At 49.5% G+C, this 115,343-nt stretch carries 87 protein-coding genes, 2 rRNA genes, 1 other RNA gene and 2 CRISPR repeat arrays; of the genes, 43 read left to right on the top strand and 47 right to left on the bottom strand.

All coding sequences use genetic code 11. The features are described from left to right. Positions 1 to 309: 309 nt before the first annotated feature. Positions 310 to 930, bottom strand: a complete 621-nt coding sequence (locus J7438_RS12400; protein WP_209276769.1) for a hypothetical protein — start codon at positions 928 to 930, stop codon at positions 310 to 312. A gap of 379 nt (positions 931 to 1,309) precedes the next feature. Between J7438_RS12400 and J7438_RS12395 the strand changes: the two genes are divergently transcribed. Beyond that, positions 1,310 to 1,942, top strand: a complete 633-nt coding sequence (locus J7438_RS12395; protein WP_209276768.1) for a hypothetical protein — start codon at positions 1,310 to 1,312, stop codon at positions 1,940 to 1,942. A 1,188-nt stretch (positions 1,943 to 3,130) separates the two neighbouring features. Here the strand turns inward: J7438_RS12395 and J7438_RS12390 are convergent. Then, positions 3,131 to 3,478 carry a hypothetical protein gene (locus J7438_RS12390; RefSeq protein WP_209276767.1) on the bottom strand — a complete coding sequence of 116 codons (348 nt, stop codon included), beginning with the start codon at positions 3,476 to 3,478 and terminating at the stop codon, positions 3,131 to 3,133. Between the two features lie 17 nt (positions 3,479 to 3,495). On the opposite strand from J7438_RS12390, the gene J7438_RS12385 reads away from it, so the two are divergent. Both J7438_RS12385 and J7438_RS12380 read left to right on the top strand, forming a co-directional pair. Next, the gene (locus J7438_RS12385; protein WP_101746485.1) at positions 3,496 to 4,125 is read left to right on the top strand and encodes a glutathione S-transferase N-terminal domain-containing protein; all 630 of its coding nucleotides are present in this window, start codon (positions 3,496 to 3,498) and stop codon (positions 4,123 to 4,125) included. A 38-nt stretch (positions 4,126 to 4,163) separates the two neighbouring features. Then, positions 4,164 to 4,586 carry a ClpXP protease specificity-enhancing factor gene (locus tag J7438_RS12380; RefSeq protein WP_353620130.1) on the top strand — a complete coding sequence of 141 codons (423 nt, stop codon included), beginning with the start codon at positions 4,164 to 4,166 and terminating at the stop codon, positions 4,584 to 4,586. Between the two features lie 48 nt (positions 4,587 to 4,634). On the opposite strand, the gene J7438_RS12375 is transcribed toward J7438_RS12380, so the two are convergent. Continuing rightward, positions 4,635 to 10,076 (bottom strand): hypothetical protein, encoded by a 5,442-nt coding sequence (locus J7438_RS12375; RefSeq protein ID WP_209276766.1) that lies wholly within the window; start codon positions 10,074 to 10,076, stop codon positions 4,635 to 4,637. 167 nt (positions 10,077 to 10,243) lie between these two features. Between J7438_RS12375 and J7438_RS12370 the strand changes: the two genes are divergently transcribed. The 3 genes from J7438_RS12370 (at position 10,244) to J7438_RS12360 (ending at position 13,888) form a co-directional block, all read left to right on the top strand. Continuing rightward, positions 10,244 to 10,846, top strand: coding sequence for an NADPH-dependent FMN reductase (locus J7438_RS12370; protein ID WP_209276765.1), 603 nt, complete (start codon positions 10,244 to 10,246; stop codon positions 10,844 to 10,846). A 417-nt stretch (positions 10,847 to 11,263) separates the two neighbouring features. Continuing rightward, complete coding sequence (locus J7438_RS12365) at positions 11,264 to 12,682, top strand: hypothetical protein (RefSeq protein WP_209276764.1); 1,419 nt, start codon at positions 11,264 to 11,266, stop codon at positions 12,680 to 12,682. 297 nt (positions 12,683 to 12,979) lie between these two features. After that, positions 12,980 to 13,888 carry an ankyrin repeat domain-containing protein gene (locus tag J7438_RS12360; protein WP_209276763.1) on the top strand — a complete coding sequence of 303 codons (909 nt, stop codon included), beginning with the start codon at positions 12,980 to 12,982 and terminating at the stop codon, positions 13,886 to 13,888. Positions 13,889 to 14,023: 135 nt separating this feature from the next. Here J7438_RS12360 and J7438_RS12355 read toward each other — a convergent pair whose 3' ends face one another. The 4 genes from J7438_RS12355 to J7438_RS12340 form a co-directional block, all read right to left on the bottom strand. Beyond that, the gene (locus J7438_RS12355) at positions 14,024 to 14,608 is read right to left on the bottom strand and encodes a BON domain-containing protein (RefSeq protein ID WP_209201168.1); all 585 of its coding nucleotides are present in this window, start codon (positions 14,606 to 14,608) and stop codon (positions 14,024 to 14,026) included. Positions 14,609 to 14,660: 52 nt separating this feature from the next. After that, entirely contained in the window at positions 14,661 to 15,245 is a 585-nt protein-coding gene (locus J7438_RS12350; RefSeq protein WP_209201169.1) for a phosphoheptose isomerase, read from the bottom strand. Positions 15,246 to 15,343: 98 nt separating this feature from the next. Further along, entirely contained in the window at positions 15,344 to 15,718 is a 375-nt protein-coding gene (locus J7438_RS12345; protein WP_209201170.1) for a YraN family protein, read from the bottom strand. Beyond that, positions 15,696 to 17,675: a penicillin-binding protein activator gene (locus J7438_RS12340; RefSeq protein WP_209276762.1), complete on the bottom strand. Its 1,980-nt coding sequence runs from the start codon at positions 17,673 to 17,675 to the stop codon at positions 15,696 to 15,698. Before J7438_RS12340 ends, J7438_RS12345 begins: the two co-directional genes overlap by 23 nt. A 486-nt stretch (positions 17,676 to 18,161) precedes the next feature. Between J7438_RS12340 and J7438_RS12335 the strand changes: the two genes are divergently transcribed. Further along, positions 18,162 to 18,782: a T3SS effector IpaJ family cysteine protease gene (locus tag J7438_RS12335; RefSeq protein WP_209201172.1), complete on the top strand. Its 621-nt coding sequence runs from the start codon at positions 18,162 to 18,164 to the stop codon at positions 18,780 to 18,782. Positions 18,783 to 18,891: 109 nt separating this feature from the next. Beyond that, positions 18,892 to 19,827: a T3SS effector IpaJ family cysteine protease gene (locus tag J7438_RS12330; protein ID WP_209276761.1), complete on the top strand. Its 936-nt coding sequence runs from the start codon at positions 18,892 to 18,894 to the stop codon at positions 19,825 to 19,827. Between the two features lie 16 nt (positions 19,828 to 19,843). On the opposite strand, the gene J7438_RS12325 is transcribed toward J7438_RS12330, so the two are convergent. The 9 genes from J7438_RS12325 to J7438_RS12285 form a co-directional block, all read right to left on the bottom strand. Further along, positions 19,844 to 20,866, bottom strand: coding sequence for a hypothetical protein (locus J7438_RS12325; RefSeq protein ID WP_209276760.1), 1,023 nt, complete (start codon positions 20,864 to 20,866; stop codon positions 19,844 to 19,846). Between the two features lie 175 nt (positions 20,867 to 21,041). Beyond that, positions 21,042 to 23,408, bottom strand: coding sequence for a hypothetical protein (locus J7438_RS12320; protein ID WP_209276759.1), 2,367 nt, complete (start codon positions 23,406 to 23,408; stop codon positions 21,042 to 21,044). A gap of 202 nt (positions 23,409 to 23,610) precedes the next feature. Next, positions 23,611 to 28,085: a CRISPR direct-repeat array (repeat unit 28 nt; unit sequence TTTCTAAGCTGCCTGTGCGGCAGTGAAC). 411 nt (positions 28,086 to 28,496) lie between these two features. Beyond that, a complete protein-coding gene (gene cas6f / locus J7438_RS12315) occupies positions 28,497 to 29,063 on the bottom strand; it encodes a type I-F CRISPR-associated endoribonuclease Cas6/Csy4 (protein WP_209276758.1) in 567 nt (188 codons plus the stop codon). Between the two features lie 2 nt (positions 29,064 to 29,065). Beyond that, complete coding sequence (gene csy3 / locus J7438_RS12310; protein WP_209276757.1) at positions 29,066 to 30,085, bottom strand: type I-F CRISPR-associated protein Csy3; 1,020 nt, start codon at positions 30,083 to 30,085, stop codon at positions 29,066 to 29,068. A gap of 18 nt (positions 30,086 to 30,103) precedes the next feature. Continuing rightward, positions 30,104 to 31,039, bottom strand: coding sequence for a type I-F CRISPR-associated protein Csy2 (gene csy2 / locus J7438_RS12305; RefSeq protein ID WP_209276756.1), 936 nt, complete (start codon positions 31,037 to 31,039; stop codon positions 30,104 to 30,106). Further along, on the bottom strand, positions 31,036 to 32,391 hold the full coding sequence (gene csy1, locus J7438_RS12300) for a type I-F CRISPR-associated protein Csy1 (protein WP_209276755.1): 1,356 nt from the start codon (positions 32,389 to 32,391) through the stop codon (positions 31,036 to 31,038). The genes csy2 and csy1 overlap by 4 nt, the downstream gene beginning before the upstream one ends. 242 nt (positions 32,392 to 32,633) lie before the next feature. Beyond that, a complete protein-coding gene (cas3f, locus tag J7438_RS12295) occupies positions 32,634 to 35,969 on the bottom strand; it encodes a type I-F CRISPR-associated helicase Cas3f (RefSeq protein WP_209276754.1) in 3,336 nt (1,111 codons plus the stop codon). 6 nt (positions 35,970 to 35,975) lie between these two features. Further along, positions 35,976 to 36,917 (bottom strand): type I-F CRISPR-associated endonuclease Cas1f, encoded by a 942-nt coding sequence (cas1f, locus tag J7438_RS12290; protein WP_209276753.1) that lies wholly within the window; start codon positions 36,915 to 36,917, stop codon positions 35,976 to 35,978. A 335-nt stretch (positions 36,918 to 37,252) separates the two neighbouring features. Further along, positions 37,253 to 45,332: a CRISPR direct-repeat array (repeat unit 28 nt; unit sequence GTTCACTGCCGCACAGGCAGCTTAGAAA). Positions 45,333 to 45,662: 330 nt separating this feature from the next. Then, a complete protein-coding gene (locus J7438_RS12285; protein ID WP_209276752.1) occupies positions 45,663 to 46,874 on the bottom strand; it encodes a hypothetical protein in 1,212 nt (403 codons plus the stop codon). A 280-nt stretch (positions 46,875 to 47,154) separates the two neighbouring features. Here J7438_RS12285 and rsmI point away from each other — a divergent pair, with 280 nt between their 5' ends. The 19 genes from rsmI to J7438_RS12190 all read left to right on the top strand — a co-directional run bounded on the left by rsmI (position 47,155) and on the right by J7438_RS12190 (position 68,815). Continuing rightward, entirely contained in the window at positions 47,155 to 48,000 is an 846-nt protein-coding gene (gene rsmI / locus J7438_RS12280) for a 16S rRNA (cytidine(1402)-2'-O)-methyltransferase (protein ID WP_209276778.1), read from the top strand. Between the two features lie 248 nt (positions 48,001 to 48,248). Further along, positions 48,249 to 48,657, top strand: an RNA gene (rnpB, locus tag J7438_RS12275) — RNase P RNA component class A. A 495-nt stretch (positions 48,658 to 49,152) separates the two neighbouring features. Beyond that, the gene (gene mraZ / locus J7438_RS12270; protein WP_101746672.1) at positions 49,153 to 49,608 is read left to right on the top strand and encodes a division/cell wall cluster transcriptional repressor MraZ; all 456 of its coding nucleotides are present in this window, start codon (positions 49,153 to 49,155) and stop codon (positions 49,606 to 49,608) included. Between the two features lie 111 nt (positions 49,609 to 49,719). After that, on the top strand, positions 49,720 to 50,655 hold the full coding sequence (rsmH, locus tag J7438_RS12265) for a 16S rRNA (cytosine(1402)-N(4))-methyltransferase RsmH (RefSeq protein ID WP_209276777.1): 936 nt from the start codon (positions 49,720 to 49,722) through the stop codon (positions 50,653 to 50,655). After that, positions 50,655 to 50,966: a cell division protein FtsL gene (gene ftsL, locus J7438_RS12260; protein WP_209276751.1), complete on the top strand. Its 312-nt coding sequence runs from the start codon at positions 50,655 to 50,657 to the stop codon at positions 50,964 to 50,966. Before rsmH ends, ftsL begins: the two co-directional genes overlap by 1 nt. Further along, positions 50,963 to 52,798: a peptidoglycan D,D-transpeptidase FtsI family protein gene (locus tag J7438_RS12255; RefSeq protein WP_209276750.1), complete on the top strand. Its 1,836-nt coding sequence runs from the start codon at positions 50,963 to 50,965 to the stop codon at positions 52,796 to 52,798. Before ftsL ends, J7438_RS12255 begins: the two co-directional genes overlap by 4 nt. An 11-nt stretch (positions 52,799 to 52,809) precedes the next feature. Beyond that, a complete protein-coding gene (locus J7438_RS12250) occupies positions 52,810 to 54,393 on the top strand; it encodes a UDP-N-acetylmuramoyl-L-alanyl-D-glutamate--2,6-diaminopimelate ligase (RefSeq protein WP_209276749.1) in 1,584 nt (527 codons plus the stop codon). Next, entirely contained in the window at positions 54,345 to 55,805 is a 1,461-nt protein-coding gene (locus tag J7438_RS12245) for a UDP-N-acetylmuramoyl-tripeptide--D-alanyl-D-alanine ligase (protein WP_209276748.1), read from the top strand. Before J7438_RS12250 ends, J7438_RS12245 begins: the two co-directional genes overlap by 49 nt. Further along, positions 55,805 to 56,887 (top strand): phospho-N-acetylmuramoyl-pentapeptide-transferase, encoded by a 1,083-nt coding sequence (gene mraY, locus J7438_RS12240; RefSeq protein WP_209201188.1) that lies wholly within the window; start codon positions 55,805 to 55,807, stop codon positions 56,885 to 56,887. The genes J7438_RS12245 and mraY overlap by 1 nt, the downstream gene beginning before the upstream one ends. A gap of 23 nt (positions 56,888 to 56,910) precedes the next feature. Beyond that, positions 56,911 to 58,353 carry a UDP-N-acetylmuramoyl-L-alanine--D-glutamate ligase gene (gene murD, locus J7438_RS12235; RefSeq protein ID WP_353620129.1) on the top strand — a complete coding sequence of 481 codons (1,443 nt, stop codon included), beginning with the start codon at positions 56,911 to 56,913 and terminating at the stop codon, positions 58,351 to 58,353. Next, positions 58,347 to 59,588 (top strand): putative lipid II flippase FtsW, encoded by a 1,242-nt coding sequence (gene ftsW, locus J7438_RS12230; protein WP_209201190.1) that lies wholly within the window; start codon positions 58,347 to 58,349, stop codon positions 59,586 to 59,588. Before murD ends, ftsW begins: the two co-directional genes overlap by 7 nt. After that, on the top strand, positions 59,581 to 60,702 hold the full coding sequence (murG, locus tag J7438_RS12225; protein ID WP_209276747.1) for an undecaprenyldiphospho-muramoylpentapeptide beta-N-acetylglucosaminyltransferase: 1,122 nt from the start codon (positions 59,581 to 59,583) through the stop codon (positions 60,700 to 60,702). Before ftsW ends, murG begins: the two co-directional genes overlap by 8 nt. Further along, positions 60,695 to 62,152 (top strand): UDP-N-acetylmuramate--L-alanine ligase, encoded by a 1,458-nt coding sequence (gene murC, locus J7438_RS12220; RefSeq protein WP_209276746.1) that lies wholly within the window; start codon positions 60,695 to 60,697, stop codon positions 62,150 to 62,152. Before murG ends, murC begins: the two co-directional genes overlap by 8 nt. A 33-nt stretch (positions 62,153 to 62,185) precedes the next feature. Continuing rightward, positions 62,186 to 63,121, top strand: a complete 936-nt coding sequence (locus J7438_RS12215; protein WP_209201192.1) for a D-alanine--D-alanine ligase — start codon at positions 62,186 to 62,188, stop codon at positions 63,119 to 63,121. Continuing rightward, positions 63,114 to 63,929, top strand: a complete 816-nt coding sequence (locus tag J7438_RS12210; RefSeq protein WP_209276745.1) for a cell division protein FtsQ/DivIB — start codon at positions 63,114 to 63,116, stop codon at positions 63,927 to 63,929. Before J7438_RS12215 ends, J7438_RS12210 begins: the two co-directional genes overlap by 8 nt. Positions 63,930 to 63,982: 53 nt before the next feature. Further along, entirely contained in the window at positions 63,983 to 65,218 is a 1,236-nt protein-coding gene (gene ftsA / locus J7438_RS12205) for a cell division protein FtsA (protein WP_209276744.1), read from the top strand. A 77-nt stretch (positions 65,219 to 65,295) separates the two neighbouring features. After that, the gene (ftsZ, locus tag J7438_RS12200; RefSeq protein WP_209201194.1) at positions 65,296 to 66,483 is read left to right on the top strand and encodes a cell division protein FtsZ; all 1,188 of its coding nucleotides are present in this window, start codon (positions 65,296 to 65,298) and stop codon (positions 66,481 to 66,483) included. A gap of 102 nt (positions 66,484 to 66,585) precedes the next feature. Next, positions 66,586 to 67,500 carry a UDP-3-O-acyl-N-acetylglucosamine deacetylase gene (gene lpxC, locus J7438_RS12195; RefSeq protein ID WP_209276743.1) on the top strand — a complete coding sequence of 305 codons (915 nt, stop codon included), beginning with the start codon at positions 66,586 to 66,588 and terminating at the stop codon, positions 67,498 to 67,500. Positions 67,501 to 67,879: 379 nt separating this feature from the next. Further along, positions 67,880 to 68,815 carry a M23 family metallopeptidase gene (locus tag J7438_RS12190; RefSeq protein ID WP_209276742.1) on the top strand — a complete coding sequence of 312 codons (936 nt, stop codon included), beginning with the start codon at positions 67,880 to 67,882 and terminating at the stop codon, positions 68,813 to 68,815. Positions 68,816 to 68,854: 39 nt separating this feature from the next. Here the strand turns inward: J7438_RS12190 and metX are convergent, their stop codons facing one another. Together metX and cysK are read right to left on the bottom strand one after the other, a co-directional pair. Beyond that, entirely contained in the window at positions 68,855 to 69,937 is a 1,083-nt protein-coding gene (metX, locus tag J7438_RS12185) for a homoserine O-acetyltransferase MetX (protein WP_209276741.1), read from the bottom strand. A 7-nt stretch (positions 69,938 to 69,944) separates the two neighbouring features. Beyond that, positions 69,945 to 70,988, bottom strand: coding sequence for a cysteine synthase A (gene cysK, locus J7438_RS12180; protein WP_353620128.1), 1,044 nt, complete (start codon positions 70,986 to 70,988; stop codon positions 69,945 to 69,947). A 230-nt stretch (positions 70,989 to 71,218) separates the two neighbouring features. Here cysK and secA point away from each other — a divergent pair, with 230 nt between their 5' ends. The 4 genes from secA (at position 71,219) to J7438_RS12160 (ending at position 77,950) form a co-directional block, all read left to right on the top strand. Beyond that, positions 71,219 to 73,954, top strand: coding sequence for a preprotein translocase subunit SecA (secA, locus tag J7438_RS12175; RefSeq protein WP_209276740.1), 2,736 nt, complete (start codon positions 71,219 to 71,221; stop codon positions 73,952 to 73,954). 133 nt (positions 73,955 to 74,087) lie between these two features. Next, complete coding sequence (argJ, locus tag J7438_RS12170; protein ID WP_209276739.1) at positions 74,088 to 75,305, top strand: bifunctional glutamate N-acetyltransferase/amino-acid acetyltransferase ArgJ; 1,218 nt, start codon at positions 74,088 to 74,090, stop codon at positions 75,303 to 75,305. Between the two features lie 45 nt (positions 75,306 to 75,350). Then, positions 75,351 to 76,316, top strand: a complete 966-nt coding sequence (locus J7438_RS12165; RefSeq protein WP_209276738.1) for a Nudix family hydrolase — start codon at positions 75,351 to 75,353, stop codon at positions 76,314 to 76,316. Between the two features lie 203 nt (positions 76,317 to 76,519). Then, positions 76,520 to 77,950 carry a hypothetical protein gene (locus tag J7438_RS12160; RefSeq protein ID WP_209276737.1) on the top strand — a complete coding sequence of 477 codons (1,431 nt, stop codon included), beginning with the start codon at positions 76,520 to 76,522 and terminating at the stop codon, positions 77,948 to 77,950. A gap of 147 nt (positions 77,951 to 78,097) precedes the next feature. Here J7438_RS12160 and yacG read toward each other — a convergent pair whose 3' ends face one another. Both yacG and J7438_RS12150 read right to left on the bottom strand, forming a co-directional pair. Next, positions 78,098 to 78,298 (bottom strand): DNA gyrase inhibitor YacG, encoded by a 201-nt coding sequence (yacG, locus tag J7438_RS12155; RefSeq protein WP_209201202.1) that lies wholly within the window; start codon positions 78,296 to 78,298, stop codon positions 78,098 to 78,100. Positions 78,299 to 78,375: 77 nt separating this feature from the next. Continuing rightward, positions 78,376 to 79,308, bottom strand: coding sequence for an outer membrane protein assembly factor BamD (locus tag J7438_RS12150; protein ID WP_209201203.1), 933 nt, complete (start codon positions 79,306 to 79,308; stop codon positions 78,376 to 78,378). A 249-nt stretch (positions 79,309 to 79,557) separates the two neighbouring features. On the opposite strand from J7438_RS12150, the gene rluD reads away from it, so the two are divergent. Together rluD and pgeF are read left to right on the top strand one after the other, a co-directional pair. Beyond that, on the top strand, positions 79,558 to 80,541 hold the full coding sequence (gene rluD / locus J7438_RS12145; RefSeq protein WP_209276736.1) for a 23S rRNA pseudouridine(1911/1915/1917) synthase RluD: 984 nt from the start codon (positions 79,558 to 79,560) through the stop codon (positions 80,539 to 80,541). A 17-nt stretch (positions 80,542 to 80,558) separates the two neighbouring features. Then, complete coding sequence (gene pgeF / locus J7438_RS12140; RefSeq protein ID WP_209276735.1) at positions 80,559 to 81,311, top strand: peptidoglycan editing factor PgeF; 753 nt, start codon at positions 80,559 to 80,561, stop codon at positions 81,309 to 81,311. 72 nt (positions 81,312 to 81,383) lie between these two features. On the opposite strand, the gene J7438_RS12135 is transcribed toward pgeF, so the two are convergent. Next, positions 81,384 to 81,860, bottom strand: a complete 477-nt coding sequence (locus J7438_RS12135; protein WP_209276734.1) for a hypothetical protein — start codon at positions 81,858 to 81,860, stop codon at positions 81,384 to 81,386. A 225-nt stretch (positions 81,861 to 82,085) separates the two neighbouring features. Between J7438_RS12135 and clpB the strand changes: the two genes are divergently transcribed. The 3 genes from clpB to J7438_RS12120 all read left to right on the top strand — a co-directional run bounded on the left by clpB (position 82,086) and on the right by J7438_RS12120 (position 86,863). After that, positions 82,086 to 84,668, top strand: a complete 2,583-nt coding sequence (gene clpB, locus J7438_RS12130; RefSeq protein WP_209276733.1) for an ATP-dependent chaperone ClpB — start codon at positions 82,086 to 82,088, stop codon at positions 84,666 to 84,668. A gap of 143 nt (positions 84,669 to 84,811) precedes the next feature. Then, on the top strand, positions 84,812 to 85,615 hold the full coding sequence (locus J7438_RS12125) for a Cof-type HAD-IIB family hydrolase (protein ID WP_209201206.1): 804 nt from the start codon (positions 84,812 to 84,814) through the stop codon (positions 85,613 to 85,615). 171 nt (positions 85,616 to 85,786) lie between these two features. After that, positions 85,787 to 86,863: a hypothetical protein gene (locus tag J7438_RS12120; RefSeq protein WP_209276732.1), complete on the top strand. Its 1,077-nt coding sequence runs from the start codon at positions 85,787 to 85,789 to the stop codon at positions 86,861 to 86,863. A 177-nt stretch (positions 86,864 to 87,040) separates the two neighbouring features. Here J7438_RS12120 and J7438_RS12115 read toward each other — a convergent pair whose 3' ends face one another. Together J7438_RS12115 and J7438_RS12110 are read right to left on the bottom strand one after the other, a co-directional pair. Next, positions 87,041 to 87,385, bottom strand: coding sequence for a hypothetical protein (locus J7438_RS12115; RefSeq protein WP_209203535.1), 345 nt, complete (start codon positions 87,383 to 87,385; stop codon positions 87,041 to 87,043). Between the two features lie 243 nt (positions 87,386 to 87,628). Beyond that, on the bottom strand, positions 87,629 to 88,597 hold the full coding sequence (locus J7438_RS12110) for a hypothetical protein (RefSeq protein WP_209276731.1): 969 nt from the start codon (positions 88,595 to 88,597) through the stop codon (positions 87,629 to 87,631). 307 nt (positions 88,598 to 88,904) lie between these two features. Here J7438_RS12110 and J7438_RS12105 point away from each other — a divergent pair, with 307 nt between their 5' ends. Next, the gene (locus J7438_RS12105; RefSeq protein ID WP_209203533.1) at positions 88,905 to 89,171 is read left to right on the top strand and encodes a hypothetical protein; all 267 of its coding nucleotides are present in this window, start codon (positions 88,905 to 88,907) and stop codon (positions 89,169 to 89,171) included. Here the strand turns inward: J7438_RS12105 and J7438_RS12100 are convergent. Next, the gene (locus J7438_RS12100; RefSeq protein ID WP_209276730.1) at positions 89,168 to 90,001 is read right to left on the bottom strand and encodes a Cof-type HAD-IIB family hydrolase; all 834 of its coding nucleotides are present in this window, start codon (positions 89,999 to 90,001) and stop codon (positions 89,168 to 89,170) included. The two genes, J7438_RS12105 and J7438_RS12100, sit on opposite strands and share 4 nt — an antisense overlap. A gap of 317 nt (positions 90,002 to 90,318) precedes the next feature. Between J7438_RS12100 and J7438_RS12095 the strand changes: the two genes are divergently transcribed. Continuing rightward, positions 90,319 to 91,383: an OmpA family protein gene (locus J7438_RS12095; protein WP_209276729.1), complete on the top strand. Its 1,065-nt coding sequence runs from the start codon at positions 90,319 to 90,321 to the stop codon at positions 91,381 to 91,383. 74 nt (positions 91,384 to 91,457) lie between these two features. Here the strand turns inward: J7438_RS12095 and J7438_RS12090 are convergent, their stop codons facing one another. Continuing rightward, entirely contained in the window at positions 91,458 to 93,200 is a 1,743-nt protein-coding gene (locus J7438_RS12090) for a hypothetical protein (protein WP_209276728.1), read from the bottom strand. 122 nt (positions 93,201 to 93,322) lie between these two features. Here J7438_RS12090 and J7438_RS27695 point away from each other — a divergent pair, with 122 nt between their 5' ends. Then, the gene (locus J7438_RS27695) at positions 93,323 to 93,457 is read left to right on the top strand and encodes a hypothetical protein (RefSeq protein ID WP_286196554.1); all 135 of its coding nucleotides are present in this window, start codon (positions 93,323 to 93,325) and stop codon (positions 93,455 to 93,457) included. A gap of 292 nt (positions 93,458 to 93,749) precedes the next feature. On the opposite strand, the gene J7438_RS12085 is transcribed toward J7438_RS27695, so the two are convergent. The 13 genes from J7438_RS12085 to J7438_RS12025 form a co-directional block, all read right to left on the bottom strand. Then, positions 93,750 to 94,070: a hypothetical protein gene (locus J7438_RS12085; RefSeq protein WP_209276727.1), complete on the bottom strand. Its 321-nt coding sequence runs from the start codon at positions 94,068 to 94,070 to the stop codon at positions 93,750 to 93,752. Between the two features lie 119 nt (positions 94,071 to 94,189). Continuing rightward, positions 94,190 to 95,422, bottom strand: coding sequence for a BaiN/RdsA family NAD(P)/FAD-dependent oxidoreductase (locus J7438_RS12080; RefSeq protein WP_209276726.1), 1,233 nt, complete (start codon positions 95,420 to 95,422; stop codon positions 94,190 to 94,192). A 225-nt stretch (positions 95,423 to 95,647) separates the two neighbouring features. Beyond that, a complete protein-coding gene (gene asd / locus J7438_RS12075) occupies positions 95,648 to 96,634 on the bottom strand; it encodes an archaetidylserine decarboxylase (RefSeq protein WP_209276725.1) in 987 nt (328 codons plus the stop codon). Positions 96,635 to 96,922: 288 nt separating this feature from the next. After that, positions 96,923 to 97,348 carry a F0F1 ATP synthase subunit epsilon gene (locus J7438_RS12070; RefSeq protein ID WP_101747440.1) on the bottom strand — a complete coding sequence of 142 codons (426 nt, stop codon included), beginning with the start codon at positions 97,346 to 97,348 and terminating at the stop codon, positions 96,923 to 96,925. A 115-nt stretch (positions 97,349 to 97,463) separates the two neighbouring features. Continuing rightward, the gene (atpD, locus tag J7438_RS12065; protein WP_209276724.1) at positions 97,464 to 98,840 is read right to left on the bottom strand and encodes a F0F1 ATP synthase subunit beta; all 1,377 of its coding nucleotides are present in this window, start codon (positions 98,838 to 98,840) and stop codon (positions 97,464 to 97,466) included. A gap of 40 nt (positions 98,841 to 98,880) precedes the next feature. Next, complete coding sequence (atpG, locus tag J7438_RS12060) at positions 98,881 to 99,741, bottom strand: F0F1 ATP synthase subunit gamma (protein ID WP_209276723.1); 861 nt, start codon at positions 99,739 to 99,741, stop codon at positions 98,881 to 98,883. 99 nt (positions 99,742 to 99,840) lie between these two features. Then, entirely contained in the window at positions 99,841 to 101,385 is a 1,545-nt protein-coding gene (atpA, locus tag J7438_RS12055) for a F0F1 ATP synthase subunit alpha (RefSeq protein WP_209276722.1), read from the bottom strand. Positions 101,386 to 101,589: 204 nt separating this feature from the next. Continuing rightward, entirely contained in the window at positions 101,590 to 102,129 is a 540-nt protein-coding gene (locus J7438_RS12050) for a F0F1 ATP synthase subunit delta (RefSeq protein ID WP_286196553.1), read from the bottom strand. A gap of 14 nt (positions 102,130 to 102,143) precedes the next feature. Then, the gene (locus tag J7438_RS12045; RefSeq protein ID WP_209203523.1) at positions 102,144 to 102,614 is read right to left on the bottom strand and encodes a F0F1 ATP synthase subunit B; all 471 of its coding nucleotides are present in this window, start codon (positions 102,612 to 102,614) and stop codon (positions 102,144 to 102,146) included. Positions 102,615 to 102,739: 125 nt separating this feature from the next. Next, complete coding sequence (gene atpE, locus J7438_RS12040; RefSeq protein WP_020581950.1) at positions 102,740 to 102,991, bottom strand: F0F1 ATP synthase subunit C; 252 nt, start codon at positions 102,989 to 102,991, stop codon at positions 102,740 to 102,742. 110 nt (positions 102,992 to 103,101) lie between these two features. Continuing rightward, positions 103,102 to 103,983 carry a F0F1 ATP synthase subunit A gene (gene atpB / locus J7438_RS12035; protein WP_209276721.1) on the bottom strand — a complete coding sequence of 294 codons (882 nt, stop codon included), beginning with the start codon at positions 103,981 to 103,983 and terminating at the stop codon, positions 103,102 to 103,104. A 153-nt stretch (positions 103,984 to 104,136) separates the two neighbouring features. Then, positions 104,137 to 104,622, bottom strand: a complete 486-nt coding sequence (locus J7438_RS12030) for a F0F1 ATP synthase subunit I (protein ID WP_286196552.1) — start codon at positions 104,620 to 104,622, stop codon at positions 104,137 to 104,139. A gap of 338 nt (positions 104,623 to 104,960) precedes the next feature. Then, the gene (locus J7438_RS12025) at positions 104,961 to 105,863 is read right to left on the bottom strand and encodes a LysR substrate-binding domain-containing protein (RefSeq protein ID WP_209276720.1); all 903 of its coding nucleotides are present in this window, start codon (positions 105,861 to 105,863) and stop codon (positions 104,961 to 104,963) included. A gap of 894 nt (positions 105,864 to 106,757) precedes the next feature. Between J7438_RS12025 and J7438_RS12020 the strand changes: the two genes are divergently transcribed. Continuing rightward, complete coding sequence (locus tag J7438_RS12020) at positions 106,758 to 107,402, top strand: outer membrane beta-barrel protein (RefSeq protein ID WP_209276719.1); 645 nt, start codon at positions 106,758 to 106,760, stop codon at positions 107,400 to 107,402. Positions 107,403 to 107,453: 51 nt separating this feature from the next. Here J7438_RS12020 and J7438_RS12015 read toward each other — a convergent pair whose 3' ends face one another. The 4 genes from J7438_RS12015 to J7438_RS12000 form a co-directional block, all read right to left on the bottom strand. Beyond that, positions 107,454 to 108,626 carry a glutathionylspermidine synthase family protein gene (locus J7438_RS12015; protein ID WP_209276718.1) on the bottom strand — a complete coding sequence of 391 codons (1,173 nt, stop codon included), beginning with the start codon at positions 108,624 to 108,626 and terminating at the stop codon, positions 107,454 to 107,456. Beyond that, positions 108,626 to 109,162 (bottom strand): DUF1190 domain-containing protein, encoded by a 537-nt coding sequence (locus tag J7438_RS12010; RefSeq protein WP_101747450.1) that lies wholly within the window; start codon positions 109,160 to 109,162, stop codon positions 108,626 to 108,628. The genes J7438_RS12015 and J7438_RS12010 overlap by 1 nt, the downstream gene beginning before the upstream one ends. 19 nt (positions 109,163 to 109,181) lie before the next feature. Continuing rightward, positions 109,182 to 109,592, bottom strand: a complete 411-nt coding sequence (locus tag J7438_RS12005; protein ID WP_209203518.1) for a DUF350 domain-containing protein — start codon at positions 109,590 to 109,592, stop codon at positions 109,182 to 109,184. An 80-nt stretch (positions 109,593 to 109,672) separates the two neighbouring features. Continuing rightward, positions 109,673 to 110,332 (bottom strand): DUF2491 family protein, encoded by a 660-nt coding sequence (locus J7438_RS12000; protein WP_209276717.1) that lies wholly within the window; start codon positions 110,330 to 110,332, stop codon positions 109,673 to 109,675. Positions 110,333 to 110,426: 94 nt separating this feature from the next. Between J7438_RS12000 and J7438_RS11995 the strand changes: the two genes are divergently transcribed. Next, entirely contained in the window at positions 110,427 to 111,059 is a 633-nt protein-coding gene (locus J7438_RS11995) for a LysE family translocator (protein ID WP_209276716.1), read from the top strand. A gap of 4 nt (positions 111,060 to 111,063) precedes the next feature. On the opposite strand, the gene J7438_RS11990 is transcribed toward J7438_RS11995, so the two are convergent. The 3 genes from J7438_RS11990 to J7438_RS11980 form a co-directional block, all read right to left on the bottom strand. Further along, positions 111,064 to 111,753, bottom strand: a complete 690-nt coding sequence (locus J7438_RS11990; RefSeq protein ID WP_209203515.1) for a PspA/IM30 family protein — start codon at positions 111,751 to 111,753, stop codon at positions 111,064 to 111,066. Positions 111,754 to 111,784: 31 nt separating this feature from the next. After that, a complete protein-coding gene (locus J7438_RS11985; RefSeq protein ID WP_209276715.1) occupies positions 111,785 to 112,411 on the bottom strand; it encodes a YjfI family protein in 627 nt (208 codons plus the stop codon). Positions 112,412 to 112,566: 155 nt separating this feature from the next. Beyond that, positions 112,567 to 113,970 (bottom strand): TrkH family potassium uptake protein, encoded by a 1,404-nt coding sequence (locus tag J7438_RS11980; protein WP_286196551.1) that lies wholly within the window; start codon positions 113,968 to 113,970, stop codon positions 112,567 to 112,569. A gap of 353 nt (positions 113,971 to 114,323) precedes the next feature. Here J7438_RS11980 and J7438_RS11975 point away from each other — a divergent pair, with 353 nt between their 5' ends. Together J7438_RS11975 and J7438_RS11970 are read left to right on the top strand one after the other, a co-directional pair. Beyond that, on the top strand, positions 114,324 to 114,812 hold the full coding sequence (locus J7438_RS11975; protein WP_209276714.1) for a hypothetical protein: 489 nt from the start codon (positions 114,324 to 114,326) through the stop codon (positions 114,810 to 114,812). Between the two features lie 20 nt (positions 114,813 to 114,832). Continuing rightward, positions 114,833 to 114,985: a hypothetical protein gene (locus J7438_RS11970; RefSeq protein WP_209276713.1), complete on the top strand. Its 153-nt coding sequence runs from the start codon at positions 114,833 to 114,835 to the stop codon at positions 114,983 to 114,985. Here J7438_RS11970 and rrf read toward each other — a convergent pair. Together rrf and J7438_RS11960 are read right to left on the bottom strand one after the other, a co-directional pair. Beyond that, positions 114,974 to 115,089, bottom strand: a 5S ribosomal RNA gene (gene rrf / locus J7438_RS11965). The genes J7438_RS11970 and rrf overlap by 12 nt on opposite strands. Positions 115,090 to 115,235: 146 nt before the next feature. Beyond that, a 23S ribosomal RNA gene (locus tag J7438_RS11960) occupies positions 115,236 to 115,343 on the bottom strand; the annotation flags it as partial.

Below are 115,343 nucleotides of genomic sequence, written 5' to 3'. Positions count from 1 at the left end.
TCGCAGCAGCTAACCCAGTCAGAAAAGGTGCTCTATATTCATGCATAACAACTTTCCGAGGCTGCGTAACAACGTGCCCGGAAATTTTTCCAACGCTCACTGGTGGATGCTGCCGAGTATTTAGGCACTAAGTACCAGGCCATGTATGGCAAGCGGATGGAGCAGCTGCTGAACTATCTGGAGGAAACCGACAGAATAAGAAACGGAGCGAACCATTCATGGGCAAGATTAACAAATCAGGAGTAAACCAGACAGCAGGTTGTTTTTTTCACTTTTCATCAGCCAACCAGCGAAAGCCCCCATTATTAATTACCAAAAGCCGAAGCCCGGTAAACCCAGAGAGGTTGAGCCGCCAGAAGTCAGCCTGTAGGCACCGGACGCTACTTCCGAGGTTGATCTACCACTAACGATTTCAGAGATAGCATAAGTAGTAGGGTGAAGGGAGCAAACATTGCCGATGCTTGGCAATAGAGAAGAAGAGTACAGTCCTGGCTGGGACTGAACTGGTGCTGTGCGGATGGAACCAGTTCCCGGGTTAGGCGGAGGTTCAGCCGTTAGTGGCTCCTGTTTATGTTGCTGACTAACTGCAAGGGGGCCCAGTTCGGTGGAGGTAGCGATCTCTCGATTACGAAGCGTAATGTAATCGCAGTTGTCTTCGCAGGCATTTACACAAAGACACATGGTGAAAGAAAAGCAAATGCCAACAGACATGCCGCCGAAGGCACCAACGACAGTTTTGCCAACTGTGCCTGCAGTATTATAGGCTACAACACCACCAATAGCAGCACCTCCAGCGGCAGCCAACGGTGTAGTGATGCCACACGCAAGGCGATCTTGTTTAATTCGCTCACAATTAAGGGTGTAGTCACATAACCGGTGAGCCTCTGATTGTGTTGTCACCGTTAAAGACCTGGCATTAGAGATATTCATATACCTTAATTATCCTCAGATTATTTGTTACTTCCGACCCATAATTTTTTTAGCAATAACGTTGGCTGCGGACAGACAAAGTTATCCGACTTAATTATTCCTAAAAAAGTTCCTTATGAATTACCACAATAAGAGATAATTTCCTGTGGCGAATGATCGGAAGCAACTTGCTGGAATTTCCTTATTCATGTACTCAATTAGCAGGCTCATCAAATCAGGAAAGCTGGTGTCAGGTCTTCCATTATGCAAACGCCTCTTCTTATCTCTATAAACGACAATTGTTATACATAATGAAAGACCTGCCCCCAGCTTTTGATGAGGAACTATTCCTTGCATACCTTGTCCGAGAAATCACATATTTAATTTAAAGCGGTAAATTATGAATGTATCCAATTCAGGTAGCGCTTCAAGCTTACCGCCTGCCTATGAAGCTGTTATGGCAGAGACATTAGGTCCAGAGGTTGCCCGATTTATTGAATCAAAAGGTGGATATGCCACGGAATTACAGAGCAAAAATTTGCTCGATTATTTGATCAAGGCACATAATGCCCGGCACAGTCAAAACTACTGCTTATCTCGCGGATCAGTGACTCAAGAGACTTCTTCCGGCGGTGTATCAGTTGCAGAGAAGACGCGACAGAAAATACAACAGAAATATCCAGATATGGACAGCAAAATTGCTGAAATTTCAAGTTGTATATCCCATGGCAAGGAGGTGTTGAAAGACGTTACACGAAGAAACTTGATCTTTTTGCATAATCTTGTTGAAACATATGTTCAGCAGGAGTTAATTAACGTAAACAACAAATGTGACCGTTTTAAGGATCTTGATCCGTACGCTTCTAACGCATGTCTGAATGTTGATGATTATCGAGCAGCGGATAACCCAAAGAATGCAAAAAAACTATTAATGGAGGGTTTAGATATTCCTTCTTTTCGTTGCGGGGATGATCAGGCTAAAGCGAAAATAGAAGCCTTATTCAAAGCAGCTCTTGGTGTCGACCTATCGTAATTGGCCGCTTTTATCCTTCTTATCATTCACGAAGCTTGTTTTAAATGGCTGTGACCTGACTTAATCGTCGGGTCAACGATTTCAGTTATTCGAGTGCTAAAGCCGTTTTAATATTTATTTTTGTTATTAACTAATCACTCAGTGAAGATATGTTTGATTACAAAACATCAATTGCGTCTTGTATTGATATTAACCTTCATATGGCAGAAGTAATCATAGAGCCTATTTCTGTTGCAACCCCTCACTTTTCATCAGCCAAACTGTGCCCCCCCATTATTAATTACCAAAATCCGAAGCCCGGTAAATCCAGAGTGGTTGAGCCGCCAGAAGTCAGCCTATAGGCACCGGACGCTACTTCCGAGGTTGATCTACCACTGACGATTTGGAGATAGCATGAGTAGTAGGGGGAATGGAGCTAAAATTGCCGATGCTTGGAAATGGAGAAGAAGAATACGGTCCTGGCTGGGACTGAACTGGTGCTGTGCGGATGGAACCAGTTTCCGAGTAAGGCGGAGGTGGTTCTGACAGGAACCGAACAGACGCTGTAGGGTCGCAGCCAGTTCCCGGGTAAGGCGGAGGTTCAGCCGATAGTGGCTCCTGTCTATGTTGCTGCCTAACTACAGAGGGGGCCGGTTCGGTGGAGGTAGTGATCTCACAATTACTAAGCGTAATGTAATCGCAGTTATCTGCGAAGAAATTTACAAAAAGAAGCACGGCGCAAGAAAAGCCCATGCCAACAGTCAGGCCGCCGAAGCCACCAGCTACGGTTTCGCAAACTGTGCCTGCAGTAGTATAGGCTACAGCACTACCAGTGGCAGCACCTCCAATGGCAGGGATCGTTGTAGTGATGCCACACGCAAGGCGATCTTGTTTAATTCGCTCACAATTAAGGGTGTAGTCACATAACCGGTGAGCCTCTGATTGTGTTGTCACCGTTAAAGAACTAGCATTTGAGAAATTCATATACCTTATTATCCTCAGATTATTTGTTACTTCCGATCCATAATTCTTATTAACAATAATTTTGGCTGCGGACAGACAAAATATCTGACTTAATTATTCCCAAAAAGTTCCTTATGAATTACCACAATAAAAGATAATTTACTTCTTTCTCTTGAAAATATACCTGTCAAATCGTCACTGGAAGGACAATATATTACTGTATCAGTCCAGGCGACTTGGGATGAGCTAATCGATATTCCGAAACAGGATAATTCCGGTTCTGAGCTGGCACCCGGCATTATGCTGGATTTCAGCGTTTTTACCATGGGCGGCACTATGTTTGCCAATGCCATGGGATTTCTGATAACCCGGTCTGACAGCTACTGCCACTGTGTTCAGTCTCATGCACTCTGTCGGCAGGTTATTGTTGTAGTAAGTATTTGCGTTGCTGGGACTATTATGGCAGGTACAAAGTTTGCTATGATAGTGCGTTATTTCGCGGGCGGCTGTTTTACCCGTTGTGCGGTAGCCTGTGGTCATCCTCCGGCTATTGTCATGGCCGGGATTGTTGCCGAACTCTCTCATCCTTTGCATGAAGGCGGGGGTACTTCATGGCTGTAGTTGCCAAAAAGTCATCCATGATTTTTTTCTCGGATCCAGCTGACCATTACTGTCACCGGGTTCGTATTGTACTGGCAGAAAAGGGCGTTGCGGTTGACGTTCAGAATGTAAATCCGGAAAACCTTCCTCGGGAGCTTTCCGATCTGAACCCCTACAACAACGTTCCTACGCTGGTTGACCGGGAACTGGTTCTTTATGAACCCAACGTCATGATGGAATATCTGGACGAACGTTTCCCACATCCACCGCTGCTGCCGGTTTATCCAGTCAGCCGCGCCCAGAGCCGACTGATTATGCACCGCATTCAGAAAGACTGGTGTGCCCTGGTGGATACTATTCTGGATCCCAAAACCAAGGAGACACCAGCGGCCCGTGCTCGTAAAGAGTTGCGGGAGAGTCTGTTGGCGGTTGAGCCTGTGTTTGCTGAAATGCCGTTCTTCATGAGCGAAGAGTTTACCCTGGTGGACTGCTGTGTGGCACCGATTCTCTGGCGTCTGCCATTGCTGGGTGTTGAGCTGCCGAAACAGGGTAAGTCTATTCTGGACTATGCTGAGCGTTTATTTGAGCGTGAGTCGTTCCAGGAAAGCCTTTCTGAAATCGAAAAGGAAATGCGTGAATAACCTGGCTGGCGGCGTGAAGTGTTTGTCCGGAGGCTGTTATGACAATGACCAGTAGCCGTTCGTATATTGCCAGAGCATTGTATGAATGGATTCTTGATAATGATTGCACACCCTATATTCTGGTGGACGCCTATCGCCGTGGCGTTGAGGTGCCCCAGGAGTTCGTCAAGGATGGCCAGATCGTTCTGAACATCTCGCCAACCGCAGTGCGGGCTCTGAATATTGGTAATGATTACATTATGTTTGACGGCCGTTTCGGTGGTCGCGCCCTGACGATTACCGTACCTGTTCCGGCATTGATGGCTATTTATGCCCAGGAGAATGGTCAGGGAATGGTCTTTGAGGCGGAACCCCTTGATGAGCAGGAAGAGGCGGAAGAGGTCCAGGCAGAAGTGCCGGATGAAGAGCCTCCTCAACCACCGAAAAAGCCGGGGCGTCCTCACTTAAAAGTGGTTAAGTAGCCCGTTTATCTGCAGATCCTGTGAAAAGAGCCGCTATGCGGCTTTTTTTCAGGATGCTTTGATGAGCTTCTGTACAAAACTACTCTGTTGCGGCTCAAGCAGGTGGGCTTTGAAATTTTCCATATCCCGGGCAAACATTTCCATCTTGTGGACGATTTCAATGATGGAATGGTTGGTCAGGGTTTTTTCCGGTGTTGAACCAGAATTGCTTTGTGCGTCAGACGGTTTGTTTTTTGAGACAACATTGCCAAAGTGCTGACCTGAAATTGATCTCCTGGCCATTACTTCCCGTATGAGCGCCAGCAGTTGCCTTCGGCAGTTCAAGAGCTTTATCAGATTTTCACTGGCTGTTTGTATATTAGAGACAAAACAGGTAATACGATCTTGTGCTTCGATCATCAGTTCAAGGTCAAATTTGATCTGTGATAAATCCTGTGTTTCCTGATCACTGTCCAGGGTGAATAGTTGCAGTACATTGATGATCTCTTTTTGCAGCGTAAATGCATCTTGCAGCATCTGTTGGTGTGTTGAGAATAATGTTGCCAGTTCAGAAATTTTATCACTCAGTTTTTGTATAAATGGATTATGTAAGGTGATTTTTGTATTTTTATCGAGTTTTGACAGCTCTGTTTGTCTGGCCAGATCGGCTTCCATTTTTTTCAGATAGTCAGTGGAGCACACTAAAATACCCCGGCTTCTCTGCATACCCTGAAGTACGAAATTAAAAAATTGTTTAATCAGTATCTCGGATCGTAACGACTTTATCTGAACAATCAACAGTGAGTCGTCCGGCGGGTTATTCAGTATCTCCAATACAAGGGTATTGGCCTGTGATAGCTGCCCATTCCCAAAATATTGCCATGCCGTTTTCAGTGAATCCAGTGAGCCTGTTTTGACGTCCAAAGAAGTGGTGTCTTTGGGGGCGTCAACGTTATCGCTACTGGCTCTGCCGGGTGGTTGATGATTTTCTGCAGAGGTGGATTCTTCGCTGTCGGATTCATCGGGATTTACAGTATTCTGGTTGTCTTGTTCTGAGACGATTGCTGATAGTTTGCAATTAATAATGGATTCTAATTTTTGCTGTTCCCTGGCATTATTTTCCTGCTCTTCTTTGATTAAAATATTCCAATACTTTTCTGCTTCAGCATTTTTAATCTCCAGCTCCTGACTGGTCATTTTTTTGAGCCTTTCTAATTGGGGTGACCAGATGGACTGATAAAAATTGACCTGTTCGGTTGAATCAAATTTTCCCAGTATTTTTTCAACATTTTGGTAGAGAATGAGTTGGTCCTCTTGATCATAATTATCGTCTTGTTTTGCTGTTATGTACTGAATTTTCAGTAATATTTTATCAATAAGAGGGTTGAATTTTGTGAGAAATTCATGGTCACTCAAGTCCAGTGTAATGATCAGCTCAAGTGTCTCCAGCAAATTGATTTCATCGTGGCAACCGACTATCCACTGTTTGATCAGATTTTCCAGGGAGGCGACATTTCTATCGCTTATACAGTTTGGAACAATGCGCTTACAGGAAACCAGGATCAATACCATGTTTTTTAAGAATTGTTCAGAGCTATCGGTGTAATGTAATGGGTTCAGCAATTCGATGAAGTTGGCTACCAGTTTGTCCAACTTATGATGTTGTTTGACGGTAATGTATTCTATTGACTCTCTGGTAAGCAGGGTATTGTGAAATTCTATTAATCTCTGCGTCACGTCCTGATCAAACAGTAGCTCTTCTTTAATATGAGCCAGTGCAGCAAAACCGTACAGTGTGTTGTATGTTAATATTGCTTCTTGCATTTTGGTTTTTTCCAGAAAATTGTTTTTTGCCCTGTCTTTGGAGGCTTTTTCGAGTTCCCGGGTAATGATGGGGATATCCCGGGTGGCCAGTTCAATGCTCTGGTCAAGTAACAGAATGGCCCGGGTATAAATATTGTCTGCTTTTCTTGTTTTTTTGGGATTGGCATCCTGATATAGCTGCAATAAGCCAGCTGACAAATGGTCAACACGGTGTTTCAGGGTTCGAACAATCTCTACCGCTTTCCTGGTTTGTTTTTTTGCTTCCAGTTTCTCGTTTATTTTGTACTTTGCCTGCAATATCGGGTCTGCGCACCGTGTTTTATTGGCATTAGCAGAGCTGGCCGGTGTGTATTCCCTACTGTTTCTGGCGACGAGTGATGTTGTGTCTGCCGTATCGGGTTTTTGCCTGGCATCGTGGGTCGGGAGTTCCCGGATGGGGCTGCCATTATCAAGCAGGAATTTTATTTGGTGATCCATTAAGAACTTGAACGTCTCAAAAGACTCAGGCAGTGCCTGCCCCAGCAGGGTTGCTGTTTTGCTGTAGGCGTAGGTAAACCAGCTGTGAGCCCATAGTGTTTCGGTAGCTCGTTGTGCCTTGATTGCGTAGAGCAATGTTTTCAGGCTGGCCGTCTCAAGGTGGTGTCGGATAAGATCAATATGAGGCATCCAGCTGTGGAGAAAAGGCGCTTCTTTTTGCAGGTTGCACTGCGGGTCAATACGGGAGATCAGGCGAATGGACATATAAATAGCCGATAGTCCCGCCGCCTCTTCATAATGACTGATATCAGCCCCGTTATCAGTGGCCATTATGTAGGCAATGGCTGATTTTAAAAAGAGCGTCAGGGAGCGTGGAATGTCACCTCGGTGCAGGAATATATTGCCCTTGTATGCGCAGTTCAGCAGTGCCGAGCGTATTGTGGTGATGTCGGTTTTAGCTGATTCAGGGGAATCACTGATTAACAGTGTCGGGGTTAATAAGCTGTTGATCTCTTCATTTACCGGGAAATTCAGATCAATCGCTTGCCAGTCAGCGGTAGAAAAATTCCTTTTTTCTATAAAATACACAGCATTGTAAATCTGTTGGGGAATAATAGTCTGGTAATCAGGGTAGATCTCGTCGAACTCGACAGGAAGAGTGAAGCGCAGCTTATGAAATGTCTGGTTGTTGCAAGTTGGGTTGAACGGCTGCATGGCAAGATTGAATGCTTCAGGAGATCCGGTCCGGGCCGCCAGAATCGCCAGTACAATGGAGGCTTTTATGTGCCCTGCACGGTTTACGGTATGCAGGTCCCTGAGTATTTCAGTCATGAATATCGGGTTGTTCACGTCACAGTGATGAATGATCTTATGCAGTGCCAGAAACAGTATGGATTCTATGTGATTTAACCGCTTTCCTGTTTCCAGTGCTAATAGTGTCGTTTCCGAAAAGGCTCTCATGTCAACCGTTATCGGATTCGTCTGGTCGGGTTCCTGAATAACCTTTAACACTTCATCAAATAAACTGTCGCCCAGGTTATCCAGTTTTTTCTTACTCAGGTTATTACTGGTTTTCGGGTTGGATATCAGGGTTAACACGATCTGAATTTTTTTCTTGATGCGTTCCTCCGGGTCGGGCTCTCTGGTCTCTTCAGGATTCGCTGGTTCGGCTGTTGTTTCTTTTGATGGTGTTTTTATTTTTGCAACACTGCAAGCTGGTCTTTCCGGGGGTAGACTTCCGGTTTTCTGTTCGACAACATCTGAGCTTTGGTGTGCGCGGCCCAATGTCTCTTCAGTGATGGTCTGCTGATGAGCTGGTGGTTGGCTGGCGTGATGTTGTGGCTGTTTACACTCAGTTTCTTGAGCCCGGACAGGCGCAATAAGATAATGTTCAGCCATCATATAGGGCCTGAAAACGTTAATCAGCCCTGGCGATGGTGAGGCTGAATAATAATGGTCTCCTCCGGAGTGAGCAATAAATAATAAACTGGTTATTCGTGCATCATTCGCATCGCTATTAAACAGTGCTGGCTGTTTAGCCCGTAATGTTTTAATCAGATTTGGTGTTAATTGGTTGGCTTCATGAATACTGTGCTTATGTTTCTCAATATTTTGTTTTTTGGGATTGACTTTCAGCAAGATAATGGTTGCCCCGGTGATGATAGCCATTATGTGCAATAGAGAGCTCCATCCGTAGTGGGCGGTATCATTGGGATTACCTGCCGAATCGGCAATGGTACGGCTCTCCAGCAGGTCATTGATGGATTTGCCAGGCTCCGGAAGGATCAGAGTATTCAGTTCCTCGTGCTCAGAGGCGCTCAATCCGGCGTTGAGTGCGCAGGCTATCCAGTAGTGGATTATAAACCTTACCATGACAGGACGGATAACAACCTGCTCATGCGCAGTATTGTGGAGCGAGGTGCCCAGCAGAAAATTATACGTTTTCAGGAAATTGGTTGCCGCTGCTGTGTTTTTATTCAGTCCACTGGCAAGGGACGCGTAAAAACAATTGCCATCTTTTGCCGTATTTTCCAGATCAAAATCATTTCTCAGCAAAATCATCAGTTCATTGAATGAGTAAGCAGTTTCATGCCTGCATTTGTCGGACGAAAGAATATTGATCAACGCCCTTTTTTCCCGGGATCTGGAATGTTTTAGCTCATAGGGCGAACCAAAAAAACTGTGATATAGCTGATCAACAGAGTAGATGTTCCTGATTAAAGTAATTGCTTCAACAAACCCTCTATTCAGTGCCTTAAATGCTTCTGAATAAAGACTCTGATTTTTTGGGTGATAGTAAAGGGTGCAAACGTGCTTCTCTATTTTTGAAAGAGTCATTGTGCAATTGAGTATGACTCTCAGTTTTTGATTGTCTTCTGTCGTTGTGATTAAGTTGTCATGAAGTTTTTTCAACGAAAGAAGGTCGAGAGCCAGATAACCCATGGTCGACAAAACAGGAATAGTACCTTTGTACTGTGTACTTATATGGGTGGGGATTCTGATGACATAATCATCCCGGATGAGGTCCAGTTCTTTCATCCATGTGGTTTTAACCGAGCACTCAATTTTAATCCAGGGTTTTCCGGTATGAAACAGGGTTAACTGCCCTGATAAAGGTGATAGCTCAGCATTATACGGATGGTAACCAACAAGACGGAGGTTTGGGCTACAGTCTTTCCAGGGGAAATCTTCGCTAAACACAATTTGTTGCAGTCTTCGATTGAGTTGAATAAGCAGATTGTTGGTGGTTTTTTCATCATTCAACAGTATATCAATATCATTCACATTTTCATTGATACGAGTGTGTAGCAGGTCAATACCACAGGAACCAAAAATAACCAGTTGACCCGGATGATCATTGTGAAAGTGCATGATTTCCGTCAGCACTTCATGGAAGATAGCCCGCTTGGCTGTTGCCAGAGAGGGTTGTGTTATTTTTGCCGCACTGGCTAACGGCAGGTCTTTTTGCGCGATTTCCGGGGGAGGGCTCGATGCTGCGCCATGCTCAGAAGTTGCTTTAACTACTGATGCAGGGTTTATTTCTTCGATTTTATAGCCGGTTAGCGGTTTTTCCAGCGAAGTATTTGATGGCGGAGTCTGACGATTTAATTGTGTGTTAAAAGTATCGGTGCGAGCAGTGCCGCTGGTGTTGACCCCGGTTAATAACGTTGCTGATGACGCTGCGTTATTTGTTCCATTGGATACCTGCATAGTGAGACCTTGTTAATTTTATTTATTTAAAATACCTGAGGGCCTAATCATAGCAGTGCAGGAAGCGGTAGTGACGATCTGGCAAGATTGGTAAAAAATAAACCCGGATGTTGAAACTCTCTGTTAAAGTTCTCAGTGCAATTGTCCAGAGCAGAACAGGAAGAAAAATGAAGCTTGCAATTATCAGTGGCAGTCATCGATTGGAATCCCAGAGTGAGCGGATCAGTCAGTTTTTGGCGAACCGTGTGCTTGAGCTTTCCTTATTTGACTCGGTTGAGATTCTATCGCTGGCGGGCAACCCGCTTCCCCATTGGGATGAGTCCATCTGGCGTGGTGATGAGCAGTGGCGGGCCAGACTGGCACCCTGGAAACAAAAATTGAAAGAAGCGGATGCGCTGATTGTCGTGGCACCGGAGTGGAGCGGCATGGTACCGGCCGGGTTGAAGAACTTTTTTCTACTGTTTGGTACCGCTGAGCTGGGCCATAAACCCGCATTGATTACGGCGATTTCTGCCGGGCAGGGTGGGGCCTATCCTGTGGTGGAACTTCGTACCAGTAGTTACAAGAATTGCCGTATCTGTTATCTGCCTGATCATGTGATTGTCCGTCATGTCGGGCAGGGGTTCACTGGAGAGGATCCTGAAGGGGACAAGCATCTGCAGGACCGGGTGGACTACTGTCTTAAACTGCTGAAGGCGTATTCAACAGGGTTACAGCACGTCAGAGTCAGTGGGGTCGTTGATCACAAAACGTTCCGTAATGGCATGTAGCTGTGATACTCGGGAGACTGTTTTCGTCAGCCTCCCGGTTCCCGTATTGCCTTACCATAGAATTCAATGGCTATCTTCCGCCTGGTTGAATTTCCTTTTGTTATAGAACTATTTAAGCCAACGTGTAGTCCACCATCTGGTCTGGGGTTGATCGGTGGTTGCTGTTTTCATTTTTCTACAAAGGCATCTAAAGCCGATGATCAGCCTCCTAGGAGGCTGACCGAGAATAGCGCCCGTAGCGAGGATGGCAGAAAATTGAGGATAAAAATTCCGTTTTGTGAGGTGAATAGCGGGGCTATTTGCCGAACAAAACGGAATTTTTAGACCAATTTGCTGCCACCGCAGTAGGGCAGTCTATTCTCGGACAGCCTCCTAGTCCATGCCACATATCAATTCATCAGTTGAAGAGGTGCTCAAATGACTGTTGGCAATGCTTCCCTGGCTCCCTTGCCCAATGTCTCATTTCCCGTCGGTGCTGAGGTAGCAGGATCAGCGGACGTTGGAACCTTTCAATCCAGGTCTGTGGATGCAATCGACCCGAACCTGCCTCTGACCGGAGGGGATGTTGGTAAGGCAAGGATTTTATCTGAGATAGAGAAAGACGGTGGTAAATCAATACACGACAGATTGCTGGAAAAGCTTCACCTGAATGCCACAGGCTGTGCAAATGACTCTGTGGATGGGGGCGGCCGGGAGCGGCGCAGTGCTGATACCGGGCAACGGGATGTCTCACGCAAGTTGACTTCGGTTCCTGTCATTATTGATCCGCAAAGACCGCTGGGGCCTGAAGATCTTACGGCGGATGATTCGTACATGCGGGTAGGTGGCAGCAGGAATCCGGATAGCTTGCAGGTCAAGATTGATCGGGATAACCAGGTTGTATTTCGAATGACGCATCATGACTCTCACGGAAATGCCACGGTATCAGCAGATAACGATATTGGTGTCAGTCCCTGCTTTGTGTCCCGGGGGGAAGACATCACCAATCCTGATCTGGGCAGAGCCATGGGGGTATTCCATGATCAGTCTTATCAGTGCAGCAGTAATGTGCTCTCATACGGTGAGCTGTCCCTTAAACTGCAAACCGGTGACAGACCCGTTGAGGGAACGCTGTTTTCCCTGGAGGAGACCGTTGATTCCAGGCTTTATAAGAGCGCTGATGGCTATCTGTCACACCTGACACCGGATGCGTCGGTGGCAACCTATGAAGCATTGAAAACAGAAGGGGTGACATGGGAAACAGGCAGTGTGTCTCCCATTGCCCTGAGGGTCATGAGTCATGACGGTAAAAACTACCTGACGCTGCAGGCCAGCGCCTACTATGAGCAGTTTAATACCGGGAATCAAGAGTGCATGCCCTCATTTGCAGGGGCGGCAACCTCGCTCAATCAGGCGAAATGTTGTGATGGCGTTCAGGATGGTAAATATCTTGCCGTGATGCCTCTTCCTGAGGGCTGGTTTGATATTAAGTATCAGGTTCAAAAGAGTGAGTTTTCAACCACCGGGCGGGCAGCTGGCGGGGAGGTGAAACTGTGGGTGGACGGTGAGTTAAAAGCAAGAGCCTTTTGTCGTAACGGTAATAATAACCAGTTGGTTTTTGGCGGTGGTGATCTACGCCCCAAATTTGGCTTGTTTGACGTGTCGGCCAAAAAGCTGAAGGCCAAATTCAAAAAACCTTCGTTTTCTGACTCCTTCCAGAGTGAGAGTGCTTATGTCAATGAACGGGCAAATTATGCAGGTCATCCACATGTCAAAGGCCAGTGTGACAGACAGGTTGGTGGGTCCCATTATGATCCAAGAAACCCATACGGCTGGTTGGAGGTTGGCATAACCTGAACAACATTCAGCTGGCTGGCCGGGGGCTACAGCTCCTGACCCTTACCGATAGGTCTAAAAATTTCCGATTTTTTATCCTCAATTCTCTGCCATCCTCGCTAAGGGCGCTATTCTCGGATAGCTTCCCGGTGCAGCTAAGCGTTGATGGCGATATCGTTCGTGCTGAAGCTTGTCGAAGTACGGAGGCACCCTCCTTCGACAAGCCTCAGGATGAACGGGGTGTACGGGTATTAACGCTTTTCTGCTCCAGACCAAACAATGCGGTGATCTATGGATTCAATTAGCAGGTTTTTTGGATTGTCCTCCTATCAGCGATTTGATGAACCCGGTTCTGCCAATTCTGAAGCAAGCTGTGCCAATCCCTACAATGAGCCCGAAGCACTGGTGGCTTGCAGGGTCGGCAATCTCGGGCGTCTGAATAGGGAGCTGCAACATGACAGGCTTATTGTTAATAAGGATTACCGGTCCGTAAAATCCGGGGATATCGTTTCCTTGCTGGTTATTGCAGTTGCTCACAGGCATGTTGAGCTGGCTCGACTGCTGATCGATCAAGGAGCTTATGTTGACTATGTCACTAAAAATGGGTTCACGCCGCTCATGTGTGCTGTGAAAAAAGATCATGTTGAGCTGGCCCAGCTGCTGATCGGTAAAGGGGCTCATGTTGATCAGGCTGATGAAAAAGGGTTCACGCCGCTCATGAATGCTGCGTTTGAAGGTTATGTTGAGCTGGTCCGGCTGCTGATCGACGAAGGGGCAAAAGTTAACCTGGCTAATAAAAAGGGGGTTACGGCGCTCTATATGGCAGTTCAGGAGGCTAATAATGAGGTGGCCCGGTTGCTGATCAGCAGGGGCGCTGATGTTGATCTGGCTGCTAAAGACGGATCCACACCGCTCGCTTGTGCAGCGGACCATGGGAATGTTGAGCTAACCCGGCTGCTGATCGACAACGGGGCTAAAGTTAACCTGGCTACTAAAGACGGGGCCACGCCACTCTTTTTTGCCGCTCAGGATGGTAACAATGAGATTGTTAGACTCTTATTAGCTGGTGGAGCAGACCCAAAGAAAAAAATGAAAACCCTGAGCTTGGGCCTTTTTTCTTCAGCCAGGTCTCCTCTTGGCGCTGCCATAAAGTACAGCGGAGACGAAGAAACTGTGAAAATGATAAAAACCGCCATAAAAGAAAGAAAAGTCCAATCATCACAGTGAATGCCCATCGCTGCTTGCTGGTCAGAATGCTTCTTACGGTGCATTCGATAAGCTGGCATCAGTGGTGTTGACCGGCTTCCAGCTCATCAAAAAAACATACCAATCGAAAGTTCGATTGGTATTTCTGTTTGTTGATTATCGAACGTACTCAAACACCTTGACAACGCGAGAAACGCCGTAGGTATTGGCGGCAATCGATACGGCCTCCTGTGCCATTTTGGGCGTAATGAGTCCCATCAGATAAACCGTTCCCTGTTCCGTATTGATTTTGATTCGGTCAGCGATAACGGCTTCATTGGTCACCATTGAGGTTTTGATTTTGGTGGTTAACCAGCTGTCGTTACTTTGCACCAGGATATCGGCGTTTGGGCCAATTTCCAGCTCATTGTAGACCTGGCGGACCTTTTCCACCCTTTGTGCCGTCTGGCCAGCCAGCTTTTTCAGGTTTGCGTTGGGAACCTGGCCAATAAGCAAGACAGTACCGTTAAAGCTGATCACCTTGACTCTTGACTCTCTCAGGGCTGGATCTGCCTTGTTAATGTTCACGGCGGTGACGGTTTCAATGGTCTGGTCATCTATCCAGGACCCCCAGGTCCGTTTGCTGTTATCAATGTTGACAGGCTCTTCGTTAACGGAGTCAACCAGCGCGGCGCAACCACTTAATAAGGTCAGTAATCCGGTGAGCAGGCAGGTGGAGAGCGCAATGCCGATAGGTTTCATGATTACCCTCATGCAGAGTGAAAAATTAAGGTTTTCTGGAGATGATGCCAGGTTATTCAGCGGAAAACAGAAACTCATCAATCAGATCGCACAGGCAATGAATAATCAGGGTATGCACTTCCTGTATGCGCTGTGGGCTGATGTCAGGCACCCTGATTTCCACCTCTTCCGGGTGGAGCAGGCGCGCCATGTCACCGCCGTCTTTGCCGGTCAGGGCAATCACCTGAATGTTCCTGTCATGGGCGGCCTGTATGGCCTGAACCATGTTGGGGCAGTTGCCGTGGGCTGAGATAGCCAGCAGTATGTCACCTTCATGGCCCAGTGCCCGTATCTGTTTAGAGAACACTTCGTTGTAACTTGAATCGTTAGCGATGGAACTCATGGTCAGGCTGTCTGCGCAAAGTGACAGGGCTGGCAGGGCAGGGCGTTCACGATCAAACCGGTTAAGCAGCTCAGAAACAAAGTGTTGGGCATCGCCAGCCGCGCCGCCATTGCCACAGGCCATGATTTTTCCCTCGTTCAGCAGAGATTGAACCATCATCTCTGCTGCATCGGCAATGAGCGGAGGGAGAGTATCGGCCGAGCGGATTTTGGCGTCGATGCTGTCGGAAAAGTGTTGCGTTATACGTTCATGCATGCCTGAAACCTTGAAATGAAAACCATCCGGTTTTCTTTCTTCTGAAGTCGCTCTTCTGAACAGCGATCAGAAGATTTCTCTGCTTCTAAGATAACTTCTTAAAAAGCACTTTTAATCCATTTTAAGCTGTTTTGCCCTGTGCCGTCATGATTGTCAATGGATATTGCATCAAATCGACAGATCCTGTGGCTGTGCTGGCGGTATTTTTGCAAATAAACGGCGGCGGTCTTGCGAATTTTCTGTTGCTTGGTTCGGTCAATTGAGCTGGCGGCATTACCGAATTGGACATGGCTTCGTGAGCGAACTTCGACAAAAACCAGGGTGGCGTGGTCCAGCATAATCAAATCCACTTCACCGGCTTTGCAGGCAAAGTTTCTATGCAAAAGCGTCAGTCCCTGCTGCTGCAAAAACAACAGGGCGCTTTTTTCTGCCTCGGCACCCTTTCTGCTACTAAGGTTGAGCTTCCAGGGCATAGAGGACGGAAGTAGTGGTGGTTACTGGTTTTGTCGCTCTGTTTTTCACAGAGGTGACACGTTCCGGGGTTTTGGGCTTCACGATAGGGAGTGGCGTGAGTCGGCCATTCCTGAATATTTGCCACGAGAGTTCACGACGGACTTTTCCGCTCGGAGCAATACTTAATGATCCGGTCATTCCCTGCAGTTGGCTGCCTTGCAGGTTTACCAGTTGCTGGAGTCTTGGGTAGAGCTTGTAGGCATCGGCACCCAGCGCGTAAAGTGTGCCCAGTTGGCCTTTGGATTGTTGCCACAGGGTATTGATCTGCTGTTCCAGCGGATCCGGTGTTCCGGGAATTAACCACGGCATAACAGGAACCCGAATACCGTCCATATCCTGATCCTGACTGGTATTGGTGATGCCTGAAAATGCGCTGGATGTTGCATAGACCGGAACATTGCGTGCGTATTGATAGGCCAGGGCAGGCTTGATCTGTCTTCCTTCCTGAGGGCTGGCACCAATAAAGACCATGTCCACGTCCTGGCGCCGACGAGCCTGGAATCCCAGGTTTTCGCCCAGAACACGTTTCAGCTGTCTGGCTCTCGCTTCGCTTTGATCGGTGTGCAACAGCCTGCCAGCCAGGGCGCTGAACTGGGTTTGCGGGTCAAATTCACCGGAGCCGACAACTTCACCGCCGAGTTCTTCCCATCGGGCTGCAAAAGTGGCGTTGATTTTCTTTCCCCACTCGGTGTTGGGTGTAATGATAATGGCCGTCCTGTGTCCATCCAGTTTGCCTCGTTCAGCGGCCATAATGGCTTCATCTTCTGCCGAGAGCCCGAATTGGTAGAGACCCGCACGATACCCGGCCGGTGTTGCCGGTACTCCATCAACGGACAGCGGGTCGGCTGCGTCCTCAATATAGTTCAACGCCAGAACCGGGATGCGGTTGGTAATATCACTGTTTATCGCTTTTACCCGGCTTTTACTCAGAGGGCCAATAATCAGCTGTGCTCCCTCCTCAATGGCCCGGGTGGCCAGATCGTTGATATCGGTGTCCTGGGTATTATAAAACTGAAGTTCCGGGAGAGGTTCTCCTGACCCCATGGCTTCATAGTGAGAGGCCAGCAGGCCGTCTCTAAGGGCTTCACCGACCTTGCTCAGCCTTCCGGACAGCGGCAGTAGCAGAGCGATTTTGTCAGGACGCCTGGTTGAGCTGCTCTTCAGGGTTTCAAAGTCCCCGGGCAGATACTTGTGCGCCGGATGGGATGACCAGTCCCGCTTCCACTGTTCAAGTCCGGCCAGTTGCTGATCCAGGCTGCGACCGGTTTGATAGATTAAGGCCAGGGCCAGCCAGCCTTTCAGTTTTTGTGACTTTTCCTGTTGATACAGGCTGCCGAGCTGCTCCGCCGGGACATGCAGGAGTGTCTGCCAGAAGCTGTCGTAATGTGGTTCACGTTCTGCTTCGGTCAGGTAGGGGCCAGCCAGCAGCCACTCATCCAGGGAAGCCTGATATTCACCAAATCTGGCATAGGCAAGTGCTTTCAGAGTATGCGCCCGGGCATTAATGGAGGTGCTGTTACTGACAATAACGGCCTCGCGATCAAGCCACTCAAACACCGCCCAGTCCTGACTGTTGATCTGGGCAATCTGAGCCTGCTGAACCGCCAGTTCCGCCTGGATTGGCTTTGGCAGTTGCTGGTACGGCATTTGATCCAGAATCTGCTGTGTGCGGGTTGGTTCTTTACTCATCAGCTCTCTGGTGATGGCAAGCGTCCGGGTGGCCCGCTCCGGGTAACTGAGCCGCGCTGCCTCGGCCAACTGCTGGTCGATGCTTTTGATCGATTTTGCGATTGGCACAAGTGGACTTTTAGGCTGTGATGAGCAGGCAGTCATCAGTGCAGGAATAAGCGCAGCGATAGCAATGGCTGCCAGCTTTCGGGGCAGGCTGTTACTCAGAGCGGTTGTATAAGTCATCATTTGCAGTCGTGGGCCAGAGGGGGCTTTGTTAATAGCTTCGATTGTACACAGGCCATGGAATCGACACTATAGGTTATGGCTATTGTTGGTTCGAATTTATACCGTTTCCCCTTTTGCCGGAGGCACAGTGATACTTACGTTCAGTGAATGAGTGTTAGCCATTCTTGCCTTCCTGTTATGCTTTCTATCCATCAAAACTATTAGAATCGTTGTGAATCGATTATTACGTGCTGTTTCACATAAGCGTTTGGAGAAGCAATGAGCGTAGTTGGCGATACCAGCGTGGAGATCTCCGGCAGGGATGTTGCGTCATATTTTTACCATACAAAATCAGGGTTGTCCTGTTTGCTCGGGGCGGTCTACTGGCTGTTTCGCTGGAAGGTGACGCGTCCGGCCGAGGAGCTGCACAATATGATTTGGGCATACAGAGAATCTTATTTTATCCATTCGTTTTTGCAATCCCGGGTTGTGACAAAGGTTCCTGAAATGGTAACGCAACTGCCAAAATCACAATATAGTAATAGCTGTGGTGCCCAGGCTTTAAGACAGGCTGCATTCGACCTTGGTGTCAGCCATCTTCCTGACAAGGAGATATATAAATTTCAGGGGCAAAGTATTGCAGACGACAGTGCTGAAGAAGCGATTTATGGTATTTCAGGCCGGTTGCTTGATGACACCATGAAGCGGCAGTTAACGTCTCCAAAGTATGGCGGTTATAGCTTACCTGATGGAATGCTGGCTGCTGCCAGGGAGTTGGGGCTTGATGGCCGGTTTTATTGCTCTTCACTACTTTTGAAGTACTATCTGAAGCTTTGTTACCCCAAAGAATGGGGCAGGGCTTCAGCGCTTTGCCCTGTAAAAAACAGTTCGCCACCAAAATTAAGCCTGAATGAGCGATGCATTCATGCGGTAAGACGCGAAGATACAACAGCGCTTCATTGGCTTATGGAGAGGCCCGATGGCAGCTGTTATGACCCCAAGGATGCCGCTCTCTATAAAAGTCTTGAACAGTACAGTCAGTCCAGTGGTTACTCATACACAGGCGTAGCTTTATTAATCTGTGATCGCAGTGCATACCCGGGTGGAGCGGGGCCGGTGGTTAAGTAATTGTCAGGTTTGCTTGCTGCTTCGTCACTCAAGTTTTGGTGATGACGAAGTAAGATACTCCAAATGCCCAACCACTGTTGGGTTGTGACAGCTATTCAGGGAAGAAAATATGGGTGTTGCTATCAGTGAAGGTTATGTGCAGTTTTCCGGTCGTGATGCTGCATCCTGTATCTACAATACCGGCAAGGGATTGGGCAGGCTTAAAGGGTTTGCCTATTGGCTGTTTCGCTGGAAAGTGACGGTGCCGGAATCCAATGTGGTCAGGCAAATCTGGGATTTGCGTGATGCCAGATTTATCAAGTCTTACCTGGGCAGCAGGCGCGTAACATTGGTTGGTGCAAACCACTTCGATACCTTGCCAAAGCAACAGTATCACAATAGCTGTGCGGCAAGGTGCCTGCAGCAAGCAGCTTATGAGCTTGGTATAAATCAAATACCCAACAACAGACTCTATCAATTTAATGGCCAGTCCATTCTCGACAGAAGTGCTGAGGCGGCGATTTATGCAATTACCGGCAGGCTGGTCAGCGGTAATGGGGAGTTGCAGCCTGATCTTCTGGGAGACCTGAATAACGGCCCTGCTTCCGGTCCTGTGGGTATCAGGAATGCTGCCAGACTGCTTGGGCTTGATAGTCGCTTCTATTGCTCATCATGGCTTACCGAGTGGTATTTTGGGCAGAGAGATCCTGTCAACTGGAGAGAAATTAAACAATATTGTCCGGTGCATCGCACTTCACCGCCGAGGTTGTGCCAGAATGAGCGGCTGCTGGTACATGTTTGCAATTACTCCATGCTCGGCCTGGATGATCATGGTCTCAAAGTCCGGCGGGATCACTATATTATGCAGCGGCCAGATGGCAGTTGTTATAATCCGGACACAGGAATCAACTACCCTTCCGTGAAAGCCTACGCCAGGCGAACGGGAATAAGGCCCAGTGGTGCTTATATGCTGGTCAGCGATAAAGATTCCTATGCAACACTGCCTTCCCTTAAAAGCAGGGCCGGTAGTGTTGGAACAGGCAGGAGTGTTTTTGCTGGTGGTTAAAACTAAACGCTTCTGATTACCTCCTTGTTATCCGGGCAGGAATTTTCGATTCTCTTGTACTCAATTCCAGCTGGGAACAAAAAATATTTCTTTCGCGCCACCAGCCACCCCGTTCATATTCCCTGACCACCGCATCCGGAGTGACCGGCTGGCCATTCAATGGCAGATTTCTCAGGCAACATGTCTCTTTGAAGCGTGCCACTTCCAGTGTTGCCCCGACTGACTGATAATTCTTAACCACTTCATCCGGAGTGATCGTCTGGCGATTCAAGGGCAGATGTCTCAGGCAACATTCTGCCTTGAAGCGTGCCTCCTCCAATGTGGCCCCGACGGCCCGGAAATCCTTAACCACCGCATCCGGAGTGACCGGCCGACCATTCAGCGGCAGCCTCCTCAGGCAACATTCTGCTTTGAAGCGCGCTACCCCCAGAGGTGCCCAGGCGGCCTGAAAACACTTAACCACCATATCCGGAGTGACCGGCTGGCCATTCAGTGGCCGCCTCCGCAGGCAACATTCCGCTATGAAGCGCGCCAGCGGCAGTGCTGCCCCGGTTGCCTGATAACCCTTAACCACCGCATCCGGTGTGACCTGTTGACCATGCAACGGCAGTCTTCTGAGGCAACATTGATCCAGAAAGCGCGCTATCGCTAATTTGTACTTATGATTTCGGTCTGGCATCCGGGTGAATTCCTGAATGACCTGATCCGGAGTAATCTTTCTTCTGTTACATCGCACGTGCCGTAAGCAGAGCTTTTGCAGGAAGAAGCCGCTTCTAAGAGAACTGCTGTCCATTCCGTAAACGGTAAGCACATCAGCCGGGGTTACTTTACGTTTTTGTAATGGTTTTTTTTCCCAAAAGGCATCCTCAACATCTTTGCCATCCAGGGGAACGGCGGTACCTCCATAATACTGATGGCTGGTGACTCTTTTACCGTTAAAGGTACTGTTGAAGCGGTCAGGAAACCGGCTTGAACCGGCTTGTTGATCAACCCGGCTGGCAGGCCCCGGGTGATAGTAAGCTGAGGCTGTTGCTTGCAAAATAACCCCCTGACTACAAATAACGACATTTGACCTCAATATAACTATCAGGTTCCGTTTATGTTGGGAGAGGGCATCAAATATACCACTCTTTGCTGCAACAAAACGTAGTTAATGAGCGGCAGTCTACTTCTAGTAAGTCTCATTATCGATAACTGGCGTTACTTTCAAGAAATCATGAAATACTTAAAGTTAACTCAGATTTTGCAGGCAATGGCAGATGAGAATAAAAAAAATCTCGATCATGTAACCAGCCTCCCCGTTCATATTCCTTAACCACCTCATCCGGTGTGACCAGCTGGCCATTCAACGGCAGGCCCCTCAGACAAAATTCCGCTTTGAAGTGTGCCAGCTCCCGGGTTGCCCTGACGGCACGGTAACCCTTAACCACCTCATCCGGTGTCACCAGCTGGCCATTCAACGGGAGGTGCCTCAGGAAACATGCTGTTTTGAAGCGCGCTATCCCCAGTTTACCTTCCAGACTATTCGGGAAGTGCTTGTCCAGCTCATCCGGTGTGAACTGCTGGCCACTCAACGGCAGGCCTTTCAGGTAACATGCCGCTCTGAAGTACGATAACTCCAGTTTGGCCTGAAGTGCCTGATAGTGTTTAATCACTGTATCCGGTGAGACCTGCTGGCCACCCAACGGTAAGCCCCTCAGGCAGCATTCTGCTTTGAAATACGCCATTCTCAGTTTGCCTTCCGGACTAACCGGGAAACCCTTGACCACCTCATCCGGTGTGACCTGCTGGCCATTCAACAACAGGCCTCTCAGGCAACATTCCGCTTTGAAACGTGCCAGCTCCAGTGTCGACCTGGCTGTCTGAAAGTCCTTAACCACCGCATCCGGCATGACCTGCTGGCCATTCAACGCCAGGCCATTCAGGCAACATTGTTCTTTAAAGAGCATTGCCTCAAGTCTGCCTTCCGGACAATCCGGGAAATCCTTCATCACCTCATCCGGTGCAACCTTTTGGCCATTCAACAGCTGGCCCCTCAGGCAACACTCTGCTTTGAAGCGTGCCAGTTCCAGTGTGGCCCTGGCGGCCTGATAATCCTTAACCACTGAATCCGGTTTGACCTGCTGACCATTCAGCGCCAGGCCCAAAAGGCAACATTGTCCCTTAAAGCTGGCCAGTTCCAGTATTAATTTGGCGGCCTGAAAATCCTTAACCACCGCATCCGGTGTGACTGGCTGGCCATTCAATGACAGGCTTTTCAGGCAGCATTCGGCTTTGAAGCGCACTAATTCCACTGTTGCCCTGATTTCCTGAAAGTCCCTGACCACCTCATCCGGTGTGACCTGCTGGCCATGCAAAAGCAGGCCCCTCAGGCAACATGCCTCTTTGAAGCGTGCTTTGCCCAGTTTGCCTGCCGGGCTGTCCGGAAACTCCTTGTCCACCTCATCCGGTGTGACATGATGGCCATGCAACGGCAGACCTTTCAGACAACATTCTGCTTTGAAGCGCACCAGCTCCAGAGTTGCCCTGGCTGCCTGAAAATCCTTAACCACCGCATCCGGTGTGACCTGCTGGCCATTCAACGTCAGGCCCCTGAAACAACAATCCTCTTTGAAGCGTGCCAGGTCCAGTGTTGTATTGGCTGCCTGAAAATCCCCGGCTATTGCCCCCGGAGCGACCTCCTGGCCATTTAAAGACAAGCCCTTCAGGTAACATTCCGCTTTGAAACGTGCCAGCTCCAGTACTGCCCCGGCTGTCTCATAATCCTTAATCACCTCGTCCGGTGTGACCTGCTGGCCATTCAACGGCAGGCCTTTCAGGTAACATATCTCTTTGAAGCGCGTCAGCTCCAGTGTTGCATTGATTGTCAGATAACCCTTGGCCACGGTATCCGGCGTGACGTGCTGGCCATCCAACGCCAGCCCACTCAGGCAATATTTCTCGATGAAGCGCGCTATCCCCAGTCTGCCTTCCGGACTAACCGGGAAACTCTTAATCACCTCATCCAGGGTGACTTCCCTGCCATTTAACGGCAGCTGCTTCAGGCAACATTCTTGCTTGAAACGGGCGAGCTCCAGTGTGGCTTTGGCTGCCTGATAACCTTCAACCACTGCTTCCGGTGTGACCTCCTGACTATTCAACAACAGACCCCTCAGGCAACATTCCGCTTTGAAGCGAGCTATCGCTAATTGCTGCTTATCGTTTCGACTTGGTTCCCGGTTGAATTCTTGCATGACCTGATCTGTGGTAATCTTTTTATTGCCATATTGAATATTCTGTAAGCAAAGTTTTTGCAGGAAGAGGCCAGACCTTAGAGAGCTCTTGTCATATTTATAATAAGCTTGAAGCACTACAGCCGAGGTGACTTGACGCCCGTTTAATGATTTTCTTTTCCAAAAGGCATCCTCAATCCATTTGCCTTCATCCGGGGTAGTTTTTCTCCCTCTGTGAGACTGAAGATTTGATATTCTTTTACCGATGAATGTGCTGCCGGAGGGGGCAGGAATCCCGCTGGAACCGGTTTGTTGACCGACCCGGAAAACAGGCTTTGGGTGAGAGTAGGTTGATGCTGTTGCTTTCAAGATAAACCCTGCACACTTGGACTATAAACACCGCCTTTCGACCTCAATATGATTATTTGGTTCCATTTATGGTGTTGTGGGGAGAGGGGTAAACATCCCTCTATATCCCAAAAGTTGTTGATAGTGGTGGGGCGTTTGTCTTGTTTTGGGGGTGGCTTTGCGACAGTGGACTTGAATTGCTGGCCAACAACTTCGATGTGGTTTTCTATGCTGCTTGTGCGGCAGTGAACTCAATGGCGCTGATTGAGAGCATTCGTAAGCATTTCTAAACTGCCTGTGCGGCAGTGAACGCCTGTTGGCGAAGTTCCTGCAAGTTGTTAACTTTCTAAGCTGCCTGTGCGGCAGTGAACGGTATCGCAATATGAAGCATTTGGATAATGTCTTTCTAAGCTGCCTGTGCGGCAGTGAACACACCAGCATCACCCTGGGTGATCACTTTGACTTTCTAAGCTGCCTGTGCGTCAGTGAACCTCGGCGGCTTCGGCGTAATCAGCGCCCAACATTTCTAAGCTGCCTGTGCGGCAGTGAACTGATAGCAGAATACAAACCGGATTGTTGGGAATTTCTAAGCTGCCTGTGCGGCAGTGAACTCAACGTTGTTCAGCCCCACGTCAGCCCTAGTTTTCTAAGCTGCCTGTGCGGCAGTGAACGAAGAACGTGCCTTCTTACAAATTGACTCAGTTTTCTAAGCTGCCTGTGCGGCAGTGAACGAAACGTAAGGGTTGGCTACCATGCCGTAACGTTTCTAAGCTGCCTGTGCGGCAGTGAACCCAGATATCATCATGGGTAGCAGGCTCCATCTTTTCTAAGCTGCCTGTGCGGCAGTGAACGGTGTAAGCGTATGCCTTAACCCTATTGGTAGCTTTCTAAGCTGCCTGTGCGGCAGTGAACTCGCCGAACTCGATAAAGCCATCCATCCGGCATTTCTAAGCTGCCTGTGCGGCAGTGAACCGTAAAAATCCCATCCACCTTTAAATGTTTCGTTTCTAAGCTGCCTGTGCGGCAGTGAACCGTTGTCATCTCTATTGATTCGGTCATTTGCATTTCTAAGCTGCCTGTGCGGCAGTGAACAACCAGCCTGCTGGTTCGATTAGTAGAGCCCAATTTCTAAGCTGCCTGTGCGGCAGTGAACGTCACTGATCGCTTCATACGTCTGGCTCTGCTTTTCTAAGCTGCCTGTGCGGCAGTGAACAACAAAATCAAAACCGGAAAAGGAATGTCCTATTTCTAAGCTGCCTGTGCGGCAGTGAACCTTGTCAGTTTCATAGACCTTGAACGCTACATTTTCTAAGCTGCCTGTGCGGCAGTTAACGCATAACTGCCCGGTGACAATACCGGGATAATTTTCTAAGCTGCCTGTGCGGCAGTGAACGGCGCGGTTTCTACGTCTACGTCGTGGGGTTCCTTTCTAAGCTGCCTGTGCGGCAGTGAACGTGTAAAACGCCCTGCGGTCTGAAAGAGGTCATTTCTAAGCTGCCTGTGCGGCAGTGAACGGAAGCGGGAATGCTACGAGTGTTATGGAACTTTTCTAAGCTGCCTGTGCGGCAGTGAACGGCAACTGGAACAACGGCTCGAATGCCGGTCTTTTCTAAGCTGCCTGTGCGGCAGTGAACGGCAGACAAAAAGCGCTATCGATGGCGTTAAATTTCTAAGCTGCCTGTGCGGCAGTGAACAGGGATAAGGCTCGTTAGGAACAAAAAGCCAGTTTCTAAGCTGCCTGTGCGGCAGTGAACTACCGCTCACAGCACACCTCCCAGGCTCTTGCTTTCTAAGCTGCCTGTGCGGCAGTGAACATTGGGGGGATGGTGCATTGCTGGACATTACCTTTCTAAGCTGCCTGTGCGGCAGTGAACTGGCATAACGACTCAGCCCGGACTGACTGACGTTTCTAAGCTGCCTGTGCGGCAGTGAACACTTTTCAGCTTCATTAGGTTGATGGAGTTTCTTTCTAAGCTGCCTGTGCGGCAGTGAACCAGTTAAAATTTATAAATACTCGTGTTTTATGTTTCTAAGCTGCCTGTGCGGCAGTGAACTGTTATTCCATGGCCGTTTAACCAGGATGACTTTTCTAAGCTGCCTGTGCGGCAGTGAACCTGATTACCCGGTCAAAGGGGTTTGATTTGGTTTTCTAAGCTGCCTGTGCGGCAGTGAACTTCCGCGCTTTCCTGCTCCACCTGTGATTCCATTTCTAAGCTGCCTGTGCGGCAGTGAACGGACTCTGGGTGTCGGTTTGTCACTGTTGATGTTTCTAAGCTGCCTGTGCGGCAGTGAACGAAGCGGTGGAAGCTCTGCGGGAGTATTGCGATTTCTAAGCTGCCTGTGCGGCAGTGAACACCACAATCCCTTCGGCGTTGGTCTGGGTCATTTTCTAAGCTGCCTGTGCGGCAGTGAACCAACCAGGCTTACGACAAGCTCTCTTTAATCGTTTCTAAGCTGCCTGTGCGGCAGTGAACAGCAGCACTGATCTGGATGACCCAGACTATTTTTTCTAAGCTGCCTGTGCGGCAGTGAACGCCTGGGCAAATTGCAGCAGCTCGTCTTTAGTTTTCTAAGCTGCCTGTGCGGCAGTGAACGCCTGGGCAAATTGCAGCAGCTCGTCTTTAGTTTTCTAAGCTGCCTGTGCGGCAGTGAACGTAGGCTTCCCGTACTGCCGCGTTATTGATCCTTTCTAAGCTGCCTGTGCGGCAGTGAACTGGTCTATCATCAAGGGCTTGGTCTTGCCGTTTTTCTAAGCTGCCTGTGCGGCAGTGAACTGACCGCTTTAGGCAGTGTCGCCATGGGGCTTTTTCTAAGCTGCCTGTGCGGCAGTGAACCTCCTGTTCAATCTCCCGCCTGGCTTCTTTACTTTCTAAGCTGCCTGTGCGGCAGTGAACCACTGGTGATTGATATTGTCGATAGCTCAGACGTTTCTAAGCTGCCTGTGCGGCAGTGAACAAGGAGCAAAGGGAAGTGAGCGACAACTGGCATTTCTAAGCTGCCTGTGCGGCAGTGAACCAATCAACCACAGAAATTAGGCAATGCCTAAATTTCTAAGCTGCCTGTGCGGCAGTGAACGGCTCATTAGATAAATCTTCATATACCAAAGTTTTCTAAGCTGCCTGTGCGGCAGTGAACCAGAACAAATCATCAGGTTCGCCCTGGCTCATCTTTCTAAGCTGCCTGAGCGGCAGTGAACGCGGTAATGGCCGCCGGTGCCGGTCTCTCTGTTTTCTAAGCTGCCTGTGCGGCAGTGAACAAGATCCATGAGTATGTGAAAGAGAAGTTGAATTTCTAAGCTGCCTGTGCGGCAGTGAACATCAGCCGGGGGCAAGGATTGGCGCGCACACTTTTCTAAGGTGCCTGTGCGGCAGTGAACATCAGCCGGGGGCAAGGATTGGCGCGCACACTTTTCTAAGGTGCCTGTGCGGCAGTGAACGGTGTCCTGACTCATACAATACCTTTGGAAAATTTCTAAGCTGCCTGTGCGGCAGTGAACAACCAAAAAAACATCAAGCGGTACGCGCCGCATTTCTAAGCTGCCTGTGCGGCAGTGAACGTTACCGGCACCAGACTTATCCGCCTGGAACATTTCTAAGCTGCCTGTGCGGCAGTGAACAAGCTATGGGTGATAGTGGTAAAGGCTCCGGTTTTCTAAGCTGCCTGTGCGGCAGTGAACGTAGCGTTGCTTGCCTTTTCTGAAGGCGTTGATTTCTAAGCTGCCTGTGCGGCAGTGAACACCGACAGCTAACCGGCGCAGTCCGGTTTAGCTTTCTAAGCTGCCTGTGCGGCAGTGAACAAACTGTTTGCGCCACAGATAAAAACCTACATTTTCTAAGCTGCCTGTGCGGCAGTGAACTAACTTTACAGAGACCGGCAGAGCTTTCATCATTTCTAAGCTGCCTGTGCGGCAGTGAACATGTTTTTACTCAGGGTTTTGGATTCCGCTACTTTCTAAGCTGCCTGTGCGGCAGTGAACAATTAACAGCGGTCTGTTGCTCTGGAGCCGCTGTTTCTAAGCTGCCTGTGCGGCAGTGAACGGGGTGGTGGAATTTCTGCAACTTCGGGCTTATTTCTAAGCTGCCTGTGCGGCAGTGAACTCCTTCCCTTCTTTTTTCTCAGCCATGGTCGATTTCTAAGCTGCCTGTGCGGCAGTGAACCCCCACTGGCATATGTCCTTATTCTTTCGACCTTTCTAAGCTGCCTGTGCGGCAGTGAACACCCGGCTCATATAACTGCCGCCGGATGCTTTGTTTCTAAGCTGCCTGTGCGGCAGTGAACGAAGAACGCTCGCCCGGTTAAAGGGAAGTTCATTTCTAAGCTGCCTGTGCGGCAGTGAACGGGGGATGGATGAACGATCAGGAAATGAAACATTTCTAAGCTGCCTGTGCGGCAGTGAACGGGGGATGGATGAACGATCAGGAAATGAAACATTTCTAAGCTGCCTGTGCGGCAGTGAACGATTTGAGCGGTGGACAGATCCGCCACACCAATTTCTAAGCTGCCTGTGCGGCAGTGAACGAAAGGTTGGGGAGTGCTGGCCGTTCATTAATTTTCTAAGCTGCCTGTGCGGCAGTGAACGTACACGTCGCCATGCTGGTTTTCAGCTTCTATTTCTAAGCTGCCTGTGCGGCAGTGAACCGAGACTATACAGGGAAACGCTTTGGCTTGACTTTCTAAGCTGCCTGTGCGGCAGTGAACCAAAGACAATATGCACAAAGAGTAGTTGCTGCAAGGGTTCCATCGAAAAAAGGGAGTGTCACCCTATTTTTTAGAGTGAATTTAAATCATTGATTGTAAGTATATTTTTAGAGAGCGAAAAAAAAGGGTCTTTGAGTGCCGCTGGTGACAGCAGCTTCCTATGGGTACTAATGTGGCCAGGCTTTGTTATGCACACAGACCCTCATTCCCAAGGTCTTGAGGCTGTTCAATCCCTCCGAACATGTTCCCACGGACTCCCTTGAGAATGCATACCGAACCACTGTACAAATTAGAACCTCCGTTTAACTTCCATGATTCCGGGTAGAAACGGATTGTTCCACATTCAAAAGGCTCCGGTATGCACTCCCACGCAAGCATGGGAGTGTGTATGGGCATTAGCGCTTTTCTGCACTAGAACTCAGGAACAGTGGCGTGATCCAAAGCCAGGCCGTAGCTGTTAAACTGGCCATCTTCAGCCTTGGCTTTGTTATGGCGCTCTATAAACAGCAGAAAACTTTGCCCGTTGCTGCTGCTCTTCAGGCCAACATGAGGAAGACGCAGTGGTTTCGAGATTTGTGCATGCATAGCCTGCTCCAATGCCTCTGACCAGGTTCCCCGCTCAAGGTGGCGCTTTTTTTGCCTCTGGTAACGGCTGTTGCCCTTAGGTTGCTTTCGAGAGTAGCAGCTGTGTTTAGAGATCCCTTCAGGTATCCCACTGACAGGTGTCAGCAGAGCGTAATCCCGGATAACTAAATGGTTAGCAAGCACCGAATGGAAAGCATCAATATCCGCCTTTTTGCCAAGGATACGTATTATGCCACCCAGTGTGCGCTGTTGTCCGTAGGCTGGGAAAGCAAGACCGATTCGTCCCTCATAGGTCGGCAGCAACGAGTGCAGTGCCTGCATGAGTGCCGATACCACAGCAGACTGGATAATCTCTGGGTTGGGCAGTGCTTTGAGCTCACAGTAGCTGTCCATAATTACTCCTTGCCGGATTCACCAAAGACGCCACCACGGATCAGGATAGCCATTACATAGTGCTGTTGCTCTACAGAAGGTTCTTTATCCTTGAGTACCCAGTTATCAAACAGGCTGTAGAAATCCATCTTTACCTTTGGCTGCCGGAACGCCATGCCCAGGGTTGTTACAGAGCCATAGGGCTCAATGGCAATAGGCATTATCGCATCGTCACTGTACCAGGTATCAATGGTGCGAATAGCATTACCGATTTTTTGCGAGTGCATGCCTGCTTGACGAGTGGATTCATTGACAACATAGAGCTCCTTGCTCTTGGTTTTTCCTGTATCCAGTACCAGCTCCTGAGAAGGGTAAACTTCCTGACCAAAGCCGAGGCGGGCATGAGCTTCAATATTGAGAAGAATAAAATGCTCACCACGCAGACCAGAAGCTATCCATTGAGCAACAGTGGTGATTTCATCGGACTGGTGATCAAAATTCTGCAAGCTCAGTTGACGGGCATTATCGATGGCAACACTCTTCTCTGTGCCATCAATTTTGCAGCGCACAATGACTGAAACCGACTCACTGCCGATACGGTTACGCCACAGCCAGCGGGCGTTAAGAATATTGGTTGCGTACCGCCTTGCCAGTTCTTCTACACCATGCTCCTGAATATATTGAGCAACAACTTCTTTCACCTTGGCCTGATAGGGTTGGTTATTACAGACACTGGGGGTGCCATCAAAAGGGATAACCTTGCAGGTGAAGTTGACCTTGAGAGTGTCATTGTCATTATTCAACATGGCTACATCGACGGTTTGCAGGTTAGGTACCTGAATTTTTGCGTCCAGTTTGGCCGGGTCGCTGGCATCCTTATTTTTCAGGCGATTGGAGATGGTGCCCCGAATGGATTTGGTGCGAATGGCAATCACAGACTCCTGAGGGTGCTCCAGTTCACTGTTGAACTGACTGAACACCCCATCGGAGATATCCAGATTACGTTCGAAGGCGAGAACTGAGGCTGTTGTTAATTTAGTCATTGCATAACTCCTTTGATATCAATTGCCATTTTGCTCAATCAAGTACAAGCCGTTTTCACCGCTGTTCATCCGCCAGAAGGCATTATCCAGTGAGTTGAGGCTATAAGGGAAAACCCAGCGGCCAAGGCTGTAGAGTGTCTCGACATACTGGCTTGGGTAGTAGGGAGCCCGGCTATGTTGCATAGCTTCCGGTTCAAAAAGCGGTGAGATTGACTGATAGCCGACCGATATCGGCACCAGCCAGCCACGACCATGTTTGACACTGGCCGTCTTCCAGTGCACGGTTGGTTCTTTGTCTTCACCCCTGGTGGGCCGCTGCTCGGGAATATGATGCAATATCGCCGTTTCGAGAAGTGCATCCAGAGCGGTTGCATCGGGTGATTGCTGTTGTAGCTGCCTGGTAATCTCTATCAGTTCCTGACGGGCCTCCACAAGAATAAAGGCCGGTGCCAGGCGGGCTTTTAGTTGATCCAGATTTTCTGCCGGTACCAGCTCAACCGATTTGATACCAAACACACTGCCACTGGCCATTCTCTGTTGCTGCAGGGTTTGGCTGACCCAGTGACAAAACGCTTGCTCATTGTCATTAAGCCAGTCTTCGTCATCGTAGTCGGCACAGCGTATGGGGAGAACCAGGCTGATGGTCATATCAACCTTGCCTTCTTCGACTATTGCTGCAGTCTCTCCGTTTTTCCTGATTGGGTTGCGGCTTTGATTGAATGTGTAATCACTAAACGCATGGGGACGATACCGTCTTACCCGGCACTCATGACTGGCGATCAATACGCCGTCAAACATCAGGCTGACAGGAAACCGGATTTTACGTTCAAGGGCGTGAACAGCACCCAAAAAGCCAGTCAGGGCAGGAAAGCCATAACTGAGGGGGCCGGAGATAGCGTTGGCACCTTGTACCTTGATCTGGGAAATATGCAGGTAGAAGTCCACATCACTCATGAAAATACCCCCGCATTATTTCGCTGGCTGGCTTTGATGGTTGCTTCCATTTCCCGTCGCCATTCTCTGAATTCCACATCGTCAAAGTCTGTGGCCTGTTTTTTGAATCTGGTTTGCAGCAGATTATTCAACCAGAGTGCGAAATCCTGCATAACGCTCTGGACCCATTCACCTCTTTCCCTCTGTTGTTTAAAGGCGGTTTGACCCTCCTGGTTTGCCCGCAGAGGATCAAGCCAGAGTTTGTGTGCCATTTTTAGCTGGTATTTTTCACTCCATCCTGCAGGAAAACTTTGTTGTACATAGGCTGCCATTTGCAGAATCTGGCCAAGAATAAGGCCGAGAGCCTCCTTGCGCTGATCGCGGATATCCTTGTTGCTGTCGGCAGCCTCGATGACTGCATACAGCATCTGCAGAGCTTCATAACAGTGATAAGCCAGACTCTTGCTAAAGAAGCTTTCTTGTCGTTTGCTTAGAGAAAAATCTTGCTGTCGGGAATAGGTGGGTGGCAGGGATTCAAGGAGCAGGTTAACACCACGCTGTTTACTGGTGAGAGAACTAATGTTTTGCGGATTTGAACCACCTATTTTAAGTGCTGCCAGGGATATTACAGAAACATAGGCTTTCTGCTCAACGCTCTTTTTTTTGCGATTGTCCCGGGCATTTTTGTACTCTTCGCTGAAGCGTTTACTGTATATCGTGCCAGAAACGTTGTTGATCAGTGCCGAGGGGTGCAATGGCACCAGGCAATGATAGCTATCGTCTGCAATCGCATTATTTCGGGGCCAGAGTAACTGTTTGTTGCGACCTGAGGTTGTGGGTGAATCTGTTTGTGCAGCCAGAGAGGAATAAAATTTCTGCTGATATTGAGCAGAAAGTGTCGGATCAGTAGCAAAGGTTCTCTCCAGACCGCGGTGGTGTGCAAGGATTAGATCCCGTAGGAGGACACCTTTTACTGAGATGTTAAAAAAAGCGACTAATGGTAAGGCAGCGGCATTGCCGTTGGCATCTAATGCTGAGGCTGATAAGCACTGGGTTCCGACAATACCGGCAGGCAGAGTTGAGGAAGGCCTGAAGTTTATATTATCCCCTTTGGAATCGGGGTGAACTCCTTTGGATATGTGGGTTCCGAATTTGATTTGCCCGGTATATTTGTTCGCGAGTGTCTCCATCCAGTTAGCTCTGTCATAGCGATTTATGAAATCGGTTATTTTATCGCTAATCTTTTGTGCTTGATCGCTGCCAGGCTCTGCCTTGTCCAGTTTCTTCTGTTCTGGCTCCAGCTTGCTCTGGAGCTGCTCGCTAAGATACTGATCAATAGCCTGGATGACGTCATCACGTGTGATTGACTCCATTGCTTCTCTTCACCTCAACTTGTTGTTCAAAAGGATTGACGTATGGCAAATTATTTTTGCCGTGTAAGTGTTCAAAATAAATTTATAAAGACCTACAAATTTTTATGGTGGTAGGCTCTCACTCTCTGCCGAGTAGGCAGCTTATAAATTACAAAATGCAAGTGCGGTTCTTTATGCACAAATTACTGCCGAACAGGCAGACTCCTGAAGGGCTTTTTGGTAGAAGCCCTTTTTTGTATGACTTAGTTCGGCCAGAACCCAAACCATGGATGGAAGCACCAGCTCCTCTCTTGAGCCAACCGTATAGAAGCAAAGCGGATAGCCGTCTTAAGTGATGATTCGTTACCCAGTTGTGCACAGAGATCATCCAGTGCCGTGTGAAAATCACTGACCAGCCAAGGCTGGCTTGTGGTACTTTCCGGTACAAATTCCTGATAAGCAAACTTGCTGTTTATACTGTCCTGCCCTAAGGGATTCTCCCAGGCTTTTTCTGCGTAACGGAATCGAATACCTGAACAGCAGTCCTCGTCAGGTACCGCAACAACATCAACTTGCGGTATCGGATCGAACCGAAATGGCGTCGCCCGCTGCATGTGGGTGTTGGCCTGTGCTGCACTGTTGTGCTGCCAGAAGGCATTGACAACGTTGGTACCCGTTGCGTTGAGCAGATCAGCCATAACCGCGTGTTCAAGGTCGGCTAGCCGTTGGGTTGGCTGGAGATGATCGGGCCTGGCTATTCGGGGCATCGAATTGATATTGGCCAGCTGCTGATCAGTAATCAGGTCATCGGAGCAGCGATGACTATTGAGAAGATGGTTGTTGCTCTCAAATCCGGGCCGCAGGAAGACGGGGACGCCGACCCCCAAAGTACTCCCGACCTGCAGGGCTTTGATATTGCTATCAAGAATCAGCACATTGGCTTCGGTCACTACCTTGTCTGGTCGGTGTCGCCAGACTCGCCCAACCAGCTGAATGATTGAGCGCATGGATGATGGCTCAATAATGGCCCAGTCGTAATCGTGATCCCGACCCACTTCAGCAACGGCTGTGGCGAGAACGATAAAAATATGATGTTTTTTATCACCACTGTGAACGGCGTTGGTAATTTCCGGATGGTCAAACAGATTCTTACCATTATTCCGGTTAAGAATGCGATCCAGCTTATGTTCCAGCCGACTGCGTAAAAAGAGCAATTGACGGGCGTGATAACAGCAGATGTGTAGTTGGATATTCTTTGGCAACGGTGACTGGTACAGTGCCCTGGCCAGATCAACCATCGGATCAATATTGGCCATCCGTATCAGTCCAACACTGGCGGTTCTGTCACTTGCAGGGCAGGTTTCATGGTAGTTATTGTGCAGGCGCGTACAGGCATCGGTAATAATTTGGGCCAGAGTGCGGTTGTGAATTTTTTCCTCCTCAGTTGCCCGGGGAAGTGCTGTGGGCAGAATCTCTCCCACACGTTTCGGTGGCAGCGCGTTCAACGCTTTAATACGCTTGCGAGTGAATTGTGTATGGCGTTCGGCAAAGGTTTGTTCGTTACTGCATGGCTCAATATGCTGGTGGAATTCATCAAACCATGCACAGTAGACCCCTGTGCTTTTCCCATTCTGGTTGAGCTGCCATAGCTGGCGACCTTTCTGGTAGGCTACATAGAGCCCTTGAACCAGATCGGGTGTCAGGGTTGCCGAAGAGAGCAGGACATTACTCCCCATCATACCTGCCATATGCACCAGACGACTCAGGGCAGGCAGGTCATTTTGATCAAAGTCATCCGGCTCATCAAGAATCAGATCGCTGGTCAGCAGACGGAGGATTGGCACAATATGTCGTCCACCGCGCAGCGTTTCTGTGGCGCTGATAATGTGGTCAACAGTGCAGGAAACCACCGGTGCATAGAGCAGGTCGCTGGCTTTGGGGTCTTGAATAATGGTTCCCAGGGTTGATTTATCCAGTACACAGTTTTCGTAGTCGAGTTTATCGATAATCAGATCGCTGGCCGATTCACTGCCGTTATCCTCTGAATTCTCCTCTGCCGCCTGCTGCTGTAAATCAAACAGTGTGCGTTGTGCTGCACCACCAACCAGGATAGCCAGTTCGGTATCATCCAGGTTTAGTCTTTCCCGCAGAGCTATCCCTGTCTGAAGGGTCAATACCCGCAAGCCAAGGGCAATGGTAAAGCGGGGGCCCCGCTCGGGATCAGCGAGTGCGGCCATAATCCGTGCATTGCCCAAGGTTTTACCACAGCCAGTGCTGGCCAGGTTCACACCAAAGAAGCCTTGCTGACGAGCCTCTTTCTGATGCTTTTTCACCAGGTTCCAACTTTGGTTTTGCCACTGAAACCTTGGCGTTGAAGTACGTTTGGAAAATGGGCTGATATCTTCGAGGTATGGCAGTTCGTGGGCAAATCGTGGTAGTAATCGCGCAAAATCACCCGTAAACCGGGCAACCCCCAGCAAGTGCTCATCCAACGCTTGTTTTGGTTGTTTTGACTGGCGATCAGTATTAGCGATCAGTGACGTTGTAAGGCTTTGGTCGCCGGTGACGCGGCGTTGGTCATCCGCAGGCAGGCTGGAGTAGTTATGGTCACCCACCATAAGACATAAACGCGCCAAATGCATCAACAGTGGATTATTTTTTTCCGGTAAGTTCAAGAGCGGAGGATGGTTTAATGCTTTAGTTGCCCAGCGCTTCACGGTTTTCTGCCACACCAGGCTGTCTGTGGCCTGAGCGGAAAAGCGCCAAAAATCGCCCACGTCATTGCGTTCATTTTGCGCTTTTTCCGAGAAAACCCAGTAGTTATAAGCAGACAGTCGTTTGTAGAAGCGAGCAATATCCAGTCCCAAAAATTTGGATTGATGGCGCAGTTTCTCCCTTTCTCTGAAATTATGCCTGTCATCACAAGGGAGTCGGTGGTGGGTAACCGTCAACCAGGCAACCAGTTGTGCCAATGGGGGAAGATGGGCAATACCTTTGGATCTATTCTTGTGTGCATAGTCGTTGTAAAGGGAGTCAACCCAATTGGGGTGCTGTTTGAAATAGACGGGAAGGTTGCATAACCTTTCCAGCCACTCCTTATCCGTCGAGCAGCCAGAAATCAGTGCTTCAAAAAGGCGCAGGGATAGCCACTCGTGACGGTAAGGGTCCGATTGTTGATTCCCGGATTCTTTAAGTTTTCGCTGGAATCCAACCGTTGCTTTACCCAGGTCATGCAGGAGTGCAGCGAGTACGGCAACAATCTGTATAGAGGTTGCCATAGTCCAGCTGTTTTCCCACTCTGTGCCAATCAGAGTTCGCCGGGTTTGATTGACTGGCACCAGGCCTTTGTTACTAAAGGCATTGCGTTTGCCCACCACCCAAACCAGCTCACTGCGCGACCGTGACCGAAGCCAGTGACAGCTGACTGCTGTGCTTTTGGTCGCTGTTTTTCTCAGCAGTTTTTTAACGGCGTTTAATCCATCCTGAGTAATAATGGTTTGCCAGGTGTTGTCACCTATTCGATCCGCAAAGGCATCCAGAACCCGTCGTGTTTTTTTCAGGGCATTTTTTTCGCACTGGGAGATAAAGGTGACCATCATGGCTGATTACTCCCAGTCAGAGTTCAAGGCGATTGCTTTCACTTGGTCAAACATAACATCCAGGGCCTTATGATCCGTAAAAGCCTGCAAACACTGTTGCCGGAACTCTTGCTCTGTGGCACCTTCCTTCGCACATATAAACGACCATGGAAGAACCAGTGTATCCTTGATGAGATCAGCTACATCAAATACCAGGGCTCCCCGCCGGGTTTTGCCGTGCATCACTGCAAAGCCGTGAGGGATACCTAATACCCAAAGCGTGGTTGCTGCCAGTCCGTAAGCCAGATAATTACCATGATTCAAAAAGCTGTTGGCCTGATCTTCTGCGCTGCGTTCACGGGTAAATGAGCCATAACCGGTTTGCCGTGCTGCAAACTTATACAACGTCTTGGTCAGCCGGGCCTCTGCCTGTAGCAAATCATTGACTTTACCTACCTTGTTGATTGTGCTTTCAGTACTCTCAAGCTCAGGCATTATGCTATCAACGAGAAAGCCTTCACTCTTAAGGTCCCGGTCTTTGCCCCAGATGGTTTTCATAAACTGAATTCTGGCGAGCTGCAATTGTTTGGCTGCCTGCAATCGTTTCTGGTCATCAAACCAGAACTGCATCCAGCCTTGCATGTATTCCGTGGGGCGATATTCACTTTGCGGCGATAACCATTCCACTTCATTTGCCATAAGTAAGGGAGTACCGCCGCCACCGCAAAAGCCAATTAACACACCAGCGGAAGCCAGCATACGAACAGCCGCCTGGGTGATGGAGGTTCCGTTTCCCAATAGCAGGCAGGTGGTATTGGCAATGGGGATATTCCAATACTGGTTATTATTTTTGGCTTCGGTGAGATAGAGCACCCGACCATCCTTCTGCATGATCCGGCACTTTTCCAGGTAATAGATATTGGCCCTTTTGGAATGCAGAATCGCCTTGAGATCAGTCAGCACTTCCATTGTGAGATACTCCTGTGCTGAACTCTATCGTTCATTCTACGCGTCAGATGCTTATGGGTAGCAGAGATAGAGGGAAACGCTGCTTGTATTTTGATCAACTTATCTGCCTTGTTTTGCAATTTATGCTGCCCAGCTGGCAGGGTGAACCTTAGTGCATTGTGCCGGTGAGTGAATATTGATTCAATTGATCTGAGTTCTATATTTCACCCTTTTTCTGGGGCAAAAAAATGGAGCTTATAAATCAAGTGGTTACAGATGGTGTTATTTTTTGGGTCAAAAAGCCTTTTTAGAGTTCTATCCCTTTAAATACGGGGGAGGTTATACTCAAAACTCTGGTTCACTGCCGCACAGGCAGCTTAGAAATTGCAGGCCAGTTCGTGATACCGTTTCGCCCGGTTCACTGCCGCACAGGCAGCTTAGAAAGTCCCAGCGCCGATGTCATTCACTTTGACAAAGTTCACTGCCGCACAGGCAGCTTAGAAAATGAGGGCCAGGACATTATCTTGATGGGTCAGGTTCACTGCCGCACAGGCAGCTTAGAAATATTGTGATTATTATTGTTACTGATCATGAATGTTCACTGCCGCACAGGCAGCTTAGAAAATCGACAATTAATTTTTCAGATTGAAAACGCAGTTCACTGCCGCACAGGCAGCTTAGAAAACCGAAGAGAAGGCCGATTTTTTCCTCAAGTTGTTCACTGCCGCACAGGCAGCTTAGAAACCCTCAAAAAATCAACAAGACCGGATTAACGGGTTCACTGCCGCACAGGCAGCTTAGAAATGACGGATGGCGGAGGCATTGTTCTTCGGGTCGTTCACTGCCGCACAGGCAGCTTAGAAAAGCAGCTACCGGGCGCAACAGCTGCAACGGCAGTTCACTGCCGCACAGGCAGCTTAGAAACATCGACGCCGGTTTAAACCTTTGCCGTGAAAGTTCACTGCCGCACAGGCAGCTTAGAAATACACGGAGGGGAGAGGATACTGGTTCGGGACGTTCACTGCCGCACAGGCAGCTTAGAAAGTACTGGTCTAACTCCGCGAGCCAGAACTGCTGTTCACTGCCGCACAGGCAGCTTAGAAATGAAACGTTCCAGATCAGGATTAAAGTAAAACGTTCACTGCCGCACAGGCAGCTTAGAAAGCCTCGATCTGCTCACTGAAGATGATGTGTTCCGTTCACTGCCGCACAGGCAGCTTAGAAATAAAGCCTGGTTTACTCCCTGTTTATCCTTCCTGTTCACTGCCGCACAGGCAGCTTAGAAAGCCGTGGCCAACCCGGACGCCTTCAAGAACCGGTTCACTGCCGCACAGGCAGCTTAGAAAATTGAGTTACCTGGGCCGGTTGTATCTCTTGTGTTCACTGCCGCACAGGCAGCTTAGAAAAAGAGATCTGACCAGAGAAGCCAATACTGTTTGTTCACTGCCGCACAGGCAGCTTAGAAAAGTGGATGAACACGCTCTGGGCATTACAGGTTGTTCACTGCCGCACAGGCAGCTTAGAAAACCCGTTTCGAGCGCCTGGAATGGTTCCTGTCGTTCACTGCCGCACAGGCAGCTTAGAAACGGTACGGGCGGACGATCAGGAAGCGCAAGGCGTTCACTGCCGCACAGGCAGCTTAGAAATAGCGACGATCTCTAGGTTACGGTTTATGGTTGTTCACTGCCGCACAGGCAGCTTAGAAAGACAACACAACCCCTTTCACGGATTCTAATAAGTTCACTGCCGCACAGGCAGCTTAGAAAAAACTGCGAAGCAGGACATGAGAAGCATCAACGTTCACTGCCGCACAGGCAGCTTAGAAAAATCTGGTGCAGATGGCGATTACCTCACTCCGGTTCACTGCCGCACAGGCAGCTTAGAAAAGTTGATACGGCCCAGCATTGCAGTTCTCGCAGTTCACTGCCGCACAGGCAGCTTAGAAATCAGTATGAGACTGGTACAAACCAAAATATTGGTTCACTGCCGCACAGGCAGCTTAGAAACATCTTTCAATTCATGGCCACCAGCACAACGCAGTTCACTGCCGCACAGGCAGCTTAGAAACCTTCAGGAATACAACTGATATTGCGTTCATTGTTCACTGCCGCACAGGCAGCTTAGAAAAGTTCCCGGAGAAGGCTAAGGAAGTCAGGACCGTTCACTGCCGCACAGGCAGCTTAGAAACCCGGGTGTAATTGGTCAGAACACGCTGCAAAGTTCACTGCCGCACAGGCAGCTTAGAAATATATCAATTCATCTTCAGGATTATCATAAAAGTTCACTGCCGCACAGGCAGCTTAGAAATTGCACTTCCCTGGCATAGTTGCCGACATGAAGTTCACTGCCGCACAGGCAGCTTAGAAAGGCTGGCGGAAGTCTTAAAGGCAGCACTGGCCGTTCACTGCCGCACAGGCAGCTTAGAAAATTGAGCTGATTGCAGATGTACTTATCGCTACGTTCACTGCCGCACAGGCAGCTTAGAAAAGAATATGGCCGAGTGGGCCGACCGGCAGATCGTTCACTGCCGCACAGGCAGCTTAGAAATTGTCAAAGGATCGCGCCCACATGGCCACGGCGTTCACTGCCGCACAGGCAGCTTAGAAAATGATTCGCCCCTCCAGTTTTTCTTTTTTAGCGTTCACTGCCGCACAGGCAGCTTAGAAAACTGGGCAGACCCGCGCTTCTTCAAGTTTGATGTTCACTGCCGCACAGGCAGCTTAGAAATCGCCAGCGAAGCTTAAGCAGGGTCACAACGTGTTCACTGCCGCACAGGCAGCTTAGAAAAACATAAAAATGATTTCTGCCGCCTGCTTCTTTGTTCACTGCCGCACAGGCAGCTTAGAAAGAAACCTTGAGTAAAGACATTAGTTCGAGAATGTTCACTGCCGCACAGGCAGCTTAGAAATGCATCACTGGCTGCTAGATAGTTATAGATTAGTTCACTGCCGCACAGGCAGCTTAGAAATGATACGGGCGACGATGGCGGACGCCGGCTTTGTTCACTGCCGCACAGGCAGCTTAGAAAGAAATGGTGCGCAAGACCTACCGTCGGTTTATGTTCACTGCCGCACAGGCAGCTTAGAAAGCGCCAAACAGATCCGCGCCCCCTTTCGCTGCGTTCACTGCCGCACAGGCAGCTTAGAAAGGCAGGCGTCGCCCGGTTATTCGGTGGCGTCCGTTCACTGCCGCACAGGCAGCTTAGAAAACTTTTGCAGGGCCCGTTCGCTGGGGATGGTCGTTCACTGCCGCACAGGCAGCTTAGAAATTTGTTGTCTACTTCCCCCACTCCGATTTCAAAGTTCACTGCCGCACAGGCAGCTTAGAAATGTAAGACCTAACTCTTTGGCTCATTAATTTATGTTCACTGCCGCACAGGCAGCTTAGAAACATATCTGCCGGGACAGAAGGTGACCCGTTCAGTTCACTGCCGCACAGGCAGCTTAGAAATTTGTCAAAAATCAAGCCATATAAACACTACTGTTCACTGCCGCACAGGCAGCTTAGAAACGCATTGAAAATAAATTAGATCAGCTGACAGAGTTCACTGCCGCACAGGCAGCTTAGAAAGCTGAGAAAGTGATGAAGCAGTGGAGCAATAAGTTCACTGCCGCACAGGCAGCTTAGAAACGTGTGTGCCAGTCGATATTGTGGCTGTGACTGTTCACTGCCGCACAGGCAGCTTAGAAAGTTGTCTTAAATCCATGAACCACACCGGCAAGGTTCACTGCCGCACAGGCAGCTTAGAAACGCAAGTGTCTCGATGAGCTGATGGAAGCCGGGTTCACTGCCGCACAGGCAGCTTAGAAAGTAATGATCGGCTGGCTTGGAGCAATCACCGGGTTCACTGCCGCACAGGCAGCTTAGAAATATGTGGCTATCGAAAGTCGCCTGCCTTTCACGTTCACTGCCGCACAGGCAGCTTAGAAATACAGTAAGCACCGGGTATTCATCAATAAAGCGTTCACTGCCGCACAGGCAGCTTAGAAATGTACCCGCCCGACCGTCGAAGCCGGGATTTAGTTCACTGCCGCACAGGCAGCTTAGAAATTGCCAATTTCAGGCAAACCATAAACAACCACCGTTCACTGCCGCACAGGCAGCTTAGAAAAGTTAAAGTCCCAGGTGCCCACGGTGGAACCCTTTCACTGCCGCACAGGCAGCTTAGAAAAGCTGAACAGATCCAGTTCAATTTCCCGCTTGTTTCACTGCCGCACAGGCAGCTTAGAAACAGAATGAGCAGCTGGAAAAAGATGTTGATGCTTTCACTGCCGCACAGGCAGCTTAGAAAACTATGAAAAAACTAACTGAAGCAGAAGTGAATTTCACTGCCGCACAGGCAGCTTAGAAATATGGTAACCACCGCAGCCATGGTGTACGTCATTTCACTGCCGCACAGGCAGCTTAGAAAAGTTCAACGGTGCCCACTGCATCATCGGTGAATTTCACTGCCGCACAGGCAGCTTAGAAATGGTACCGGCAGGGAAAGTCGCAAGAAGTACGTTTCACTGCCGCACAGGCAGCTTAGAAAACCAAAGTCAGCCAGGAAAACGGCGAACTGCGTTTTCACTGCCGCACAGGCAGCTTAGAAATTGCTGAACGGTGCCTTGTCTTGGTGGCGGGATTTCACTGCCGCACAGGCAGCTTAGAAAGCTTCCAGATAGAGATTCACCGAGCGGGTATAAGTTCACTGCCGCACAGGCAGCTTAGAAAGGCTGTGTCGTCCATAAAGTCAGAAAGTATTTTGTTCACTGCCGCACAGACAGCTTAGAAATGGTAGTCATTATTGATCCATAGAAAGTCCAGGTTCACTGCCGCACAGGCAGCTTAGAAAATTCTCAAACCCTCAGGCAAACTGGTTTTTAAGTTCACTGCCGCACAGGCAGCTTAGAAAGCTTTCTAATTTCACTTTGGAAGCAGTGTCTAGTTCACTGCCGCACAGGCAGCTTAGAAAGCTAAGGAACTGATGATACACACACTGACGTGGTTCACTGCCGCACAGGCAGCTTAGAAATGATTTTCTAATTACTTTCTGCACAGCTTCAAGTTCACTGCCGCACAGGCAGCTTAGAAAATTAACTTTGAGCTATTCCGTGGAACTCGCAAGTTCACTGCCGCACAGGCAGCTTAGAAATGAGTCCCTGACCCATCGCCGCATAACTGCACGTTCACTGCCGCACAGGCAGCTTAGAAATTTCCAGGGTGCCAGATGCCCTTTGTCCAGACGTTCACTGCCGCACAGGCAGCTTAGAAATTGATCTTTCAGTCGCTGAACGTGCTGCTTCGGTTCACTGCCGCACAGGCAGCTTAGAAAGGACAAGCCGGTTAGCGCAAGGTTATGCGACCGTTCACTGCCGCACAGGCAGCTTAGAAATTATCGTAGAGGTCCTGCGCGTATTCATTCTTGTTCACTGCCGCACAGGCAGCTTAGAAAGCGCGGTTGATCAGCCAGTAACATGGTTTTTTGTTCACTGCCGCACAGGCAGCTTAGAAATGCTGCCCTTTTTTGTTGTTGGGCAAGTCTGCGTTCACTGCCGCACAGGCAGCTTAGAAAGAAGAGCAGGACTACTTCTTTGATGTCACGTTGTTCACTGCCGCACAGGCAGCTTAGAAAAACTACTGGAGTGTGAATGCTGCTGCCGTGGTGTTCACTGCCGCACAGGCAGCTTAGAAACGAGGCGGATGCCGTGTAGTTGGCCACATTGCGTTCACTGCCGCACAGGCAGCTTAGAAATGCCAAGTACTGAGAGTAAATTATGAGTGGTTGTTCACTGCCGCACAGGCAGCTTAGAAAAATACCGGCAATGTGATTACGTTGGATGGTAAGTTCACTGCCGCACAGGCAGCTTAGAAAATATTCCCATGCTGACAAAACCTCACCTGTGAGTTCACTGCCGCACAGGCAGCTTAGAAACGATTCGCGGCGGCAATTGGAACAACGGCTCGGTTCACTGCCGCACAGGCAGCTTAGAAATCAGATGGTGGAGATGACTGGTCTGGATAAGTGTTCACTGCCGCACAGGCAGCTTAGAAAAGGTCCGGGCCGGTGGCATAGGGCAGCATCACGTTCACTGCCGCACAGGCAGCTTAGAAAAAAGAGCCAAGAGACTCGACACACAAAAAAACGTTCACTGCCGCACAGGCAGCTTAGAAATGTATGACTGTTCAGTGATGACAGCACCGAAAGTTCACTGCCGCACAGGCAGCTTAGAAAAGCGCGATAGCGCGGCATAAACTACAATGTCCGTTCACTGCCGCACAGGCAGCTTAGAAATTAAAGTCAGTGGTCAAGAACATCGACGACTAGTTCACTGCCGCACAGGCAGCTTAGAAATGTTGTGGGGCTCGATGGCGTGTCCACTGAGGGTTCACTGCCGCACAGGCAGCTTAGAAATTGTTCATCGCTCTCTGACAAGCGCTCAGCAGGTTCACTGCCGCACAGGCAGCTTAGAAATGTGGTAAAAACTTAATTTCAACCGGCCCCGAGTTCACTGCCGCACAGGCAGCTTAGAAATTTTTCAAAAAAGCGGTACAAACGCCGGTTCCCGTTCACTGCCGCACAGGCAGTTTAGAAATAATCAATTAATCTGAATATGTGGTCGTTTTCGTTCACTGCCGCACAGGCAGCTTAGAAATTCAAACAATTCAACCGTCCGGCCCTGTGGTAGTTCACTGCCGCACAGGCAGCTTAGAAACAGAACTGTTTTTTTAACAGCTCAATAACTGCGTTCACTGCCGCACAGGCAGCTTAGAAAACCAGCAGTCATCATGAACGACATGCTTTTGAGTTCACTGCCGCACAGGCAGCTTAGAAATGTAAGGATTCTCTTTTGGTGTGGGATGAAATGTTCACTGCCGCACAGGCAGCTTAGAAATACAGTATGCCTCACACCAGAGTCCGAAAGAGGTTCACTGCCGCACAGGCAGCTTAGAAATGTATGTCGTGAAACATCGTGATTTTACACGAGTTCACTGCCGCACAGGCAGCTTAGAAATTCTAACTGTCTCACACCAGAGGCCGAAAGGGGTTCACTGCCGCACAGGCAGCTTAGAAAGCCTCAAGTTGTTGAACCACCTCCACCGCCTCGTTCACTGCCGCACAGGCAGCTTAGAAATCAAGACCACTCGGAGACGGTATGGATTGAATGTTCACTGCCGCACAGGCAGCTTAGAAATGATGTTTGGGAGGCGATTGATGTTAAAAGCGGTTCACTGCCGCACAGGCAGCTTAGAAAAAACCGGCGGCGGGCAGTGGTGTTGTTGGTCAGTTCACTGCCGCACAGGCAGCTTAGAAAGTCCCAGTCGTAAGCAATATTCAGCCTGTAACGTTCACTGCCGCACAGGCAGCTTAGAAATCAAACTGCTTCACACACTTGGCGTTGATCAAGTTCACTGCCGCACAGGCAGCTTAGAAAACCCACTGCGATTCTAACAACGTATCGTCATTGTTCACTGCCGCACAGGCAGCTTAGAAATTGATAGGACGCGGCCCCGAATCGATCTCGATGTTCACTGCCGCACAGGCAGCTTAGAAACAGAGCGAAGTAGGAGTAACCCCCAGAATCCTGTTCACTGCCGCACAGGCAGCTTAGAAATACTTGACCCCACCGGCCGCGAGCATTCCGCCGTTCACTGCCGCACAGGCAGCTTAGAAAATTCAGCGGAGGCTCCCTGAATGTGCGTATCTAGTTCACTGCCGCACAGGCAGCTTAGAAAGCTAAAGAGAACTGCTACCAGTTTCGGCATATGTTCACTGCCGCACAGGCAGCTTAGAAATTTAGGAAACTGTGATATGTGTTTTTTAAAGGGTTCACTGCCGCACAGGCAGCTTAGAAATGTAGGGGCGTTTGAGATTGAGTTTGATGCACGTTCACTGCCGCACAGGCAGCTTAGAAAACTGGCTGCTGTCAACCGGAGGAAAAGCGTTCGTTCACTGCCGCACAGGCAGCTTAGAAACTGTATTCCCCACTTACCCAGCCTTCGCAGTCGTTCACTGCCGCACAGGCAGCTTAGAAATTCCAGATTTCACCCGATGAAAAAAAATAACCGTTCACTGCCGCACAGGCAGCTTAGAAAGTTGGGGTTGACCCTAAAACCATGCAAGCCCTGTTCACTGCCGCACAGGCAGCTTAGAAAGCCCTCTGCAAACAGATACGCACATACTGACTGTTCACTGCCGCACAGGCAGCTTAGAAAACACGCCGATGAGCATTTAGCCGGTGCAATGCGTTCACTGCCGCACAGGCAGCTTAGAAAGCAATCACCATGGCGAACGAACAAACCGCCGTGTTCACTGCCGCACAGGCAGCTTAGAAATGTTTGCCGTCCCGACTGGTGCGGGACCAATCGTTCACTGCCGCACAGGCAGCTTAGAAATTAGATACGGTGGAAGACACAGCGGCCAAAAGGTTCACTGCCGCACAGGCAGCTTAGAAAGGAGAAAGCTACTCGGTTTACTCACTGGCAACCGTTCACTGCCCACAGGCAGACCACCAAATGACTACCCGCGTAGAAGTGAAAGCCCCAATATTCATTGCCTCACAAGCAACTCAGAAAAGCGAACAAACAACCCTGGTATCAAAGTTTCCAACTCCAGCCAAGGCTGCAATCATTGAGAGGATAAAATTCAGAGGCGGAATATTTCCTGTCGTATAGTAAAGCAAGGCTGTTCAGCGATCTTGGGCAACTCAGAGTCGGTGATACACGTCAGCAGTTTTTTAATTAAACTGAAGTGCCGATCTTGTTCAGCCTAGGTAACCTGAATTTTTAAGATTTGATACCCAGTGAATAAATCTTATTAATGGTTTTTTTGGTTAAACAGCCTGACTCAATCAAACCAGTGATGATTTTAGTTACTGGTTGACAAGTGCCTCCACAAAACATGAACGATGACTTAAGTAAATCTTCACTGTAACGTACATTTTTCTCAGGTTTGAAGTTCAAGTCAAGAATATCCGGATTTGACTGAAAAACAGTGTACAGGATGTCAAAGTCAAGGTTGCTTTTTAATAATATATTTTCAACCTTGTCAATGGTTTTTTCGTTCCTTGGTAACCAAGTTTTGTTTTTTTCGACTTCTTTATAAACGGCCTTTTGCCAGCTTGACCAATCTGACTTAATCACTTTGGTCGGATTCTTGCCGAATTGCCCCGGATTAATGCCTATGACACTGACACCACACCTGTGAGTTTCATTCAGAATGGAAGTAAACTGATGCATTAGTTCAATTTTATCGGCATCAGTATCTCTCCCGCTGGTAATAGCGGTTGTTATGAATTCTCCAGCCAGATCACAGGCTGAAACGACCTCAAGTTGGTTGCATGCAGTATTGTAATCCGGCAGCTGGCTATCGGGTGTTTCGTCGTTTACTGAACTGGCTTGATCCTCAGAACCCCGGGCGTATATCTTGTTAACCAGTTCTTCGTCCACGAGTCCCATTGAGATGGCTTTCGTAATAAAGTCCTTTGCGGGTATACATCGGCATCGCATTAGCTCGGCCACCTGCTGAAAAGGCCTCTTTTTACTTAAAATAGAAGTGACAGAATAAAAGTCATAATACTCCGGGTCCAATGTTGGTAAAAATGCAAACAGAAGTTTTTCTGTGTCCTCCGATCCGATCTTGTCTCCTATTTCCTCGATGGCACCATATCCCTTATCAAAATCCTTCTGGTCGACGTTGTCTTGCCACTTTTTCCAATCGCAATGGCTAAAATTCTTTGGGTTGGTTAGTGCGCTCAGTTCAGTCGGGAGTATAAAAGGTCTGGGGATGCGCTCATTTAATTGCTTGATCATTCTGGCAAACAGTGATTTTTTGCATTGGTTAATGTCCACTTGGTTGGATTTACGAATTGCTTCGGCGTTGACAATAAATTTTCTTGCCAGCTGTTCAATTGAATAAAGACTGTCATCGATGGCTTCCTGGTAAGTGGGGGGAGCATCAGTATTTAAACAGGTGGAAGTAGAAATGCCCGTGATCATAGATTATCTCTGTAATTGCAGGAAAAACACAGTGTGTGGAAAAAAGCATTCACCACTCATTGACCTATTGATTAAAAAAAAGTTCCGTACACTAACCCGGGTTCGTGAGTTCACAGTGGCTTCTGGTGACTTATTCCCTTGCAGATGTGTTCCCTGCCGGGGCTAAAGTCTTCTGCCTGAATGGTAATCAGAGTTCTGATTCTGTCTGGATTTTTTTCGGATGTGTCGTGATCAAAATGGTAAGCTACTGCCTGAAAATTCATACCGGTTCTTTATTGTCATGTCTGACTCGCTTCTTTATATAGTCTCTACACCAATGGGTAATCTGGGTGATATGACGCCCAGGGCCATAGAGGTGCTTCGTCAGGTTGACGTTATTGCCGCAGAGGATACCCGGCACAGTAAGCGTTTGATGAATCACTTTGGTATTGATACTCCGCTGATTCCCTGTCATGACCACAATGAACGACATCAGGCCGGAATGATTGTGCGACGTATGCAGGCGGGGGAAACCATTGCCCTGATCAGTGATGCCGGTACGCCGTTAATTTCTGATCCTGGCTTTTATCTGGTCCGGTCGGTGAGAGAGGCGGGATTTCGGGTGGTTCCCATACCCGGGGCCTGTGCATTTATCGCCGCGCTGTCAGTCAGTGGTTTGCCCACGGACCGTTTTTATTTTGAAGGTTTTCTGCCCGCGAAAGGGGCGGGGCGTCGCAAGCGAATAGAATCGTTGGCGGCTTTTTCCAGTACCTGGGGGGTTTATGAGTCGCCACACCGTATTATGGAACTTCTGGAAGATCTGGAAATGGTGCTGGGTGGTGACCGTTACATTGCTCTTGCCCGGGAAATCACGAAAACCTTTGAAACCGTGTTGACCGGGACGGTGTCTGAGATTCAGGCCGTTTTGCAATCCGATGCCAATCAGCAGCGAGGCGAGTTTGTGGTGCTGATCGAGGGCTATAAAGAGGAAGAAGATTCTGAAATCAGCCCGGACATTGCAAAAATGCTGCAACGTCTGTTACTGGATTTACCCATAAAAAAAGCGGCTGCCGTGGTCGCTGATCTGACCGGGTTGAGAAAGAAAGACCTCTATGAATTGGGGTTGGACATGAAGAAGGGGGAGTAGTTGCTGATCACGGGAGTTGTCCTGCAATAGACGCTTCCTGCTTCCCGCCGCCCGCTACCCGAAATGTGCTTTTGTGGGCAGCGGCTTTTTACCGGGCCAAGTAAAATGATGACGGTATTCCGGGACAAATCATAAGTGGTTTTTTGCTGCAAGTGGGGATAAGGATAACGGTTGTTGCCAGGTCCGAAATTGAGTGGACTGTTATTACTGTTGATTATTGCAGATTTCACAAGTAATATTCGCCGCCGCGAGCTGGCCGGGCAGTCGCTGTTTATTCTGGTTGTTTGATCAGAGTGAAGGGAGGAAAGTCCGGGCTCCAGAGGGTAGGGCGCCAGGTAATGCCTGGGGGGCGAAAGCCTACGGAAAGTGCAGCAGAGAGTAGACCGCCTAAGCCAGTGCTCTTTTCAATGTTTGTTGAAAAGAAATTGGCCGGTAAGGGTGAAAGGGTGCGGTAAGAGCGCACCGCATGGCTGGTAACAGTCCATGGCACGGTAAACCCCGCCTGGAGCAAGACCAAATAGGAATCCTATAGGTGTGACCCGCACTGGATTCGGGTAGGTTGCTTGAGGTGTCTGGTGACAGACATCCCAGATGAATGACTGCCCAGGCCTGCTTTGGCAGGCTGGACAGAACCCGGCTTACAGGCTGGCTCGCGACTCTTTTTTCCGCTTCAAGTTTGCTTTTCCTGATCGTTTTTGTGGTTGTCAGGGTGTCTGTTGCCACGGGACGTGTTTCTGTCTTTGTCTCACTGTCTTTAAATCGAAAGTCTTTATCGCAATAAAAGTGTTTTGCGCCCGATGTTGCTGTCTTTAAAAAAATAGAACCATAGTTCTTTAATTCCTTCATAGATTCTGTTTTGCCCTTTGTTTAAAGGCTTGCGCTATTCATTTTTCAAACTGTTCTTTTATTGGGTTGTCCAATAATGACGGGGAAGAGGTAGAACCCCTGCTTGACGTGGGTTTTTCAGATTCCTATAGTGTGCTTTAGTGGTGTAAAGTGGATTATTGTGGGGCGAATTGGCGGGACCAATTGGTGGAACGAAACAGGTGGAGCGAAATGGGTGGTCGAATGGAGTTGGCTCTCATTAGTGCTTTTTATAAGTGATGGTCACTTTAAGGTTTTCAGGGGTTCGGGGACCAGGGAGAAGGTAATGTGTTTCGCGGTGTAAATGCCATTAATCTGGATGCCAAAGGGCGTCTTGCCATACCAGCCCGTTATCGGCAGGTGTTGCGGGATCGCTGCGGTGGTGCCCTGGTGGCAACGATTGACACCGACGAACCTTGCTTGCTGATTTATCCATTGGATGAGTGGGAGCTTATTCAGCAGAAAATTGAAGCACTTCCCAGTTTTCATCCAATGACCCGCCGGATTCAGAGGCTCTTGATTGGTCACGCCACCGATGTAGAGCTGGACGGCAATGGGCGTATTCTTATCCCTCCACTGTTGCGTGACTACGCAGGTCTTGAAAAACGCAGTATTTTGCTGGGTCAGGGCAAGAAGTTCGAGCTTTGGGATGAACGTTGCTGGAATGAGCGCCGCGACCAATACCTGAAAGAAGCCAGTGAGTCAGAAGAGATTCCGATGGAATTGCAGTCGCTCTCTTTGTAAATCATTTTTTTGCTGTTTTTGAGTTAAGTAAAGCTTTGTGAAAAGTGTATGAAATCGTTAAATCGTGTTGGTAGTCAGGCAGGTGGTGATAAAGGTGGCCATAAAATGGTAATGCCCGGAAGTGAAGTGGCTAACCATGTACATAAAACAGTGCTGCTGAATGAGGCTGTCGATGCGTTGCTCACTGATCCTTCCGGAGTCTATGTCGACGGCACTTTTGGCCGAGGCGGCCACAGTCGTTTGATTTTGAACGCCCTGACAGAGCAGGGACGGCTGGTGGGTATTGATAAAGATCCATTGGCCATTGCCACTGGTGTCCAGCTGGCCAGCGAGGACCCACGCTTTGCAATTCATCACGGTTCTTTTACCGATGTGGATTCCGTGCACAGTGGCCAGTTGGTAGATGGGATTTTGCTGGATCTTGGGGTTTCTTCACCCCAGCTGGATGATCCGGAAAGAGGTTTCAGCTTTATGCAGGAGGGACCTCTGGATATGCGGATGAATCACCAGGATGGCGAGACTGCCGCTGGCTGGCTGGCACGGGCGGAGGAGCAGGAGATCAGCCGGGTAATCTGGGAGTATGGCGAAGACCGCTTTTCCCGGAGGATGGCCAGAGCCATTGTCAGGGAAAGGGATATTGAACCGATTCTGACCACCCGGCGGCTTGCCGATATTATTGCTGCGGCCTGCCCCACCAGGGAGAAGGGTAAGCACCCGGCGACCCGTGCGTTTCAGGCCATCAGAATCCATATCAACCGGGAGCTGGAGGATCTGGTGCTTTGCCTGGATCGGGCCCTGGAAAAATTGAAGCCAGGTGGCCGGCTGGTGGTTATCAGCTTTCACTCATTGGAAGACAGAATTGTAAAACGGTTTATCCGCAAGCATCAAAAGGGGGATGAGCTGCCAAGCTGGCTGCCGGTAACAGAAGATCAGTTGAATCGACGGATGAAAAGTCTGGGCAAGGCGATCAAACCTTCCAGGCAGGAAGTGCAGGAAAACCCCAGGGCACGAAGTGCGGTTATGCGTGTGGCAGAAAAGCTGGTTTGATGATGGGCCTGATGGATAGTGGTCTTCTGGTGTGTATGCATCTTATTCGCTCTTATGGTGCTGCCCTTTTGCTGTTGTTACTGGTGATATTGTCGGGATTGTCTGTGGGGTATGTTTCCTACGAGAACCGTCTTCTGAATAACCGGATTCAGCAGGAGTTGGAGAACCGGAACAGCGCACAGGTTGAGTGGGGTAAGTTGTTGCTGGAACACAGCACACTGACATCACCGGGAAAAATTGAACAGGTTGCCAGGGAGAAACTGGGCATGGATGTGCCAAAGACCAGCCAGATAGAGATGGTTCTGCCATGATTCAGGGGCGAACTCAGGGACAGAAAGTATCACAGCGAAACCGGTCAGCTGCCCAGAGCAAAGCTGGCAAGGGGGCTGTCTGGATTGGCCGTGTGGTGAATGGCCTGACCCGGAAGTGGCGACTGAAAATGCTGCAATCGGTTCTGCTGGTGGCAGGGCTGGCTATTGGTTACCGGATTGTCGATTTGCAATTGCTGGATCGACACTTTCTGCAAAATGAAGGTGATAAACGTTCTGTTCGCTATGAGTCAGTGGCTGCGCACAGGGGCGTAATTTTTGACCGCAATGGTGACCCTCTGGCGGTCAGCACGCCGGTTGTAACGATCTGGGCTGACCCTGAAGTGCTGTATCAGGCCAGTGACCGCTGGCAGGTGCTGGCAAAGGCGCTGGGAGTTTCCCATAAGTGGTTGTCGGATCGCGTACAAGCGGCCAAAACCAGGGACTTTATCTACCTCAAACGGCAGCTGACTCCGGAGCAGGGGGCAAAGGTCATGGCATTGAGAGTGCCGGGTGTCCGGGCGATCAATGAGCACCGGCGCTACTATCCTGCTGCCGAGGTGACCGCCCATCTGGTGGGTTTTACCAATATCGATGAGTCTGGTCAGGAAGGCCTGGAGTTAGCCTACAATGATTGGCTGTCCGGCGAGCCTGGTCAGCGAAGGGTGCTGAAAGACCGTAAAGGTCAGCTTGCCCGACAGGCTGAGCTGATGAAAAGTGCCAGCCCCGGCAAGGAACTGATGCTCAGTATTGATCTGAGGCTTCAGTATATGGCCTACCGTGAGTTGAAAAAGGCGGTTGAGCAGCACAAGGCCAAGGCCGGTTCTTTGATTATGCTGGATGTCAAGACCGGGGAAGTGCTGGCAATGGTTAACCAGCCTGCCTACAACCCGAATAACCGGGCAGATATGCAGGCCCATAAGATGCGCAACCGGGTGGTGACCGATATGGTCGAGCCGGGTTCCACAATGAAACCTTTTGCCGTAGCGGCTGCCCTGGAGTCTGGTCAGTTTCACAAAGACTCAGTGATTAATACCGCACCCGGTTACCTGCGACTTGGCAGGGATCAGGTAAAGGATCACCGGAATTACGGTGCTATTGATGTGACCACTGTGCTGAGACAGTCCAGTAATGTCGGGGTTTCAAAAATGGCACTGGCCATTGGCCCGGACAAGGTGCTGGATTTGCTCCAGAGGGTGGGCCTTGGTCAAAGCACCGGAACCGGTTTTCCCGGTGAAAATCCGGGCTATTTGCCCTATCGGGATCGCTGGAGTGATATTGAGATTGCCACCTTATCCTTTGGCTACGGTTTGACGGTGACACCGTTGCAACTGGCTCAGGCCTATACCGTACTTGGCTCTGGTGGAATAATGCGCCCGGTCTCCCTGATCAAGAGAGATGTGGTGCCCGATGGAGTTCGGGTAATGGATCAGCAGATTGCTGATGATTTGAGAAAAATGCTTCGTGAGGTGGTCCATGGCGGAACCGGTGGCCGGGCGATGATCGATGCCTTTGAGGTTGGCGGGAAAACCGGAACGGCCAGAAAGGTGGGGCCAAACGGTTATATCAAGGATCGCTACATAGGTATGTTTGCCGGTTTGGCACCTATTGATAATCCACGGTTTGCCATGGTGGTCATTATTGATGACCCCTCTGGCAAGAACTATTACGGTGGCCTGATCGCAGCGCCGGTATTCTCCAGGGTGGCAGCCGGGGCGCTGCGAATGCTGGGGGTTGAGCCCGATGAGTTGGGTAATCCGGGGGCAGATCGGCGTATGGCATTTAATCCCCATGATCGGGATGAGCAAATTTCTACACCATTGGAAGAAGGTTAAAGCGAAAAGCAATGACAGCTGAGCAAGAGAATACTCTTAATGGCGTGCTTGCCGAACTGCAGCTACCGGTGGTAGCGGTAGACAAGAAGCTGAATCATATGACCCTCGATAGTCGCAAGATTACCGGGGGTGAGTTGTTTATTGCGATTCCCGGTATTCAGTCCGATGGCCGTAACTACATAGCCGATGCCCTGAAAAAAGGTGCCGCAGCGGTGCTGGTGGATGATAGTGAAGGGTTTGATCTGTCTGCAGCGGCAGGTAATGAGTCCGTTTTTTTTGTTCCGGGCCTCAGAGGCAAGGTGGGATCTCTGGCTGATCGTTTTTATCGGCAACCTTCTGAACAACTGAACATTATTGGCGTTACCGGCACCAATGGCAAAACCTCCTGTTGCTGGTTTATCTCTGAAATCCTCGGGCAGCTGGGCAAGCCCTGTGCATTGATGGGCACAGTGGGGCGCGGGATGCCGGGGCAGATGGAGGCTTCCTTAAATACCACCAGTGATGTGATTTCTCTGCAGCAGTACCTGGGGCAACTGGTATCGGATGGCGTAGAGGCGCTGGCCATGGAAGTGTCATCCCACGGGCTTGACCAGGGGCGGGTGTCCGGAGTCTCTTTTGAGGTGGCGCTGTTTACCCATATCAGTCGTGATCATCTGGATTATCACGGTTCTCTGGAAAGCTACGCAGCGGCCAAGGCCCGGCTGTTTTCCGAGTGTACCTACCGGTATGCGGTTATTGGCAAGGACGATGAGTTTTCACCGCTGATGCTTTCCTCCTGTCCACAGAATGCCAATATCACCACCTGGTCCCTGGAAGATGCTTCGGCAGATGTGTATCTCAGTAACATTGAGACGTTACCACAAGGTTTCAGGGCAACCCTTCATACGCCCTGGGGTGTGGGTACACTGGCTACTTCATTGCTGGGGCGTTTTAACCTGGAAAATCTGTTGGCGGTTATTGCTGCGTTGGGTGTTCAGGGATATGCACTTGATCGCCTTCTGGCGGCCATTCCGGCGATTTCTGCCCCTCCCGGCAGGATGCAGCGGTTTGGCGACGACGGTCAGCCGCTGGTGCTGGTTGATTATGCCCATACGCCGGATGCCATTGACAGTGTGCTTTCTTCATTGCGTGAGCACCGTGCGCAAATAGAGAGAATGATGCTTTCCGCAAAAGATTGCGAACAAGACGCCGGGAAAATTGTCTGTATATATGGGTGTGGTGGTGACCGGGACAGAGGTAAACGGCCTTTGATGACGTTCGCCGCTTTGAACGGTGCGGATAAGGCAGTGCTGACCAGTGATAATCCCAGAACTGAAGATCCCCTCCAGATCATTGCTGATGCGCTGGACGGTATTACAGAGAATGAGCGTCGGCGTATTCAAGTGATTGCGGATCGCTCTGAAGCCATCCGTTCCACAATTGCTTCCGCCAGTGCCGGTGACATTATCGTCATCGCGGGCAAGGGGCATGAAAATTATCAGGAAATTGATGGTGTTCGACATCACTTCGATGATGCAGAGCAGGTGCAGCTGGTATTGCAATCGCAATGCACAGGCGTTCGGTCGCAAAATGTTCAAGAGGGCGTGCAGGCATGATTGAAGCGTTGCCCCTTTCCGAGGTTGCCGAGATTGTTAACGGTCAGTTGCATGATCTGCCAAATGGTGAGCTGTCAGTCACCGGTGTCAGTATTGATACCCGAACATTGCAACCGGGTGATCTTTTTATTGCCATTAAAGGTCCCCGATTCGATGGCCACGATTACCTGGGCCAGGCGAAGGCGGCAGGTGCTGTTGCTGCCCTGACAGAACACTATGTCACGGGTGCCGCTCTGCCGCAGATTGTGGTAGCAAATTCCGAACAGGCACTTGGGCTGTTGGGTGCTGCCAATCGCAATCACTTTGCCGGGTGTCTGGTCGGTGTTACCGGCTCCTGTGGCAAAACTTCGGTTAAAGAGATGTTGCTGGCCATTTTCTCGGAAGCTGGCCCTACGCTGGCAACGCAGGGCAACCTCAATAATGCGCTGGGCACACCCTTAACGTTGTTAAGAATCAACGGATCCCATCAGTTTGCCGTGGTTGAGATGGGTACCAGTGCTCCCGGCGAAATTGAATACATTGCCAATATGGGTAGCCCCGACGTATCCGTGATCGTCAATGCCGCTGAAACCCATCTGGCGGATTTGAAGAGTGTTGAAGGGGTTGCCTGGGAAAAAGGTTTTATTCTGGATGCTCTGCCAGAAGATGGTACAGCAGTTCTGAATATGGATGACCGGTTCTACGGTCAGTGGTGTGAACGGGTTCTGCAAAAGTCCGGTCGACACATTATCAGTTTCAGTGCCCAGAGTTCTGAGGCGAACTGCTTTGCCAGTGATATCACGCCCAATCAGGAAGGCACCCGATTCACGTTACATATTCGCAGACATGGGCAGCAGCCAGAGCAACAATCGCTGCAACTTTCATTCTGGGGTCGCTACCAGGTGACGAATGCCTGTTGTGCGGCGGCGGTTGCACTTGCCTGTGGCTTGTCGCTGGACATTATTGCCCGTGGACTGGAAAATGCCCGACCTTATCAGCGGCGTGGACAACGCTTTGTACACTCGTCCGGTGCGGTCCTGATTGATGAAACTTACAATGCCAACCCGAAAGCGACGCTGGCGGCACTGGAGCAACTGGCGGACTGTGGAGGCAGGACCATTATGGTTCTGGGTGACATGCTGGACCTGGGTGAGATATCCAATGAACGCCATAGGGACATCGGCCGCTATGCGCAAGAATTGGGTATCCAGCAGTTTTTGAGTTTCGGGCCTTCTGCACGCCTGGCCAGTGAAGCCTTTGGCAGCGGACAGCACTTCGATGATAAAAGCGAGTTGATTGCCTTTCTGAAAGCACAGCTTCAGAGCATTACTAACAGCGACAGTATGGCTGTCATGGTGAAAGGATCAAAAGGGATGAAGATGTTGGACATTATCCAGGCTCTGATTGGGTCTGATTACAAGGGAGATGCCTGATGCTGGTCTGGCTGGCAGATTATTTAGCCCAGTATTACCATGGATTTCTGGTGTTCAAGTACCTCACGTTGCGGGGTATTCTCGGGGTCCTCACGGCTCTGGCCATGAGCTTATGGCTTGGGCCTCACTTTATTCGCAAGCTGAGTTTTTACCAGATTGGCCAGGCTGTCCGTGATGATGGTCCGCAAAGCCATTTAAGCAAGGCTGGCACCCCGACCATGGGTGGTGCCCTGATTCTTATCTGTATTGCCATCAGCACCTTGCTATGGGCCGATCTGAGTAACCGCTACGTCTGGGTTGTGCTGCTCGTTACCGGTATTTTCGGTGCGGTTGGCTGGGTGGATGATTACCGCAAAGTGGTTGAAAAGAACTCCCGTGGTCTACCTGCACGGTGGAAAATGTTCTGGCAATCGGTTGCTGGCCTTGGCGCGGCTTTTTTCCTGTTTTTTACTGCGCCATCCGCGACAGAAACAACCCTGATTATTCCCTTTTTCAAAAATGTCACGTTGCAGCTGGGGCCATTTTTTGTGGTGCTGGCCTACCTGACCATTGTCGGTTCCAGTAATGCCGTTAACCTGACGGATGGCCTGGATGGTCTGGCTATTTTGCCCACAGTGATGGTGGCTTCAGCCCTGGCAGTTTTTGCCTATCTGAGTGGACATGCAACTTTTGCCCAGTACCTGCTGATTCCTGCGGTGCCCGGAGCCGGAGAGCTGATGGTATTTTGTGCTGCCATCGCCGGGGCAGGCCTTGGTTTTCTCTGGTTTAACACCTACCCGGCCCAGGTCTTTATGGGCGATGTGGGTGCTCTTGCGCTGGGTGCTGCCCTCGGGGTTGTTGCTGTTATCGTTCGCCAGGAAATCGTGCTGATTATTATGGGCGGTGTTTTTGTTATGGAAACGGTCTCAGTCATTTTGCAGGTGGGCTCCTACAAGTTAACCGGTCGTCGTATATTTCGCATGGCACCGCTGCATCACCACTTTGAGTTGAAAGGGTGGCCTGAACCCCGGGTCATCGTGCGCTTTTGGATTATTACCATTGTGCTGGTTCTGATTGGGCTGGCATCGTTGAAAATTCGCTAACGGGTTTTAAGGGTAACGGGATTGTGACAAGAAGCACTCTTGTTAAGAAAACAGCTGCTCAGGAGTCAGCAGATAACGAGCCATCAGGGCTGATTGGCTCGAGCTGTAATCGTGTGATTATCGGTCTTGGTAAGACCGGGCTGTCCTGTGCCCGTTATCTTTATCGCCAGGGTTTGCCGTTCAAAATTATTGATACCCGGGAAACGCCACCGGGTGAAGCGCAGTGCCGTCAGCTATTTCCTGATGTACCCCTGCATACCGGTGGTTTCAATGAGCAATGGTTAATGACTGCCGATGAGTTGGTGGTTAGTCCGGGTATCGCTCTGTCGGAACCGGCCATTGCCAGGGCGATGGACAATGGCGCTATTGCTATTGGTGATATTGAGCTGTTTTGTCGAGCAGTCAATGCTGACTCGGCTTTCTCAACAAAAAAGAAGCCGCTCGTCGCCATTACCGGCTCCAATGGTAAAAGCACGGTGACCACGCTGGTTGGTGAAATGGTCAGCTATTCAGGGCTTAAGCCAGGCGTCGGGGGCAATATCGGAACCCCGGTACTTGATTTACTGGATGATGACAGTATTGATGTTTACATTCTGGAGCTTTCCAGTTTTCAGCTGGAAACCACCCATAGTCTCCGTGCAACGGCGGCGACGGTTCTGAACATCAGCCCGGACCATATGGATCGTTACCCGACGCTGGTTGAGTACCACCAGGCCAAGCAGCGTATTTACAAAGGGTGCGGAACCGCCGTATTTAACCGGGATGATCCTCTTACTTCCCCATTGCTTCCAGTGACTGCGGGAGCTGTGACCTTTACCAGTGGGTCTCCGGATCTTGGCCAGATGGGGCTTCTTGCTGACGATGACGGCATCTGGCTGAGCAAGGGGCTGGAAAAGCAGATCAATACCCGGCAGATGAAACTCAAAGGCCGTCACAATTATTTGAATGCCCTTGCTGCTTTGGCCCTGGGCGAGGCGATAGGTCTTGATGCCAATGCCATGTTTGAAGCGCTGATGGCCTTTCCCGGGTTGAAGCACCGTTGCCAATGGTTGGGTGAGCAGGGTGGCGTTGCCTGGTTTAACGACTCCAAAGCCACCAATGTCGGAGCCTCCGTTGCGGCTATTGAAGGCCTGGGTGAAGGGCTTGCAGGCAAGATTATTCTGATTGCCGGTGGTGATGGTAAAGGTGCGGATTTCTCTGATTTGCAGCCAGCAGTTGGGCGTTATGTCAGTCATCTGATATTGATTGGACGTGATGGGCCTGCCATTGAGCAGGCCGTGAAGGGAAGTGCAGAGATTCATAAGGCTGCCAGTCTGGATGATGCCGTCAGTCTCGCTGCGGAGTTGGCTGAACCAGGTGATGCGGTGCTGTTGGCACCGGCATGCGCCAGTTTTGATATGTTCAACAGTTTTGAGCATCGGGGTGATCGATTTGCAGAGCTGGTCAATGGTTTGATTTTATGCTGAAACGGGTCCGACACAGCTTTCTCACTGAGAAAGAGTCCATAGAGCAGGATGCAATGTCCACGAATGTTGACATGGTCCTGCTTGGGTCTGTGCTTGCCCTGCTGGCCATTGGCCTGGTGATGGTGGGGTCAGCCTCTATGGATGTTTCCAGTGCCACCTTTGGTGATCCACTGAGAGTTGTCTTTAAGCAGTTGCTGTTTATGGTGGCGGGGCTGTTTGCCATGGGCATTATGATGCTTGTGCCTGTCAGCCGGATTCAGCAGATGAGCTGGGTCGGCTTGCTGGTTGCCTTCTTCCTGCTGGTGTTGGTTCTGATTGTGGGCCGGGAAATTAATGGCAGTGTCCGCTGGATTCCCCTTGGCTTCTTTAACCTGCAAGCCTCAGAGGTCGCCAAGCTGTGTGTGGTGATTTATCTGGCAGGCTACCTGGTGAGACATCTTGATGAAGTGCGTACTCGCTGGAGTGGCTTTATCAAACCCATGCTGGTGCTGTCAGGATTGGCTTTGCTGCTGCTTGCGGAGCCGGATCTTGGTGCGCTGGTGGTGCTGACCGTGGCGGTGATGGGGATGATCTTTATGGCGGGCGCACGTTTCCACCAGTTTCTGGTCATGATTGCCGGCGTGATTATCCTGATTGTCCTGATGATCTGGATGGAGCCTTATCGTATGGCTCGTATCACATCTTACATGGACCCATGGGCCCATGCTTTTGGCAGTGGCTATCAGTTAACCCAGGCTCTGATCGCGTTTGGTCGGGGAGCCTGGCTGGGTGAAGGGCTGGGCAATAGCATCCAGAAGCTGTTTTACCTGCCGGAGGCGCACACGGATTTTGTCTTTGCCGTCCTGGCAGAAGAGTTTGGCCTGATTGGTTCGTTGCTGCTGCTTGGGCTGTTTCTGTTTGTTGCCTGGCGGTCACTGCAGCTAGGCTCAAGAGCGGAAGCCAGGGGAATGTTATTCCATGGCTTTGTCGCTTATGGTATTGCCCTGCTTTTTGCCTGTCAGGCATTGATTAACATTTCTGTGAATACCGGACTGCTGCCCACTAAAGGGCTGGCCTTACCCATGATCAGCTATGGAGGCAGCAGTTTAATTGTCAACTGTCTGGCATTTGGTATTTTGTTACGCATTGATTTTGAACGTCGTCTGACTAAAGCCACAGAGGTTAAGCCGGTTGCGGGGCGCAAGTCTCAAGAGCGAAAGACGAGTGAAGCCGCTGGAGGTAATACAAATGGCTGAGCAGGCAGTTTCTCAAACGCCTCCGGATGCACCCAAAGTAATTATTATGGCAGGGGGTACCGGAGGACATATTTTCCCGGGGCTTGCTACAGCCGGGGAGCTCATTAAGCAGGGGTGCCGGGTGCATTGGCTGGGCACTCCCGGAAGTATGGAAGCTGAGCTTGTGCCCGGGCATGGCATTGATATCAGCTTTATTCCGGTCACCGGCCTGCGGGGAAAAGGGTTGAGTTTTCTGTTGAAAGCCCCCTGGCGTCTGGCTGTTTCGTTATTTAAAGCCGTTCGGGTTCTGAGAGAACACCGACCGGTTTGTGTTGTTGGTATGGGGGGGTATGTCACAGGGCCGGGTGGTGTGGCGGCGCGGTTGTTAGGAATTCCCCTGGTGGTTCATGAACAAAATGCCGTGGCAGGCCTGACCAATAAACTGCTGGCCAGGATTGCTACCCGGGTGCTTGAAGCGTTTCCGGGAACCTTTGCGGGGCTCTCTTCACGCATTGCCAGGAAAGTCATGCTGACCGGGAATCCGGTGCGTCCGGAGATTGTCGCCGTTCCTTCCCATATACCACGCACTCCCTTAAGGCTGCTGGTAGTGGGGGGGAGCCGCGGAGCCCTGGCAATCAACCAGTTGATTCCCCGGGTTTTACAAAACTGTGGTGCTCAGATTGAAGTCTGGCACCAGACCGGTAAGGCAACCTTTGAGCAGTGCCTTGCAGATTATCAGCAGCTCGGCGTTTCCGGTCGGGTAGAGCCGTTTATTGATGATATGGCTCAGGCTTATGAGTGGGCGGATCTGGTCATCTGCCGCTCCGGCGCATTAACCATCGCGGAACTGGCAGCGGCAGGAAAACCCGGAATTCTGGTACCTTTCCCGTTTGCGGTGGACGATCATCAAACAGTGAATGGGCGTTACCTGGTCGATAGAGGTGCAGCCCTGATGGTTCAGCAAAAAGATTTGGATGTGGACGGTTTGACAAACATGATTTTGAAGCTGGCAGATAATCCTGAACAGCTTGAACGAATGGCCTCATCAGCAAGAACGGCCAGTTTGCCACAGGCAACTGATGTCGTGGTCAGGCTCTGCCTTGAAGCGGCTGGTAAGGAGGTCTCTTATGCCTAATGTAACGAGTCGGATTCCCGTTGTGGCGGTGCCAGAGATGAGGCGTATCCGCAAAATCCATTTTGTCGGTATTGGTGGTTCCGGCATGTGTGGCATTGCCGAGGTCCTGCTGAATCAGGGGTATGAAATCTCTGGCTCGGATATTCGCGCATCATCAGTGACTGAGCGCCTTGAAGGGCTCGGGATTAAGGTGTTTATTGGTCACCGTGCCGAAAATGTGATCAACGCAGATGTTATTGTCACCTCAACCGCGGTTGCCGGAGATAATCCGGAAGTGGTTGAGGGGGAAAGGCGTCGGCTGCCCATTGTTCCCCGGGCCCAGATGCTGGCGGAATTAATGCGTTATCGCCACGGCATTGCGGTGGCGGGTACCCATGGCAAGACCACCACCACCAGTCTGCTGGCTTCGGTTCTCGGGTTCAGTGGTATGGACCCGACTTTTGTGATTGGGGGCAGGCTCAACTCGGCCGGTACCAATGCAAAACTGGGTGGCAGCCGTTACCTGGTGGCCGAGGCGGATGAGTCTGATGCCTCTTTTCTGCATTTGCAGCCGATGGTGTCCATTATCACCAATATTGATGCTGACCATATGTCTACCTACGACGGTGACTTTGGCAAGTTGAAAAAGGCATTTATTGAATTCTTGCACAATCTGCCTTTTTACGGCGTCGCGATTGTCTGTATCGACTGTCCGGTTGTCAGAGAGCTGTTGCCGGAAATCAAACGACAGGTGATTACCTATGGTTTCAGTGAAGACGCGGATTACCGGGCAGTGAATGTTCGTCAGCAGGGCATGAGAACCTCGTTTGACCTGGTTCGTCGCACTGATGTCGAAGAAGCCCCTGTGACCATTGAACTGGGTATTCCCGGACGCCATAACGTGCTGAATGCTCTGGCCACGTTTGCCACGGCTGCTGATGAAGGCCTTCCGGATCAAGTGATTGCTGAAGGCCTGAGTCGTTTTGATGGTGTTGGCCGACGTTTCCAGGTGCTGGGAGAGTTTACTACCCGGGTTGGCGACGTGATGCTGGTGGATGATTATGGCCACCACCCAACGGAAGTGGATGCCACCATTAAAGCAGTTCGTGATGGTTGGGATGACAAACGACTGGTGATGATTTACCAGCCCCATCGTTTCTCTCGTACCCGTGACCTGTATGAGGATTTTGTCGATGTGCTGTCCAGGGTTGATGTTCTTCTGTTAATGGAAGTGTATCCTGCCGGAGAAGAACCGATTGCAGGGGCGGACAGTCGCTCACTATGCCGGAGTATTCGCCAGCGTGGACTGGTTGATCCGATATTTATTGCCCGTCCTGAAGAAGTTGAGTCAGTATTGGCGGATGTGCTTCAGGATGGTGACTTGCTGTTGGCTCAGGGAGCCGGGGATATTGGCGCGCTGGCTCTCAGGCTGGCTAGTGCTGAGTTGGCTCTGCCGAAGACAGAACAGTAAAGCTACGAATTGAATAGTAAAGGAAAACAGTGCATGAAGTACGACCGGAGTTGTGATCACTTCGATCCAAAAGCTTTTGGCAAGGTTGCTGTACTTTTCGGTGGAAACTCCGCAGAAAGGGAAGTGAGCCTGACCAGTGGTGAGCGTATTTATGCCGCGTTGCATCGACAGGGTGTGACATGCCAACTGATTGATACCTGTGAGAATGTTGTTGAGCAGCTTCAGCAATATGCGCCTGATTATGCCTTTATTGCCTTGCATGGCGGTGGGGGAGAAGATGGAACGATACAGGGGTTGCTGGAAACCATGGGTATTCCCTATCCCGGCAGTGGTGTCATGGCATCGGCCCTGGCGATGGATAAATACCGCTGCAAGCTGCTCTGGCAATCCATTGGGCTGCCAACACCGGAATTTGCCCTGGTCATGGGAGTTGACAATCTTGGCCATGCCGAGTCGCTGTTGCCCGCCTTTGTCAAACCAAGCATGGAGGGCTCCAGTGTTGGTGTGGCACGGGTTGATCGACGGGAAGACCTTGAGGCTGCCTGCGAGCGCGCAGCGGAGCACAAGGGTGCTGTTCTGGTGGAGTCGTTTATCGATGGGCCTGAGTTCACGGTGGGTATTCTTAATGGTCAGCCACTGCCTGTTATCAGGATTGAGGCAGAGGGTGAGTTTTATGATTACCAGGCCAAGTATCTGTCGGATAATACCCGCTACTCCATTCCCTGTGGCCTGACTTCCATTAAGGAGCAGGAACTGCAGGCGGTTGCCCTGACGGCATTTGAAACCCTTGGGTGTTCAGGCTGGGGGCGTGTTGACTTTATGCAGGATCAGCAGGGTCGATTCTGGTTGCTTGAGGTCAATACTATTCCGGGGATGACAGATCATAGTCTGCTACCTATGGCTGCAGCGGATGCCGGGTTATCTTTCGATGAACTGGTGATTGAAATATTGAAAACAGCGGATGTCTGATCGAGCAGGTTTGTCTGTTTCAGCCGGTTGGTCCGGGGAAGTACGGGGTGCATCCCGAAGGGACAGTCAACAGGGTGGTGGCAGAGGGAAAAAAACACTGCCGTGGAAAAGAGTGCTTCAGGTTCTGGTGTCTCTTGTTCTGTTGGCAGGTTTGCTGGGCTCAATGCCATGGTTGGTGAATTGGTTGAATCAGCCGATAGCACGGGTGGAAGTGCATGCAGGCTTTGAGTATTTATCCAGGGAGCAGGTAGAGGGTGTTTTGCAGCCTAATTTACAGGACCGTTTTTTTGCCCTGGATTTGCGGGAGATGCAGCAGGTTCTGATGGCAATGCCCTGGGTTAAGACTGCCTCGGTTCGACGACAGTGGCCTGACAGTGTCCAGGTGAGCCTGACCGAACAGCAGCCCGTGGCGAGATGGGGCAGCAGCGCCCTGATCAGCAATGAAGGTGAGGTGTTTGCACCAGAGGATATTGCCGGTTTTTCCGCCATGCCGGTTCTGGGTGGCCCGGAAGAGATGGCGGTTGAGGTGATGCAGCAATATCTGGCCATCAGCCAGTTGCTCAGGCCTATGGGGCTCAGGCTGACCATGCTGAAGCGTAGCAATAGTGGATCATGGCGATTTACCATAGGACATGTTGAGGTCAATATTGGTCGTGACCGAAGGATGGAAAGACTGCAGCGTTTTGTCCGGCTTTATCATGCCAGGCTGGAGCCTCGCTGGGATCAGGTAAAGCGGGTAGATTTGCGATATTTGAACGGTGCTTCGGTTGCCTGGAGTGAGACGCTGGTGAAAACGGGGTCAAAATAAGTCAGCCAGGCTCAGATTTATGATCGTTAGAGAAGTTTGGGAAGATTGATGCCATGACAGCGGCAGATAATGGAAGATTGATCGTTGGGTTGGATATAGGCACCTCGAAAGTCGTGGCTATTGTCGGAGAGCTCAACGCTGAGGGTGACATTGAAGTCATCGGCATCGGCTCGCATATTTCCCGCGGGCTTAAGCGTGGCGTTGTGGTTAATATTGACTCTACGGTCCATGCCATTAAGAGAGCCGTTGAAGAAGCTGAGCTAATGGCCGGGTGTCAGATACACTCGGTCTATGCCGGTATTGCCGGCAATCACATCAAGAGTCTTAACTCCCACGGTATCGTTGCGATACGTGAGCGTGAAGTGAATGGTGCCGATATTGACCGGGTGATTGATGCCGCCCAGGCGGTGGCGATCCCGGCGGATCAGCGGATTCTGCATATTCTTCCACAGGAGTATGCCATTGATAACCAGGAGGGGATCAAGGAGCCTCACGGGATGTCCGGTGTCCGGCTGGAAGCCAAGGTTCATCTGGTGACCTGTGCTGTTAATGCGGCCCAGAATATTGAGAACTGCATCCGTCGCTGTGGTCTGGAAGTGGACGATATTATTCTTGAGCAGCTTGCTTCAAGTTATTCGGTGCTTTCAGAAGATGAGAAAGAGCTGGGCGTCTGTATGGTGGATGTCGGCGGTGGCACGACAGATATTGCCATCTTTACCGATGGTGCCATTCGGCATACGGCAGTGATTCCCATTGCCGGTGATCAGGTGACCAATGACATTGCCATGGCCTTGCGGACACCGACGCAAAATGCCGAAGACATAAAGATTAAATATGCCTGTGCCCTGGCGCAGCTGGCTGGAGCCGATGAAACCATTAAAGTTCCCAGTGTCGGTGAGCGACCCTCCAGGGAACTTTCACGGCAGGCTCTGGCAGAGGTAGTAGAACCTCGTTATGACGAGCTGTTTACGTTAATTAATGCAGAGATCAGGCGCAGTGGTTTCGAAGACCTGATCCCGGCAGGCATCGTTCTGACCGGTGGTACTTCCAAGATTGAGGGAGCTATTGAGCTGGCAGAAGAGATTTTCCACATGCCGGTCAGGCTGGGTGTACCGCAGTTAGTGAAAGGGCTGAGTGACGTGGTCAGTAATCCCATTTATTCAACGGGTGTCGGGCTGTTGCACTATGGCCAGAAAATGCAGAAAGACGGTTTGAAAAAGTCGATCGCCAGCAAACCTCAGGATGCTGGGCTGATGGATAAGATGAAGCGCTGGTTTCAGAACTTTTAAGTGTGTGGCCGCGCAGATTTTCAGTAACGGTATTGGTAAGTATTTGTTAGATTAAGGGTGATAAAAAGGAGATGACCATGTTTGAATTGGTGGATAACGTACCGCAGGAAGCGGTCATAAAAGTTATCGGTGTCGGTGGTGGTGGTGGTAATGCAGTCTGCCACATGCTGAAGAGTCAGCTCGAAGGTGTTGAGTTTGTCTGTGCAAACACCGACGCCCAGGCGCTGAAAAAGCAGCATTTGCAGGCCCATACTCACCTGCAGCTGGGTGCCTCGATCACGCGAGGGCTTGGTGCAGGCGCGAACCCGAATGTTGGTCGCGAGGCGGCGATGGAAGACCGGGAGCGTATCGCCGAGCTCCTCAAAGGTGCGGATATGGTCTTTATTGCCGCTGGTATGGGCGGTGGTACGGGGACCGGCGCAGCTCCGGTGGTTGCCGAGATAGCCCGGGAGCTTGGCGCACTGACCGTCGCCGTGGTCACGAAGCCATTCGGTTTTGAAGGCAAGCGCAGAATGGCGGTTGCCGAAGAAGGTCTTAAAGAGCTTCAGGAGCATGTGGACTCGCTGATTACCATTCCCAATGAAAAGTTATTACCAGTGCTTGGCAGTGATGTCAGTCTGCTCAATGCCTTTGGTGCTGCCAATGATGTTCTGCTGGGTGCGGTGCAGGGTATTTCTGAACTGATTACCCGTGATGGTCTCATCAACGTTGACTTTGCCGATGTTCGCACAGTGATGTCAGAAATGGGTATGGCGATGATGGGTACCGGAGTTGCCACGGGTAGCGGCCGTGCAGCAGAAGCCGCCGAGAAAGCCATCCGCAGTCCGCTGCTGGAAGATGTGGATCTGCAGGGAGCCAAAGGTGTTCTGGTTAACATCACTGCCGGCCTTGATTTTACCGTTGGTGAGTACAACCAGGTAGGCGATGTTGTAAGTCAGTTTGCGTCTAACGATGCAACCGTCGTTATCGGTACTGTTATTGACTCGGAGTTGGCGGACGAGCTGCGGGTGACTGTTGTGGCAACCGGTATTGGTGCTGGCGGCGTTGCCAGGGAACAGTTGAAGGTGGTTGAAAAAGCACCGCCAAAAAACAAAGACGGCACACCTGACTATGGCAGGCTGGACATTTCCCCTCTGTTGCGTGACAAAAAGAAGGAGGAAGAGGAAGTGGGTCCGCGGGAAGAAGGTAAACGGGCAGCGGTGGCTACCGGAGATAGTGTCGATTACCTCGATATACCGGCATTTCTAAGGCGTCAGGCGGATTAATCAGGGCGTATAAATGCGAACTTGTCTCAATTGTTACTTTTGTTACAATGTGACGTTGCATCCAAATAACAGGGACCTTACAGGTCGCGGAACAGCGTTATCATGATCAGACAGCGTACACTGAAAAATATTATTCGTGCTACGGGCGTGGGCCTTCACTCCGGTGAAAAGGTTTACCTTACTCTTAAGCCTGCTCCCGTAGATACCGGCATCATTTTCTGTCGTACAGACCTTGACCCGGTCGTTGAAATTCCGGCACATGCCCTGAATGTCGGGCAGACGACACTGTGCACGTCTTTGCATAAAGACGGCACCCGAATTGACACTGTTGAACACCTTCTCTCCGCCCTGGCCGGGCTGGGTATTGATAACGCCTACGTAGAGGTCAGTGCCCACGAAGTTCCTATTATGGACGGCAGCGCTGGTCCATTCGTTTTCCTGCTCCAGTCCGCAGGTATCCAGGAGCAGAATGCGCCCAAGAAGTTCATTCGCATCAAAGAAGATGTGACGGTGACTGATGGGGATAAAACGGCAACATTCAAACCATACGACGGTTTCAAAGTAAGTTTCACCATTGATTTTGATCATCCTGTTTTCAAAAGCCGCTCTCAGACAGCGTCGATTGACTTCTCCAGTACCTCTTTTGTGAAGGAAGTCAGCAGGGCCCGTACTTTCGGTTTTATGCGTGATGTCGAGTACCTGCGTTCCCAGAATCTGGCCCTTGGCGGCAGCGTGGATAATGTGGTTGTTGTCGATGAGTACCGAATTCTCAATGAAGATGGCCTCCGTTATCACGATGAGTTTGTCAAACATAAGATGCTGGACGCGATCGGCGACCTTTATTTGCTGGGGCATAGTTTGATCGGTCAGTTTATTGGTCATAAATCTGGCCATGAACTTAACAATAAACTGGTTAGAACGTTGCTTGCCAATGAGAAATTATGGGAGATAGTGACTTTCGAAGAGGCTGAGGTTTCTCCGATCTCCTATCAGAAGCCCGTCGCTGTAACGGCTTGATGAGTGCTTTTTGAGTTAATGCTGATCTGTTACGTGTTTTTTTGCGAGGCTGGAAAATTTTAGTCTTGAATCAGGCCACAATGATAGTGGCCTTTTTTTTAAGAGGCTGTCAGTAAAAAGTCTTTATCCCAAACTGGTTTCTGATAAGTGCATGTTATTCAATAGTACTGTTTTTTTTGATCTTGAACTGTCGTTGATCGCATTAAAAAATACCGTTTTACAACGATAACATCAGTATCAGGTGGCTCTTTAAGGCAGGGTGGGATGTAGACGAGCGTAACTGTAGAAGTGAGGAAATCCGTCCTCTGGTTCTGTATTTTGCATGCTCCTGAAATACAATAGTGGAGATATGCTGCGGGTTTGGCATTAAGGGCTGCTGATGAAAATTATTGTTGTTAACCAGGATCATTCTCGAACCCGAACTTATTCCGGAAGTGGAAAACGGGTAGGGGTTCTGTTTTGCTGTGCTTTTTTGCTCTCCATGGCCGTTGGTGGTGGCGCAATGTATGCCTGGTTGACTAATAACCAGGAGCACATGTTAACCAGTGAAGGCGTAAAAAACTGGAAACAGGTTCTGGATACACAGCAACAGGATCTTGGTCTGGTTCGTCAGCAGGCACAAAACCAGCTGGATGCCCTGATGCTCAGGCTGTCTGAACTTCAAGGGCGGATGACCCGACTTGATGCCCTTGGCGAACGCCTTACCAGCAAGGCAAAGCTGGATGATGGTGAGTTTGACTTCGGTGAAGCGCCTGCACTGGGTGGCCCTCAGGAGTTTGCTGAAGCGGAAGCAGCCTACAGCAAGGTGAGTCTGATTGAGGCTATTGATCAATTGGCAGATCAGATTGATAACCGCGAGGAACAGCTGGACCTTCTGGATAATCTTATTTCCAGCAGAACCCTTCACGACGATGCATTTCTGGCAGGTTTGCCCGTCAGAAAAGGCTGGCTCTCTTCCCGTTATGGTCGCCGTACAGATCCGTTTACCGGTAAGGGGGCCTGGCATAACGGTGTGGATTTTGCCGGTAAGCGCGGCTCAGACATTATTTCGGTGGCGGCAGGTGTTGTCGTCTGGTCAGGCAATCGCTCAGGCTTTGGGCTTCTGGTGGAGGTCAATCATGGCAATGGCTATCTGACACGCTATGCCCACAATGATGAAAGTCTGGTCAAGGTCGGTGATATTGTCACCAGAGGGCAGGCTATTGCCAAAATGGGCAGTTCCGGGCGGTCAACCGGACCACATGTCCATTTTGAGGTTTTGAAAAATGGTAAGCCTCAGGACCCTTCGAGATATATCTACAGAGCAAGTAAGTAGGATTTAAGGCTGATTTTTTCTTCCTCAGGGCGGGTTTTTTCAGTCGAGAAATACTCGTAGGTAGTGATCGAAGGCTTCGGTTTCTACCAGGAAGGCATCATGGCCATATTGGGAGGGGTGGTTGATATAGTAACAGTCCACCCGTCCCTTCAGCAGACCCTGGTACAGCTCTTGCTGTTGTTGCGGAGTGAACAGAATATCACTCTCTACCGAAATCACTGTGGTTTTAGCGGTAATTCTGCCGAAAGTGGCTGCGAGCGATTCGTATGGCTGCGTCACATCATATCGGTCCATTGCGGCGGTTAGCACCAAATAGCAATTGGCATCAAAGCTGCGGCAAAACAGATCGGCGTTATAGTCCATATAACTGTTGATTTCTTCATCACGCATACCGATGTTGTCGAAACTATTAAAGCGTCGGTTCCATTCGGTAGCGTTACGATAAGTATAAAGCCCCAGCTTTCGTGCCAATCGAAATCCGTTCAGCCGGGCATCCGGTTCATAATTGCCATCTTTAAAAGCAGGATCCAGTCGAATCGATTCCTGCTGGATACGACGGTTGGCGATATTGGCCGGATATGCCTTGTAAGACGAACTGGTCAACAGTAACCTTTGCACCGAATCGGGATAAGCAATTGCCCAGGTCAGTGAAACCATAGCGCCCATTGAGTTACCAATCATGGCATACAGGCTCTCAATACCGAGGTGATCCAGCAATAACTTCTGGCTGTGTACCATGTCTTCCATCACCACCTCCGGAAATTCCCCTGCCCAGGCCTTGCCGGTCTCCTTGTTAATGGTCACCGGACTGGTTGAACCAAAACAACTGCCCAAATTGTTGATGCAAATAACATGATACCTGTCGGTATCAACCGCTTTGCCCGGTCCCACCATTGCCTGCCACCAACCCTTTTTCGGATTGGCTTCAGTGGCAGCTACATGGGGTCCGACACTCAAGGCATGATGAATCAGAACAACATTATCCCTTTGCTTATTCAAATGGCCGAACGTTTCGTAACACAACTGCCAGTGTTCCAATACCCGGCCATTGGCAAGGGTGAACGGCTTCGTACTTGTAAACAGTCTGGAGCCGTCTTCGAGGAGCTGTATCGAATAACTCAAGACAGTATTACTTTAAGGTTTCCAGTACTTCGTCGTCTGAGCCTTCGGCTATATCATCAAACAGGAAAGTAGACATGTAACGTTCGCCGGTATCCGGCAACATGGCCAGAATGGTAGAGCCTTCAGGAGCAGTTTCAGCCACTTCAAGTGCAGTCGCAACCGTTGCACCGGCAGAGATGCCACAGAAGATGCCTTCTTTGCGGGCCAGTTCAAGCGCGGTATCACGGGCAACCACATCATCAACCGGCAATACTTCATCAATGACGTCACGGTTAAGGACCGAGGCGATAAAATCCGGCGTCCAACCCTGAATCTTGTGCGGTGCCCATTCTTTGCCACTGAGCAATGCCGCACCGGCAGGTTCGGTGCAGATGATTTTGATGTTTGGACGGGCAGCCTTAAGTACTTCACCGACACCGGTGATGGTACCGCCAGTGCCGTAACCACTGACAAAATAATCCAGCCGCTTGCCGGCAAAATCCTGCAAAATCTCAGGGGCGGTAGTGTTCCGGTGATATTCAGGATTGGCTTCGTTTTCAAACTGTCGAGCCAGGAACCAGCCGTTTTTCTCGGACAACTCTTTGGCAACCCGCACCATGCCGGTACCACGCTCGGCAGCAGGCGTCAGTACAACTTTGGCACCCAGGGCACGCATGATTTTGCGTCGCTCAACAGAGAATGTTTCGGTCATAACCGCCACAAAAGGATGGTTCAATGCCGCACACACCATGGCCATGGCGATACCTGTATTACCGGAGGTCGCTTCAACGACGGTTTGGCCTTCTTCAAGTTCACCTTTTTGCCGGGCGTCGTTGATGATGGCAAATGCCAATCGGTCTTTGACGGAAGCCATAGGGTTAAAGTACTCGGCCTTCACGTAGAAGTTGACGTGTGCCGGTGCCAGGCGATTGATTTTAACGATGGGAGTCTGGCCGATTGTTTCTAAAATTGAATTGTAAATCATAAGGGTATGTCTCTTGCTGTCTTTCGCCACCCTGATTGATATTTTTCTGAACTCTGTTGCCAAAGGGTTGGTCAGATTTTCAGGCACACCAGTATGCCGTCAGTTCAATACCAGTGCAAAAATCTAAACCAGCCTGAAAGCATTGAATATTTTTTACCGACTCAGCTTAATTGACAGCACAGAAATACAGCTAATATAGGTGAGACTTTGCCGTGATTGTCATAGAATGTTGGACTATTGTGCGCTTGTCTGCTCCGGCCCGGATTTGTTGGTAGGAGGACAGCTCCGGAAACAGAGTGTGAGACTGTTAACAACTTATGTTTGCTTCGTTAATTAAGAAAGTTATTGGTAGCCGGAATGACCGCCAGCTGAAACGGATGGGCAAGATTGTCAAATCAATCAATGCCCTGGAAGAAAGCCTGGCGGCTTTGAGCGACGATGAGCTGAAGGCTAAAACCGGAGAGTTTCGCGAGCGCTTCAACAAAGGCGAAACCCTTGACGACCTGTTGCCTGAGGCGTTTGCGGTGGTTCGTGAGTCGGGCAAGCGGGTGATGGGCATGCGTCATTTTGATGTCCAGCTTATTGGTGGCATGACCCTCCATGAAGGGCGCATTGCCGAGATGCGCACCGGTGAAGGTAAGACACTGGTGGCCACCCTGCCTGCTTATTTGAATGCGATTCCCGGTCAGGGCGTTCATGTGGTTACCGTAAATGATTACCTGGCCCGTCGTGATGCGAACTGGATGCGCCCGCTCTATGAGTTTCTGGGGATGAGCGTGGGCATTGTTGTTCCGCAGCAGGATCCGGAAGAGAAGCGTCAGGCGTACCAGGCGGATATCACTTACGGAACCAACAACGAGTTTGGTTTTGACTACCTTCGTGACAACATGGCCTTCCGGAAGGAAGATCGCTTCCAGCGTGATCTCTTCTTTTCTATTGTCGATGAGGTTGACTCGATTCTGATTGATGAGGCCAGAACACCGCTGATCATTTCCGGTCCGGCTGAAGACTCCTCTGAACTTTATAAAAAGATGAATCAGCTGGTTCCCAGGCTGCAAAGACAGGAGCCCATTCCTGAAGATCAGGATCCCAATACCGTTGAACTTACCGGTCATTACTCAGTAGATGAGAAGACCCGCCAGGTTGAGTTGAATGAACTGGGCCATCAGTTTATTGAAGAGTTGTTGCAACAGGAAGGTTTGTTGCCGGAAGGGGAAAGCCTTTACGCCTCCAACAACCTGAACCTGCTGCACCATGCGAACTCAGCCCTGAAGGCTCATGTGCTGTTTAACCGCAATGTGGAATATATTGTTCAGAATAATGAAGTTCTGCTGGTGGATGAGCATACCGGTCGTACCATGCCGGGCCGTCGTCTCTCGGAAGGTCTCCATCAGGCGATTGAAGCGAAAGAGGGGCTGCGTATTCAGGCGGAGAGCCAGACTCTGGCTTCCACAACGTTCCAGAATTATTTCCGGAATTATGACAAGCTGTCCGGCATGACCGGTACTGCCGATACCGAAGCGTTCGAGTTCCGTCAGATTTATGGCCTGGACGTCATTGTTATTCCTACCCACAAGGAGATGGTTCGTCAGGATGGCAATGATCTCGTCTATCTGACGATCGCGGAAAAATACGACGCCATTATTGAAGATATCAAGGAAACGGTGAAAGCCGAGCGTCCGGTTCTGGTGGGTACGGCGTCTATCGACTCTTCTGAACATCTGTCCAAAGCCCTTGATAAAGCCGGTATTGCTCACCAGGTACTGAATGCCAAATTCCATGAGAAAGAGGCGGATATCATTGCCCAGGCTGGTCGACCCGGTGCGGTCACCATTGCCACCAATATGGCGGGTCGTGGTACCGATATCATGCTGGGCGGTAACTGGAAGGCAGAAGTTGCCGAGCTGGATAACCCGGCCCAGGAGCAAATTGATCAGATTAAAGCGGATTGGCAGAAACGCCACATGGCGGTGCTTGAAGCCGGTGGTCTGCATATTATCGGTACCGAGCGTCACGAGTCACGACGTATTGATAACCAGTTAAGAGGTCGTTCCGGTCGTCAGGGCGACCCGGGTTCCTCCCGTTTTTATCTGTCTCTGGAAGACAGCCTGATGCGGATTTTCGCTTCTGAGCGGGTCAAGAACTTTATGAAAGCCCTGGGCATGGAAAAAGGTGAAGCCATTGAACACCGCATGGTGACCAATGCCATCGAAAAAGCCCAGCGTAAAGTGGAAGGTCGTAACTTTGATATTCGTAAGCAGCTGCTGGAATATGATGATGTTGCCAACGACCAGCGTAAGGTCATTTATCATCAACGGGATGAACTGCTCAGTGCGGAGGATGTTTCTTCCAGTATTGAAGCACTCCGTGAAGACGTGGTCAGTGGCCTGATCAGTCAGCACATTCCACCCCAGAGCCTGGAAGAGCAGTGGGATGTGAAAGGTCTGGAGGAGAAACTGGCCAGCGAGCTCAATGAGCGTATGCCGGTTCAGCAGTGGCTGGATGAAGATGATCGTCTGGATGAAGAAGCACTTCGCGAGCGTATTCTCCAGGGTGTGATTGATTCCTACCGCAAGAAGGAAGAATTGGCCGGTGCAGAAGTTCTGCGCAACTTTGAAAAGCATATTCTGCTGCGGATTCTGGATGACAAGTGGAAAGAGCATCTGGCCACCATGGACCACCTGAGACAGGGTATTCATCTCCGTGGCTATGCCCAGAAGAACCCCAAGCAGGAATACAAGCGTGAGGCGTTTGAGCTATTCCAGCAGATGCTTGAGGATATCAAGTACGACACGATTCGTATTATCTCCCATGTACAGGTGCAGGAAGATGATCGAACCGCTGAGATGGAACGTCAGCGTCGTGAGGAAATGGCCCGGAGAATGCAGTTTGAGCATGCCAGGGCCCAGGGTGTAGAAGCAGAAGCAACCGAAGCACCCGAAGAGGAAGCGCACCAGCCATTTGTCCGGGAAGGGCGTAAAGTGGGGCGGAACGATCCGTGTCCATGTGGTTCCGGTAAGAAGTTCAAACAGTGCCACGGTAAAATTGCCTGATCAGGGCAGGTAACTTAAACTGCGGGTCAGCCTTAACAGGCTGACCCGTTTTTGTTTGTGCATCAGCATCTGCTCAAGGCGTAACAACAAAATCAGTCAAGAATAAGCAACGATATCACCAATGGAGTCAATCATGGCAACGGGTTCTGGGGAATGGGCTGCAGTGAAACCGGTCAGGGGCTTTCGCCTGGGAACGGCTATGGCGGGTATCAGAAAACCCGGCCGCCGGGATCTTGTGGTTATGAACTGGGATAAGGGCAGCTCCGTGGCCGGGGTTTTTACCCTTAACCGCTTCTGTGCGGCCCCGGTTCATTTAAGCCGGGAGCGCTTAACCGATGATCCCCGTTACTTTCTGATTAACACCGGCAATGCCAATGCAGGCACCGGTGAGCAGGGAATGGCAGCAGCCAGGCAGACGTCATCCGAGCTGGCGACGTTGTCCGGCGTTAATGAGTGTCAGGTCCTGCCGTTTTCAACCGGCGTGATTGGTGAGCAGCTTCCGGTCAATACGCTCTGTGCAGCGCTACCAGCGGCGCTGTCTGATTTGCAAGAAGATAACTGGTTGCATGCAGCGGAAGGCATCATGACCACCGATACGCGACCTAAAGGCAGCAGCCGTCAATTTCAGCATGAGGGAACCACCTATACGGTCTCCGGAATCAGTAAGGGTGCCGGAATGATCAAGCCCAATATGGGCACCATGCTGGCTTATATCGCAACGGATGCGGCGGTTGAACAAACGTTTTTGCAAAACCTGCTGCTGGACATTACCAACCAATCCTTTAACCGGATCACCATTGATGGTGATACATCGACCAATGACAGCTTTATAGTTGTTGCCACAGGGGCGGCTGGTAATGATGCAATCACTTCCCGGGATTCCGGGTTGGCCAAAAAGTTAGCGGCGAGCCTTCGCGAGGTGGCTGTTGAGCTTGCCCAGGCGATTGTCAGGGATGGCGAGGGAGCCACTAAATTTGTCACCGTAAAAGTGGCAGAGGCTGCCTCTCATCAGGACGCCCTGGAAGTGGCTTATACCGTCGCCCATTCACCACTGGTTAAAACGGCCCTGTTTGCCAGTGACCCAAACTGGGGGCGAATTCTGGCAGCGGTTGGCCGGGCCGATATTCCGAAGCTTGAGATTGATCGTGTATCCATCTGGCTGGGGGATACTGCCATTGTTGACTGTGGCCAGCCCGCAGAGGGTTATACCGAAGAAGCCGGCCAGAAAGTGATGGATCAGGAGGACATCCTGATCAGGATTTCCCTGGGCGCAGGCCATTGCACCGAAGAGATCTGGACGAGCGATTTATCCCATGAGTATGTAAAGATCAACGCCGAGTATCGCACCTGAACCCATTGCCTCAATAATTATTGACAAGCTGGTAACGAAAAAGTCATGGTCGAAAAAAGCAAGGTTGACAGTAGAAACGTGGTTCATGTGGCGGTTGCTGTGATTCTTGGGGACGATGGTCGGGTTTTGCTGGCCAAACGTCCTGAAGATAAACACATGGGCGGTTTATGGGAGTTTCCCGGCGGTAAAGTGGAGTCCGGGGAAGATATCAGGGTCGCCCTGAGCCGGGAACTCCGTGAAGAGCTGGATATTGGCGTTGCCACTTTTTCACCATTAATCAAAATTCGCCATGACTACCCTGATAAGTCCGTATTGCTGGATACCTGGGTGGTCAGTGGTATTCAGGGTGAGCCGAAAGGCAATGAGGGTCAGTTGATTCAGTGGGTTGAGAAGGATTGTCTTAATGACTATGAGTTTCCTGAAGCCAATAAGGTGATTCTCCGGGCGCTGCAACTCCCCGACCTTTATATGATTACCGGGCATTTTGCGGAAAAAGAAGCGCTCTTCAACAGCGTTTTGGCAGCGCTGGATAACGGTATTCAACTGATTCAATTTCGGGCTAATTGGCTTGAGGGGGGTGACTATCTGCGGCTGGCACGGGAACTGTCGAGTTTCGTTCAGGCCGCTGGTGGGACGCTGATCATCAAAGGGGATTTCTCCCTTTTGTCAGAGTCATGGTGCCATGGGCTGCATTTGACCTCCCGTCAGCTGGGTTTGCCGTTTAAACCTGAAAAGCGCCATAGCGGCCAGCTTTTGGCCGCCTCATGTCACGATAAGGCGCAGATCAAAGCGGCCGAGGCAATGGCGGTGGACTTTATTACCCTGTCACCGGTCAAGGCAACCACTTCCCATCCTGAGGCCAGCCCTCTGGGGTTGGAGCGGGCTAAGATGCTGACTGGCATGGCAAAAGTACCTGTGTTCTGGCTTGGGGGGATGAATCCAGAAGATACGGAGCTTGCCCGGCAGCTGGGTGCCAGGGGAATTGCTGCCATTCAGGCTTTCCGGGACTGATTTTCTCTGGCTTCGGAACGCCTGCTCAGAGCTATAGGGTCTATCAATTATTGGCCAGTTTCGCTTTAATTATTATTTTTAAATAAATAGAAGTTATTTAATTCCTAAAAAGTATAATTGACTATTGAACCAACTCATAATTTTCCTCTCTAAAACACCAGTATCACTTAAAAAATCACAAACAACCAATAGAGGAAGTTATTATGCCTAGTTCAATCGGTGCACCTGCACCTCAAGTAATCGTTGTGGAACCCCACAAAAGAGATTGGACCATTGTGAGATGGTGCCACAAAGTTGCCGATAGTGTTTCCAGAAAATTTGACGAAGGAAGCACATTCGGTAAATGGCTTGGACGTGCAGTTGCAGCAGTCTTTGTGCCTTTTGGAATCTTGCCTTCCCTGGTTGGTGATGCCATCCACGGTATTAGAGGTAAAGACCTTTCTGACAGGCGTGTTGAAACCACACAGGCAGTTGAAAAGAAAATTCCGACCATGGAGGAATTTGCAGCCCTGAAAGCGGAAAAAGAAGCCCTGAAAGCGGAAAAAGAAGCCCTGAAAACGGATAAAGAAGCACTGCTTAAGAGAGTTTCTGCTGCAGAAGCGGATGCCAAGCAAGCAAAGCTTGAAAATGAGGACCTTAATATTCGTGCTGAAAGTCAAGCTGATGCTCTGCTTCGTAATGCTGAAGAAGAAAAGAAAAAGCTCTTGGAGAACGCACAGAATAAATTCCTTACAGAGCGCAAATCCAAAGTTCGTTGTATCCGCAAGCAGCATGAGGAACTTGAGGAACTTAAAGCCAAGGGCATGGAATTAAAACGGCAGGCAGATAAATTGGACGCTCAGGAAAAGAGACTTGCAGCACTGAATGTGGATGTGGAAAACCTCAAGGCTGTTGCTATTCATCATAAGAATAAAGCTGAAACTTTCAAGAAAATCGCAGTTGATAATTTAACAGCAGCTTTCGCCGCATCAAGAAACTCTTTTTCTTTGACAGAAGAGTTGAAAAAGGCACAGGAAGCAAACGATTCTTTGGCAAAAGAGTTGAAAAAGGAAGATGAAGCAACCCGTTTTATGGCAGAAGAGATGTTAAAGGAACAGGAAAAAACCTGGCAAGAGAAATTTCTGAATAAGCTTTTTGAAGGTTTCAGTGTTAAGATAGACTTGGAAGATTTGGAGCCTAATGAAAATTTGGTACGTAGAGAAGATTTGAATTATATAAATAAAACTGTAAAGCTTGAAAAGAACGAGGATGGTAAGGAACCAATCTTTAAGCTTTCAGTTCAAGTGCCAGGGGCTGTTAAGAGAGTTGTTAGTCTCAATTTAAGTCAGTTGAACATTTTGTTGGAACGCCTTGAACAATTTGATGCTGAAAGGAAGGATTTAGGAATAGGTCTTAGAAGGGTCTTTGAAGATCTGAAGCCTGAAGAATTTAACAGCTTTTTTGATGATAATGATGGGGAATTGTTGTTTGATTGTTTCGTGACGCCGTCTTATCATCCAGGACAATCTCCTGAGAGTTTCTTTTCTTCGGCGGATTACAATGGCCCTGTAAAACAAACTGAAGCAGAGGTTTCAGATGATAAGCAAGGTTCGGAATCTGTGAAGACTAATACTAATGGTGAAGAAGTGGAATAAATCTTCGGGACTCACCTGATCTCAAGCCATCGTTTGCCCGTGGCATCAAGGCTTGAATAGTAGTGCCATAAACCGGGGGTATCCCCGGTTTTTTTTTGATTGGCTTTCATGTCGTCTTGAGCGTCAACAGCCCCTGAACATAGTTGCTTAATGTCGGGTGGGTATGTCATCAAGCTCTTGGGACATAAGGTCATCAAAGGCCGGATCACCCGGAATGGTATGTTCTTCTTTTGCCCAGGCACCAAAGTCAATCAGCTTACAGCGTTCTGAGCAAAAGGGACGGAACTTGCTATCGGGAACCCACTTCACGGCTTTTCCGCACTGTGGGCATTTAACGGTTTTGGTCATGATGCTAGCCAGATAGACTTGTAAAAGGTATAAGTAGCCAGAAATATTCGATTCCATATGGCCAGCTACTTATCACCTCAATTCACCACAGGTGGCTGTGGTGGAGGTGCGTCCTGAATTTTGGGTTTGGAGCTGCCAATCAAGCCGAAGGTCAGCGTGCTCCAGATGGATGGATCCACATCTTCAAACACCTTGTAACCTACAAAATTGCCATTCTTGTCCAGTGCCGGGTGGTTCGGGTAGTTCAACCTCAACACCTCCAGGGCCTCACCGGCGGGTTCTGGCAGTTCCAGATGTTGATAGCCTTCGACCATAATGGCCAGGGCTTCGGGAACGGCGGGTGTCTGTTGCATATTTTCAACAACATAGCGCCCACGGTTGACCGCAGCGACATAGGCCTTACGTTTCAGATAATAGTTAGCGGCATGAATTTCATACTCGGCCAGCCGGTTACGGAGGGCAACCATGCGCTGGCGGGCATCCGGCACGTATTTACTCTCGGGGTAACGGCTCAGCAATTCAGAAAACTCGTTAAAAGATACCCGGGCCTGGCCAGGGTCGCGGCGAGTCAGATCCATTGGCAGGTATCGCTCCAGCAGGCCCATGGATGCAGTGTTAGACGCCAGCCCTTTGATGTAATAGGCATAGTCTGCATCCGGGTGTTGCGGGTGCAGGCGGATAAAGCGGTCAGCGGCAGCCCTGGAGGCTTCCGGCTCGGCATTTTTGAAATAGGCGTAAATGATATCCAGTTGTGCCTGTTCGGCAAATGCACCAAAAGGATAGCGGGACTCCAGGGTTCTCAGAGATTTAATGGCTTCGGAATAGCGACCATCCTCAAGCGCCTTGCTGGACAGTTGGTAAAGCTCGGGCTCAGACAGGGCTTCCGGAAGTTGCTCTTTATTTTCGGTGGATGCACAGCCCGCCAGAAGGATAGCGGCAAACACCATCAAAATGGATCTGGTGACAAACGGGGGCAGTACCCGGGGAAATTTTGCAGTCAAGATGGTCATGGTGTTGATTGGTTTCCGTACTTATCCCGTGCTCTTTACACATCATTTTCTGTTGCTTTCGACAACCACTCAGGCTTCAGAGTCTTCTTGTGATAAACTCTTCACACCGATAAATAGACTTACTAAACCTGCATTTAAACATAGTCTGCCGGAAAACGAAAAGACAAGATTTTACGGCGTTCCAGTTATAGCCATGTGCGGTTTGAGTTGTCGGTACTGAAAGTAGATTTATGAACTGAGTGTTGCTGAATGGGCGAAGTTATTAAACATCTTATCAAAGAGAGCATCAAAGAGAGTGTCACGGTGCCTGATGATCAGGGTGGTCGTCGATTTGATCAGATAGCGGCGGCCTGTTTTCCGGAGTTTTCCAGGGCCCGGCTTCAGGAGTGGATTCGTGAGGGCTTTCTGATGGTGGATGGCGATGCCCGAAAACCAAAAGAGAAGCTCTATGGCGGGGAACAGTTATCTCTGTCCGTTGAGGTTCAGCCTGAAGGGCAATGGGCGGCGGAAAATATCCCGTTGGACGTTGTTTATCAGGATAACCATATCATTGTGATCAATAAGCCAGCAGGTCTGGTGGTGCATCCCGCTGCGGGAAACTATACCGGGACGTTGCTCAATGCCCTGTTGTATCACTATCCGGATAATGCAGCGTTGCCCCGGGCTGGCATTGTGCACCGGCTGGATAAGGATACCACCGGCCTGATGGTGGTTGCCCGTTCCCTGGCAGTGCACACCGACCTTGTTGCGCAGCTGCAGGATCGTACGGTTCATCGTGAATATGAGGCGGTTGTGCGCGGGGTAATGACGGGAGGGGGTGTGGTTGATGCGCCGATCGGCCGACACCCGAAAAACCGCATGAAGATGGCCGTTGTGCGGGGTGGCAAACCGTCTGTTACCCATTACCGGGTAGTGAAACGTTATAAAGCGCACACCCATATCCGACTCAACCTGCAAACGGGCAGAACTCATCAGATCCGTGTGCATATGAGTCACCAGCACTTCCCCCTGGTGGGTGATGACCTTTACGGTGGGGGGCTTAAGTTGCCCAGGTCATGTCCGGCTGCGTTGGAAGCCGTTCTGAGAGCATTCAGACGACAGGCCCTTCATGCCCGTCAGCTTGGCCTGATACATCCGGCCACGGGAGAGTATATGGAATGGGAGGTGCCGCTGACCGCTGATTTCCAGATGTTATTGGACAGCCTGGCTGCCAATGAGCCGCTCTCAGATTGACACAGAGGAGAATGTGAGTGAGCAGTGAGCGCTTCCTGTGGGCCGACTGGCCTGCGCCGGAGGGTGTTAAAGCGTTAGTGACTACCCGAAAGGGTGGGCTGAGTGACGCTGGTTTTTCCAGCTTCAACCTCGGGCTCTACTCCGGTGATGACCAGGACACGGTTCGGGCAAACCGGCAGCTACTTGAGCGGGATCTTGGTCTGACAACAGCCCCGCTGTGGTTAACACAGGTGCATGGTGTTGCAGTTGCCGATGCCAATGCTGATCAACAGGAAACGGAAGCAGACGCTTCAGTTTCCCGCCAGCCGGGAGCAGTCTGTGCTGTGTTAACGGCAGACTGTTTACCGGTTCTGTTCTGTAATCTGGAAGGAACGGTGGTCGCGGCAGCTCATGCTGGCTGGAAAGGGTTAGTGGCCGGGGTTCTTGAAGCGACGGTTCAATCCATGGAAGTGCCACCGGAAACCGTTATGGCTTGGCTGGGACCTGCCATCGGTCAGCATAATTTTGAGGTTGGGCCGGAAGTCAGAGAGCAGTTCCTGGCGGAAGATGCTGGCTGCTCTGAAGCCTTTATTCCCGGCCGTGGTGATCGCTGGTTTGCCGATCTTTATTTGCTGGCGCGCAGGCGGCTGAACAGGCTCGGCATTAACCGGGTGTACGGTGGTGAGTTCTGTAGTTATGACCAGTCTGATCTTTTCTATTCTTACCGTCGCGATGGAAAAGGGTCGGGAAGGATGGCCTCCCTGATCTGGAGAGTGCCATCTCTAGCCTGATACAGACCTCCCCGGAGCGTTTTGCCTTCCCGCTTGAATGCTTCCTGCTTCTGTTTCGGGGAGGGGGAAGGTTCATTCAGGAATGGGGGGGAGTGTTTTGGTATAGGTGCAGTTAGCAGTCCAATGGTGGCCATGGGGTTTAGCAGTCCAATGGTGGCCATGGGGTTCTGATGCCTGTTGTTTATCGGTGTCAGGTTTGATCAGACAACGGTTCTCTTCCGGGTAACAGTTATCTGCTGGCTTAGATGCCGGTTGGAAAGTGCTCATACGGGGCGTCTCTGATGCTGGTACTACTTTGCGCACAGCCAGTTCGATCCATTGGCTTTCTGAGGATACTTGCGCTGTGGATGTTTTTCTTACGAAGTCTCCGGCCAGGCTATCGAAACTTTGTAAATGCCGGGTTGGGGAACTTATTGTTGCTATTTGTTCGTGTTTAAACTGGTTAATGGTGTTTGGCGGTTTTTTTGGGTAGGCATCTGTCGGAGTCGAAACATTTTGAGAGTTTTGCCGGGTGAAATTGAACCGGCTGATTCCAGCTAAACAGTTCATTCAGTTTATCCTCATAATGGCGGACTCAAAAAAAGCAGACTGGCAATAGGGGGGATTGGTTCCTGTTGATGCAATAAAAAGACGTTTTCGCAGTTACGATTTACTGTTCATCCTTGAAATGCCACACACCAGCACTATATAGATACCTAACCATATGAAATCGTCTGTTTCTGGCTATTTAGAAGTAAAAACCGGAAGTGAGATCATGAGTAGGAGAAGGTCATTATGAGAATGGATCGGCTGACCAGCAAGCTCCAGTCAGCTCTGTCTGATGCACAGTCTCTGGCCATCGGCAAAGATAACAGTCAGATTGAGCCCGTCCACCTTTTGCTTGCGCTTATCGACCAGAAGGGAGGTTCGGTCAAGCCTCTGCTGATGCAGGTCGGCTTTGATGTGAACACCCTTCGTGGTGAGCTGACCGACATGCTGGAACAGCTGGCCAGGGTGTCATCGCCGACCGGTGATATTCAGATGTCCCAGGCTCTCTATCGAATGTTGAACCTTGCGGACAAAAAAGCACAACAGGCCAGTGACCAGTTTATTTCCAGTGAAGCCATGCTGCTGGTCATCATGGAAGACAGTGGTCCGCTGGGAAAATTACTGAGCAGCCAGGGAGTCAGCAAGAAAGCGCTGGAAAACGCCATTAAAAATATTCGCGGCGGTGCGTCGATTGACGACCCGAATGCGGAAGATTCCCGAAACTCCCTGAGCAAATACACCATTGATCTGACCGAACGCGCAGAAGAGGGTAAGCTGGACCCGGTCATTGGCCGGGATGATGAAATCCGGCGGACGATCCAGGTTCTGCAACGAAGAACCAAAAACAATCCGGTGATTATTGGTGAGCCGGGCGTCGGTAAAACCGCCATTGTTGAAGGTCTGGCCCAGCGTATCGTCAATGGTGAAGTGCCTGAAGGTTTGAAAGGGAAAAGACTGCTATCGCTGGATATGGGTGCATTGATCGCTGGTGCCAAGTTCCGGGGTGAGTTTGAAGAACGGCTGAAGTCGGTGCTGAATGACCTGGCCAAACAGGAAGGACAGATCATCCTGTTTATTGATGAAATACATACCATGGTGGGTGCCGGTAAAGCGGATGGTGCCATGGACGCCGGGAACATGCTGAAACCTGCACTGGCCAGGGGCGAGTTGCATTGTGTCGGTGCCACGACCCTCGATGAGTACAGACAATATATTGAGAAAGACGCAGCCCTTGAAAGGCGTTTCCAGAAGGTGCTGGTGGATGAACCCACGGAAGAGGATGCCATCGCCATTCTCCGTGGTCTGAAGGAACGCTATGAGGCGCATCACGGGGTTGATATCACTGATCCGGCCATTATTGCCGCGGTCAAACTGTCCCAGCGTTATATCACTGATCGACAACTGCCGGATAAGGCGATTGATCTGATTGATGAGTCCGCCAGCCGTATTCGGATGGAAATGGACTCCAAGCCGGAAGCCATGGATCGACTGGAACGTCGTCTGATTCAACTCAAAATAGAACAGGAAGCCCTGAAGAAAGAAGATGATGAAGCGTCCAGGGAGCGTCTGGCCAGGCTGAATGAGCAGGTTGGCGAACTGGAGCGCGAGTATTCCGACCTGGAAGATGTCTGGAAAGCAGAAAAAGCCCAGTTGCAGGGTGGGCAGAAGCTGCGTGAAGCAAAAGAAAAACTGTTGATTGAGCTGGAAGCCGCCAGACGGGCAGGGGATTTAACCAAAATGTCTGAAATTCAGTATGGCACCCTGCCGGAACTGGATAAACAGCTGGCTCAGGCGGATGCCCTGGAAACCGGCGAACATCAGCTGCTGAGAAACCGGGTAACGGAAGAAGAGATTGCCGAAGTGGTGTCCAAATGGACAGGCATTCCGGTTGCCAAGATGCTGGAGGGAGAGAAAGAGAAGTTGCTGCGTATGGAGGATGCGCTCCATAAACGGGTGGTCGGCCAGGATGAGGCAGTGGTTGCGGTTTCTAATGCGGTACGGCGCTCCCGTGCCGGGTTAGCGGATCCCAACCGCCCTAACGGCTCCTTTATGTTCCTTGGCCCAACCGGTGTTGGTAAGACTGAGCTGTGTAAGGCGCTGGCTGAATTTCTGTTTGATACGGAAGATGCCATCGTCCGTATCGACATGTCAGAGTTTATGGAGAAACACTCGGTTTCCCGCCTGTTAGGTGCGCCTCCGGGGTATGTAGGTTATGAGGAAGGTGGTTATCTGACCGAAGCCGTACGTCGTAAGCCGTATTCTCTGGTGTTGATGGATGAAGTTGAGAAGGCGCATCCGGATGTTTTTAATATTCTTCTGCAGGTATTGGAAGATGGTCGCCTGACCGATGGTCAGGGGAGAACGGTAGACTTTAAAAATACCGTTATTGTCATGACATCAAACCTGGGGTCTGACCTTATTCAGACATTCCAGAACAAAGAGACCGGTGAAACCGATTTTGAACAGCTGAAGAGTACCCTGATTGAAGTGGTAGGGACGCATTTCCGGCCAGAGTTTGTTAACCGGATTGATGAGGTAGTGGTATTCCATCCGTTGGGTGCCAGCCAGATCAAATCCATCGCCAGCATACAGTTGGCTAACCTGGATCGCAGGCTGGCGGATAATAATCTCCGGCTGGTGCTTTCTGATGAGGCAATGGATCAGCTGGCAGAAGTTGGTTTTGACCCGGTTTATGGTGCACGGCCGTTAAAGCGGGCTATTCAACGGAGTATAGAAAACCCGCTGGCTGAAGCTATTCTATCGGGTCGATATAAACCAGGTGATACCATTAAGGTGGCGGTGCAGGATGGGGAGCTGGCGTTTACCTGATTGAGAAAACTACGGATTGAACGATTTTCCACCAGGCTTTACGTTAGCAGGTATTTTTTTAAGGGAAGGGACTGCCTGCTTCCTCAGGATACTCTTCCTCTGTTTTGTAAAATCTGCAATAGGATTTGCATAGAGGTATTTATATGTATCCAGTGGTTGTATCCGATCTTGATGGAACTCTGCTCACCAAACAGCATGAACTTTCTCCCAGAACCCGTGACGTGATTCGGCACCTGAGTGAGAAAGGTATCAAATTTATTTTTGCTACTGGCCGCCACTTTCAGGATGTTGAAAGAATAAGATCACAGCTTGGCGTGGATATGTATCTGATCACCAGCAATGGTGCCAGAGTCCATAATCCGAAGGGCGAAATGATTGTTCAGCACGATATTAATCCCGAATTTGTGCAGCCATTATTGTCCCTGCGAAAACCCTTTGCAGATAAGGTTCATACCAGCGTTTATCAGGGAGACCAGTGGCGGGTTGAGGTTGAGCATAAGGACCTCCATGGGTTCAGCAAGGCGAGCGGCTTTACCTATCATTTGACTGATTTTGATGTGGTTGAAACCAGCGCCATCCAGAAGATCTTTTTTGTCGCACAATCCCACGCTGACTTATTGCCACTGTCTGACCGGGCCCGTGAACTTTACGGTGATCAGTTTTATATGACCTACTCTCTGCCGGAGTGTTTTGAAATTATGGCACCGGGCGTTTGCAAGGGGACAGCGCTGGAAGAGGTGCTGAAGTTGAAAGGCTATGGTCTGCAGGATGCCATCGCTTTTGGTGATGGTATGAATGACTTTGAGATGCTGTCCAGCGTCGGCAAAGGTGTGGTGATGGGTAACGCTGACCCATCGCTGCTAAACAGTCTGCCGGGGTTTGAGCGTATTGGTCATTGTGATGACCACGCGGTGGCTGAGTACCTGGCGAAGCTGTACAGCCTTTAACTTTTCCTGTTGGTGGTCCTGACGTATGGCTGCATTGGCATGGCCAGCAACGGTGGCCACCGTCTTCCTCGTCAGCCGTGCGCTGGCTTGCCAAAAGCTTTACATCATCATTGCTAATATCTATTGCATTTATTTATGTTGGGTTGACATAAACCCTGGGCGGTTCATGTTATGGAGGAACTTTTACAAGAAAGAACAGTCCTAGCTTTTGATTCAATTATTCAATTATTCAATTATTCAATTATTCAATTATTCAATTATTCAATGACTGATCCATATTTTAACTCACACTTTCTGTGTTTGGAGTTTCACAAAGCGTACGAGTCTGTAATGTCGAACAATGGATTGGTTTTGTATGGCTGGCCGCAGCAAAGAGGTTTAGCATTTGGACTACAGGTTGAACAAACTGAACCAGCCAGGTATTTAGATACTTTGGTTCCATGTGATGAAAGTTTCAATAATCCGGTCAGCGATGCTCATTTTAAAAAAGTGCCAGCCAGTGCTATTTATTCTCAAGAATCTGAACAAGGCGAACCGATAGACTTATCACATAGACCCGGAGCATACCGGCAAGCCGACCAAAATACTAAAATCCTTACCGCTCAATCTGAAATAACAGTTGATCGGGTTTGGAGCATGGGGGTGGAAGCGAACGCTCACTTATGTTCTATCAGTACTAGTCACACTCCACCTGCGTCAACTCTGAAAGACACTGCAGTAAATGAGTCGGATGTTAAAGCTTCTACTTCCGGCTCTGATGAATCTCTGACCATATCTCATGATAAGACGTACCATAAGGCTTATGCCCAGTCCGAAAAACGGGAGACCTCCCAGAAAGCTTACCGTGAGTCTGATAAAGGACGGGAGTGTAGGCAAATTCGCAAACGTTCCGAAAAACGGAAGGCTTCCCAGAAGGCTTATGCACAGTCCGAGAAAGGAAAGGCTGCCCGAAAGGCTTACGAACGGTCCGAAAAGCGGAAGGCTGGCCAGAAGATTAGCAATAAGACTTACAGTAAGTCCGAAAAAGGGAAGGCTGCCCAACGGGCTTATGAGCATACCGAGAAACGGAAGGCTTACCAGAGGGCATACCAGAAGGTTTACAAGAAGGCGTATTATCACGTTTTCAAAAATACCGGTGATAGAGTACGAGCAAGAATTGCTGCCAGGCAAGCGATTGCCTTTAAAAAAGAATCGGATAAAACAAAAAATAATGAGCTTTCATCGGCCTCTGTTTCTTGTCCGAGCTAGGAGGCTGTCCGAGAATAGTCTGCCCTACTGCGGTGGCAGAAAATTGGTCTAAAAAGTCGGAAATTTTTAGCAAATAGAACCACTATTCACTAAAAATTTCCGACTTTTTATCCTCAATTTTCTGCCATCCTCGCTACGGGCGCTATTCTCGGACAGCCTCCTAGTCGGTATCCGGCTTCAGAGCAGATCAGCAACATCAGCCCTTAGCAGCGGCTCCTTGCCAAGATCAAAACCGGCAACCGCAATATGCAGGGTAAACAGCTGCTTCAGAGTGGCAAAGTCCCTCGGCCCGGGCCACTTGTCTTCATCCTCAGTCCACACAGAGAACTCATTCTCCAGAATGGCGTGCGCTTCTTCACTGACACCATCCACCAGACTCTCTTCAGATTCATGCTCGTCAAACAGATAAGCACCACCTTCAAAGTCCCACGTCTGAGGCAGCTCGGCATCCAGGCTTGTTACCCAATCGATGAACGCTGTTTTTGGCTTCAGGGTTATGACACAACGGTTAATAAACTTCATTTTTTACCTGTCTAATCAATCGGTAAAGTAGTGAGATTAATAGATAATATAAGTCGGCAGATTAGCACTCTTTTGGGAAAACAGGACAGGAAAGTCGACAGTGCATTATAAAAGTGTTGGACCCGTTGTCAGCGACTAAAAACTCAGTTATTTCACGAAACCGTACCACCAGAGGATTATCTACCGCATCAGAGTGCTCAGCCCTGATGCAATAAAAAACCGGGACACCAGGAGCCTGCCAGTCTAAAGAGTTTTCAGGTATGGAGTGCTCCCATAAATTTCCACTAATTTTTCTTGCGAAGCTTTAATATCTTTATTCAGCTGCTTTAGCTCTTTGGATATTTCTTCATTCTGTGATATGAGCGATTGTTTTTTATCACGAAGCAATTGGTTATCAGTTTTAGATTTGGTTTGTTCATCTGACTTTCTTTTTCTGCAGTTTCGGGCGGCAATTTTATTTTTACCCCTTCTTCTAATATCTTTTGCCAACAGGCAAATCCAATGATCAGCTTCTCTTTCAATAATATTATTGAATTTTTTAATATCCATATCAGCAATATCCTGAATACTATAGTACTGATTGTTAGTTATTATCCCTGCTACCTGTGACCTCATAGCTTTAACACGTTCAGCTTTGGCTACAGTGTTTTTTGTGGACTTTAAAGGAGTACACAAAGGGTTTTGACTGACAGGTTTGCTGTCCACTGCATTAGGATTAATATCCATTTCTTCCGGTGGATCAGTGGGCATCTGCATTGTCTTTTTAACAGAAGATAAATCCACTGCATCTTTCGCAGAACCTGAACCATTTTCACTGTTATCCTGACCTGGGCAGGGATTATTATCATCTAGCGGCATTAGAGGTGTTCCCAGATAATAATCTGGATCAAGTAGATTCTGTGTGCTTTTATCGGCTGCGCGTAAAGCTTCATCAAATTCACCCGCCAAATCAGGTTTATATCCAGCAGCATTTGATAACGTTGGACTGCATGGTAATTCACTGTTATTTACTGGCAATGTCGTTGGCGTAGTCACAATTTGGATAGAATAATCAGCCAAATGCCTATTGTACTGATCGAATTGGTTACCCAAATAACCGATAAATCCTTTATCAACAGGTGCTGTGACAACGTCACTTACTCCAGAATGATTCAGGGCAGTTGGAACGTTTGATAGGTGTCCCATAAATGCATCTGATACAGGTCGCGGCATTGTTAACCTCCTTGTCATTTATTATCTTGTAGTTTGTTGATAATTAAAGCAATAAGCTGGTTCTGTATTGATCGCTTCATTAAGGCTTTCAAGGAGCCTGTGAAGTTCACAAAACACACCACTGCTGATAATTAGTACCTTTTTTGAGACATTAGTTCCGCAAAAAGTATAAGATGCCAGATGATCAAGCATAACTATGAAGCCCGTCCAAGGCAGAAAAATATAGTTATTCAAGAACTTTTTCTGACAATCGCAGTCTAAGCAACTACAGGTAACTCAGAGGTTGGTGATAAGGTGATAAAGGAACATGAATATAAAGACGCTCGGCTCCCTGCACCAACAACGTCCACCAAAAGAAGATAAAAAGCCACCACCTCCTGCGAAGCACAAAGTAATGGGTGAAATCAAAGCGGTTAAGAAAGAGAGTACATCCCCATATTTCACTTACAATGGCAACCAGATGGTTGAAGTGGATGATGATTCACTTTATGGGGACTTGAACCGATTATTCAGAAAACTCAGGATCAACAAGACAGAGGGCAATATCACGCTTAAAGAACCCGATAAGCGCTAAGTTGCCTGACTAACCAAATGACTGCTCAGAATATGGTCGATGGTTTCAAGAACGCCCTCTTCATTATTGGCCGGAGCTAAATAACGGGCAACCTGTCGGACCGTGTCATTGGCATTATTCATGGCAAAACTGAAACCTGCCTTTTGCAGCATTTCCAGATCATTGCCACTATCGCCAAAGGCAGCCACTTCATGGTCAGCAATGTTCCACTGTTCCTGCAACAGATGAATACCATGTGCCTTATGAACACCGGGAATGATCAGGTCAATCCACTCGTGGCCACTGGTGACTGACACCAGCACATCCCCCAGTGTCTCTTTTGCCCCTGCCAATACGTTATCGTGTCTGGCTGGAGACATTTTGATGGCAATTTTAAGAATTGTGTCGTCGATATCCTGATAGCCCTGTATCAGCTCAAGACGCTGGTAATGATTGCGGGCATTGGCTACTTCTTCAGGATCAGCCGTATGCAAAACATAGGCACTGTTGCGGCCGCAGATAATGGCAGTTACCTCTTGCAGGCTTTCCAGAAACGGGTAGACACGGACCAGAGTTTCCGTGGCAATATCCGCAACAAACAGCTCCCGCTGCCCGTCGTGTACATAACCGCCATTTTCTGCAACATAGACAATATCACCAGCATCAATATCCTCAAAATAGGAGCGCAACTTGTAATACTGGTTGCCACTGGCCACGACAAATCGAATACCCCTGGCTTTCAGGGTCTTGAACTGCTCCAGAAAACGTTCACGGTTATACGTTTTGTTATCATTCAGAAACGTGCCATCCATATCGACAGCGATCAATTTAATTCCGTTGTAGCCTGTCATTCTGTTGTTATCTCTGTGGGTAAAATTGGCATGATACTGCGCAAACTACAGCAGCCTGATCCGGCTTTAAATAGGGAAAATTACCGCTGATTTCCGGGTATTGCAGCATCAACACCGCAAACCTCGTGGAAACCGGTTTTGCCACCCAGACTTATCGAGCCATGGGCAGGGACTACCCATGACTTGAGTGGCCTTTATGGGTGCAAGTACAAACACATAATGACAAAGTATTTATTCCAGCGTAAAAATCACGTAATCTCCTCCCCCCTCTGGCGCATGCGCCCTTAAAGACACACACAACACACAGAGAAGACATTATGAAAGTGCAAGGTTTCGCACGCTCATTGATTGCCATTGCTATCGGCGCAACCCTCAGCAGTTCGGTAATTGCCAGTGAAATGGCATCACAGGCAGTGGATAAAGGGCTGACATTCACTGTCGGTGGTGCCTGGAACGATCTGGACAGCTATCGCGGCCTGGATAACGCATTGGCACCGGAAATCGGTATTGGCTATCGTCTGAACGACCGCTTCAGTGTTGAAGGCATCTACTCTCAGTACTCCACAGAGCAGAAGACAGGCCCGGATGCAGATCTTAAAGAATTCCGTCTGGACGCATTCTACGACCTGACCCCATGGGATGGTTCTCTGACCCCTTACCTGGTTGCCGGTATTTCTGAACTGGAAGCCGATTATGAGATGAATGGCAAACACGACGACACTCGTATGAATGCCGGTTTTGGTTTGCGCAAAGCCTTTACTCCCAACCTCGCCATCCGTGGTGATGTACGTGCCGTTCGTACTCTGGATTACGCCCAGACAGAAGCCATGGCTAATGTCGCTCTGACCTGGACTTTCGGAAGCGTCGCCAAGGCAGCAGAACCCGTTGCGATGGTTGAGCCGGTTCAGGAAGAAGTGGTTGCCAGGGTTGAACCTGCCCCGGTTCTTGATGCAGATAACGACGGCGTACTGGACAAGGACGACCTGTGCCCGAATACCGCCGCAGGCATTACAGTTGACCAGACGGGCTGTGAGCCAATGACAGCCATTGACCTGCTGGTAAATTTTGACTTCGACTCCGAAACCATTAATCCAGAAGGCATTGACCAGATCGCCAAAATGGGTGAATTCCTGCAGCGCTACCCGAACGTTCGCATCCGTATTGAAGGCCATACCGACGCACAGGGAAAAGCGACTTACAATGAACAGCTGTCTGTTCGTCGTGCCGACATCATCCGTCAACAGCTGATCGACACACACGGTGTCGACGCAGGACGTATTGATGCGGTGGGTATGGGTGAGAGCAATCCTGTTGCCAGCAACGATACCGCCGAAGGCCGCCAGCAAAACCGTCGTGTAACTGCTGAAGTGATTGGTTCTTAAGAGTATCTGAGAGGCTGTTCGGGAATGGGTGACCTGCCACGCAGGGCAGCCTGTCCCGGACAGCCTCACAGCAATCACTTGGGAGCGCTGGCGTTTTTGGCCTGCTTCGGCAGAAAAAGCGTAATATAAGCCTCCCTGATACGGCAGCCGCTCATAAACACCTGACAGAAATCAGTGATATCATCGATACTGGACGAACACTGGACAGATACCGATTTTCTTTTCATATTCACCAGGTACAGTTGGTCCTCATCACAGGCCAGCACCAGAATTTCATTAGGTAAAGCGAATGCCCAAGGTTCCAGCTGGATCTGAATATAGCCTGTTGTTGCCAGTGACCCATGAATCTTTTTCACGCAATCAGCCACTTGCCGTTGCAGACGAATATTTTCTGCCTGGGTCTCTTCCCTGCCGAACCCTTGCGAAAGCTTCAGCCTGGAACGGATGATTTCATCGTGCTCCGGGAAATAATCAAGGTCATTCAGACGGGCCATCAGGTCCTTGACCGTCAGTTGAGTGTTGCGAAATTTGCCGTCAATCAGTTTATCCAGCAGCACAACCTTGCTTGCATCCTCTTTTTGGATACGTTGCATGCCAAGGCTCTGGGCAGCGGCCAGAAGAATTTCCCGGTAATTTTTTGACTGTCCACCGACGCCCATATCCCTGGGGGGGAAACGCTGAATAAACTCCCTGATATTGATGTTATCCAGACCGTCGGCATCCGATTCTCCTTCATTGGTCGATCGGACAAACATAACCTGGTCAGCTTCACTGGTCAGAATAAGAAACCGAAGGTATTTCACTAGCTGGGTACCGCTGGCAAAAACCCCAAAAATCAGGCGACCATGGGGATGTTTCGCTATTGGCTCATCGGTAGTAGTTAGCCATATCAGACGATTGTCAGATGGGTGACGAAAAACTTGTGACACAGGTGAGAGCTGTTGTGGCAAACCCGTTATTTTATTCTGGAATGAACAGACGAAAGTAACAAAGAGCCGATGGGACGGTGCCAGCTGATCCAGGTGATGCTGCATAGCGGTAAAAAACGCATTGGTCTCATCAGGCTGGTCAATGTTCGTCTGCTTGCCACAAAGATGGCCTTTGCTATCGCATATTTCCTGCCATTCAGGCACCACACCGGCGTCCATCATCTGTGTCACAAAATGATACCCACTCTGCATTGCCAGAGCTTCCATCTCTTCCAGCATAAAGGGCTCGGCAAAGAGACGTGCAAAAGTACCGGTCATGCTGTACAGATCGAGGTTATTTGAGGGGAGAAAGGCTGGTTGGACAGAATAATCAGCCCGGAATGACACCGCTTCCGGAGTCTCCAATCGCGCTTTCTTGAACGTGTCCCGTTGGGAAACTCTTCCGGCATCAACATATTGCTGGGTGTGGGGCCCTGATAGCCCGGATGGACCCGGAATCGTCACCAGTGATCCTGTTTCTTCACTGGTGAGATCAATGACAGACTCGGTCGATGCACGCTTACCGGCAGCTACTTGAGTCGCTGATTGAAAAAGACTCCAGTCGTATTTCTTTACCTCTTCGGCAAACTGCATATCCTGGTAAAAATTGACATAAGTTGCCCGGCAGCCTGAGCACCCAAGCACATCCCTGGTCGCGAGAGAACAGCAATTGTGGTACATGTGTTCGCAACAACGGGATACCATAAAGGGAGGAGACTCAATAAATTGTCCGCATAGTTGACAAGATCGACGCCGGACAATGGCGTCGGGTGGTGGTTCCAGCTCCCTGGTTTGAGCGCTGGTACTTGGAACTGGCGTATTTACCGACTGGGCACGGCTGGCATCCACAGCTTCTCTCCTCTATTGGCTCCTATGACTTGTTTACAAACAGGTCCCTCTGATTCACCTTTCAGTTTTAATTATCAGCAAGATCTGTCAACTCATAGCAAGGAGGGCCATGTAGCCAGATTATGTCTGTATCCTGCGCAGACCGTTATGACCTGACCTGCCGTTCCAAGTCAAAAAAAACCTGGACACCCAGCCTACCTGATGCAGATGAGGTCAATGACATCATCCATGCATCACGACAGAAAAGAAAAAAATAAAAAATATGTGATCGCCAAACGCCCTCCAATTCCATCCCGGTGTCGGTTGGTGTAGAGCCAGCTATACCCGTCGCCTTTCAAACGGTTACAAAGTGCCCGGAAAGCACTTGTCATCTTCATATTGAATTGTTTGCATTGGAGAGGAACTTTTAGAAGAAAGAATAGTCTTGAACTTTAATTCAATAATTTAACAACTCAATGGATATTTTTAATAGCTCACCTTCATGCAATCTTGCTTTTACCGATATTTATTTCGGCTCATTAGATTTAATAGAGCAAAGATATCAATTTGCTACCAGGGAACAACCCTCAACCTATCAGGTAAGGTCTGTTCAGCCCCTGTACACTTCTTGCTCTTTTTACCATCTTCAGTAAGACATACACCAACAGAATCCTCACTCTTTTCATTCATTGCATGAATTTGATATTGAAACTCTAATACTTTCCTATGCAGTCGACGCAGTGCTTCCTGAAATACCACAATCAGTTCTTGATGAACATATTCCCTGGCCTTCTGATAATGACCCCGATAAATTCTCATCACCGCCAAAGGGATCGCTACCGGAATGATCCCGATATTGCAGAGCGTAAGCAAGCGCAGCAGGGAGTACAAAAGGAAGCTTCGCAAAAATTCAGCTGTTGGAACTGGTGGCGCAGTCCATGTTTAGAAGTTGGAATTGATAAACTCGATCTGCACTGAGTTAAACGCCGCATCCTGCAAGTCTATACAATTTATACATACAGCCCGGCACAGTATCCCGAAGCCCAGGCCCACTGGAAGTTGAACCCGCCAAGGTGGCCGGTGACATCCAGTACTTCACCCACAAAATAAAGCCCTGACTGGTTCTGGCTTTCGAAGGTTTTCGATGAAATATTGTTGGTAGCAACACCGCCCAGAGTGACTTCGGCTTTTTTATAACCTTCGGTGCCCGCAGGCATAAATATCCAGGATTCCAGGCTTTCGGCCAGGCGTTGCAGCTCAGTTGCAGAAAACTGGTTCATGGGTTTACGACCACTGTCTGTCAATTTTTGCAGTTCTCCATAAGTGCATAGAGCGGTTGTCAGACGTTTGGTTAATTTATCTGAGAGTATTGAACGTATTTCAGCCCTGGGTTTTGCTTCTCTGAGTTCATTCAACCAATCTTCTATGGCGATACCCGGTAGCCAGTTGATGGAGACTTTATTGCCGGGCCGCCAGTAGGAGGAGATCTGCAATATGGCAGGCCCACTCAGCCCTCGGTGAGTAAAGAGGACATTCTCCCGAAAGCTCTGGCCATTGCAGCTGGCGATAACATCGGCACTTACACCGGATAACTCAATAAAGTGGGCCAGCCACTGTTTGTCCATGGTAAATGGTACCAGGCCTGGCATCCTTTCAATTAAATGATGACCGAACTGCTCGGCCAGTTCATAGCCAAGACCGGAAGCGCCCATGGTGGGGAATGACAAGCCACCGGTTGCCACCACTAACGATGTGCAGCGGATTTCTCCCAATGTCGTATCCAGCGTAAAGCCTTCTGCATCATCCAATGGCTTAACGTGATGCAATGCTGTCTTCAGGCGAATGGTGACACCGGACTTTCTGCACTCCTCCACCAGCATCTCAACAATATCGCTGGATTGCTGGTTGCAGAACAGCTGCCCCAGGGTTTTCTCATGCCAGGGAATCTGGTGCTTATCCACCAGCGCCTGAAAGTCCCACTGGGTGTAGCGGGCCAGTGCCGATTTGCAGAAATGGGGATTTTTAGAAAGGTAGTTTGCCGGTTCAGCGTACATATTGGTGTAGTTGCAGCGGCCACCGCCGGAAATCAGAATTTTCTTGCCAATCTTATTGGCATGGTCAATGACCAGCACCTTTCGGCCGCGATCACCTGCCGTCAGTGCACACATCAACCCGGAAGCCCCCGCTCCAATAATAACGGCATCGTATTGCATGGATGGTAATAAGGGTTGATTTACTGGCATAGAAGTCTTGCATCTGATAATGGGAGGCGCGAACTATAGCGAATATAAGAAGAAGGTTCCAGAATCTGATTTTTCTGGCACAGAGTGCACATACGTCAAAACAAACAGCCATTTATGCATGGGATCAGGGCTTTTTTCCCGGAAGCAGCTTCGTTCTCATTCAGGTGTATCATAGCGAAACCTCCTGACCAATGACTGAGAACGATGTTTACCAGTTTTCTATGCTTATCTAAGAGAGCCTATTGCCTCTCCCATTTTAATTTTCTTACCTGTGATTAAACTCTCTTGCCAATCAACCTTATCTTTTCCAAAAAGACATATCACGGTTGAGCCAATACGAAACGCCCCCAGATCATCTCCAATACGAAATGGTAAATCATCAAAACTCTTTTCATGAATGTGCGCACGCTTCCCACCCTTTCGATGAGGCTCAATTACTCCATTTTCCCAAACGGTTTCAATACTGGATACATTAATTGCCCCTACCATAATCATTGCCATAGGGCCCTGGGCTGTATCAAAAATACAAACTAACCGCTCATTCTTGACAAACAAATTATCAATATTTTTTGCCGATTTGGGACTAACGGAATATAGCTTACCCGGAACATGGATTGTCTTTTTCAGTTTTCCGGATATGGGCATATGAAAACGGTGATAATCACCAGGTGATAAATAGATATTGGCAAAACTCCCCCCTTGGAAAGCATCAGAAAGCTCCTGATCTCCACCTAATAAATCTTTGATATTGTATGTATGCCCTTTGGCCTGGATAAGTTCTCCTGAATCTATTTTCCCGGCCTGGCTAATTGTTCCATCAACAGGTGAGGCAACTTCTGTCATTGAAGCAATGGGTCTGGCATCCGTTTCCAACTTTCTAGTAAAAAAGTCATTGAAAGATTCAAAATCTTCAGCCCGCTTTTTAGTAGCTTCTTGAAGATTAATTTTATGCATCCAGATAAATTTGCGGATTAACCAGTTTTTTATAACCTTTGTTTTGCATTCAGCTAATTTTCCAAACAGATTAGAGAAAGTTTTGTGAGGTAACTTCATCTGGAGCTTAATCGTCAGTTTTTCAAAAGAGTTTGCTGCCATTTTTCTTACTTTCAATCCTGCCCATTTTTTCTTTTGGACATCTTTCTTACGAGCATCTTCAGGACTAAAAGTAACTTGCGGGGATGTTTTTTTAGGTATGATAGCTGATGGATTCATAATTAATTCTTCCTTGATTTATTGAGTACTTCAACAAATTAATCAGGTTGATTTGAAGTAATTATCCACTATTAAATTATTATTCAAATGCTTGGTATAGGTTTGCCCATAAGAAATACCTTGATATATTAGGGTACGCTCACTAAATACTATTTACTATTAAACTTTCGTCTCCATAAAGTAGCTTTATTTGTTAACTCAATGATTAATAAGATAAAAATCAAGATATGATTTCATTGTAAAAAAACCCTGCAAAAGCAGGGTTCTTTGACAGCACAAGAACTGAACTTATTTGCCCAGTTTCTTGCGAACCGCCTGAAGGGTTCTGAGCTGGGCAGCCGCTTCAGCCAGTTGGGTTGCCGCCCTGGAGTAGTCAAATTCACCACTCTGGTGTTCCAAGGCTTTTTCTGCCTGACGCTTGGCTTCTTCGGCCGCCGCTTCATTCATGTCGTCAGCTCGCAGTGCCGTATCCGCAAGGATCTTGACCTGGTTTGGCTGGACTTCCAGGAAGCCACCGGAGACGTAGAAGACTTCTTCTTCACCACTTTGGGTAATGAGTCGGATTGGTCCGGGTCTCAGTTCGGTCAGCAGCGGAGTATGCCCGGGGGTAATACCCAGGTCTCCCATGGAGCCGGTAGCAATCAACATCTCTACCTGACCTTTGAAGATCTCCTGCTCGGCACTAACGATGTCACAATCTACGGTTGATGCCATTGGGTGCTATCTCCTTAGAGTTGCCCGCTGCCCGCTGCCCGCCGCCCGCAGCCCGTAAAAGCTTTTGTCTTGTCTTTTCGGGCAGCGGGCAGCGGGCAGCGGGCAGCGGTCTTATTTACATGGACTTGGCTTTTTCAACCGCTTCGTCAATGGAACCGACCATATAGAAAGCCTGTTCTGGCAGCGCATCAAACTCACCTTCCAGGATGCCCTTGAAGGCACGAATGGTGTCTTTCAATGGCACATATTTACCCGGAGAGCCGGTGAACACTTCCGCTACGAAGAAGGGCTGAGACAGGAATCGCTCAATCTTACGGGCGCGGGATACGGTCTGCTTGTCTTCTTCAGACAGTTCATCCATACCCAGAATGGCGATGATGTCTTTCAGCTCTTTGTAGCGCTGCAGTACCGTCTGCACACCACGGGCCACTTCGTAGTGCTCCTGGCCAATGACCAGAGGGTCCAGCTGGCGGGAAGTGGAGTCCAGAGGGTCAATCGCCGGGTAGATACCCTTGGAGGCGATATCACGGCTCAGTACCACAGTGGCATCCAGGTGGGAGAATGTCGTAGCAGGGGATGGGTCAGTCAAGTCATCCGCCGGTACGTATACCGCCTGGATAGAGGTGATGGAACCGGTCTTGGTGGAGGTAATCCGCTCCTGCAGTACCCCCATCTCTTCCGCCAGGGTTGGCTGGTAACCTACCGCAGAAGGCATACGGCCCAGCAGTGCCGATACTTCGGTGCCCGCCAGGGTGTAACGGTAGATGTTATCAATGAACAGCAGTACGTCACGGCCTTCATCACGGAATTTTTCCGCCATGGTCAGACCGGTCAGGGCGACACGCAGACGGTTTCCGGGTGGCTCGTTCATCTGGCCGTACACCAGCGATACTTTGTCGATAACGTTGGAGTCGGTCATTTCATGGTAGAAGTCGTTACCTTCCCGGGTACGCTCACCGACACCGGCAAATACCGAGTAACCGGAGTGCTCGATGGCGATGTTACGGATCAGCTCCATCATGTTGACGGTTTTACCCACACCGGCACCACCGAACAGACCCACCTTGCCACCCTTGGCAAATGGGCAAACCAGGTCGATGACCTTGATCCCGGTTTCCAGCAGCTCGTTGGTGGCGGCCTGGTCAGCGTAACTGGGTGCCTTACGGTGAATGGCCGCTCTCTCTTCTTCACCGATAGGGCCTTTTTCATCAATAGGATTACCCAGAACGTCCATGATACGTCCCAGGGTTTTGGTACCCACTGGCACCTGAATCGGTGCTCCCGTGTTGGCAACGTTCAAACCACGGGCAACCCCTTCGGTAGACCCCATGGCAATGGAACGAACGACACCGTCACCCAGCTGCTGCTGAACTTCCAGTACCAGATCCTTGCCATCAACATTCAGTGCGTCATACACTTTGGGCACGCTGTCCCGTGGGAATTCGACGTCGATGACGGCACCGATAATTTGTACGATACGACCGCTACTCATAGTCTTTCCTCACCCCTTAATCTTTTAAACGGCCACGATTTTAAACAGCCGCAGCACCGCTGACAATTTCAGACAATTCCTGTGTGATCGCAGCCTGACGGGCCTTGTTGTAGACCAACTGCAGGTCATCAATCAGGTTTCCGGCGTTATCGGTGGCACTCTTCATGGCCACCATTCGAGCCGCCTGTTCACAGGCATTATTTTCAACCACCGCCTGGAACACCTGAGACTCGATATAACGTACCAGCAGACCATCCAGCAGCTCTTTGGCATCAGGCTCATACAGGTAGTCCCAGGGTCTCTTCAGGGACGCATCATCATCCGGTACCAATGGCAGCAGTTGCTGCACTTGCGGCGTTTGGGTCATGGTGTTTACGAAGTCGTTATGCACCACAAACAGACGGTCAATTTGCCCCTGATCGTAGCGGTCCAACATTACTTTGACCCCGCCAATCAGGTCAGCAATGTTGGGTGAGTCCCCAATATGCGCCATGGCTGCCACGACGTTACCACCATAGCTGCGGAAAAAGGCGGCAGCCTTACTGCCAATCAGACAGAGGTCGATGCCGACACCCCGGTCAGTCCACGACTTCATGCTTTCTACGGTTTTCTTGAACAGGTTAATGTTCAAGCCACCGCAGAGACCACGGTCAGTAGAGACGATAATAAAGCCAACACGTTTGACTTCACGCTCAACCATGAAGCTGTGCTCGTACTCTGCATTCGCGTTGGCGATGTGTCCTACCACCTGACGAATACGCTCAGCATAGGGGCGGCTGGTTTCCATCCGCTCCTGGGCCTTACGCATCTTGCTTGCAGCCACCATTTCCATGGCGCTGGTAATTTTCTGTGTACTTTTAATGGACGATATCTGCGTCCGTATCTCTTTTGCCCCGGCCATAATCAGTTTCCAGTTGTCAGTGATCAGTGGTCAGTTATGGGTGGCCAGTTGCCAGTCAGGCTGTTCACTGCCCACTGACAACTGCCCACTGACAACTGATCACCATGTCTGGGTGGCCTTGAACTTCTCAATGACTTCTTTAAGGCCTGCTTCAATCTCGCCGTTGTAGTCCCCGGACTCATTGATGGTCGCCATCAGCGCACTGTGCTCAGCATTGGCATAGCTGATCAGGGCGGCTTCAAAGTCACCAATCTTGTTCAGGGCTACATCCGCCAGGAACCCTTTCTCAGCGGCAAAGATGACCAGTCCCATTTCCGCTACCGACATGGGGGCGTACTGGGTCTGCTTCATCAGCTCAGTAACCCGCTGACCATGCTCCAGCTGCTTACGGGTGGCTTCATCCAGGTCAGAAGCAAACTGGGCAAATGCCTGCAGTTCACGGTACTGGGCCAGTGCCAGACGGATACCACCGCCGAGCTTCTTGATGATCTTGGTCTGGGCAGCACCACCTACCCGCGATACCGAGACACCGGCGTTCATCGCAGGACGGATACCGGCGTTGAACAGGTCGGTTTCCAGGAAGATCTGACCATCGGTGATGGAGATAACGTTGGTGGGTACGAAGGCCGATACGTCACCCGCCTGGGTTTCGATGATGGGCAGCGCGGTCAGGGAACCGGTCTTGCCTTTCACTTCACCGTTGGTGAACTTTTCAACGTAATCCGCGTTCACCCGTGCCGCACGCTCCAGCAGACGGGAGTGGAGGTAGAAGACGTCACCCGGATAAGCTTCACGGCCCGGCGGACGACGGAGCAGCAGGGAGATCTGACGATAAGCCCAGGCCTGCTTGGTCAGGTCATCGTAGACGATCAGGGCATCTTCACCACGGTCGCGGAAGTATTCCCCCATGGAGCAGCCGGCAAACGGTGCCAGGAACTGCATGGCCGCCGGATCAGCCGCACCGGCTGCCACCACAATGGTGTGGTCCATGGCACCATGTTCTTCCAGCTTGCGAACCACGTTGGCAATGGTGGACTGCTTCTGACCCACAGCAACATAGACACACTTAACGCCAGTGCCTTTCTGGTTAATGATGGCATCGATCGCCAGGGCGGTTTTACCGGTCTGACGGTCGCCGATGATCAGCTCACGCTGGCCACGGCCGATGGGCACCATGGAGTCAACGGCCTTGTAGCCGGTCTGCACCGGCTCATCCACTGACTGACGGGCAATAACGCCGGGTGCTACTTTTTCCAGGGGAGAGGTCTGCCCGGTTTGCAGGGCACCTTTACCATCAATGGGGTTGCCCAGGGCATCGACCACACGCCCGAGCAGTTCATTGCCCACGGGTACTTCAAGAATTCGACCGGTGCACTGAACGGTCTGACCTTCAGCCAGATCGCCATAGTCACCCAGGACTACGGCACCGACAGAGTCTCGCTCAAGGTTCAGTGCCATACCGTAGACATTGCCCGGGAACTTGATCATCTCCCCGTACATGGCATCCGCCAGACCATGAATACGTACAATACCGTCAGTTACGCTGACAATCGTGCCCTCATTCTGGGCTTCACTGGACACATCAAGCTGCTCGATTCTGCTCTTGATGATGTCACTGATCTCGGAAGGATTCAGTTGCTGCATAGCTTACCTGCCCCACTTAACCACAAATGTACAGTTTTATTGATTCTCAACCCGATGGCTTATTCCGCCCTGGGCACTATTGCTGTTGGCACCTGACTTAAGCCTGAGTGAAAAACTGCACCTTTGGGCTCATGAGCGCCGCGGCCTCCTACTCTCTATTGTTGAGCTCAAGGCTTTTATTGAGCTCAAGGCTGAATTGATTACTCAGGAAATCATCGCATCGGCCAGCTTGCCCAGCCGGGCACGGAGACTGCCATCAATGACCAGGTCACCCGCTTTGACGATAACGCCACCTAAAATGCTACTGTCGATCTCTGTCACCAGTTGAACAGAACGTCCAAGTCTGGCCGCCATTTTTTCTGCCAGTTTATCTTGCTGCTCCTGACTCAGGGGATACGCTGAAGTCACCTGCACCTGCTGGGAACGTTCTTCTTCCGCTCTCAACCGGGCATACAGGACAGCGATTTCAGGCAGCAGTTGCAGACGACGATGTTCTGACAATACCCGAAGGTAATTCTCAAACGGCTGATCCAGTGAACCGTCGCCCTGACACAGTCCGATAATGGTTTCTGCCTGTTGCGCACCACTCAATTGCGGATTACCCAGCAGCTCAACCACTTTCTGGTATGCGCTCACACTGGCACAGAGCGACAGCATGTCAGACCATTCGCTCAAACGTGAGGCATCACGGGCATATTCAAATGCCGCTTTGGCGTAGGGACGGGCACAGGTTGTTAATTCCATGATCTCCAGCCCCCTTAAAGTTCAGCCGCCAGATCATCAACCAGCTTGCTGTTCGCTGCCTCGTCCAGACGTTCACCCAGAATTCGTTCAGCACCGGCAATAGCGAGGCTTGCCACCTGCGTACGCAATGCTTCACGAGCCCGGTTAGCGTCCTGCTCAATTTCAGCAGCAGCAGCGGCCTTCAGGCGGTCACCTTCAGCACGGGCCTGTTCTTTGGCTTCATCGACAATCTGGTTTGCGCGCTTGTTGGCTGACTCAATGATGCCCTGGGCTTCAGCTCTTGCTTCTTTCAGCAGTTCAGCAACCTTGTCATTGGCCTGAGCCAGGTCTTTTTCTGCTTTATCAGCAGCAGCCAGACCATCGGCTATTTTTTGCTGTCGGTCACTCAGCGCTTTGGTCAGAGGTGGCCACACATATTTCATGCAGAACCACACAAAGAACATAAAAGCGATGGATTGGCCGATCAGAGTTGCATTTAAATTCACGCCAACACCTCTTTTAGTTAATGTCGTTGGCTCCTTTCAGAGCCTGGCCTTTTCTCAACGCAGGTCGGCTCCCGGGGGAACCGACCTGCGTGGCTTGGCACCTGGTCGGGCATTAACGTCTTTGCTTAGAGCAGACCAACGAACGGGTTAGCAAAGGTGAAGAACAGGGCAATACCAACGGCAATCATTGGGATCGCATCCAGCAGACCCGCAACGATGAACATTTTGGTTTGCAGCATAGGTGCAGTTTCCGGCTGACGGGCAACCCCTTCCAGGAATTTGCCACCCAGCAGGGCAAAGCCAATACCCGTTGCCAGTGCCGCTACACCCAGCATGATGGCAACACTGATTACTGTCAGACCAACTACCAGTTCCATATTTCCTCCCGACTTTTCAGGTCGTGTGTTGTGAGATTCAGTGGTTAGTTAAAGTAAATTTATCCAGTGGGCAGCTCTCCTGAAGGATACGCTGCCCGGTTACCTTTCACTCAGTGTTCTTCATGAACGCTGCTCAGATAAACAATGGTCAGAGTCATGAAGATGTAAGCCTGAAGGGTAATAACCAGAATATGGAGGACAGCCCAGCCAAAATGCAGTGGCAGCTGCGCCCAGCCAATCATGGCTATCAGGATAAATATCAGTTCACCGGCATACATATTGCCGAACAGTCGCAGCCCGAGGGAAACGGGTTTGGCTAACAGGGACACCGTTTCCAGCAGCAGGTTGACAGGAATCAGAATAACTTTCGCAACCGGATTTTTACTGGAGAATGGATGCAGCGCCAGATCAGAGAACAGGCCAGACACACCTTTCACCTTGATCCAGAAGAAGAGCATCAGGAAGAAGACGCTGATCGACATGGACATGGTGATGTTCGGGTCTGTCGATGGCACGATCTTCATGTAGGGAATGCCTGCCAGTGTTGCCAGACCGGGAATCCAGTCCACAGGAATCAAGTCCATCAGGTTCATGAAGAAGATCCAGACAAAAATGGTCAGGGCCAGGGGAGCAATCAGTGGGTTTTTGCCATGGAAGGATTCGCGAACGCTGGTGTCCACAAATTCGACAATGGACTCAATGGCATTTTGTAACTTACCAGGAACGCCAGCTGTGGCATTTTTGGCAACAAAGCGGAACAGGAGAACAAACACAAAGCCGAGGAATACCGACCAGAGCATGCTGTCTACATGAATGGCCCAGAACCCCATCTCTTTGGCTTCAGCGGGGGTCAGGGCAAACGTCCAGGTTGGCTCGGTGAGAACACCCTGAGGCTGACCATAAGCGTCAACTCGCTGATAACCAGCAGGCAGCTGACCATACGTCAAATTCTGCAAGTGGTGCTGTATGTATTCAGTAGCAGTATTTGCCATGGCTAATCCTGTTAATCATCCATTACATTGTCAATATCAAAGCTGTCCGGCCCTCAACATCTGATCTGAAATCAGACAAAGCCGTAAACAGCTTTTCCACTTAAACACTTTTCAGCAATCAACCGCCATGGGCGGGGCGTTGTCTACCAACCATTACTTTACTGGTTTCTGCCGACGAACCACCAGCAATGGTGCAAACCAGCTGACTGCCTGAACCACGATAAACGTTCCAAACAGTGCCAGGGGTTCCAGCGGTTTAACCAGGGTAAACACCAGGATAAAACCCGCTGTGGTCAGTACCAGTTTGCCAGCTTCTCCACGGTAAAATGAGCTGACAATCAGTTTTGCCGAGCGTGCGCCACGATAGCGGAACGCTCGCCATACAAAATACGCATTGGGCAGTGAGCAACAGAGTCCTCCCAGAAACGAAGACAATGTAAAAGTGATTCCCAGAGGAAGCAGTGCCAGGGCCAGCACCGCAGTTACCACCAACTGGGCGACAATAACACGATGCACTGGTGGCTGTTGGAGCCACATGTATTGACGATGATCAGCACGACCGGACTTGCGGCTGGCAAATCCAGACCAGTCATCACGACCCATTGCTATCTGCTGCTTCCAGGCTTTTGCTTCTGACATACTTCCGTTAACTACTGCTCAGTTATCTTTCCCCACTTTCATCAGGAAAAGGGGGAGCAAAAGATTATTGCATGCACACCGCGTAATATTTTGTTGGATTATGTCAGTACCTGTTATTTGATTGATGATTTCTGACATCCCAGCGGCCGCAGTATATGGGTAATAGTACCTATATTCAACCGAAACCATACTTACCAATTAATATTTCACAAAGTCATAAAACATAGAATTTGGTAGAACAGCCGGTCAGCACGCGCCGTATAAGGGGAAGGGGAATATGCCCTGGCATTTAGCCGGAAAAGCAGCGTCTGAGAAATCAAATACCCTGTGTATAAAAATCAAACGTTTTCAAAGGGCTTGCTTGCAAGGATGAATTGGCACAGCTGAGTAAAAACTGTACTTTTGTACTTTCTCTTGTGGGTCAATAGATAAAAATGACGCTTCAGGTTCAACCCTGTCACCCCAATCGTTGCCATATGCCCGGTATCCAGAGTGGACTTTGCCGCCAGACTTGAAATACAGGCGATACCAACACCATCACTGACCGCCTGTTTCACCGCTTCTGAACGGTTCAGCACCATGGCAACCTTAGGCGACGGCAGCTGAGTAGCAATCATCTCATCGAACAGTTCCCGCGTACCCGAGCCCGGCTCTCTTAACACCCACAACTCATTGGCCAGAGAAGAGAGTGGCATATTGCCCTTATTAGCCAATGGATGATCCGGACTGCAAATAACCACCAGCCCATCTTCCAGCCATGTGGTTACCTCGATATCCGGATGCAGGCAGACACCCTCGACGACCGCAAGATCTGTCTTGAAGTCCAGCAGCCGCTGCTCAATGACACGGGTATTATCAATTTCCAGATCAATTCTGATACCGGGATGACTTTCCCGGAACCGGGCAAGCATTTTGGGCAACAGGCTATTGCCTATGGTTGAACTGGCATTCAAAACCAGAGAACCCGACTCATAGGATCCATCCCCGGCAAACTGGTTTTCCAGCTCCTTTGCGCGATCAATCAATTCGGATGCCTTTGGCAACAGGGCACGGCCGGAGTCATTCATCTTCAGACCTGCACCCTGGTTACGGTCAAACAGTGGTCCCAGGTGCTTTTCCAGTTCCGATAAAGCCATGCTGGCCGCCGGCTGGGAAATATGCAAACTCTCAGCAGCACCAGTCACCCTTCCGTACTGAGCCACCGCCCGAAATATTTCCAGCTGACGAAGCGTAATATGCATTTAATGTACAGCCTGTTCCATCAAAAGAATCAAGGCATAAGAATACTTGATAGGCTCACAAAGTATTATTGATTTTTATAAAAATTTTACCGTCATATACTGAAAGCATGATTATCCCATCACCGAATTTAGTCGAGTTGTATCATGAAGAACAGTGGTATCAGCGGCTGGGTTGAGCTGAAAAAACAGACCCCATATTTTGAAACGATCGTAACTTGCAAACGTATTCTCAGAAAAACAACGCCTTGGAATGACATGGCACTCTTCTTTAAAGAAGCTGATAAGCATATCAAATAATGCTCAATTGGTATCCAGGCGAAGTTATGAATATCAGCCGCTTTTAAGTGGCTTTTTCATTATCATCACAACAAAAAAGCCTAAAAATAAGCATAAGACCTCAAATAAGAACAACCACAATGAATGCTAATCTGGTAATTTTGTAAAAACATTAAAAACAAATATTAAATTCCACATTAAAACAACACTAGAATTGCACAAATACATTAGTGATATTCCTATTATTTAAAAGATGCTCAAAACATCTATCCAGGCAATCAAATTAAACAGTTTTTTTACCTGCTTCTTAACTTATACCCACCGTATTTACGCTTTGAAATCAACCTTTCATAATGAAATTGCACCTTAGTACACTAAATGAAAATGGCAGAACCCAAATTTGTGTTCTATATAGATTCAATGATTAATAATGAAACGCTGTTTTTAATAGTTACTCTGAGTGCAGACTTCCTTTAAGGTCTGTCTTCTTGCTTGCTCAGAAATAAAACTATATTAGCAACGATTCCTTATTCCGAGCCTGATCTATATCTATTGCATATAGATTAAGCGCGTTATCTCTTGTACACACATTCAATATGGAATATTTTGGGAACCCCCATGAAAAAGATAACCTCACTTTTATCCGCTCTTGCGTTTTCTGCTGTTTCTTCATTTGCCCTGGCCACCGGGTGGGATGATGGCTGGTCGGAGAATGATATTTTTGTTGGCCTTGAAGGAGGTTATGCCAAGACCAAAGTAAAGCTTGACGGTTCCGGCGCATCGGTTGATGACAGTGACAATACTGGCTTTTTCGGGCTTCGTCTTGGTGGCTTTATGGATGACGAGGCCAGAGTCTATTTCACTGCTGGTTATCTCAAGCCGAAAGATGCTCAATGGGGCTCTGACGGTGTCGATTTTAAAGTTCACGACATTAAGCAACTTAACCTTCTGGTTTCTGCCGACTATCTGTTTATGCCTGAATGGGATGTTCAACCGTTTATTGGTTTAACCATCGGTGCCACAGAAACAAAAGCCAATGGCTCTTTTATTGCAGCCGACAAGCAAGACAGTTTTAAAAAGAAATGGGGCTTTGCCTACGGAGCCCAGGCAGGCGTTATTTATCAGATTGATAATATCGATCTGGAAGCTGGCGTGAAATATCTGACTAACGGCACTTCTCACCAATTCCAGGGGCCTGATGATATCAAACTGAAAGTAAACGACTCTTGCCAAGCATACGTTGCCGCATCCATCCACTTTTAAGTGACACTCACCAAAGGCCCTGCTCCGTTATCAAGTCAGGGTCTTTTTTAACTACTCCCTGATCACATGTGGCACAAACCTTGAGCTGTCCCTGGTTATCACCGAGTTATCTTCCCTTATACCGATACCTGCCGGACGATCAGCAATAACCCAGCTGCCGATCAGCGTGTGGTTTCCGGCAAATACCGGCAGAGGCTGATATTTCTGTAGAACATAACCACTATCGACATAGGGTCCATCAACGTTCACTGTCGTCTTACCATTGTTCATCACTGCGATGTTTGCACCTTCTCTGGAAAAAACCGGTTTCTTAACGTAATGACTTCCCAGATCATCCCCCGGTTTTTCATCCTCGAAATAACAGGGTAAAAGATTTGGGTGTCCTTTAAATTCCTGCCACAGAATGGGAAGGATGGCCTTATTTGACAGAATGGCCTTCCACGGAGGTTCAAAAAATAATGTATCGCTGCCCGGAAGGTAGCTCCCGAACGCTTCTTCAAACATAAACTCCCAAGGGTAGAGTTTAAACATTCCGGGAATGGTTCTATCTTCCAGGTCGGTAAACTGGCCCTCCGGACTGATACCAATGTCCTCAGTGTAAATAAACTGTGTACCAAGCCCTGCCTGAACAGCACAGTCACGGAAGTATTCAACCGTTCCATAGTCTTCTTCGGAATCTTGGCTGCAAGAGAAGTAAAGTAGCTCACCGGCCATTTTCTGCTTTTTCAATAGTACCAAAGCTTCAATCAACATTTCCTGAATGATATTGAACTGATCGATCTCTGGCGGAAGCTTCTGCTCTTCCACCATCTGCTCCAGCCAGAGCCACTGAAAAAAAGCGGATTCATATAATGATGTGGGCGTGTCTGCATTATATTCATAGAACTTGGCAGGTGACTGACCATCGTATGAGAAATCCATTCGTCCATACAGATGGGAATCCCTTCTCAACCAGGAATCACGCACATAGTCCCAGAAAAATCGGGGAATTCGCAGACGCTCCATCAGTTGTTCTGAATTCACAGCTTTATCCACCAGATGCAGACACATCTGGTGAATCTCTGCGGTAGGATCTTCTATATCCTGCTCGACCTGCTTCATGGTGAACTGATAATAAGCAGTCTCATCCCAATAGGCTTCCCCACCAATGGTGTGGAATTTAAACCCAAGGGACTCCGCCAGTCTGGTCCAATCTTTTCTTGGCGCAGAGGTAATACGCAGCATTATCCCCCCCAGCTTCCTCTTGCGGCAGAACGGCTGCCAAAACCACCACGTTTCATAGTAGTACTTTTTATTGAAGGCTTGGTCAAAGAAGGCTTGGCCGTTGCTTTTTTATCGACGATGACCTTTCCCTGCTGATAACTGCTGCCAACCCTATCGTAGTTACCCGTCCGGAAAAAACCGCCACTACCAAGATAGAGAGGAATAACCGTAAAAGAGCTTCTGCTCGAGCCAGGCTCTGCGGCAAGCATAAAGCCTTCCATGGTTGGAATATACTCTCCGGAAGCCAGTTGCTGACATGTCGTGCCGAAGTCCTGCTGGCAGTCTGAGGCGGCATTATATTTGGGTGCCATCATTAAATGGTTCTGCCAGGCCTTGTTGTATTCATACCGGCAAACCGAATCGGATATCACGCCATCACTGATGCAACTGGCTACGTCTTTATAAACCAGCGCTTCTCTGGCGGAGTCTGTGCAGCCACTAAGCACAAACGGAGCGGTTCCCATAATGGCAAGCTGCAACTTCTTTGAACGCTTCATTATTCCCTTAACTCCGGTACTAATAGGTCAAACAGGCAGCGTTCAATAAACCGGCTGCGATTGATACTCCCCCAAGCCAGATACCAGAAGCCAGCTTATTGTCTGCAATATGCTCTGAGATTTGCGGAATAAACAGTCTTAGTCCAAAAAATGTAGCCAACTGAACAATCAGGGCAACACCGCCCCAGAGCGCCATATCCACCAGGTTAATCGAGTTTTCAATAACACTGGCCAGGGGCAGAACAAAGCCGATTAAACTGCCAGCAAAAGCAATGGCAGCAGCCGACACATCCGCCCTGATCAATTTCATCTCTTCATGGGGAGTACACCAAGTGTAAACCAGGACATAAATCCCCGTTAACACCAGCGCAACGGCAAAATAGGCAAGAAAAAGAGGAACTCCGGCTAAATAGTCGGTAATGGCTATCATATTGTTACATCCTGAACATTATTGGAACTGACTGACAAGGATACCCTTGCCAGACCGGAAATTCATTCATGCCGTATTGGTCAAGTGATCGTCATGGCTGAAATATCAAGATCAAACCCTAAACTTACGACAGCTGTAGCTTCATCCTCACCGCTGAACTCAAGGGACGCCAGGAGATATTCATAACGCTCACTGCCACTGATTTGTCGCTGATAGAGCATGGCCAGATGGTCTACATCATAAGCCGTTACCGACTCATCACGGCTGTGAACCGTTTCCGTGAAATTGACCGGTTCAATCCGTCCTGGAACCACCTCATCCCAGACCCGGCGATAATCTGTTTCATTCAGCTCAAAGCGCTTATCACCAATCAAACCGGAGTCACTGACCCAAAGGCTCGCACCGCTCTCACTGGCAATATTATGGGTTTGTGCAAAGACAAAGAATTTTATGTCATCAATGTTCTGCGTTTCATAACCGCCACTTGTTGATATCTGAATAAAGCCATCATCCGACGTATAAAAGCGGCACAGCGAAGCACCGGCCCCTAAATCAATGATACCTGCTGCCTCAATCGTCTGAATCCCTTCTGGTAAGGTGAATCTCAGCTGCTCACGGATCATCTGGAAAGGTAACAAATCCAATTCAACCGCACTTCCCAACCGCAAATTAAGCGGCGATGGTAAAGAAACGCTCTTGCTTTCGTCTTCTTTCCTACGTTTAAACCAATCAAAGATCATAAAAACAAACCACCCTTTGAAACGCTTGATAGAGAAATCGGGACTATACTCTTAAACCCCTGACAGATGGCTACGAATAGAAAGAGAACGCGTTATGTCTGAGTCATCACTGGCGCTATTTCTGATAGCGACCCTGATCCTTGCCCTGGCTCCGGGGCCGGATTTACTGTATATCACCGCCCGCGGGCTTTCCCAGGGAGCCATGGCCGGATTCATTTCTGCCCTGGGTGTTCATACCGGTGTACTTATCCATACTATCATTGCATCTCTCGGGCTGTCTGCCCTGATAGCCTCATCCACCATGGGCTTTTCATTGATTAAATATGCCGGAGCAGCTTATCTCTGTTATCTGGGAATCCGAACGCTCTTTTTTTCGAAAGGTGAGAATAGCAATGAACAGTGTATTTCCAATGCAGCCCTGAAAAAGATTTTTTATCAGGGTGTGATTACAGATGTGCTGAATCCGAAAGTCATTCTTTTTTTTCTGGCTTTTTTTCCACAATTTATTGATCCGTCGAGTCCCTCGGCTCACATTGATATCTTAATGCTTGGCCTGACGTTTGTGCTGGTAGCCTTTCCGATTGATGCGGCTGTTGGGCTGTTTGCTGGCAGTGTTGGCAAACAAATACTCCACTGCAAGCAACGCATACAGTGGGGCAAATGGATGACAGGCTCAGCGTTCATTCTTCTCGGCATCGGGACAGCATTTACCTCGCCCCCATCATGACCGATTAACCCTGACGAGCCTTCAGACGTTCCAATACGCTGGAGGCATCAGCATCACCCCTGGTGATACCAGCCGCTTTGAGTTTGGCCTGCAAATCATTCTCAGCAGTATCACCGGAAAGTTCACTGGCCGCTTCCATCTGGGCAGCCCTCTCTGCCTGCCGTTGTTTGATCCTTTCCAGGGAATCCGTTGCCGTCGCCATTTTTGAGTTAACACCGCTGTGTTTGGCGGCACAGGCTGCCTGTGCTTTTTGTACGGACTCCGTCGCTTTAACCGTATCAACCTGCTGCTTGAGACGACGAAGGTTCGCTTCTGCATCCGTAATGGCCTTTTTCAGGCTGACGATGCTGCCCGCAAAGCTCTTTTCCATTTCCAGTTCTGAATTAAGCTGCGCCTCATATTCTGCAATCTTGCTGGCAACTTCTGTAGCCAGCGATTCATCGCCCTGATCCAGGGCTTTTATGGCGTAGCCTTCATACTCAGCTACTTTTTCCTTCAACTCGGCACACTTTTGTGAGGAGAGTTTTTGTTTGGCCATGATGCCAGCCAACTGAGTCTTGGACTGCTGCAGCTGATCACTCGCCTCACGAATTTCCTGATCCAGAATACGCAAAGCATTGCTGTCTGCAATCGCTTCACCGACTTCGTTGGTCGCCCCTTTCAGGGCCGTCATCACTTTACTCCAAATGCTCATGGTATTTACCTGTTTTAAATGCTTGATGGTATTAAGCCACTGACTCAGAAGTCAGGTGATTCCCATAGGCTTCTGTGGCCTTGATGGCATTGGCTGCCAGCGTTTCTATTTCCTGCACGATATTCTGGAGTGAAGACGATGAACTCAGTGCACCAAAAATGGTGTAGTACTCATTGCCATCCGGAAAGCGATCAAGACTGATCGTCGACAGCGGAAATAATTTGTGAGTACGCAAAACCTCATCATTTAACGCAACCGGGTCCTTGACCAGTGAAAGAGGCCAGAGCACCGCATCGGCAATAATCTGCTCCCCACAAACCGTCAGGTAGATAGGCAGATCACCAAACTCAACCATACTGATTTCCAGACAGGGCTCAGTCCCATCCACCAGGTTCAACAACGCATTACCACTGGTACTCAGTGGGTCATTAGCCAACGCCTCGTATAAGCTTTGAATCGTCCAAACACTTGATGACTGGGTCATGATGGTATGTCCTGGTGGTTGATAGGAATCGATTTGTCGTAGTTGCTGCTCAATGTCCCGCAGCAGGCTGGCATTTTCTGGGACAATCCAGATTTCTTTTTTTACCAGCCCCTGCTCTCTCATCCTGGAGCGAAACTGTCGCTGATAATGTGCAGCGTTTTTCCGCAAGGCCATGAATGAACTCTCTGTATCAGTGGTATGCCCGACCTGTTAAGTGATCGTTCAATCTATTACATGTAACAAATATTACATGTAATATAAAGGTCGTATTATTTTTTTCAAGGGACTGCTATAAAAACTTTTTCTCACCCTTGCGAAAAGATAGCGTCTCATCGTCGCCAATAAGCCGACGTAAACATCACCAGAACGGTAATGACCTCCAATCGTCCCATCAGCATGCCCGCTGCCAGTACCCACTTGGCCATATCAGGCAGTGGTGCAAAGTTACCTGCAGGACCAATAATGTCTCCCAGCCCCGGCCCAACGTTGGCAATGGCCGTGACCGCTCCTGTCAGGCTGGTAATAAAGTCCAATCCCATCAAACTGAGCAGAAGTGTCATGATGCCTGTCAGCATCAGAAAGAAGAAAGTAAACGCGACAAATGAGCGAATAATATCAGAGTTAAGTGCCTGACCATTGTACTGCATGCTGAAACAGGCTCGGGGATGGCTCAAAAGCTTCAGCTGCACATTCAGTAAACGCAACCCCAGCTGAAAGCGAAAGATCTTTACACCACCACTGGTAGAGCCTGAACAACCGCCAATAAAACTCAGAAAGAAAAATGCAGCTCCGGCAAAGCCACCCCACATTGAGTAATCGGTAAGGGCAAAGCCGGTGGTACTTATGACAGATGTCGTATTAAAGGCAACCAGAGTCAATGCAGCAAAAACGCCGTAGTCAGAATTCAACACTAACCAGGCTGTCATAGAGCCCCAGATAACCCCAATCAGCCTGAGAAAGCCCCGAACCTGACAATCTTTCCATAACGGCTCAGCATTACCCGAGAGAAATCTTACCAACAGAACAAAGGGAAGACTGCCCACCAACATAAAAATGATGCCAGTCCAGTGTATGGCAGGGTTGTCAAAATTCGCCATTGATGCATCGGAGGTGGAGAAACCGCCGGTTGAGAGCGTTGCCATTGCGTGGTTGATGGCTTCAAAAGCCGTCATTCCCCCCATGTAATAGGCCATGGCACACAATGCGCTCAACCCCAGGTATATCTGAACGATCCGCTTGGCAATCACACCAGATCGGGGCATTACTTTTTCCGACCAGTCGGAAGACTCACTCTGAAACAGACGCATACCACCCACCTTAAGAAAAGGCAGAACCGCAACCGCCATGACAATAAAGCCAATCCCCCCCAACCATTGAAGGACTGAGCGCCACATCAAAATACCCGGATTCATATTATCCAGACCGACCAGCACCGTAGAGCCTGTGGTGGTAATGCCTGACATGGTTTCAAAGAATGCATCGGTAAAACTGATTTCTGTTTCAAAAATAAAAGGCAACGCACCAAACACACAGACCAATATCCAGCTTGAATTGGTCAGCAGGAAAACCTCCCTGGACCGGAATCCAAAGACTTCTGTTTTGCAAGACCGGCATAAGATACCACCCACAACAAAAGTCAGCAGTGGCGACAGTGTGAAAGCCAGATAGTGAGCAGGCGTATTAAAAAAAATATTGGTAAACAGCGGGATACACATCAGTGCCGCAAGCGTCATCAATAATAGTCCAATGACGTATAGTACAGGTTTGTAATGCATGGTCTTAAAGAAACTTGAGAGCTTTTGCGTTTTGTTTTCGAAAAATACCGATCTGCTCATCAGGCCTGTGGTCTGAAACTTTTTTTTGTTCAGCAGGTCTGAATGACGGGAAAACAGCCAACGGCCAATTATCAGAAAACATTATTATCAGTATGCGCAGGTGTGTCTGTAAAAGCTTACACCTAGCCATTCTGTATATTCACATACGGTCCATGAGCCAGATGATAGGGGAGAAGTCATTGTATTAACCGTCTTAACACGACGGCTGACTATGAAAAACTGAGGTAAATCACAACAGAGGTTGAATAGTTATGGGTACAGACATACATGCATACGCTGAGTTCAGAAATAATGTTGGGCAATGGGAAGAAATCCCGGACTATAAGCCTTTAAGCGATCGCGATTATGATGTTTTTTCATTTGTTGCCGGTGTTCGTTTCAGAAACGACTACGTTGGCCAGTTCGTCAGTTGGGGCAATGGGGGCATATGGACTGGCCGGAGAGTGACCCCGTATCCGATTGACCAACCCCGGGGCCTGCCAAACGATGTCAGTCCTTCCGTCAAGGCCAGATCTGATCAGGATCCGGATGGACACAGTCATTCCTGGTTATCCGTTGAGGAACTGACTTCCTATAACTATGACAAGCCTTTGCGAGACAGAAACATTGAAGCGGCTCATGTTCCCGAAGAGTTTGTTAATCATACTGTCAGAGACGCTCTGGGTGAAGGTTATTTTCAGGACCTGGCTCAGCTACAAAAGAGTAAAGCAGAGCGCATCGTCTTTTGGTTTGATTCATGACCCTGAGGATCTGCAAGCCCATGGGAACAGTAGTATCTGAATTCTTGCGCTACTCCTTCGTGACTAAACAACAACCTGGCTGCATGCTTGCCAACAAAAAAATCCCGATAAATTGCTTTATCGGGATTTTCGGCCTTGAGCAAACTCAAGGTAAAAATGGTGCCTGGCGATGACCTACTCTCACATGGGGAGACCCCACACTACCATCGGCGATCGGTCATTTCACTGCTGAGTTCGGGATGGGATCAGGTGGTTCTAACCTTCTATGGTCGCCAGGCGAAACTTTTGAGCCGGAAGCTTTAAGCTGTCCGTGCCCTGAAATCCAATATTCAAGCTTTCTTGCTGTTCACTCTTGCGTATGGCTACAACTGACAACTGGCTACTGACCACTGTCAACTGATTCGCAAATCGCTTTGGCGTTATATGGTCAAGCCGCACGAGTCATTAGTATTGGTTAGCTCAATGCCTCACAGCACTTACACACCCAACCTATCAACGTCATAGTCTTTAACGGCTCTTCAGGACTCTCAA

It is taken from the genome of Thalassotalea sp. G20_0 (assembly GCF_017744175.1).
In the GTDB taxonomy this organism is placed as follows: Bacteria; Pseudomonadota; Gammaproteobacteria; order Pseudomonadales; family Endozoicomonadaceae; genus Endozoicomonas.
The sequence above is the reverse complement of the archived record's forward strand: the minus strand, read 5'-3'. Positions and strand labels throughout refer to the sequence as shown.

Bases quoted from the DNA above. Each gene is read 5' to 3' on its own strand.
- J7438_RS12400 (WP_209276769.1), bottom strand. From the start codon at position 930: ATGAATATCTCTAATGCCAGGTCTTTAACGGTGACAACACAATCAGAG.
- J7438_RS12395 (WP_209276768.1), top strand. From the start codon at position 1,310: ATGAATGTATCCAATTCAGGTAGCGCTTCAAGCTTACCGCCTGCCTAT.
- J7438_RS12390 (WP_209276767.1), bottom strand. From the start codon at position 3,478: ATGCAAAGGATGAGAGAGTTCGGCAACAATCCCGGCCATGACAATAGC.
- J7438_RS12385 (WP_101746485.1), top strand. From the start codon at position 3,496: ATGGCTGTAGTTGCCAAAAAGTCATCCATGATTTTTTTCTCGGATCCA.
- J7438_RS12380 (WP_353620130.1), top strand. From the start codon at position 4,164: ATGACAATGACCAGTAGCCGTTCGTATATTGCCAGAGCATTGTATGAA.
- J7438_RS12375 (WP_209276766.1), bottom strand. From the start codon at position 10,076: ATGCAGGTATCCAATGGAACAAATAACGCAGCGTCATCAGCAACGTTA.
- J7438_RS12370 (WP_209276765.1), top strand. From the start codon at position 10,244: ATGAAGCTTGCAATTATCAGTGGCAGTCATCGATTGGAATCCCAGAGT.
- J7438_RS12365 (WP_209276764.1), top strand. From the start codon at position 11,264: ATGACTGTTGGCAATGCTTCCCTGGCTCCCTTGCCCAATGTCTCATTT.
- J7438_RS12355 (WP_209201168.1), bottom strand. From the start codon at position 14,608: ATGAAACCTATCGGCATTGCGCTCTCCACCTGCCTGCTCACCGGATTA.
- J7438_RS12350 (WP_209201169.1), bottom strand. From the start codon at position 15,245: ATGCATGAACGTATAACGCAACACTTTTCCGACAGCATCGACGCCAAA.
- J7438_RS12345 (WP_209201170.1), bottom strand. From the start codon at position 15,718: ATGCCCTGGAAGCTCAACCTTAGTAGCAGAAAGGGTGCCGAGGCAGAA.
- J7438_RS12340 (WP_209276762.1), bottom strand. From the start codon at position 17,675: ATGATGACTTATACAACCGCTCTGAGTAACAGCCTGCCCCGAAAGCTG.
- J7438_RS12335 (WP_209201172.1), top strand. From the start codon at position 18,162: ATGGTAACGCAACTGCCAAAATCACAATATAGTAATAGCTGTGGTGCC.
- J7438_RS12330 (WP_209276761.1), top strand. From the start codon at position 18,892: ATGGGTGTTGCTATCAGTGAAGGTTATGTGCAGTTTTCCGGTCGTGAT.
- cas6f (WP_209276758.1), bottom strand. From the start codon at position 29,063: ATGGACAGCTACTGTGAGCTCAAAGCACTGCCCAACCCAGAGATTATC.
- csy3 (WP_209276757.1), bottom strand. From the start codon at position 30,085: ATGACTAAATTAACAACAGCCTCAGTTCTCGCCTTCGAACGTAATCTG.
- csy2 (WP_209276756.1), bottom strand. From the start codon at position 31,039: ATGAGTGATGTGGACTTCTACCTGCATATTTCCCAGATCAAGGTACAA.
- csy1 (WP_209276755.1), bottom strand. From the start codon at position 32,391: ATGGAGTCAATCACACGTGATGACGTCATCCAGGCTATTGATCAGTAT.
- cas3f (WP_209276754.1), bottom strand. From the start codon at position 35,969: ATGATGGTCACCTTTATCTCCCAGTGCGAAAAAAATGCCCTGAAAAAA.
- cas1f (WP_209276753.1), bottom strand. From the start codon at position 36,917: ATGGAAGTGCTGACTGATCTCAAGGCGATTCTGCATTCCAAAAGGGCC.
- J7438_RS12285 (WP_209276752.1), bottom strand. From the start codon at position 46,874: ATGATCACGGGCATTTCTACTTCCACCTGTTTAAATACTGATGCTCCC.
- rsmI (WP_209276778.1), top strand. From the start codon at position 47,155: ATGTCTGACTCGCTTCTTTATATAGTCTCTACACCAATGGGTAATCTG.
- rsmH (WP_209276777.1), top strand. From the start codon at position 49,720: ATGCCCGGAAGTGAAGTGGCTAACCATGTACATAAAACAGTGCTGCTG.
- ftsL (WP_209276751.1), top strand. From the start codon at position 50,655: ATGATGGGCCTGATGGATAGTGGTCTTCTGGTGTGTATGCATCTTATT.
- J7438_RS12255 (WP_209276750.1), top strand. From the start codon at position 50,963: ATGATTCAGGGGCGAACTCAGGGACAGAAAGTATCACAGCGAAACCGG.
- J7438_RS12250 (WP_209276749.1), top strand. From the start codon at position 52,810: ATGACAGCTGAGCAAGAGAATACTCTTAATGGCGTGCTTGCCGAACTG.
- J7438_RS12245 (WP_209276748.1), top strand. From the start codon at position 54,345: ATGCACAGGCGTTCGGTCGCAAAATGTTCAAGAGGGCGTGCAGGCATG.
- mraY (WP_209201188.1), top strand. From the start codon at position 55,805: ATGCTGGTCTGGCTGGCAGATTATTTAGCCCAGTATTACCATGGATTT.
- ftsW (WP_209201190.1), top strand. From the start codon at position 58,347: ATGCTGAAACGGGTCCGACACAGCTTTCTCACTGAGAAAGAGTCCATA.
- murG (WP_209276747.1), top strand. From the start codon at position 59,581: ATGGCTGAGCAGGCAGTTTCTCAAACGCCTCCGGATGCACCCAAAGTA.
- murC (WP_209276746.1), top strand. From the start codon at position 60,695: ATGCCTAATGTAACGAGTCGGATTCCCGTTGTGGCGGTGCCAGAGATG.
- J7438_RS12215 (WP_209201192.1), top strand. From the start codon at position 62,186: ATGAAGTACGACCGGAGTTGTGATCACTTCGATCCAAAAGCTTTTGGC.
- J7438_RS12210 (WP_209276745.1), top strand. From the start codon at position 63,114: ATGTCTGATCGAGCAGGTTTGTCTGTTTCAGCCGGTTGGTCCGGGGAA.
- ftsA (WP_209276744.1), top strand. From the start codon at position 63,983: ATGACAGCGGCAGATAATGGAAGATTGATCGTTGGGTTGGATATAGGC.
- ftsZ (WP_209201194.1), top strand. From the start codon at position 65,296: ATGTTTGAATTGGTGGATAACGTACCGCAGGAAGCGGTCATAAAAGTT.
- lpxC (WP_209276743.1), top strand. From the start codon at position 66,586: ATGATCAGACAGCGTACACTGAAAAATATTATTCGTGCTACGGGCGTG.
- J7438_RS12190 (WP_209276742.1), top strand. From the start codon at position 67,880: ATGAAAATTATTGTTGTTAACCAGGATCATTCTCGAACCCGAACTTAT.
- secA (WP_209276740.1), top strand. From the start codon at position 71,219: ATGTTTGCTTCGTTAATTAAGAAAGTTATTGGTAGCCGGAATGACCGC.
- argJ (WP_209276739.1), top strand. From the start codon at position 74,088: ATGGCAACGGGTTCTGGGGAATGGGCTGCAGTGAAACCGGTCAGGGGC.
- J7438_RS12165 (WP_209276738.1), top strand. From the start codon at position 75,351: ATGGTCGAAAAAAGCAAGGTTGACAGTAGAAACGTGGTTCATGTGGCG.
- J7438_RS12160 (WP_209276737.1), top strand. From the start codon at position 76,520: ATGCCTAGTTCAATCGGTGCACCTGCACCTCAAGTAATCGTTGTGGAA.
- yacG (WP_209201202.1), bottom strand. From the start codon at position 78,298: ATGACCAAAACCGTTAAATGCCCACAGTGCGGAAAAGCCGTGAAGTGG.
- J7438_RS12150 (WP_209201203.1), bottom strand. From the start codon at position 79,308: ATGACCATCTTGACTGCAAAATTTCCCCGGGTACTGCCCCCGTTTGTC.
- rluD (WP_209276736.1), top strand. From the start codon at position 79,558: ATGGGCGAAGTTATTAAACATCTTATCAAAGAGAGCATCAAAGAGAGT.
- J7438_RS12135 (WP_209276734.1), bottom strand. From the start codon at position 81,860: ATGAACTGTTTAGCTGGAATCAGCCGGTTCAATTTCACCCGGCAAAAC.
- clpB (WP_209276733.1), top strand. From the start codon at position 82,086: ATGAGAATGGATCGGCTGACCAGCAAGCTCCAGTCAGCTCTGTCTGAT.
- J7438_RS12125 (WP_209201206.1), top strand. From the start codon at position 84,812: ATGTATCCAGTGGTTGTATCCGATCTTGATGGAACTCTGCTCACCAAA.
- J7438_RS12120 (WP_209276732.1), top strand. From the start codon at position 85,787: ATGGAGGAACTTTTACAAGAAAGAACAGTCCTAGCTTTTGATTCAATT.
- J7438_RS12115 (WP_209203535.1), bottom strand. From the start codon at position 87,385: ATGAAGTTTATTAACCGTTGTGTCATAACCCTGAAGCCAAAAACAGCG.
- J7438_RS12110 (WP_209276731.1), bottom strand. From the start codon at position 88,597: ATGCCGCGACCTGTATCAGATGCATTTATGGGACACCTATCAAACGTT.
- J7438_RS12105 (WP_209203533.1), top strand. From the start codon at position 88,905: ATGAATATAAAGACGCTCGGCTCCCTGCACCAACAACGTCCACCAAAA.
- J7438_RS12100 (WP_209276730.1), bottom strand. From the start codon at position 90,001: ATGACAGGCTACAACGGAATTAAATTGATCGCTGTCGATATGGATGGC.
- J7438_RS12095 (WP_209276729.1), top strand. From the start codon at position 90,319: ATGAAAGTGCAAGGTTTCGCACGCTCATTGATTGCCATTGCTATCGGC.
- J7438_RS27695 (WP_286196554.1), top strand. From the start codon at position 93,323: ATGTCTGTATCCTGCGCAGACCGTTATGACCTGACCTGCCGTTCCAAG.
- J7438_RS12080 (WP_209276726.1), bottom strand. From the start codon at position 95,422: ATGCCAGTAAATCAACCCTTATTACCATCCATGCAATACGATGCCGTT.
- asd (WP_209276725.1), bottom strand. From the start codon at position 96,634: ATGAATCCATCAGCTATCATACCTAAAAAAACATCCCCGCAAGTTACT.
- J7438_RS12070 (WP_101747440.1), bottom strand. From the start codon at position 97,348: ATGGCATCAACCGTAGATTGTGACATCGTTAGTGCCGAGCAGGAGATC.
- atpD (WP_209276724.1), bottom strand. From the start codon at position 98,840: ATGAGTAGCGGTCGTATCGTACAAATTATCGGTGCCGTCATCGACGTC.
- atpG (WP_209276723.1), bottom strand. From the start codon at position 99,741: ATGGCCGGGGCAAAAGAGATACGGACGCAGATATCGTCCATTAAAAGT.
- atpA (WP_209276722.1), bottom strand. From the start codon at position 101,385: ATGCAGCAACTGAATCCTTCCGAGATCAGTGACATCATCAAGAGCAGA.
- J7438_RS12050 (WP_286196553.1), bottom strand. From the start codon at position 102,129: ATGGAATTAACAACCTGTGCCCGTCCCTACGCCAAAGCGGCATTTGAA.
- atpE (WP_020581950.1), bottom strand. From the start codon at position 102,991: ATGGAACTGGTAGTTGGTCTGACAGTAATCAGTGTTGCCATCATGCTG.
- atpB (WP_209276721.1), bottom strand. From the start codon at position 103,983: ATGGCAAATACTGCTACTGAATACATACAGCACCACTTGCAGAATTTG.
- J7438_RS12030 (WP_286196552.1), bottom strand. From the start codon at position 104,622: ATGTCAGAAGCAAAAGCCTGGAAGCAGCAGATAGCAATGGGTCGTGAT.
- J7438_RS12025 (WP_209276720.1), bottom strand. From the start codon at position 105,863: ATGCATATTACGCTTCGTCAGCTGGAAATATTTCGGGCGGTGGCTCAG.
- J7438_RS12020 (WP_209276719.1), top strand. From the start codon at position 106,758: ATGAAAAAGATAACCTCACTTTTATCCGCTCTTGCGTTTTCTGCTGTT.
- J7438_RS12015 (WP_209276718.1), bottom strand. From the start codon at position 108,626: ATGCTGCGTATTACCTCTGCGCCAAGAAAAGATTGGACCAGACTGGCG.
- J7438_RS12010 (WP_101747450.1), bottom strand. From the start codon at position 109,162: ATGAAGCGTTCAAAGAAGTTGCAGCTTGCCATTATGGGAACCGCTCCG.
- J7438_RS12005 (WP_209203518.1), bottom strand. From the start codon at position 109,592: ATGATAGCCATTACCGACTATTTAGCCGGAGTTCCTCTTTTTCTTGCC.
- J7438_RS12000 (WP_209276717.1), bottom strand. From the start codon at position 110,332: ATGATCTTTGATTGGTTTAAACGTAGGAAAGAAGACGAAAGCAAGAGC.
- J7438_RS11995 (WP_209276716.1), top strand. From the start codon at position 110,427: ATGTCTGAGTCATCACTGGCGCTATTTCTGATAGCGACCCTGATCCTT.
- J7438_RS11990 (WP_209203515.1), bottom strand. From the start codon at position 111,753: ATGAGCATTTGGAGTAAAGTGATGACGGCCCTGAAAGGGGCGACCAAC.
- J7438_RS11985 (WP_209276715.1), bottom strand. From the start codon at position 112,411: ATGGCCTTGCGGAAAAACGCTGCACATTATCAGCGACAGTTTCGCTCC.
- J7438_RS11980 (WP_286196551.1), bottom strand. From the start codon at position 113,970: ATGACGCTTGCGGCACTGATGTGTATCCCGCTGTTTACCAATATTTTT.
- J7438_RS11975 (WP_209276714.1), top strand. From the start codon at position 114,324: ATGGGTACAGACATACATGCATACGCTGAGTTCAGAAATAATGTTGGG.
- J7438_RS11970 (WP_209276713.1), top strand. From the start codon at position 114,833: ATGGGAACAGTAGTATCTGAATTCTTGCGCTACTCCTTCGTGACTAAA.